Below are 114237 nucleotides of genomic sequence, written 5' to 3'. Positions count from 1 at the left end.
CGCCGGGTGCTGGAGGCGGTCGTCGACCGCGCCGACGCCGTCATCACCATGTCGGAGGCGGCCAAGAGCCGCCTCCTGGCGGGTTACGCGGTCGAACGGCCGGGCGAGGTCGTGGTGATCCCGCACGGCGCCGTGCCCGCCGACAGGCCGGCCTCCGCAGCACCGGGCCGTGGCCCGCTGGTCCTCACCTGGGGCCTGCTCGGACGCGGCAAGGGCGTCGAGTGGGGCATCGCGGCGCTCGCCGCGCTGCGCGACCTGCGGCCGCGGTACCTCGTGGCGGGTCAGACCCATCCCAAGGTGCTGGCACACGAGGGCGAGGCGTACCGGACGCACCTGCGTGAGCAGGCCGCCGCCGCCGGGGTGACCGACCTGGTCGAGTTCGACCCGGCCTACCTCAGCGCCGAGGCGCTGGCGGACCTGGTGGGCAGGGCCGATGTCGTGCTGCTGCCGTACGACTCGTCCGAACAGGTCACCTCCGGAGTGCTCGTCGAAGCCCTCGCCGCGCGCAAACCGGTGGTCGCGACGGTGTTCCCGCACGCGGTCGAACTGCTCGCGGACGGCGCCGGACTGCTGGTACCGCACCGCGATCCCGCCGCCATCGCCGCGGCGCTGCGCCGCGTGCTGACCGAACCGGGTGTCGCCGCGGGCATGCGCGACCGGTCCGCGGAACTGGGTGCCGTGCTGAGCTGGCCCGCCGTGGCGAACCGCTACCGCAGCCTCTGCGACACCCTCGTGGCGGACAGGCTGTTCGCCGACCGCGTCGCCGTGACGCGATGAGCGGCCTCGATTTCGCCCACCTGATCCGGCTGAGCGACGACACCGGTCTGCACGAGCACGCCGACGGCCCGCTGCCGCGCCGCGAGCACGGCTACTGCCTCGACGACGTCGCGCGGGGCTTGGTCGTGCTGAGCCGCGAACCAGCCCTGTCGGCTGAGCTGGCCGCTCTGGCCGAACACTTCCTGGCCTTCACCGCCTACGCGCAGGCCGAGGACGGGCGCTTCCACAACCGGCTCAGCCCCGATCGCCGGTGGATCGACGAACCGGGACTGGGCGACTGGTGGGGACGCGCGCTGTGGGGGCTCGGCACCGCCGCAGCGCGCAGCACGGTGCCCGCGATCCGGCGGACCGCGCTGGAGTGCTTCGACCGCAGCGCCCACCACAGGCCACCGTCGGTGCGCACGATGGCGTTCGCCGCACTCGGTGCCGCCGAGGTGCTGAGCTCCGAACCCCTCCACGCGCCCGCCGCCGCCCTGCTCGGCGACATCACCTCCTACATCGGTGGTCCCCGTCCGGACCCGAACTGGCCGTGGCCGGAGAACCGGCTGTTCTACGCCAACGCCGTGCTGCCGGAGGCGTTGATCGCCGCGGGTGACCTCCTGGGCAGCGACGAGGTCCGCGACGACGGGCTGCGGCTGCTGGACTGGTTGCTGGCCGTGGAGTCCAAGGACCGCCACCTCTCGCCGGTCCCGACCGGCGGGTGGTTCCTCGGCGAGCCGCGACCGGCGTTCGACCAGCAGCCCATCGAGGCGGCCGCCCTGGCCGACGCCTGCGCCCGCGCCTACCGGGTCACCGGGGACTCCGCGTGGCTCACCGGTGTCCGCCGCGCGATCGCGTGGTTCAGCGGGGACAACGACCTGGGCTCGCTGATGCAGGACGAGCACACCGGGGGCGGCTACGACGGCCTGACACCGCACGGCCCGAACACCAACCAGGGCGCCGAGTCGACCCTGGCGCTGATCTCCACCCGGCAACACCTCCGCACGCTCCAGCGGAGCGCCGGGTGAACGCCCGCGTCACGCGCAGCCCAGTGCGGCTGCGCCCGGACCCCCGCCGGGTGATCACCAAGCTGTTCGTGCCGGGAGAGGAGGTTCCCGAACACGAGTCCCGGTCGGCGGCCGTCATCCGGCGGGTGATGGCGCTGGACGAGACGACCGCGTGCGCCGCGCTCGAACGCACGGTCCGGCTGTTCGCCGGACGGCACCGCGACGTCCGCGCGACCTTCGCGGACAACTTCGCGAGCGTCAGCCACCGGCTGGCCCCGGACGTCGAGCTGTCCGAGTCCCGCCGTCTGCTGATCGGCGCGTACTTCACCCACGAGTACGCCGTCGAGGGTGCCGCGCTGTGCAACCCGTCCATGGTCCCCCACCCCGACCAGAGCGGGATGGCGCAGGGACAGCTGAGGTTCGTGCTGAGCGTGCGCGGGATCGGTGAGGGGCACCTGTCCTCGATCGGTTTCCGGACCGGCACGGCCGGTCCGGATGGCGTTCTCACCGTGGACCCGCAGCCGGGCACCACCAGCACCGGTCTGCGCAGGGACTCGGTCTACGACAAGGGCCTCTTCCAGGGCAAGCTCGCCGAACGCGGTCATGACGACGAGGTCTCCGCCGTGCTGAACCGCTGGCTGCCGGTGCGGTTCACCGGAGCGGAGCTCGACGAGCTGCTGACCGGTCTGCACCCGAAGCTGGTCGAGCGGCAGGCCGCTCACCGCACCGTCGAGCTGGTCAGGTGGATAGCCGCGTGCAACTACACCACCGAGTTCCCGCAGGAGTCGTCGGTGGGTGGACGGGTGCTCTGGCCGGCCGGCCCGTCGGAACGCCACGGCATGGAGGACGCCAGGTTCGTGCGCTTCACCGACGACGACGGCTCGCAGACCTACTACGCGACGTACACCGCTTACGACGGTGTCGACGTGGCGCCGCAACTGTTGCAGACCGACGACTTCCGCACGTTCCAGGTCACGCAGCTGACCGGTCCCGCCGCGCGCAACAAGGGGATGGCGCTGTTCCCCCGCCGCATCGGCGGCAGGTTCGCCGCGTTGTCCCGCGGAGATGGCGAGAGCACGGCCGTGACCACCTCCGCGGACCTCAGGACGTGGCAGCGACCCCAGGCCGTGGCGGCACCGGCCAGGGACTGGGAGCTCGTCCAGGTCGGCAACTGCGGCTCGCCGATCGAGACGCCCGAGGGCTGGTTGGTCCTCACCCACGGAGTGGGTCCGATGCGGCTCTACTCCATGGGCGCGATGCTGCTCGACCTCGACGACCCCTCGAAGGTGCTCGGCGCACTGCCGGAACCGTTGCTGACGCCGAGTCCCTCCGAGCGCGACGGCTACGTGCCGAACGTCGTCTACTCGTGCGGCGGCCTGCTGCACGGAGACACCCTCGTGATCCCGTACGGCGCGAGCGACGCGACCATCGCTCTGGCCACGACGTCGGTGACCGAGGTGATCGCCGCGATGGTCCCGTGACACCGTCCTGCGCGCGTGCCGCGACGGCACCCGAGCGACCGGCCTGACCGGCACGAGCGCTCGCCGGAAAGCTGTTCCGCACGACCGGGATCGCCGCTCCGGTGCCGGTCGCGCGGAGCCGGGAGAGCCTGCCACTGCTCGTCGCGCCGGCACCGCAACAGGTGCGGCGCCGCCTGCGCGTCGCCTTCGCCGACCTGCGGAACCTGGCAGGCTGGGTGTGCTTCGACGCCGGCCTGGTCACCGCTGCGCAACCACTTCTCGCACGCGCCGGCGCCGGCCGAGGTGGCCCGCGACGACGGGCTGATCGCCAACGCGTGCCACCGGCTCGGGCGGGTGTCCCTGCGCCACGGGCAGCTCGACGAAGCGTTGCGGTACTTCGACCTCGGCCGTCTCGCGGCCGCGCGCTCCGGCGACCGGCTCTCGACCGGCGTCCTGGCCGTCAACTCGGCGTGGGCGTGTGCGCAGAAGGGCGTCGAGCACAACGCCCTCACGTTGCTCGACCGCGGCCGGGAGGAGTTCGGCGCCGCGGACCGCGCCGAGGTGGTCGGCTGGGCGCGGTTCCTCACCGAGCCCGACCTGTCGGCCATGGGCGGAGCGGTGCACACCGTGCTGGCCGGCACCACGCACACCGCCGTTCCGCTGCTCCTCACGGCGGTCGACGGCTACGGCGAGGACATGCTCCGCAGCCGGGTGCTCAGCCTGGTGCTGCCGGCCACCGGTCATCTCGTCGGGGGAGACCTGGATGTCGGTGTCGCCACCGGCCTGCGGGCCGTCGAGTCGGCGACCGCGGTCGGCTCGGCCAGGGTGCGCGACCGCTTCCGCCCCCTCGCCGCGCAGGCGCGCAGCCACCCGTCCCACGCCGGGGCGCTCGACCTCGCCCACCGCATCGACTCGGGAACGCCACGGCGGCGTCGTGAGCGACGAGCGGCCGGTCGCGGCACCGAGGTCCGCGTACCGGCCCGGTCGTGCCGGTCGACCCGCCCGCCTCCGCGAGGACGACCGCAGGTGGCGGCGGGTTTCGGCGCGGTGCGGCGGACGTCGCGCCAGTCCACCGGCTCCGGGCGAAGGGGGTGGACGATCCGGCCGGGTGCGGCACGCGCTGCGCAGCAGGGTGCTCGCCGACCGGGCGGAAGTGGTGCTCGCCGGGCACCCGCGGATCGCGCTGGGCGAGGCGGTCGTCCTTCCGCGGCGGCGGGGTCGACGTGGCGGCTCCACGGCCGGCGGGTCGTGGCCACCACCTGACTCACCGCCACGCGGGCGCCAGGTCCTCCTCCACGTGGACGACCATCGACTCCAGCACAGGACTTCCGAACGTGGTGACCATCGCGACGTCGGCGGCGTCCCTGCCGCGGCCGACCACGACCCTGCCCTTGCGGGGCCCGCCGTTGCGCGGGTCGAAGGTCCACCAGCGGTCTCCCAGCCAGACCTCCATCCACGCCGCGAAGTCCATCGACGCCCCGTCCGGCCGCGCGTCGAGGTCGGGCAGGTAGCCGAGGACGTAGCGGGCGGGGATGTCGAGGGCGCGGCAGAACGAGATCGCCAGGTGCGTGAAGTCGCGGCAGAGCCCGATCTCCGCGGCGTTGACGCCGGCGGACAACGCCGTGGAGGTGCCGCAGCCGCTCTCCAGCGACTCGTGGACGTGCCGGCAGATCGCTCGCACCCTGCGGTATCCCGGCGGATGGGCGCCGAACCTCGACCAGGCCTCGTCGCCCAGCGCGTCGGACGCGCAGTAGCGGCTGGGCAACGTGTAGAGCAGCGCGTCATCGGGGAGGTCGTCGGGCCACAGCTCCGGCGCGTCCTCGTCCACGTCCTCGACGCGGTCGGGCACGTCCACCCACGCGACGTAGTTCACCGTGGACAGTCCGGGTGGCAGCACCAGGCGCGCGAGCCGGTTGCCGTACACGTCGAAGTGCTCCCGCACCGGCAGGTCGGGTTCGGTGAACAGGTCCTCACCGCTCACCCGCACGTGGTCCCGCCGGTCCGGTCCGACCAGGAACACCGCCGGGGTCGGCACCTCGGCGCGGTAGGTGAACACGCAGCCGACGCGGAGCAGGCGAGTGCTCCGCGTCGGTCGTGCCTCGCCGCTGTGGCGGAAGGTCACCGCACTCGCTCGGGGATGTGGTCGAGCGCGTGCAACACGTGCACGGCCAGAGCCCGCGCGGCCTTGCCGCCGAGCTCGGTGCGGCCGGTCAGCACGTCCTCCACCATCTTGAGCCGGCGGTCGTAGGCGGACGTGAAGGTCGATTCAGTCATTCTGCATCTCTCGTCTTCTGCTGGGGTACCCGGCCGCCCTCGGCTTCCCAGAAGTCCACAGTGGACTCCTCGGCTTCCAGGGCACCGATGCGGAACAGGTCTTCGACGGTGTCGGTGTTGTCGCGCCGGACAGCGCGCATCATCGTGTGGTGGGCGGCGGACGGGTCGGTACCGGGCGGTACGACCAGCAGCGCGAGGCGGCTCCGGTCACCCGCGACGAGGTCGAGGGTGTGCGCCGGCCTGGACCAGAACCCGTTGAGGCGGACGCGGACGCCGTCCACCGCGATCTGGCGCGGCGCCGTGTCCCAGCCGGTCAGGTCGTAGCTCACCCGCGGGATGTCGCCCAGCCGAACTGCCAGCACCGAGAGCAGTGCCGGCAGTTCGGCGGCGAGGTCCCGGGAACGCGGCCACCACGCACCGTCGACATGCCCCGTGACGAGCGCCTTCGGCCGCAACCGCAGTCGCAGCTGGTGATGCCGAGGCTGCTCCGTGGCCGTGACGGCCGGCGGGGCGATGGACCGGTGCGGAGCCGACGTCATGCCGGGACTCCCGTCTCCGGCCGAAACGGCCGGTTCTGGTTTCGCCGAGTACGACGTGAGCTTGACCGCTCAGGTACGAGATGTTCTCGGCACAATTGACACTACACTCTTTTTTCGCACTCAACCGATTGCACGTCCACTGATTTCTGACCGCCACCACCTGCCGACAGCGCTGCCGGCAGGTGGCACGCAGGGGCAGACCCGTTGCGCGGCCGTCCGCCCGCAGAATTCCACCGCGCCCACCGGAACGTTCTCGCCACGGTGCGCGAAATGATCCGAGGAGGTTTCGGCCGGCGATTTCCTGGCTGAGCCGGAAAATCGCCGGACGCCGGCGGCCGTTCCGTTCTCGCGAGAAATCGCCGACGAGCACGAACGTTCATCGGGCTCGCCGACGGGGGAACAGCCGCCCGGCGGATCAACGGAGGTCGCCGGGTCGGCGGGGGGCGGCCAGCCGCGACCTCGCCGGTGGCGACGCCGGGGCCGCGTGCTCGCACACCACCGCCTCGGCGACGTCGAGGTGGAGGTCGAGGACGGCTGACAGGCCGGTGATCGTCAGGGGCATGCACACCTGGCGGTTGCGCGCGACGACGCACAGCACCGCGCCGGCCTGCCGTGCCGTCTTCTCCAGGGCGACGAGGACGGTGAGTCCGGCCGCGCAGAGGAAGTCCACCCCTCCGAGGTCGAGAACGAGGTGGTGGGTGAGCCGCAACTGCCCGAAGACCTGATCGTGCAGCACCGCGCAGGTGATCCCATCCACCTCACCGCGCACGGCGACCACGACCGCTCCGGTGGGGGTCGTTCGCGCGGTGGTGGTGAGCAGTTCGGCGGGGCACCGGCTCGGCCGGGCCGCCCGCAGGCCGCCGGCACCGGTGAGATCGATGTGCACCACAGGAACTTCCTTCGTCGGCTGGCGCGACGCCGGGTCCAGGGCACGTGCCGCTGACGTTACACCGCAGTACCACCGAGGCGGAAGCTCCGCGTGCCGCGACGTCTCCCCCGCCGCACCGGAAGATCCACAGTGGATGATCGAGGACACCGGTCCCGCGGAGGTGGAGTAGCGTCGGAGGCATCAACGACTCCGAGCACGAAGAACGACCGGCCGCGGGCCCGACTCAGGTCAGGGGGAGGATCCGCGCGGGCGTCGCCGTGGTGGCGGTCCTCCTCGCGCTCCTCGCGGCGGTGCTGGCGGTGCTGCTCGGCCTCGACCAGGCCGGTGTGGTGCTGCTGGGGGTCCTGGGCTGGCTGGTCGCCCTGGCGGCTCGGCTCCCGGTGCTGGGCTCAGCCGGGCGGCTGCACGCCCTCCGGCGGCGCGAGACCATCATCGCGGTGGTGTCCGGTGCCACCGACGAGGTGGTCCGGCTCGCGCTCGTCGTGATCGTCGTCAGCGGTGTCGAGTCCGCGCTCTGGGCCGGGTTCGGCTGGGCGCTGGCTCAGCTCGTCTTCCTCGCCGCCACCGAGCTGACCAGGTTCAGCGGGCCCGTCGGACGGCTGGCCGCCGAACAGCTGAAGGCACAGGGCGGGTTCGTCAGCACGCACCCCGCGCACAGCGCAGCTCGTGGCATTACGACCATGTCGTTCCACCTCGGTGCGACGCTGCTGCTGAGCACCGGTCCGTGGTGGGTGGTGGTGACGGCGTTCGCACACCTGCTGGTGAACACGGGACTCGTGCGGTGGGCCGGAAGGCGGCTCGTGCCGGTCGAGCTGTTCGGCGCCTTCGTGAGCGCAGCGCTGCTGCTGGCAGGACTGGTCGGCACCGGGGTGCTCGGCTGACCGCGGGTGGAGCGTGCGCCGATCTTCTCCACCGGCTCCTCAAGCCGCCGGACTCGGCGTTGGAGCCGGTCCTTCCTCCCACCTGACCCCCGGCGGGACGTCGATCCCCGGATGCCCGGCGCCGCCGAGACCCGACAACGCCACAGCTCATCCGGGTTTGTGGTCCGGGCGGCGGGGAATCCCGTGCAGAGGTGCGCGGGCAGACCGCTGCCCCACCGATGACCCCGGACCCGGCGTCGGCGACCGACACCGGAGGTACAGCCGTCGTGATCACCGACCGCGGGGATTCGTCGCCCACGCGGACCGCAGTCCCCTTCACACTGCGCGTCAGCGCGGCTCTCGGCTGGCGCTTCCTCGTCGTCGTGGCCTCGCTGTACGTGATCGGTGTCATCTTCGGCCGGCTGGCATCGCTGGTGGTGCCGCTCGCGATCGCGTTGCTGCTGGCCGCGTTGCTCACACCGGCGGTCGGTTTCCTCATGTCGAAGCGGTTTCCGCGAGGTGTCGCGACGATGGTGGTGCTGGTGGGCGGGCTCGTCGTCCTCGGCGGACTGCTCACGTTCGTCGTGACGACCTTCGTCAACGGCATACCGGCCCTGGCCGCGCAGCTCGTCCGCAGCATCGACGCCGTGTCCGGCTGGCTCGTCGACGGCCCCCTGCACCTCAGCGAGACCCAGCTGCGCGAGTTCGCCGACCGGGTCGTCAAAACCTTGCAGGACAACCAGTCCGGCATCACGTCGAGCGCCATCACCACGGCCGCCACGGTCGGGGAGACCCTCGTGGAGATGCTGCTCGTGTTGTTCGCACTCGCGTTCTTCCTCTACGACGGCCCGAGGATCTGGCAGTTCCTCATCCGCGTCGTCCCCGACGGCCCTCGCCGCAGGGTGGACGTCGCGGGCAGGCGCAGTCTCGCCGCGCTGGTCAGTTACGTCCGCGCGACCGGGGCGGTCGCCGTGGTGGACGCGCTCGGCATCGGCATCGGACTGGCCGTGCTGGGGGTACCGCTCGCGGTTCCGCTGGCGGCGCTGGTGTTCATCGGCGCGTTCGTCCCGATCTTCGGCGCGGTGGTGGCGGGTGGTGTGGCCGTCCTCGTCGCGCTCGTCGCGAACGGCCCGGTGACCGCGGCGATCGTGCTGGTCATCGTGATCGCGGTGAACCAGTTGGAAAGCCATGTCCTGCAACCGTTCCTGCTGGGACGGGCGGTGAAGCTGCACCCCCTCGCGGTGGTGCTGGCCATCGCGAGCGGGCTCCTCGTCGCGGGCATCGCCGGCGCGTTGCTCGCGGTACCGCTGCTGGCGGTGCTCAACTCCGCGATCCGTTCCCTGCTGAGCGAGGCCGACGAGCACGTGGCACCCGCCGACGTGCACACCAGCGAACCCGAAGAGTCCGGACCGGACGAACCCGGACTGGACACCGAAGCCGACACACCGAAACCCGGAGCAGGCAGATGACCTCGACGCACGACGTGCTGACGAAGACGGCCGACCGTCCTCGCGGCAGCGACTTCGCCCTTCTGACCAAAGAGATCAAAGCCGCCGGACTGCTGGAGCGCCGTCACGGCTACTACGTGCTGCGGATGGCGGTCAACGGCGTCCTGCTCGGCGCCATCGCCGCCGCCTTCGTGCTGCTGGGCGACTCCTGGTGGCAGGTGCTGCTCGCCGTGGCCCTGGCCGTGGCCTCGACCCAGCTGGCGTTCATCGGGCACGACGCCGGGCACCGGCAGATCTTCCGCAGCCACCGTTCCAACGACGTGGTCGGGCATCTGCACGGCAGCCTGACCGGCATCAGCTACCAGTGGTGGGTCGCGAAGCACAACCGCCACCACGCCAACCCCAACCACGAGGACCACGACCCCGACATCGAGATCCACGCCCTCGCCTTCAGCCGCGCCCAGGCCAAGGACAAACGCGGCCTGAACGCCTGGATCACCAAACGGCAGGCCTTCCTGTTCTTCCCGCTGCTGCTCGCCGAAGCGGTCGTGCTGCGGATCTCCGGCATCGTCGCCCTGTGCCGCAACGAGCTGCGCAACCCGTGGCGCGAGGCCGCGCTCCAGATCGTGCCGCTGGCGGCGTACCTGCTGGCGGTCTTCGCCGTCCTCTCACCGTTGAAGGGGGTCGTGTTCATCGCCGTGCACCAGGGCCTGATGGGCGTGTACCTCGGGTGCTCGTTCGCACCCAACCACAAGGGGATGCCGATCATCACCGGTGAACAACGCCTCGACCACCTGCACAAGCAGGTGCTCACCTCCCGCAACGTCACCGGTGGCCGGTGGGTCGACGCGCTGCTCGGCGGGCTCAACCACCAGGTCGAGCACCACCTCTACCCGCACATGCCCCGCCCCAACCTGCGCCACGCGCAACCCGTCGTCGAGGACTTCTGCGGACGCCACGGAATCCCGTACAGCAAGACGACCATGGTCCGGTCGTACGCCGAGGTCCTGCGGCACCTGCACGACGCGGGTGCGCCGCTGCGCGGCACAGCACGATGACCGGTCCTGGGGAGACGCCGGCGAACGCCGTGTCCGCGGACGGGACGCGTCCGCGGTCGACCAGCGCCTGCACCTGGCCATCGGCTTCCCGGCGTCCGAACGCGACTGGGTCGTCGAGCGCCTGGCGGCTCTCGGTGCCCGCCTGCGCTCCTACCGCGATGACCGGGCGGAGCCGGAGAGAGCGGTGAAGTGCCGGGAAGCGCCGACCGGCGGGTGGGCTGGTCGGCGAGCGCGGCGTCGAGTTCGGGCCGATCACGTCGGCGCGATCCCGTGTGGTGCGTCCCAGAGGTGGCGGCCAGGCTGTCGAGCGAGGAGCCACCACGCCGTCAGGCCTGCTCCCGCTTCCTCCACCGACTGCGCAGCCACAGGCTCACGCACACGAGCGGGTCGTGGTCCGCTCGTACGACAGTCCGGACGCCTTGCCCAGCGCGTACGAACCGGCCTACATGATCGCGAAGGAGACCAGAAGCGGCACCGCGATCCGGACGACGTCGAGCGGGCGGCTCGTGACGGTCCCGCCCCGCAGCGCGAACAGGACGACGATCGTGAACAGCAGCCCGTACAGGGCGATCGGGCCGCCGCGCGGCAGGTACTCCGACTCGTACGACTCCCGGCCCTTCGACCGCTCCCCCAGCCTGCGGCTGATGGCGGTGTTCTCGACGCGGTACCGGCTCAAGTCCCGCGCCTCTCCCCGCTCAGCACGCCGTTCCGGACTCGTCATGACACGACCCCGGCCACTTGGATTGACGAAAGTCGATACAACAGGTGTGATCTGCGACGGAGGACCTTACCAGGACCGAGGAGGACCGCCGTGGCCGACACCCCCGAGGTGCTGGTCGTCCGCGTCCACAACGCGGGCCGTTCCCAGCCGGCCGCGGCACTGCCGCAACACCTCGGCATGGGCCGGGTGTGAGGCCGAGCGCCACGTCGGCCGTTCCGGGCGCTTCGCAGCACCCTCCGCCGTCGGCCTGCTCATCGGGCGCGTCGAACACACCGGCACCGCCGCACACACCGGCCTCGGGCAGCACCAGCTCGACCCGCCGGGTGGCCGCGAGGTCACCGGAGACCGCGCCAACGGCAGACCGGGCCCGCCCGGAGCCGGTCAGCGACAGGAACGTCGGCGCACGGCCGTAGCTCTTCATGCCGACCGGGCAGACCCCGGCGGGCGCTTCCGGCCGGGCGACCTCAGGCGTCCTGCGCGGCGTGACCGGAGCGCGCACCCCGGCCCGGTCGCCCGAGGAGCCGCACACCCTGTTCGAGGTCCAGGGCCGTGCGCACACCATCGAGCGCGAGGCCCAGCTCCACGAGCGTGATCGCCACGGCCGGGCGCATGCCGACCACGACGGTGTCGGCGTCGAACAGCCGGGAGATGGACGCGATCGTGGCGAACATCCGCCCGATGAACGAGTCGACGATCTCGACCGCGGAGATGTCGATGACGACACCGTGGGCGCCGGTCGAGCTGATCTTCTCGGCCAGGTCCTCCTGCAGCGCGAGCACTCCCTGGTCCCGCAGGTCGATCTGGACGGAGACCAGCAGCACGCCACCGATCTCGAGAATCGGGACGCGTTCCATCACACGGCCTCGTGGTCCGGGACGCCGACGCCCTCGTGGCGCAGGGCGTGCCTCAGGGCGTCGGCGAGCGAGGCCTTGGTGACGATGTCGCCGAACTCGATGCCCAGCGCCACGATCGTCTGCGCGATCTGCGGGCGGATGCCGGACACGATGCACTCCGCACCCATCAGCCGGGCCGCGACGACGGTCTTGAACAGGTGCTGCGCGACCTGCGTGTCGACGGCGAACACCCCGGTGATGTCGATGATCGCGTGCTCGGAGCCGGTCTCGACCAGCATCTCCAGCAGCTTCTCCATCACCACCTGGGTGCGCGCGGAGTCCAGCGTGCCCACCAGCGGCACGGCGAGGACGCCCTCCCAGATCTTGACGACCGGCGTGGTCAGCTCCAGCAACTGCTCCGACTGCTCGCGGATGATCTCCTCACGCGCCCGCGCGTACGACTCGAACGTCCACAACCCCAATGCGTCCAGCAGCGCGGAGAACGCGAGCGCCTGCCGGAACAAAGCCGGATCTTCGCCGTTCTCCACCAGCGCGAAGACCCCGCGCTTGAGCGAGAAGACGCTCGACGCGGTCTCCGTGGGCGTGAAGCCGCCCCGCACGCCGGAGCGGGAGTACTCCTGGAGGAACGACCGGACCTCGTCGAACGCCGGTCCGGAGACGTCCCGGCCGTCCGATCCCGCCAGCGGCAGCACGAGCTGCAACAGCTCACGGAAGTCGATGGTGAGCTCCGCCCTGGTCGAACGCCCGCGCAGCGGGGCCGCCACGGCGTCCACCCACTCCTCGACCACCCTTTCGGCGTTGGTCCGCAACAGCTCCGCCAAGTGGTTGGCTTGCCCTGCGCCTGCAGTCATACGAGCCTCCTGGGCTTCCACCTCCGCGGCCGGGGCTGACCACCCGCACGCCTGGTGGGGGCCAGGTCCGCCGGCACGAGGTGCGTTCGGTGCCGATGCGGTCAGTCGCGGTCTGGCGGGTGGGGCGAGGTCGGCGCGGCCGCGTCGAGGTCCGCCGCGCGGAGGCGGAACACCTGGAGTTCGGTGCCGAAGTACTTCGTGGTCTCGCCGACCCAGTGCATGCCGTTGTTGCGCACGGTGGCCGCCGCGCGGGTGTTGCCCGGCCGGACGACGGCGAACACCTCGTTCACGTCCTGGCTGAACGCCCAGGAGGCCAGGGCGTGGGTCGTCTCGGTGGCGTAGCCGTTGCCCCAGGTGTCGGGACGCAGCTGCCAGCCGATCTCCAGGTCCTCCTCGCCCGGCGGCAGCGGCAGCAGGACTGCCCCGCCGATCACCAGGCCGTCGCTGTCGCGCTGGATCGCCCAGCGGCCCGACGGCGCGGGCAGCCGCACGCTCTCCGCGGCCCACTGCTGCAACAGCAGCCGCATGGCCGCCCGGTCCGGAACCTGGTCCATCTCGGGACTGAGCCAGCGCGTCACCTCGGTGCGCCCGTACACGGCGAGTGCCGCGGCGGTGTCCTCGAGCTTCCACGGGCGCAGGGTCAGCCGCCCGGTGGTGAGCACGGTGGTGGTCGTCATGAGCAGATGCACCCCCGGGGCAACGCGGAGGCCGCAGTGGCGGTGCAGTACCGCACCCCGAGGGGGTCGTGCTCGCGCCACAGGTGCGGGCAGACGCCGCACACGCGACCGGCTTCGGCTTCGGTGTCGATGGTCAGTGGCTCGGACGTGGTCATGCGGGAACTCCGATGAACGGTGCTGCGAGGAAGAGGACGCCGGTGGAAGAGGCGCGAGGACACCAGGGCCGCGAAACGGGTCCGAGGTCGCCCCGGCGCTCCCAACCTCCAGCCGGACGGCCGGGTCTCGTGATGCGCCCAAGGCGGCACCAGCTCGACCGCTGCTGCACGACATGCCCTCGGTGTTCCCCAGTCTACGCCAGTCCCGGAGCCCGGCTCGCCGGTGCCGCCGCACAGCGCGACGCGCCCGCGAGTCCGCGGCGAAGTTCGGTCCTGTTAGGACAGTTCGCGCCGCGACCGGGACCCCGGCGCACCCCGCACCAGGGCCCGGCGGGTTCCTCCGAGCGCGGCGCACCGCGTTCGCGCTGAACGTGGGCGCCGGTCCGGCCGCCACCGCACGTCCCCGCGAGGTCGAGCCGGAGGAGCACCCAGCCCTCATCGTCCGAAGTGGACGGACATCGCGGATCACCCGTCTCCTGTGCCGTGATCGGGGTCTTCCTGCCCGCCACCGGTCGTGTTCGCGGAGCAGCGCGACCCGGCCCTCGCCGTTCGCGGGGGTGAGCCGGGCAGCCGGTCTCCGCGCACTCCCCCGCCCCACGCCCGTGACATCGCGGCGACGAGAACCGGTGCGGGGAAACCGGTCAGGAGCAGACCGGTGCGCGATGGAGTACTGTCGGCGGGGTTGGGGTTCCAGTTGCCGCATCCAGCCGCCGCGGGCCCCGATCCAATCCGGCGCTGTCGCCTTCGGCCGGAGATCGGAGCACCGGCTTGCCGCCGGACCGCCAGCTCTTCACCTCGTCCTCCCGAAGCCACCGCACCGCACCGGACGAGCAGGTGCGCTCATGACACGGACCGGTCAGATCGGCAGGCAGACCGGTGCCGCCGCGGATTTCACCGAGGCCAGGCTCGCCGCCGACGAGACGGGGGTCGTCCGGCAACGCCAAGCGGCCCGCCTCGTCGCGCAGCACTGCCACGACGCGCAGGACTGCCGCGACCTGCTCGCGATGCTGGGCCTGTCCGAACTCGCACCGCGTACCGCAGGTCCGACGCGGGACGAGCAGAAGACCACGACTTCCCCGGAGGCGCTCGGCGTGCACCGGACGACCGAAGGAGCACGTCGATGACCCAGGGAACCGTGAAGTGGTTCAACGGCAGCAAGGGGTTCGGTTTCATCGCCCCCGAGGGCGGCGGACCGGACGTGTTCGTGCACCACTCCGAGGTCCACGAGTACGCCTACCAGGGCATACCGGAACACCAGCCGGTGCAGTTCGAGATCAGGCAGGGCGACAGGGGGCCGCAGGCCACGTCGGTCCGCCTTCTCTGACAGGACAAGGCATCCGAAAGCGGGCCACCACCGGGTGGTCCGCTTTCTCCGCCGGTTCGCCGGTGGCGGACGGCCCCTCCTCGCGCGCCCGCTGAAGGCGCCGGCAGTACTGTCGCCCCATGACTGATGCACAGGGCGGTCCCACGCTCGGTCCCACGTTGTCCGAGTGGCTCAGCGCTCGCGGGGAGACCGAACGGCACCTGGCGGCGGCAGTCGGCGCCCCGGTCGACGCGAAGTGGGTGCAACGACTCGCGGACCTGCTCGCCACCGAGAGGTCCTGGCAGGAGCAGTACACCGACCTCCTCGCGCTCGGCAGTGCCGGTGGTCAGTTCCCGTCCTCGAACCGCTGAGCCGCCGACTGCCGGGAGCCACGTCCTCCATGACGCCGCCGGCGCGCGCTGCGGTCAGGCTTCGCGCGCGTCCGGCCCCGTCACGTCCGCACGGGCAGGCGGTCGACCTCGGGCGCGTCCACCTGCCGGGGCGCACGGCGCAGCAGCGCGCAGAAACCCGCCGCGATCGTGGCCAGCACCGCGATCGTGACCGCCATGGGCCACGTCGAGTGGCCCTCCCCCGCGCTCACCAACGGTGACACGACCGCGGCAAGCCCGAACTGCGACGCTCCCAGCACCGCCGACCCCGTGCCCGCCGCCTGCGGAACGGCGTCGAGGGCCAGTGCCGTGGCCGGCCCGAGCACGAACCCGAGGGACGCGACCGCGAAGAAGATCGGCACCACCAGCCAGCCCGCGCCGATGGGCAGCAGCGCCAGCACGAGCAGCACCACCGCGGCCGAGAAGAGCCACGTGACACCGATCGTGAGGATGCGGCGGGGGTTGCCGCGACGCAGCAGGCGGGAGGCGACCGCGCTGCTCGTGATCAGACCGAGCGCGTTGAGCCCGAACAGCAGGCCGTAGCTGACCGGCCCCATGCCGATGACGACCTGGTACAGGAACGGCGAGGCCGAGATGTAGGCCATCAGGACGGCGAACGAGAAGACGAACGTGGCCGTGGCGGTGAGGTAAGCCTTGCGCCCCAACGCGTGGAAACCGCCGGACCGCGCCGAACCCCGACGTGAGCGCGGGTGGGTCTCGCGCACCACGACCGCGGAACCGGCGAGCATCGCGACGGCGAGACCGGCCAGGACGAACAGCACACCGCGCCAGCCGATGCCGTCGATGAGCAGGCTGCCCAGCAGCGGGGCGACAACGGGTGCCACGCCGCTGACGATCATCATGAGGCTGAACGCGCGCGCGGCGATGCGGCCGGTGGCGAGGTCGGCGATGACCGCGCGGCCGATGACCATGCCCGCGGCGGCGCTCAGGCCCTGGAAGAGGCGGCCGGCCAGCAGGACCTCGATCGTCGGTGCGGTGGCGACGAGGAGGCTCGCGGCCACGAACACCGCCGAGCCTGCCAGCAACGGGCCGCGGCGGCCCCAGCGGTCCGACAGGGGACCGAAGACGAGCTGGCCGGCGGCGAGGCCGAGCAGGAACGTCGTGAGGGTCAGCTGGACGGCGGTGTCGGTGGTGGTGAGGTCGGTGGCCATGCGCGGGAACGCGGGCAGGTAGAGGTCGATGCCGAACGGGGCGACGCTTGCCAGCAGGGCCAGCACGAGCAGGAGCGGCGTGGGGACGGCGCCGCGCGCGGGGGTGTCCACGCACTCTCCTATCGGTTGATAGCTATCAGCTGACAGCGAAGTTATCATGTGGCCGTGGACGAGGACCAGAAGGCGCGGTTGTTCGAGCTCGCCGACCTGATCGCGGCGGTCGGACGGCAGATCCACGCCGCCAAGGAGGTGCTGCACCGGGAACCGCTGACACCGGTGGAGATCGCCGCGATGCGGTTCATCGACCGCAACCCCGGCACGTCGGCGGGGGTGGCGGCGGAGGCCACCCACCAGATCTCCAGCAACTTCAGCCGGGCGTTGCGCAGCCTGGAGAAGAAGGGGCTCGTGCACCGCGAGGCGGATGCGGAGGACGCGCGGCGCGTGCGCCTCTACCCCACCGCCCGCGCGCAGGAGAACCTGCGGCGGTTGAGCGTGCTGTGGAGCGATCTGCTCGACGACGCGGTGTCCGATGAGGACGACGTGGAGTCGATGATCTCGACGCTGCGGCGGATCGAGGCGAAGCTCGGCGAGAAGGCCCGCGCCCGCGCCGGTCAGGGCGGTGGGGGCGAGCCGGGGTCAGGCTGACGGGCCGCCGAGGTGGCGGGCCGGGAAGCGGCCGGCAAGACACCGGCCGGGGACACGAGGGTGCCGCGGTGTTCCCAGGGCCACGGAAAGGCCCCACCTGGCCGTGGCCGGAACACCGCGGCGGACTCGTGCGGCCCGGTCAGAGCTGGCCGGTACCGGGCGCGGTCTGGCCGGGCGCGGTCTGGCCGGGCGCGGTCTGGCCGGGGCGGTCGACGTCACCGCGCCACGCACCGGTCTCGGCTCCCCCGCGCTCCTCGATGAAGGTCTTGAACCGGTCGAGGTCGCCCTGCACGCGGCGGTCGAGGACGCCGAGCTTGTCGGCGACGTTCTCGACGAAGCCCTCCGGGTCGATGTCCATCTGCACCGTCACGCGCGTGTGGCGGTCGTCGAGGCGGTGCACGGTCACCACACCGGCGTGGTCGGGGCCGCTGTCGGAGCGCCACGCGACCCGCTGGTCGGGGTGCTGCTCGGTGATCGTGGCGTCGAACTCGCGCTTCACGCCGGCGATGCTGACCGTCCAGTGCGTGTGGGTGTCGTCGAGCTGGTCGATCCGGTCGACGCCCTCCATGAACCGCGGGAACTCCGCGAACTGGGTCCACTGGTTGTAGACGCTGGTCACGTCCGCCTCGACGTCGACGGACTTGGTGATCGTGCTCATGCTCGGAACTCCCTGCGGTTGAGGTGAACGCGTTGGCGGACGCGGACGACCGGCGGTCAGCGGCGCAGGCCGAAGACCCCGCACAGCACCGCCCAGGTCACGGCGAACACCGCGACCTTGCGCCGTGCCGCGGGGTCGGGCAGCGTCAGGCCGAACACCGCCGCGTCCGAGAGGTCCGCGGCGACGCGCGTGGCCACGGCCGTGCGCAGCGGTCGCCCCGTAGGTGCGAGGACCATCGCCAGGCCGATCGCGGTGTCACGGGCCCCGATGGCGGCGACGAGCGTCCGCACCGGTCCCGGCACGTCATCTCCCCGCGTGGTCAGGCCCGTGGGCTTGGCCAAGATCCGCGGGGACACGATCAACGCGGCGCTGTACGCGGCGGTCACCGCACCCAGCACACGTGTCATGACCACACCGGCACCATCACGGGACATTCCCGTCTCCTCTCGACACGACCGGGTCATCCGCCGCTATAGCGATACCCGAGAAATCGACTCAGAAACGGTTCACCCTGGGATTCGCACCGATTCGGTGACGGTGCGGACGAACGACGCGAGCGCCGGCGAGCGGTTGCCGGGCCGCCAGGCGAGCACCGTCGTGACTTCCGGCGCGTCCACGACGGGCACCGCCACGTGCTCCGGCCACTGCCACGCCCGGCTGGACGCGGGGATCACGAGCAGCGTCCTGCCGAGCGCCACGAGCTGCGCGAGCTTCGACTGGGTGCGCACCTCCGGCCCCGGACCGTCCGGATAGGACCCGTCCAGCCGCGGCCAGCGCGCGATCGGCAGGTCCGGCACGTGCTGGACCTCCGCGAGCGTGAGCTCCGCGCGGGCCGCGAGCGGGTGGGCGGCGGGCAGGATCGCGACCTGCCCCTCCACCACCAGGTCCTCGGTGTCGAACCCGGCCAGGTCGTCGTAGGGGCGGTGCATGACCGCCACGTCCGCGGTGCCGTCGCGCAGCAGCCCGGCCTGCTCGCCGACCTCGCACAGCAGCACCTCGACCGGCACCGGGTCGGGCGCGCTGCCGACGGCGTCGAGCAGGCGCTGCAACAGCTCGTGGGACGCGCCGGCCTTCGTCACGAGCACCAGCGGGCGGCGTTCGGCCGCGGCCTGGCGGGTGCGGCGCACGGCGGCCGAGACCGCGTCGAGGGCCAGGCGGGCTTCGTGCAGCAGCACGCGACCGGGTTCAGTGAGGGCCACGCCGCGGCGGTCGCGGTCGAGGAGCTGGACGCCCAGGCGGTGTTCGAGCTGCCGGATCGCGCGCGAGAGCGGCGGCTGGGCGATGCCGAGGCGGTCGGCGGCGCGACCGAAGTGCAGCTCCTCCGCGATTGCGACGAAGTAGCGCAGCTCGCGGGTCTCGACGTCGTGCACCCCGTCCAGCGTACGCGCGCTGATACCCGTGGAGTATCACGAGGTACTGGATCGATCTTGGACGCCGTCCGCGGCGGCGCTGAGCATGGGTGGTGTGAACAAGAAGACCGCGCTGGTCACCGGCGCGAACAAGGGAATCGGTTTCGCCATCGCGCGCGGGCTCGGGACGATCGGGTTCCGGGTGGCGGTGGGTGCACGTGACAGCGCACGACGCGAGGAAGCCGTTGCGCGCCTGCGAGATGAGGGCATCGACGCGTTCGGGGTGGCGCTGGACGTCACGTCCGGCGAGAGCGTCACCGTTGCGGCGAAGACGATCGAGAAGACCGCGGGCGGGCTCGACGTGCTCGTCAACAACGCGGGCATCGCCGGCCGCTTCGACGGTGGCGCGCAGAACCCGTCCACACTGGACCTCGACGTCATGCGGACCGTGTTGGACACCAACGTGTTCGGCGTCGTGCGCGTGACGAACGCGGTGCTGCCGCTGCTGCGCAGGGCCGAGTCGCCGCGGATCGTCAACATCTCCAGCACCATGGGGTCGCTGACGTTGCAGACCGGGCCGGTGCTGGCCGCCTACGCGCCGTCGAAGTCGATGCTCAACAGCATCACCGCGCAGTACGCGCGCGAACTCGCCGGCACGAACGTCATCGTCAACGCCGTCTGCCCCGGTTACGTCGCGACGGACTTCACCGGGTTCAACGCACCGCGGACGCCCGAGCAGGGTGCGGCGGTCGCGATCAGGCTCGCCACGCTGCCCGACGACGGACCGCGCGGCGGGTTCTTCGACGACGGGGGCCCCGTTCCCTGGTGACGTGCTGAGGCGGGTCGCCAGCCGCGCCCGCCACCCCTGCCTCTACCGGCGTCTGCAAGTACCACCCGGCCTTGCGATCAAGTCGGAGGCGCCCAGGGGAAGGCACTGCCGGCGTTCAGGGAGAGGCTGGTGCGGTGACCGGGCCGAACCAGCGGGCCAGGTGCGCGTCGAGGTCGTGCTGGTCCTCCCCCGCCCACGCCACGTGCCCGTCCGGGCGCAGCAGCACGCACGGCGCGTCCACGTCCGCGGAGGGATCGGCGAGGAGGTCGACCCGGTCCGCCCAGCCACCGACGCCGAGGCGCCCGGTGCGGTCGAGCAGCAGGCCGCGGCCGCGGTGCAGCCGGTCGTAGAGCCGGCCCTGCGCCACGTCGAGGTCGCGCAGCCGCCGGCCGACCAGGTCGTGGCCTCCTCCGAGGTCGTAGCGCAGGCCGATCGCGGTGGTCTTCTCGGTCAGGTGGCGGTTGACCACGTCGAAGTCCATCAGCTCGGTGAGCAGCCGGCGCAACGCCCGCGCGCCCGGTTCGGGGGACGCCAGCAGCACCTGGGCGCGGGTGCTGTCCAGGACGTCCGCGGCGACCGGGTGCCGTTCGCAGTGGTAGGTGTCCAGCAACCCCTCCGGTGCCCGGCCGCGGACCTGCGCGGCGAGCTTCCAGCCGAGGTTGACCGCGTCCTGCACGCCCAGGTTGAGGCCCTGGCCACCGGCGGGCGGGTGGACGTGCGCCGCGTCGCCGGCCAGCAGCACCCGCCCGACCCGGTAGTGCTCGGCGAGCCGGGTGGCGTCACCGAAGCGGGACAGCCAGCGCGGTGAGTGCACGCCGAAGTCGGTGCCGGCGATGGCCAGCAGCGCCTGCCGGAAGTCGTCGAGCACCGGCGGTTCGCCGCGGTCGCTGACGTGCGGGGCGGGGACGACGACGCGGTGGACGCCGTCGCCGAAGGGGTTGACGTCGAAGAACCGGCAGGTCCGCCTGACCTCGGCCACCTTGGCGTCGATCTCGTCCTGCGGGGCGCTCACCGCCAGCGCGCCCATCAGCGTGTCGTTGCGCGAGGGTTCACCGGGGAAGCCGACACCGAGCAGCTTGCGGACCGTGCTGCGCGCGCCGTCGCAGCCGACGAGGTAGCGGGCGCGCAGCCGTTCGCCGCCGGCCAGCTCGACGGTGACGCCGTCGTCGTCCTGGTCGAGTCCGGTGACCGCGCAGCCGCGCCGGACCAGGGCACCCAGGTCGGCCGCGTGCCGTTCGAGGACGTCGACGACGACCGGTTGCGGCATGCCCAGCAGGTAGGGGTGCGCGGTGTCGAGGCCGGCGGGTGCCGGCTTGTCGATGGCGGCGAAGAACGCGGAGGCCGGCCGGCGGCGGCCGCGGTCGAGGAGGCGGTCGAGCAGGCCGCGCATGGCCATCAGTTCGAGGGTGCGGGCGTGCAGGCCGACGATGCGGACGACCGAGGCGGGTTCGGTGTCGCGGTCCAGGACGAGCACGCGCACGTCGTGCAGGCGGAGCTCGGCGGCCAGCACGGCGCCGGTCGGACCGCAGCCGGCGATGATCACGTCGGGGTGGTCGGTGGGATGCATCAGTGGGGCCTTTCGGGAGTGGCTCGGTGGTCGAGGCGCTCCCGGCGACACCTGCGTCAGTCGCCCGGCCGTGACGGGAGGAAGAGCGCCCACGGCGTTGCGGTCATGGGTCTCACCTCCTCGGTCAGCATCACGTTCGCCGGGAAGCTACAAGCCCGGCGCGTTCTTCGTCCACCGCTTTTGCCGCGGGTGGCGTTCGGCAAGGCCCGCCTGAAGTTCCTCGTCCTGATCCGCTGACACTCGTCAGGGCGAACGGACCGGCGACACCCACGGTATTAAACCGTCCAGCCGGTACAATAAGTCCGTGACTCCTGAGAACACCCCTGCGGCGGCGACAGCGCCGACTCTCTATCGCCGCAGGTGGGCGGCGTTGGCGGTGCTGGTCGGCTCGATGTTGCTGCTGGCCATCGACGGCACGGTGCTGTACCTGGCGGTGCCGTCGCTGACCGCCGACCTGGCCCCGAGCTCGACGCAGGTCCTGTGGATCGGCGACGTCTACGCGCTGGCGCTGGCAGGTCTGCTGGTGACGACGGGCACCCTGGCCGATCGGCTCGGACGCAAGCGGGTGCTGCTGGCGGGCACCGCGGCGTTCGGTGCGGCGTCGGCGCTGGCGGCGTTCGCGCCGGACGCGGAGATGCTGATCGCGGCACGGCTGCTGCTGGGCGTGGCGGGCGCGACGATCATGCCGTCGACGCTGTCGATCATCCGGAACATGTTCCCCGACCAGGCCGAACGCACCAGGGCGATCGCGATCTGGTCGGCGGCCTCTGCCGGCGGGATGGCGCTGGGGCCGCTGGTCGGCGGGGTGTTGCTGGAGCACTTCTGGTGGGGCTCGGTGTTCCTGATCAACGTGCCGGTGGTGCTGGTGTTCCTGGTGGCGGGCGCGGTGCTGCTGCCGGAGTCGCGCGACCCGCGGCCCGGCCGGTTCGACCTGCTGTCCGCCGCGCTGTCGATGGCCGCGGTCGTGCCGCTGGTGTACGCGGTCAAGCACGCCATCGGCTCCGGGGTGGACCTCGCGGCGGTGCTGACCGCGGTGGCCGGGGTGACCGCGGGCGTGCTGTTCGTCCGCCGTCAGCGGCGGCTGGAGACACCGCTGATCGACGTGGGGCTGTTCGCGAACAGGGCGTTCAGCGGAGCGGTGCTGGCCAACTTCGTCGCGATCTTCGCGCTCATGGGCGTGCTGTTCTTCTTCTCCCAGTACCTGCAGCTCGTCCGCGGTCTGCGCCCGCTCGCCGCCGGGCTGGTCGAGCTGCCCACGACGGTCGCGTCCATCCTGGCCGTGGCGGTGGTCGGCGTGCTGGTGGCACGGCTGGGCACCGGCCGTGCCGTCGCGGCGGGCCTGCTGTTCGCCGCGCTCGGCCTGGCGCTCGTCGCCGTCGCCGAGAGCTCCGACCACGTCCTGTGGCTGGCGGCGGCGCTGGTGCCGCTGGGGCTGGGCATCGGCGTGGCGATGACGCTCACCACCGACGCCGTGGTCTCCGCGGTGCCGTCCGAACGCGCCGGTGCGGCCTCGGCCATCTCCGAGACGGCCTTCGAGCTGGGCGGCGCGCTCGGCATCGCGTTGCTCGGCTCGACGGTGAGCCTGGTCTACCGGGCGGCGCTGGAGCTGCCCGCGGGCCTGACCGGCACGGCACGGGCGGCCGTGGAGGACTCGCTGGCGGCGGCCGTCAACACCGTCCGCGACAACGCGGGCGTGCTGGAGGCGGCACGGGCGGCGTTCACCACCGCCATGCAGGTCACGTCCGTGGTCGCCGCGGCGACCACGGTGATCGCCGCCCTCATCGCCTGGCGCACGATCCCCTCCGGTAGGAAGAGCGGCACCACCACGGCCCCGATCGAGGAGTAGTCCATGCCGCGTGTAGCCGGGCGCACCCCCGAGGACACCCGCCGCGCGCTGCTGGACGCCGCGGGCGTGTGCATCCGCGCCCGCGGCACCTCCGCCACCCTCGACCACATCGCGCGGGAGGCGGGCGTGTCCAAGGGCGGTCTCCTGCACCACTTCGCCACCAAGGACGACCTGGTGCGGGCCCTGGCCCAGGACCTGTTCGACCGGTTCCGCGCCGACGTCCTCGCCGCCGTGGACCCCGCCGACACCGGGCCGGGCCGCCTCACCCGCGCCTACGTCCGGGTCAGCGCCGCCTTCTCGCAGGACCCCGGCAACTTCCGCGACCTGGTGCCGCTGCTCAGCCACCTGGTCGCGATCCCGGAGATCATCGACCTCGCTCGCGACGACACCCTGCGCTGGCACGGCGACCTCGCGGCCGACGGCCTCCCGCCGCACGTCACCGCACTGGTCATGGCCGCGGCCGACGGGATCAGCGCCATCCCGACCTGGCACCACCACCCCGACCGGCAGCCGCTGGTCGACCTCGAGGCCCTCCTGCTGAGCCTCACCACGCCCGGCCCCGCCTGGGAGCACCTCGCCCCGGCGTGAGCGACGGCTCAGGCGACCTCTTCCAGCTCCCGCGGTTCCGCCGCTGCCTTGCCGCAGCGGCGCAGCACGACGACCGCGCCGACCACCACCGCGATGCCCAGCAGCACCCACATCGCGCCGTTGAAGACGGACTCGACGTACTTCGCGGAGGCACCCGCCGCGGAGCCGATGCCGATGTGCAGCGCCGACCAGCACGCCGCACCGGCGACCGAGGCAGGCAGGAACCTGCGGTACTCCAGCTTCGACGCACCCGCCGACGCCGGCACGAGCGTCCGCACGACGGGCATGAACCGGGCGACGAACACCGCCCACGCCCCGCGCCGCCGCAGCAGGTCGCTCGCCTTGTCCCAGTGCTGCCGCCCGATCCCGCGGACCAGCCGGCTGTCGCGCAGCCGGTCGCCGTAGCGGCGCCCGAGGTAGTAGCCGATGCTGTCGCCCGCCACCGCGCACACCGTGACCACCAGCCACATCACCGCGAACCGGGGCACGCTCGTCACCGTCGTCGAGGCGAGCAGCAACGCGGTCTCCCCCGGCGCGAGGAACCCCACGCCGAGCGTGCACTCGGCCAGCGTGAGCGCACCGGTCACCGCCAGCACGGCGGGCTGCGGCAGACCGGCCAGGCCTTCGAGGGCGTCGGTCAAGAAGGCCATGAACTCTCCCGCGGCAGGCGTCGGCGCGGTGGCTCGACGGTGGACTTGCGGACAGTTCACCGGAGCGGCCGCTGCGCGCACATCGGTCCGCGGTCTGAAGAGCGGTACACCTCAGGGGGTAAGGGGACCCCCCGAGTGGTGGGGGACGTCCCCGTCAGGTGGATGCCCCGGAACGATCGTTCGCCTCCGAACCGGAGCACCGGTCAGTAGGCTGGGCGTGCTGTGAGAGGAGCGCGATGAGCTACTCCACCCCGTTCCGGCGCGACGACGGTTTCCACCGCGAGAAGCGGCAGGAGGACACGTCGGTGGTCGCCCAGGCGCGGCAGGCGGCGGAGCAGCTCCCCGCACCTCCCGCGGACGACAGGGTCGCCGCACGGCCGCTGCGGCAGAAGGAGGAGCCGGCTGCCGCTGCGCCACCCGTGCTCGAACTGCTGCTGCACCACGAGGAAGAGCGCGCGGCGGCGCGGGCCTCCGGTGACCTGCGGCTCGCGGCCACCGCGCTCGTCGGGGTCGTCCAAGACCTGGACGTGTTGCTGGACAGCGTGGAGGACCACCTGCGCCAGACCTCCCGCCGCAGGTCGCGGCAACGGGTGCGGGAGGCCATGCCGCACCTCGTGGCGATCTCCGCGATCTCCGCGCTGCCCTGGGCGGAGGTGGGCGAGTTCCTCGACCTGCCACCCGACCGGGTCGCGGCCGTGCTGGACTCGCTGGCCCGGCACGGTGGCATCAGTCCCGCCCAGCGGCAGCGGGCGCTGGAGCAGATCAGGTGGCTGCGCGGCCAGTTGCGGCAGGTGGTGGCCACCCGGGACCACTCGTTGCTCGACCGGCTGCTGGCGTTCGTGTCGAAGTTCGTCCTGCTCGGGTTCGTCGTCCTCGCCTCGGCGGCCTCGGGCGCGTTCGCCGTGAGCGAGTCGGTGCTCAAGGAAGTCGTCAAGACGGGGGTCGTCGCGCTGGTCGCCGCCGCCTTGCAGATGAGCGTGGACCACGTGCTGGGAAAACGCACCAGGCAGGGCCGGCACAGCGCTGCCCGGGACGAGCACGCCGCGCTGGTCTCGGAACTGTCCGCGGCGGAGAGCCTGTGGGAGGCACCCGCGTACGACGGGGAGCACGCGGTCGTGCGCACGCGGGTGGCGGTGCGCATGTGCGCTGTGCGGGTTGCGTCGATTCCGTTGGAGTGGCGGGAGAAGTGGCGCTACTGGGACCTGCTCGACGAGCTCACCGCGGCGCTGGCCGAGGACACGCCGGACCGCCTTCGGGTCGGGCTGAGGAGGATCACCGCGCTGAGCCCACCGGCGTGACGCCCTACTCCGCCGCAGGCTGACCGTCGGCCTCCAGCCACGGCACGACCGCTTGGACGAAACCGTCGGGACTGGTCATGGGCCGTCCGTTCATGCACGCCACGAGGTGGCCGACGCCGAGCAGCGCGTCCCAGGTGCGGGCCCGGTGGTAGGTCTGCGCGGACACGGCCCTGCGCACGGTGTCCCAGCCGTGCCAGGCCATCAGCGCCGCGTCGATCGCGGGGTCGGCGGGCATGGCGGTGTCCCAGTCGAGGACGCCGAGGAGCTTGCCGTCGGCCGACCAGTGGACGTTGCCGCCGCCGAGGTCGCCGTGCACCAGGGCGTCGGGGACGGGGTCGAGGGCCAGTGCGGCGTCCAGGCGGCGCAAGACCTCGGCCTGCCAGCGCCGAGGCAGGCGGGGCACGACGTCGGTGCCGATGACGTCCGACCAGTGCCTGCCTTCGGCGCGGCCGTCGACCGCGGCCAGCAGGCCGGCGTCGAGCGGTACGGAGCGGACGGCCTCCAGCACCTCGGCGACCTGGTCGGGTGAGCCCTCGCCCTTCGGCAGCGGGGTGCCGTCGAGCCACGACACGGCGACCGCGGTCTGATCGCCGAACGGGGTGACCGGCGTCAGCGGCACCGGGACCTGGAACGGCAGGTCGGCGGCGGCCAGCGCGTGCAGCACGGCGACGCGCCGGGGCATGGTGGCCGCGGCCAGCGGACGCTTGCTGACGCGGACGGCGGCGGTGCCGGGGACCAGCAGCACGCGGTGGACGTTGCCCTCGGTCGCGAGGACGGCCCGGTCGAGGTTGACGCCGGGCAGCAGGGCGGCGGCGATCTCCAGCAGGTCGTCCACGACGGGTGTCCTCCGGGCTCGGGTGTGGATCTTCGACGGTAGCCGGTGCACCCGCTGGCGCGAAGCCGAGTCGTTCGGCGGGCAGCGGGTACCCGCAGGCGTCCGGCCGACCAGGACGAGCCGAGGAGATGCCCACGATGCGCCTGATGCGGGCGGGGAACGTGCCGGTGCGCGAGGTCGTGCTCGGGTTGCGGGAGAAGAGCCTCAACTACGACCCGGCCGAGATCCGGGCGTCCGCCTGGCACTTCGACCACCACCGGTTCGTGCTCGGGCAGGACCCGGCGGGACGGCCGGAGGAGGGGTCGCTGTGGTGGCACGCCTGCCGTGAGCTGGGTGCGTACACGTTCACGCCGAAGAAGCTCCTGCGCGCGCACTACGTGCCCGAGGAGCCGCTGCTCGGGCGCAACCTGCTGCTCGTGGGCCGGTTCGCGTTCGCCCGGTTCCTGATGGGCGTGCGGATCACCGAGACGGCGTTCGACGAGGACGGTGTGCGGTACAGCTGGGGCTGGAGCTACGAGACGCTGCAGGGGCACCTCGAACGGGGACGGGTCGACTACCGCGTGGTCAAGCACCTGGAGTCCGGTGTGGTCACCCTGGAGGTGAACAGCTACAACCAGGTGAACCCGCGGGCGCACCCGCTGGTGCGGCTGGGGTGGGCGGTGTTCGGCCGGGGCGCGCAGCACCGGTTCTACACGGCGGTCGGCGCGAACCTGCGGGAGCTGTCCGAACGGGCCCGTGAGACCGGGGTGAGCCCGGCCGTGAGCGGGGAGGGCCTGGTGGAGGTGCCGGTCGAGAGCGGGCCGGAGTCGTCCTGGGCGGTCGCCGTGCTGGACGGCGCGCGGGATTCGCACCCGGACGAGGTGGTGGCGCATACCGGGAGGTCGCACGGGTACACGCCGTAGGACGGAAGTGGACGCCGAGGCGGATCGAGGTCGATCGTGAAGGTCGTGATCACCGGTGCGTCGGGGAACGTGGGCACCGGGCTGGTGCGCGCGTTGGCCGCCGACAGCACCCACCACGAGGTGATCGGCGTCTGCCGCAGGCCACCGGATGCCGTCGCACCCTACGCCGCGGTCCGCTGGGTGGCGTGCGACCTGGCCGGCGACTCGGCGCCGGACGTGCTGGAGGAGGCGATGCGCGGCGCCGACGCCGTCGTGCACCTCGCGTGGATGTTCCAGCCGGTGCGCGATGGCGAACGCTTGCAGCGCACCAATTTCAAAGGCACCACAGCGGTGCTCAGGGCGGCGCGGCGGGCCGGTGTGCGGCAGGTCGTGCACGGGTCCTCGATCGCGGCCTACGCGCCCGCGCCGGCACCGGTGGACGAAAGTGCCGCCACGACGGGCATTCCCGGTTCCAGCTACGGCGCGGGGAAGTCCGAAGTGGAGAGCGAGGTCGCCCGGTTCGCGCAGGAGAACCCGGACATCGCGGTGGCGCTCGTGCGGCCGGCGCTGGTGGCGCAGGCCGGTGCGTCGGCGAGCTTCCTGGCGCTGTTCCTCGACCCGGTCGTGCCGCGGCAGCTGTTCGGGTTGCTGCGCAGGGGGAAGCTGCCGCTGCTGCCGCTGCCGTCCTCGCTGCGGGTGCAGCTGGTGGACGCCGACGACGTGGGTGACGCGATCGTGCGGATTCTGAAGACCCGTGCCCGCGGGCCGTTCAACATCGCCGCCGACACCCTCGACGTCACCGACCTGGCTTCCACCGCCGGTGCGCGCGCTGTGCCGGTGCGGCCGGGCATCGCTCGTGCACTGGTGAGCCTGCTGTGGCGGCTGCGGGTGCTGCGGATGTCGCCGGGCTGGTTCGACGTCGGCACGCGTTCGCCGCTCGTCGACACCGCACGGGCGCGCACCGAGCTCGGGTGGGTGCCGCGCAAGTCCAGTGCGGCGTGTGCGCGGGAGCAGCTCGCGGGGCTCGCGGAGGCGACGGCGCTGCCGAGTCCGGCGTTGCGCCGCGACCGGTTCAAGACGGAGTCCCCGGTTTCCTGACCTGGCACAGGGGGATGTGGTGACGCGCAGGCCGGCGTGGTTCCTGGTGGCCGCCGTCGTCGCTGGCACGCTGTCGGGGGTCGTCACCCGCAGGCGGTAGCGCACGGCTCCGCGGGGTCCCACCTGGTACGAACGGCGCTACTATCCGGTTCGGTGGATCACAGCCACCTCCGGTGGCGCCGACAGGGAGTGGCCGAACATGGGAAGACCCGAGGAGCCCGGCGCAGGCGGCGAGCAGGAGTCGCTGCTCGTCGGCCGGCCCGGCACGCTGGAACGGCTGGACGAGGCCACCGTCGCGCTGGAGGCGCTGCGCGACGTCTTCGCGCTCGCCGAGCCGCTCGGCGCCGTCCTCGACCGCGTGGCGCACAGCGCCGTCCAGGCCTTCCACGACGCCGACGGCGTCACGATCACCGTGGTGACCGACAGCGGCAGCCACACCGAGGCCGCGACCGACGAGCACCTCGCCGAGATCGACCAGGCCCAGTACGCCGCCGGACGCGGTCCGTGCCTGCAGGCCGCGCACGCCCGTGAGACCGTCCGCGCGGTGGTGGGTGAGCACGAGCAGGTGTGGCCGGAGTTCGAGGAGGCGGCGCACCGCCTGGGCATCAGCGCCCACCTGGCCGTGCCGATGCTGGTGACGAGCACGAACGGCGACGAGCTGCTCGGCTCGCTGAACATCTACAGCGCCACGGCGAGCGCGTTCGACCCGTTCGACGAAGGGGTGGTGCGGCTGTTCACCACTGCCGCGTGCGCGGCGATCACCAACGCCCGGCTGTGGCACGACACCCGTTCCAGGGTCACGCAGCTGGAGACGGCGCTGTTCTCCCGCGCCGAGATCGACCAGGCCAAGGGCATGCTGATGGCGTTGCACGGGTGCAGTGCGGACGAGGCGTTCGCGTTGCTGGTGAAGCGTTCCCAGGAGCAGAACACCAAGCTGCGCGAGGTCGTGCACGAGCTGCTCAGCTCCGTCCGCAAGGCCTGACCGGGTTTCCCGGTGCTGCCCGCGTTCACCGAGGCCGGGTACCGCACGCTCACGCAGGACCTGCCCGGTCACGGCGCACGGTCCACACAGGACCCCTCGGTCACCGGTGCCGCGCGCGTCGCGGGTGCTGCTGTGACTTGGTGTCGGCGTGGTTGCTGCGCAAGCGCTTGGCCGCTCACAGCACACGCACCACCGCCGCCTACGACCACGCGCGCCGCTCGGCGACACCGTCAGTCGCGCACCGGCACCTCGCGGCGCAGGACGACGTCGGACGGCGCCATGACGTGCCTGGCGTTGAGCGACCCGAACAGGGTGGCGAGCGGCTTGACCGCGGCGACCAGCCGCAGCACCGGCGCCGGCCCGTCGAGCCCGCGCCGCAACCGCTTGGCACTGCTCTGCTCGATGCGCACCTGCCGTTCCTGCTCGGCCTGCACCGGCGGCCGCCGCCGCACCTCCACCTCGGCGCAGGCCGCGTCGAGCTCGGCATCAGTCCCGCCGTCGAGCAGCACCGGCACGACCTGGTTCGCGGTCTCGGCGGCGTCGCAGATGGCGAAGTTGATGCCGTTGCCCCCGACCGGCGAGATGACGTGCGCCGCGTCGCCGATGAGCAGCACCCCCGGCCGGTACCAGCGGTCGACCGCCGTGATCCGGACCGGCAGCAGCGTGAACTCCCCCGGATCGGCGACGGCGTCGACCCGGTCGCCCAGCCACGGCAGGCTCTCCCGCAACGCCGCCACGACCGGCCCGGCCCCCTCCTCCCGGAACCGGGGGAACGAGCCGGCCTCGATGGTGAACCCGACCTGCCACCGGTCGAGCTGGTTGAGCACGGCGATGGTGCCCAGCCGGTGCCCGAACAGCTGCAACCCCGACAACGCCGGATCGCCGCCGCGGCGCGGGAACTCCCGCCACAGCAGGTCGAGGCTCGCCCCCAGCTCGATGGTCCGCGCCTCGGCGAGCACCCGCACCCTGGAGTTGCGCCCGTCTGCGGCCACCACGAGCCGGGCCCGCAGCTCGTGCCGTCCGTCGGCGTCGGCGTACTGCACACCGCACACGCGTCCGGTGTCGTCGCGCAGCAGCTGGCTCACCTTGGCCTGCATGCGCACCTCGAAGCCGTCGTAGGCGCTCGCGAGCCCGACCATGTGCGGCAGGAACAACGCCTGCGGGATCAGCGCGTAGTACGGGTACTTGGCGCTGGTCTTGTCGTAGCGGGCAATCGTGTACGTCTTCTTCGCCGTGTGCCAGTCGAACGTGCGGGCCGTGGTGTGCGGGATGGTCCGCAGCAGCTCGTCGGCCAGCCCGAGCTCGTCGAGGTAGTCGAGCACCGCCGGGGCGAGCGTGTCGCCGCGGAACCGGCGGTTGAAGTCCTTCTTCGCCTCCAGCAGCACGACCCTCAGCCCGGCGCGGGCCAGCAGGTAGGCGAGCACCACACCGGCCGGCCCACCGCCGGCGACGACGCAGTCGGTTGCGCGTTGTTCGACCATCGAAAGCTCCCGTGGCTGACTACCTGCGGAATCTGGTGAGGTGGGCTCAGGCCTGCATGACGGGCGGAGGTAACGACGCATGCCGTGCCTCCGATCCAGATCGAGCCAGGCGAATCCGAGCGAGAGCGGAGTGGCCCGTTGAGCGCTGCCGAACCCGAGGAACCGAACCGCACCGGGACATCTCCCCAGCAGCACGCGCGACAAGTCACCGGGAACAACTTCTCGGGCACGAACTACGGGACCGCGCTGCAGGCCGGCGTCGTCCACGGCGGCATCAACGTTCAACCCGAGTCGTGCCAGTGCGGCATCAGAGCGATCGGGGCGTGCGTTCGGTGCCGAAGACCCCTGTGCAGCCGCCATGCTCCGATCTACGCGGACCCGTTGCTGTGCACCTCGTGCGCCGTCGCGGACAGCGAAGAGCGGAAAGCGGCCGCGCCCGCGCTGGAAGCGGCTCGCAAGCTGCAGGAACAGGAACGACAGCGGCAGTACCTGGCACTTCCGCTGATGGACCCGCTGGCCCTCGCCACCTGGCTCACGACTCGTCCGGGCCTGGACGGCGAGACACTCGTGATGCGGCCTGGGCCGGTCGACGGTGCGCGCTTGCTCAGAGCGCTCCAGATCACGCGCATACCGCCGCGAACGCGCCCCAACAACGACGGCTCCTGGTGGGACCGGCGCCGGAACCCGGTGATCACCCTCGGATGGCCGGTGCGCGACGAGCACAAGAGCTTCACCGAGACCTCGGGCTGGAGCGAGAAGAGGTACCTCCAGCCCGACGGTCGCACGCTCGTCGAGCGGTGGGGGATGCGGACCTCGCTTCCGACCGACGACGAACTCCTGCCGTCCTCCCACCTGTACGAGCACGACGACCTGTTCCAGGCGCGGATGATCCTCCACAGGTGGAAGGACCACTACCCCGGCGGCGCAACCCTGTTGCCGGAGGTCTGACCGCCGCAGGTACGCCATCGCCACCACGTCGCCCCTCACCGACACGCCCCCGAGCGCCGCCCTCGGCGCGGATCTGGTGCGTGGAGGGACCGCCTGGCTGGTGGAGCGGGACAACGCGACTCCTCGGACACGCGGAACCCGCAACCTGGGATCACACGACGCTCATCGTGCAGGCCTGGCAGGGCCGGGCAACCATGGACCGCATGGACGCCGAGGCGTGTCTTGTCACCGGTGCGAGCCGTGGTCCGGCCGTGGGGCCGCCGCGCGGCTCGCGGACGAGCGATGACGCGCCAGGACCTCCAGCAGCTGTGCGGCGCCGCGGTCCGGACCGGCCGCGCGGACCGCGGCGCGCAGGGAGGCGAACGGCTCGGGCTGGTCCAGCACCGACAGCAGCGCCTTCGTCACGTCCTCGGGGGTGGCGGCGTTGGGGTCGAGGCACACGCCCGCGCCCGCCCGTTCCGCGTCGTGGGCGATGCAGAACTGGTCGCTGGAGAACGGCAGCACCACCGCGGGAACCCCCGCCTGCAGGCATTCGGTGAACGAGTTGTTGCCGCCGTGGTGGACCATCGCGGCGACGTGCGGCAGCAACGCGCGCTGCGGGACCACGGACTCGACGACCACGCGTGGATCCGTTGCCAGGTCAGCGAGTTCGGCGACGCGGCCACCGGCGGCGACCACCACGGTCAGGTCCGGGACCTGCAGGGCGCCGCGGACCACCGTGCGCAGCACGTCGTGGCGTGCGGACAGGAACGTGCCCAGCGCGACGAGCAGGACGCGGCGGCCGCGGACGCGGGCGAGCCAGGTGTCGTCGAGCGGTTCGGGGGTGGTGCAGTGGCCGAGGAACACCTGCTGTTGCGGTGACGGCAGCGGCGGAAGCCAAGGCAGGTGCGGGTAGTTCACGACGGCGGCGTGGGAGGAGGTCGAGGCGAACGCGCGGGGCGGCACCGGCCGGGACGGTGCGTGCTCGGCCAGGAACTCGGCGAACGCGGCGGTGAGGGCGCGGTCGGTGAGCCGCACTTCTGTTGCCAGCTCGGCGAGTTCGGCCGGTGACGGGCGCACCGCGGACGGCCACAGCTGCGGCAGGCCGAAGAACTGGTCGTCGCGCGTGACGAGGTAGGTCGGGTGCCCGGTGACGTAGGACACGAACGGCAGGTCGAGCGCGTGCAACGCGAGCGTGGTCGCGTAGTCGATCTGGTCGACGACGTAGAAGTCCGGTCGCACATCCTGGTGCAGTGCGCGGATGTCCTGCAGCACTTGGGCGGGCGCGGTCAGCGGCTCCGTCCTGCGCCGCCGGGTCTGCGCGAGCAGGACCGCAACCGCACCTCCTTTCGTGGCTTCGAGGAAGTCGGTCACACCACGGGCCGCGCGGGCGTCCTGCGCGGTCCTCTCGGCGATGCCGCTGTTCGACTCGCGGGTCGTCCTCATTGCCGCGAAACGAACATCGCGTGCCAGGTCGGCGAACTCCGCGCCACAGGCGAACGTCACCTCACGGGCACCAGCCGCGGCCAGCGCGGTGGCGAACACCGACATGGGCTGGGCGTGCGAGCGGAAAGGGGGACTCACAACGACAAAGCGCGGCACCTGGCTCCTCCTCCTTGGCAGAACTCGGAAGTTGTTCGATCCGAACGCGCCTCCCGGTTCGAACACCGGGTGTGCGGACACATCCAGAGGTTCAGCGAGCGCTGGAAGCCCGGCAGAACACCGCTGCGGCGCCGGCCCCCGAGTCCGTGGTCGCGGCACTGACGAGCGACCCGGCCTCCTTCTCCCTGCTGTGCGAACAACTCCCCGCGATCGTGCGGGCACACGGCGCAGCGGCCGTGACCGAGCGACTGCGGCACGCGTTGCGGTCCACTCAGGACAGCGAGCTCGGCACGTGGCTGCTCGACGCCGCCACGCTGCACCGCCTCACCCCGCTGACCCCCGACGAGGCACGGGCGCTCCTCCGCGGCCCGGCGCTGTGGCGGTACCTGGACGCGCTGGGCGAGCCGGTCGACGCCTCTCCGCGGTCCCCCTACGAGAAGCTGATGCTCGACCTGCTGCACGACGACCTCGCGCTGCCGGTGGCACCGCCGGCGGACGGGCCGGTCATCGCCCAGTCGATGCTCATCGGCGGCACGGCTCGGCCGGGCGAGGGCGCGAGCGGTGGGCTCACCGTGTTCCTGTCGTCACTGGCGGACGCGCTGGTGCGGCGGCCGGACGTCGGCCGGGTCGTCACCGTCGTGCTGGCGCCGGAACCGACGGCGGTGACGGTGACGCGGCACGCCGGGCTCGACCACTGGACGGTGCACGTCCCGGTCGACTCGCCGGTCGCGCTCGCCCAGCCGGACATGGCCCGCCACCGGGCCGGGATCACGTGGTGGCTCAGCCGGTTGCTGCTGCGGTGCGGTCTGGCGCCGGACGTCGTGCACGTCCGCTACTCCGACGACGGGTCCCTCGCCGTGGCCGACGCCGCGCGGCTGCTCGGGGCGCGGCTCGTGTTCACCGTGACCCCGGACCCGCACCGCCACCTCGCCGAACGCCACCTCGACGGCACCGCGGACGTGGCGGCGATGCGGTTCGACCTGCACCGGGTGCGGGCCGCCGACCACCTCGTCGCACGCGCGGACCAGGTGATCACCATCGGAGGCCGGCAGGACGAGGTCCTGGCGCACTTCCCGCAGCTGGACGCGACGGCGTTGTGCGCGTTGGAGGAGGGCATCGCGCCACCACCGGCACCGGTGGGCCGCTCGCTGGTCGCCGAGCTGTTCGGGCCGTCCGCGCTCCCCCGGCTCGACGACTCGGCCGCCAGGTTGCCGGTGCTGCTCAACGTGGGGCGGCTGCACCCGATGAAGCAGCAGCCGCTGCTGGTGCGGGCGTGGCTGGAGGCGGGTCTGCACGAGCGGACCGCGCTGGTGGTCATCGGTGGTTCCCGCACCGACCGGACGCCGGACGAACAGGCCGTGCTCGACGAAGTGCTGGCGCTGGCCGAGTCCACGCCGTCGGCACGCGGCCGGATCGCGGTCCTGCCCGCGTGGTCCAACGACGACGTCCGGCGGTTGCAGCACGAGCTGGCGGCCACCGGCGGACCGCACGTCTACGCGTGTTCCAGCGTGAAGGAGGAGTTCGGCATCGCCGTGCTGGAGGCGATGGAGGCCGGGCTGCTCGCGGTGGGCCCGCAGCGCGGTGGCATGCACTGCTACCTCGACCACGGGCGCAACGGGTTCCTCGTCGACACCTCGACCGCGCGCACGCTCGGTGCGGGGCTGGCCCACGTCGTCGGACTCGGCGCGGCGGCGGCACCGGTGGCGGTGGCCGGGCGGGCGACCGTGCGCGAACGGTTCGCCATCGACGCGGTCGCGGAACCGTTCGCGGACCTCTACCGCCGGCTGGCGGCCGGACCGGTCACGCCGAGCTGACCCGCACGAACACCTCGTCGGCCCCCAACCTGCTGAACAGGTCCTGGTTGGCCGGGTCGCGGACCGCGGCGACGATGATCGCGGTCCGGTTGAGGCTGCGGACCGCCAGGGTGATCTGCAACCCGTCGAGGTCGTCGGGCACGGCGACGACCACCCGTCCCGCGAACGGCACCCCGGCGTGCCGCAACGCACAGATGTCGCGCCCGTCGCCGCGGGTGACCCTGGCGCCGTTGGCGAGCGCGCCGGTGAGCGCGACCGCGTCCGGGTCGACCACCACGACCTCGGTGTGCCCGTGGCGCAACGGCAAGTGGCGTAAGACGTCCAGCGCGGCGTCCCCGTAGCCGACGACGACGGTCAGCCCGATCACAGCGCACCCCGCCTCTCGTCACCCGCGCCGAGCGCCTTGCGGGACGGCGTGAGCTTCTCCGGCGACTCCGACTTGCGCGGCGGCCGGTCGTTGGCGATCAGCACCGCCATCCAGGGCAGCGGCACGGACAGCAGGATCAGGGCGAGCGCGAGCCACCAGACCTTCGCGAACAGCACGGCCAGCACGAAACACGGGATGCGCAGGCTCATCATCACCGCGTACCGGCGCCGCCGGGCCGCGAGCTGGTCGGAGTAGGACGGCGCCGCCGAGGTGATCAGCACGGGGTGTTCGCTTCGATGCGAGTTCACAACCGATACCTCCGTTCTCCTAGTGGTTCGGCACGGGGACCGATCGGGTTCGTGTCTTGTGCGTCACTGCGGCGATCCCCGGAGGAGCTCGCATCAGGTACGCCTGCGGCGGCCTTGTCAGTCGTACCCACGGCGCCCGGTTCCACACGACGCCGGACGGAGTGCTTTCGATGCGCGGCCGCGTGGAACACACCCCCTGGGCGGCGGGCGGGTCGACTGAGGACCACCTGCGCACCTGTGCGGCGTGCCGGTCCGGGCTCGCCGCGCGAGATGGCCGGACTGGGCCGGGAGACGCACCGGAAGGGCTCTAGCGGGTGTGGCTCCACGACGGTGCGGCCACGCTCGGCGTTCTCACCGACGGCACCGGCACGAGGCGGGGCGATCTGAGCTGACGGTCACGCCGCGGCGGTGCGGCGCATGCGGAACCACGCGGTCGCGGCGGCCACGAGCACCAGCGCCGCGGCCGCGACCACCGCCAGCGCGGGCTGTCCGGCGTCGGCCGCGGCGATGACCACCGCGACGAGCGCCCAGGCCACGGCGAGGCCGTAGGACAGCAGCCCGGAGGTGCGCCACAGCAACGCCACCGCGGTCGCCGTCGCACCGGCGAGGACCGCGACCTGGCCGGCGACACCGGCGGTGCCGTCGATCGGCGCCCCGCTCCCGGTGAGCGCCGTGGTGAGGTTGACCCAGATCGCCACGGTGCTCCAGCCGGTGCAGACGCCGAGCATGGTCCACAGCAGCAGCCGCGGTGACCGGTGCCAGCGCGCGATCTCGGCGCGGTGGGCGAGCGCGAGCCGCAACGCCTTGAGCAGGAACACGACCATCACGACGAACACGGCCACGGTCGACCACACCGGTTCCACCTCGGCCGCGACGAGCCAGACCGTGAACCCGGCGAACACCACCGCCAGCGGACGCGCCAGCCGGTCGCGCAGCTCACCGCCCGGTGCCTTCGTGACCAGCGCCCACACCGCGTACCCCAGGCACAGGGCCTCGACCAGGCCCCAGATGGAGAAGGCGTACCCGGCGGGCACGATCGGCGGCTCCCCCGCGCGGTCGGACGTGCGGAACTCCCCGCCGCCCAGCGCGGTGACGACGAACGGGCTCACGACCTGCCCGGCCGCCAGCACGGCGAGCAGCACCCGCCACCCGAGCCCGGTACCGGTCCTCGTGGTCGTCAGCACTGCCTTCCTCCCCGCTCGGCGAACCGCTGCACCTCCATCGTCGGGGTCCGGTGCCCGGCCCGCACAACGGCCGGACGTCACCCGTTCGTGCAGTTCTGCCGGGAGGGGCGCCCGAACTAGGTTCGAAGTGCCGCCGAGGTGGGCCACGACGACAGGAGCAGGTGGGTGAACGCGTCAGCACGGGACGCCAGGGCGGGACTGCTGACCAAGCGCACGCTGGTGATCGCCTCGCACGCCGTGGAACGGGCCGCGCTCGCGGGCGACGGCTCCGAACCGCTGCTGGTGATCGCGATGTTCCAGCGGCTGCCCTACTTCGAACGCGAGAGCGAGGTCTACCGCCGCATCGCCGGGCTGGCGGAGGTCACGGTCGTGGGCATGGTCGCCGACCGCAGGCCGGACCTTCCGGCGAGGGTCACGCCGGTGCTGCTGCGCAAGGACGAGGAGCTGGCCGCCGAGTGGTCGGTGGTGGTGCTGTCGGCGCGGTTCGGTGCGAGCGTCGTGGCGACCGACCTCGGCGAGGTGGCCCTCGACGGCACCTCGCTGGAGCCGGCGCGGCTCTTCCACGGCCGCTGGGGGTTCCGGCGCGAGGAGGCCTACGCCGAGGCGGTCCGGCTGCGCGACGAGCTGGGCGACCGGGTGCCGCCCGACGTGCGCCGGCGGCTGGACGACGTGCTGGCGAGCACGGTCGAGCCGCCCGCGACCGAGGTGGAGCGGCGGGCGGAGGCGGCGGTGGTGCACCTGGTCACCGGTATGGCCCGTGCGCGTGACCGCGTCGAGCGGCTGACCGCGCGGCGGGCCGACGAGGTGCGCGACGCGCGCGACCCGTGGACCGGGCTGCACACGCCGGAGTCGCTGGACTCGTGGCTCGGCACGGACTTCGCCGACACCGTCGAGCTGGGGCTGATTCGCGTCCGGGTGCCGGACCTGGAGGACGTGGAGGGCCGGCACGGGCCGAGCGCCGCGGTGCACACCGAGAACAACGTCGCCGACCTGCTGCGCCGCGAGCTGCGGCCGGTGGACCGGGCGGTGCGGATGAGCCGCACGGAGTTCCTGCTCGTGCTGCCCGCGGTCCCGGCGCCGCGGGTGTGGTCGATCGCCGACAACGCCGCGGAGGCACTGGGGCGGCTGGAGGAGACGTACCCGCACGTCCCCGTCCGGGTGGAGGTGCAGACGGCGGCGACGACCCGGCGGCCGCTGCGGCTCGACGAGGTCTTCGGCACCCGCGGGCCCGCGGAGAACCGGGAGATGGTGCTGTCGGGCAGTTTCGACGACGACGAGTGGGACCACCTCCGCCCGGCCTGAGACGCCTGCCGCCCGTTGTGCGGCGTCGAACGAGGTGCGGTCCGGGCGGCGCCCCGCGGGACTGGTTCCGCTCATCGTGCAGATCCCGCAGGGCCTGCTTAGCGTTGGTGCATGTCCCTGATCTACTCCAGCGTCGTCGACGCACCGCTCGACGAGGTGTTCGCCTGGCACGAGCGCCCCGGTGCCATCCACCGGCTGACGCCGCCGTGGCACCCGATGAGCGTCGTGCGCGAGGCGAGCACGCTGGACGGCGGTCGCGCGGTCCTCGGCTTCCCGCTGGGGCTGCGCTGGGGCGCGAAGCACTCGGGGTACGCGCCGCCGCACCGGTTCGTCGACGAGCTCGACTCGGCGCCGCTGCGCTGGGCGTTGAAGTGGCGGCACAGCCACGAGTTCCGGGCCGAGGGCGACGGCACCCGGATGACCGACCGGGTGGACACGCAGGTGCCCGGCGCGCTGCTGCGGTCGACGTTCGCCTACCGGCACCGCCAGGTGGCGGCCGACCTCGCCGCCCAGCGGGCCGCCCGGCTCGCGGGCGACCGGCCGAGGACGATCGCGCTGACCGGTGCCGGCGGTCTGGTCGGCCGCGCGCTCGGGCCGTTCCTGACCACCGCCGGGCACCGGGTGGTCAGGCTGGTGCGCGGCCAGGTGAACGGTCCCGGCGAACGGCGCTGGGACCCGGACCGGCCCGCGCCCGACCTGCTGGCCGGGGTCGACGCCGTGGTGCACCTGGCCGGCGCGTCGATCGCCGGGCGGTTCACCGACTCCCACCGCGCGGCGATCCGCTCGTCCCGGATCGGGCCCACCCGCGCGCTCGCGGACCTGGCCTCGGCGGCCGGGGTGGAGGTGTTCGTCAGCGCGTCGGCGATCGGGTTCTACGGTCCCGACCGCGGTGACGAGGAGCTGACCGAGGAGAGCGAGCGCGGCGACGGGTTCCTGGCCGACGTGGTCGCTGACTGGGAGGCGGCGAGCAAGGCGGACGGGGTGCGCGTGGTGACCGTGCGCACCGGGCTGGTGCAGTCACCGGCCGGGGGCACGCTGCGGATCTTCCACCCGCTGTTCGCGGCCGGGCTGGGCGGCAAGCTCGGCGACGGGCACGTGTGGCAGTCGTGGATCGGCATCGACGACCTCGTGGACGTCTACCACCGCGCGCTCTACGACACCGCGTTGTCGGGGCCGGTCAACGCGGTGGCACCGGAGGCGGTGCGCAACAGCGAGTACACGGAGGTGCTGGCGCACGTGCTGCACCGGCCGGCGCTGCTGCCGGTGCCGTCGTTCGCGCCCAAGGTGCTGCTCGGCGACCAGGGTGCCCGCGAGCTGGCGCAGGCCAGCCAGCTGGTGCGCCCGGCGGTGCTCACCAAGGCGGGGCACGTGTTCCGCTACCCGCGGCTCGACCCGGCGCTGCGCCACCTGCTGGGGCGGTGAGCGGTGGACGGCACCTGCGAGCTGTGCGAGGGCAGCGGCTCGATGACGTGGATGCAACCCGTTCCGGGCGCGGACGGCGGCATGACGCTGACGGAGATGAGCCACCCGTGCGTCAACGGGTGTTCCGGCTGGTACCGGGCACCCGCGGCGGAAGCGGGCCTGGTGCTCGACGGTGGTCGAGACGCCCCCGCGGTCGGCAACGTCGCCAAGACCAACCTGCACCACCGCAGCGACTGGTCACGGCCGGAGCGCTGAACGGGCGTAGGTGCTCGGTGTCGTGCCGTACCAGCGGCGGAAGGCGTGGATGAAGCTCGCCGCCTCGGCGAAGCCGAGCTGACCGGCCGCCTGCTCCACCGACAGCCCGCCGCGGGTGAGCAGGACCGCGGCGCGCTCGGCGCGGACCTCGTCGAACAGGACCTGGTAGCTGGTTCCGGACTCGGTCAGCCTGCGCCGCAGCGTGCGCGGGCTGACGCCGAGGGCGCGCGCCACGACCGGCATGGTCTCCTCGAACCGGGCGGAGCCCTCCAGCAGCCGGCGGACGTCCCGCGCGATGCCCGGCGTCCTGCGGCGGCGGGCGGCGAGGTCCTCGCATTGCCGTTCGCACAGCGCCGTGGCCTCCGGGCTGGCCAGCGGCAACGCCCGCACGAGCACCGAGGCGTCCACCACGGACCGGTTGTGCGGTGCGCGGAACCGCGGCCGGGTGCCGAAGACCTGCTCGTGGTCGCGGGTGTCGGCCGGTGCGGGGTGGGCGAGGTCGACCGAGAGCACCGGCACGGCACCGGCGAGGAGTTCGCCGATCACCGTGTGGATGGCGGCGAGGTCGCGTTCGACGAGGAACGGCACCACGTCGGCGGGCAGCGCGCCGGGGTCGAGCGTGATCACCATCCGGTCGCCGTCCAGCACGGCGGCGGGCGCGGTGAAGGTGAAGCTGAGGTCGAGGAAGCGCAACGCGACGTCGACCGCGTCCTGCACGGTGGCCGCGCTGAGGAACGCGTGACCGAGCACGCCGAACGTGGTGGCGTGGTAGTGCCGGCCCGCGGCGATCCCCGCGTGCGGCAGCCGCGCGGCGAGGTTGCGCACGACCGCCAGCTCCTGCCGGGCACCGATCTCCGCCACCGGGTCGGCGAGCTGTTCGGCGGTGAGGTCGCTGCCGTCGAGCAGCTCCGCGCGGGACAGGCCCTGCCCGGCGCCGAAGCGCAGCAGCAGGGCCGCGCTCGCGATGCCGCGGGGGAAGTCCCAGTGCCGGGTCGCGGGTGGGGCCAACGTCCTCATGGCCGCGATTGTCAATCGCGCGGCCGGTGTTGTCCTGGTGCGAACGGGTGGTTGTTCCTAGCTTCGGTGACGTGCGAGAAAACCCCGAGGTGGTGGTCATCGGTGCCGGTTTCGGCGGCCTGGGCGTGGCGTTGTCGCTGCACAGAGCCGGTTCCGACCGGGTGACCGTGCTGGAGCGGGCCGACGAGGTCGGCGGCGTCTGGCGGGACAACACCTATCCGGGCGCCGCGTGTGACGTGCCGTCCTCGCTGTACTCGTACTCCTTCTTCCCCGACCCGTCGTGGCCGCGCCGCTACGCCGCCCAGCCCGACGTCCTGGACTACCTGCGGCGGGCGGCGGCGGTCGTGCGCGACCGGATCCGGTTCGGTGCGCGGGTCGTGGCCGCGACGTTCGACGAGGCACGGCACCGGTGGCGGGTGGAGCTCGCCGACGGCGAGGTGCTGGAGGCCGACGTGCTGGTGTCGGCGGTCGGCCAGCTGAACCGGCCGGCGGTGCCGGTGCTGCCCGGTCTCGACCTGTTCGGCGGCCCGGTGTTCCACAGCGCCCGGTGGCGGCACGACGTGGACCTGCGCGGCACGCGCGTCGCGGTGGTGGGCACCGGGGCGAGCGCGGCGCAGTTCGTGCCGCGGATCCAGCCGCGGGCAGACCACCTGACCGTCTTCCAGCGCACCGCCCCGCACGTGCTGCCCAAGCCCGACGGGCGGCTGCGCGGCCGGGCCTGTCCGCTGGCGGCACGGGCCGCGCGCGGCGGGGTGTGGCTCGCGGGCGAGGCGTTGACCGGGTTGCTGCACTCCGGCCGGTTCTCCCGCGGCCTGGTCGCCGGTCTCGCGGCCGCCCACCTGCGGGTGCGGGTGCGGGACCGGGCGTTGCGCGAACGGCTGCGGCCGACCACCCCGGTGGGCTGCAAGCGAGTGCTGTTCAGCAACGACTGGTACCCCGCGCTCACCGCCGCGAACGTCGACGTGGTGACCGAGCCGATCGCCGAGGTCACGGCGCGGGGCGTGCGCACCGCTGACGGCCGCGAGCACGCCGCGGACGTGCTGATCTGGGGCACCGGGTTCACCGTCGCCGACTTCGCCCTGCCGATGCGCGTCACCGGCAGGCGGGGCCGGGAGCTCGCCGGGGTGTGGGGCGGGCGGCCGCGGGCGCACCTGGGCCTGTCGGTGCCCGGTTTCCCGAGCTTCTTCCTGGTGTACGGGCCGAACACGAACCTCGGCGGCAGCTCGGTGATCACGATGATCGAGGCGCAGTGCCGTTACGTCGTGGCCGCGGTGCGCCACCTCGCGCACACCGGTACGGCGGCGCTGGAGGTGCGGCCCGGGGTCGCCGACGCGTTCGACGCGGAGATGCGGGCGCGGCTGACCGGCGGGCTGTGGAGCGGCTGCGGGTCGTGGTACCGCGCCGGCGACGGGTCCGTCACGACGAACTGGCCCGGCAGCACGCGGGAGTACCTGCGGCGCACCGCAGAGCTGCGGCTGGGCGACCACGTGCTGACGCACACCGGTGACCTGGCAGCGGAAGGGGTGTGACGCCGTGGACCACGACGTGCTGGTGGTCGGGTCGGGGTTCGGTGGCGCGGTGACCGCCCTGCGGCTGACCGAGAAGGGCTACCGGGTCGGCGTGCTGGAGGCGGGGCGCCGGTTCGCCGACGACGAGTTCCCGCGCACGTCCTGGCAGCTGCGCGACTACCTGTTCGCGCCGCGGCTGGGGTGCACGGGCATCCAGCGGATCACGCCGTTGCGCGACGTGCTGGTGCTCAGCGGCGCCGGGGTCGGCGGCGGGTCGCTGGTGTACGCGAACACCCTGTACGAGCCGGGCGAGGCGTTCTTCCGCGACCCGCGCTGGGCGCACGTCACCGACTGGCGGGCCGAGCTCGCGCCGCACTACGACCAGGCGAGCCGGGTGCTGGGGGTGGTGGAGAACCCCTGCCGCACCGCCGCCGACCGGTTGCTGCGCGAGGTCGCCGTCGAGCTCGGGGTGCCGTCGACCCACCGCCCGTCCCGAGTGGGTGTCCACTTCGGACCCGACGGCGAGGAACCGTTCTTCGGCGGTGCCGGGCCGCGTCGCACCGGGTGCACCGCCTGCGGCGCGTGCATGACCGGCTGCCGGCACGGCGCGAAGAACACGCTGCCGAAGAACTACCTGCACCTGGCCGAGCAGGCCGGTGCGCGGGTGTGGCCGTTGACGACGGTCACGGACGTGCGGCCCCGTCCCGGCGGCGGGTACGCGGTGCGCACGCGGCGGACCGGCGGGCGGGCGGAGCGGATCTTCACCGCCGGCCAGGTGGTGTTCTCGGCGGCGTCGCTGGGCACGCAGCAGCTGCTGCACCGCATCCGCGCCGGCGGTGGTCTGCCCGGGCTGTCGCCGCGGCTGGGAGCGTTGTGCCGCACGAACTCCGAGGCGGTCGTGGCGGTGCGGGTGCCGGGTGGGCGGATCGACAACTCGCTCGGCATCTCGATCACGTCGTCGATCCACCCGGACGCCGACACGCACGTCGAGGTGGTCCGCTACGGGCGCGGCAGCAACCTGATGGGCCTGCTGATGACCACGCTCGTGGACGGCGGACCCGGCCGGTTGCGCCGCGGTCTGGCCCAGCTGCGGGCCGAGTACCGCACGGCCCTGCGGATGCACTCGCCGCGCAGGTGGTCGGAGGAGACGATAGCGTTGCTGGTGATGCAGAGCCTGGACAACTCGCTCACCACGTCGTTGCGGCGGGGTCGCCTGACGACCCGGCAGGGCGAGGGCGCGCCGAACCCGTCGTGGATCCCGGCCGGGCACGAGGTGGCCCGCCGGCTCGCGGCCCGCGCCGGCGGCGTCGCGCGGGGCGCGTGGAACGACCTGGCGGACGTCCCGCTGACAGGCCACCTGATCGGCGGCTGCGTGATCGGCGACTCCCCCGCCACCGGCGTCGTCGACCCGTACCACCGCGTCCACGGCCACCCCGGGCTGCACGTGGTGGACGGCTCCGCGATCCCGGCGAACCTCGGCGTGAACCCGGCGCTGACGATCACCGCGCTCGCCGAGCGCGCGATGTCGTTGTGGCCCAACAAGGGTGAACCGGACCCGCGGCCCCCGCTCGGAGCGACCTACGCCCGGCTCAGCGCCGTGGCACCGCACCGGCCGGCGGTTCCGGCGGGGGCGCCGGCGGCGCTGCGGTCCGCGGGCGAGGTGACCGATGTCCGCTGACTTCCCCCCGGCGCCGTGGAACCTGTGCGGCCAGGGCTGGCTCACGGTGTGGACGGCACCACGTTCGGCGACGACCCTGCGGTTGCCGGGCGGCGTCGTGCCGCTGTCCCTGTTCGGCCGCGTGCTCGTGGTGTCGGCGTTCGTCGACTACCGCCCGCCCGGACTGCTCTCCTACCACGAGCTGATGACGGCCGTGGTGGTGCGGCGCGGGTTCCGGCCGGGACTGTCCATCACGGACATCTGGGTCGACGACACCCGGTCGCAGCAGGGCGCGCGGGCGATGTGGGGCATCCCCAAGGAGTTGGCGGACTTCACGCTCTCCGCCGGCCCGCTCGACGCCGTGGCGCTGGTGGACGACACGACCATCGCCGCCGCCGACGAGCAACCGCTCCGGGCACCGGGCCTGCCGGTGTGGGCGGGGACGTCGGTGTGGCAGTCGCTGCACGGGAAGGCGCACCGCACCGCGCTGCGCACCTCGGCGCGGGTGCGGCCGACGCGGGTGCGCTGGCGGCTCACGCCCGGCGGGCGGCTCGGCTGGCTCCGCGTGGGCAGGCCGTTGCTGCACCTCGCGGTGACGAACCTGCGCATGCGCTTCGGCTGACGCCCCCCGCCGCCGGACCGACCGCGCGCACCGACTCCGCGGTCGTGTTCGAGGGCACCGGGCAGGCCCTCCCGGCACCCGGTGGGTCGCCACCGGAGCGCGGGCGCGACCGGCGGCGGAGGCCGCCCGCCTTCGCCGCGGCGGGGCGGTCCGGTCCCCCTCCACGCCGTGGCGCGGGGCACACCCGTCGGATCTGGTTGTGCAGCCGTCGCCGGGTTTGGGCACCCTGGACAGGTCAACTGTCGAGGTGTGGCGAAGGGACGGTCGGTGACCCGCTCTGACGACACCGGTGGAAGAGACGACCGGCCCGCGCTCACCGGTGTCTTCGCCGAGGACCCTCTGGTCGGTCGTGACCTCGCCGCGGTCGACTGGACCGCCACCCCGCTCGGCCCGCCCTCCGGGTGGCCGCAGAGCCTGCAGACCGCCGTCAGCGTGCTGCTGTCGTCGCGGTTCTCGATGTGGCTCGCGTGGGGTCCGGAGCTGACCTTCTTCTGCAACGACGCCTACCGGCGCAACACGCTCGCCCGCAAGTACCCGTGGGCGCTGGGGCGACCGGCGGCCGAGGTGTGGGCGGAGATCTGGGAGGACATCGGTCCCCGCGTGGACAGCGTGCTCACCACCGGGCACGCGACGTGGGACGAGGCGCTGCTGCTGTTCGTGGAACGGTCCGGCTACTCCGAGGAGAGCTACCACACCTTCTCCTACAGCCCGCTGCGCGACGAGAGCGGCGCGGTGGCGGGGATGCTGTGCGTGGTCAGCGAGGAGACCGACCGCGTCATCGCCGAGCGGCGGATGGCCACGCTGCGCGACCTCGGCTCGGACCCGAGCGTCGCGCGCGAGGAGCAGGAGGTGCTGGCGTTCGCGTGCACGCAGCTCGGGCGCAACCAGCGCGACCTGCCGTTCACCCTGACCTACCTGTTCGACGACGGCCACGCGCGGCTGGCCTGCGCCACCGGCATCGAGCACGGCCACCCTGCCGCGCCGGAGGACCTGCCGGCGCCGCCGGGTGCCGTGGACTGGCCGCTGGCGGCCGCCAAGCGCGGCGAGTCCGTCGTGGTCGGGCTCGACGACCACGACGGCCTGCCCACCGGGACGTGGAGCCGGCCGCCCACGAGCGCGCTGGTCGTGCCGCTGCAACGGCCCGGTGGCGCGCCGTACGGGTTCCTGGTCGCCGGCCTGAACCGGCACCGGCCGCTCGACGACGGCTACCTCGGGTTCGTGGAGCTGGTCGCCGGCCACCTGGCGGCGGGCATCGCCGGTGCCCGCAACTTCCAGGCCCAGCAACGGCGGGCCGAGGAGCTGGCCGAGCTCGACCGCGCCAAGACCGCGTTCTTCTCCAACATCAGCCACGAGTTCCGCACGCCGCTGACGTTGATCATGGGTCCGGTGCAGGACCTGCGCGACCGGCTGTCCGCCGCCGACCCGCAGGCCGGTCAGGAGCTGGAGGTCATCCACCGCAACGGCCTGCGGCTGGGCAAGCTCGTCAACACCCTGCTGGACTTCTCCCGCCTCGAAGCGGGCCGCATGCAGGCGCACTTCCAGCCGGTCGACCTCGCCGCGGTGACCGCGGAGCTCGCCAGCGTCTTCCGCTCGGCGGTGGAGAAGGCCGGGCTGCGCTTCGAGATCGACTGCGCGCCACTGCCGGAGCCGGTGCACGTCGACCTCGGCCTGTGGGAGAAGGTCGTGCTGAACCTGCTGAGCAATGCGCTCAAGTTCACCGTCGAGGGATCGGTCGGCGTGTCCGTGCGGGCCGGGTCGAACCGGGCGGTCGTGACGGTCAGCGACACCGGTGTGGGGGTGCCGGAGCACGAGATCCCGCGCCTGTTCGAGCGCTTCCACCGCATCGAGAACACGTGGTCGCGGTCCAAGGAGGGCAGCGGCATCGGGCTCGCGCTGGTGCAGGAGCTCGTCGGCCTGCACGGCGGCACGATCCGCGCCGAGAGCACCGAGGGCGCCGGCACCACCTTCACCGTCGAGCTGCCGTTCGGCACGCACCACCTGCCCGCCGACGCGCTCGCGCAGGACTCCACCGCGCCCGCCACGTCCGACATCGCCGCCCCCTACGTGCAGGAGGCGCTGCGCTGGCTGCCGGAGCCCGGCCTGACGGTGGAGGAGCTGCTGCCCAGCACGGCCGCCGGTGCCGCGCCGGAGCTGCCCGCGACGGTGCTGGTCGCCGACGACAACGCGGACATGCGCGAGTACCTGACCCGGCTGCTGCACCGCGCGGGCTACGAGGTGCGCGCGGTCGACGACGGCCTGGCGGCGCTGGAGTCCGCCCGCGCCCGGCCGCCGGACCTGGTGGTCAGCGACGTGATGATGCCGCGGATGGACGGGTTGTCGCTGGTGGCGGCCCTGCGCGCGGACCAGCGCACGCTGGCGGTGCCGGTGCTGCTGCTGTCCGCGCGGGCCGGTCAGGAGGCCTCCGGCGAGGGCCTGCGCGCCGGGGCGGACGACTACCTGGTCAAGCCGTTCGCCGCTGCGGACCTGCTGGCGCGGGTGCGGGCGAACGTGGACCTCGCCCGGTTGCGCGGCCGGCACGCCCGCTGGCGGGACGCGTTGATCGACTCGTTGCAGGAGGCGTTCTTCGTCTGCGACGGCGCCGGCACGGTCGTGGAGATCAACGCCGCGTTCACCGACATCCTCGGCTACGGGCCGGAGGGGCTGCCCTACCCGGTGCCGCACCCGTGGTGGCCCACGGACCCGGAGGCGCGCAAGCAGTTCGCCGCCGCGTTCGAGCAGCGGTCCGGCCGCGACCAGCGCAGCCACACCGTGCCGGTGACCCACCGCGACGGCCGGCGGTTGTGGCTCAGCGCCCTGATGAACCCGGCTCGCGACCCGGACAGCGGCGACACGATGACGGTCGGCACCTTCCGCGACGTCACCGCAGAGCACCACGCCCGCAGGCGGGAGGCCGCGCTCGCGGAGATGAGCATGCGGCTGTCGCAGGCCACGGACACCGGCGACGCGCTGACGAGTGCGATCGAGCAGCTGGAGGGTCTCTGGCGGACGGAGCACGTCCTGGCCGTCGTGTTCGCACGGCACCACGACCCGCTGGTCGTCAACGGGTCCGCCGGCTTCGTCTGGGAGGACATGCCGGAGCACGAGCGGGTGGTGCTGACGTCGTTCCGGGAGCACCAGGCGCTGGTCCCGGTCGTGCTCGGCGACGGCAGCGTCGTGGTCACCGTCGAGCACCCGGACGGACCGATGGTGCTGTGGCTGCGCATCGACGCGTTGCAGCAGTTCACCGAGCAGGACGAGCTGCTGTTGTCGGTGCTGGCCGGTCACCTCACGCAAGGCCTGTCCCGCGCGCACCAGATCGACCAGCAGCGGGAGACCGCGATCGCGTTGCAGCGGGCCATCCTCGGTCCGTCGCTCCTGCCGGGCGGGTTCGCCGTGCGCTACGAGCCGGCCGCGCGGCCGCTGGAGGTCGGCGGCGACTGGTACGACACGTTCGAGCTGCCGGACCGGCGCATCGGCATCGTCGTCGGCGACTGCGTGGGCCGCGGGCTCACCGCGGCGGCCGTGATGGGCCAGCTGCGCAGCGCCTGCCGCGCCCTGCTGCTGCAGGAGATCGGTCCCGCCCGCGCGCTGGAGGCGCTCGACCAGTTCGCCGCCGGGGTGCCGGGGGCGTTGTGCACCACGGTGTTCTGCGGTGTCCTCGACTCCACGACCGGTCACCTCGTCTACTCCAGCGCCGGGCACCCGCCCGCGATCCTGGCGCTGCACGACGGCACCACCCGGCTGCTGGAGGACGGCCGGTCGATCCCGCTCGCGGTCAAGCCGGGCGTGCGGCGCGCGGAGGCCGAGTGCACCCTGCCGCCCCGCTCGACCCTGCTGACCTACACCGACGGCCTGGTGGAACGCCGGCGCCGCTCGCTGACCGAGGGCATCGAGAAGGCGGCGGAAGCGGTGCAGCAGGGCCGGTCCAGCGGCCTGGAGGACCTCGCGGGCGAGATCATGCAGACCCTGGCCCCGGCCGGCGGCTACGACGACGACGTCGCGTTGCTGCTCTACCGCCACCCGGCGCCGCTGGAGCTGAACTTCGCTGCCGAGCCGAACCAGATGCACGGCGCGCGCAACACGCTGCGCACCTGGCTGGGCCAATGCGGACTGTCCACGACGCTGGCGCAGGGCGTGCTGCTGGCCGTGGGCGAGGCCTGGACCAACGCCATCGAGCACGCCTACCGCGACGAGACCCGCGAGAACGTGCGGGTGCGCGTCGAGTCCGCCGGCGACACCGGGCTGCTCGTGACCGTGGTCGACACCGGCACCTGGAAGACCCCGAACACCGACCCGGCCGCGCGCCGCGGCATGGGCACGACGATCATGCGGACGATGATGGACGAGGTCGCCATCCTCCCCGAACCGACCGGTACGACCGTGACGATGCAGGTGATGATTCCTGATGACGACGCCGCTGAAGCTGACCAAGACCACCGCCGCGGACGGCCGATCGGTGGTCAAGGCAGCGGGTGAGATCGACCTGAGCAACACCGGGGCGTTCGCCGCCGCGCTCTCCGGCACCACCGGCCCGCTCGTGGTGGACCTGACCGAGGTCCACTACATCGACAGCGCCGGCATGAGCGTCCTGTTCGCGCACGCCGAACGGGCGGAGCTGATCGCGACGCCGCTACTCACGCCGATCCTGGAGATGTCGGGCCTGACGTCGATGACGACCGTCCGCGGCGTGGAGGGGTAGCCGGTGCGCAGCACCTCGGTGACCAGGACGGTGCCCGCGGCGGCGGAGCGGATCTTCGACCTGCTGGCGGACCCGGCGAAGCACCCGCTGATCGACGGGTCGGGCACGGTGCGCGCTCCCCGGCCGGGCGCGCCGGCCCGGTTGTCGCTCGGCGCGACCTTCGGCATGGACATGCGCATCGGCGTGGCGTACCGGATCGAGAACACCGTGGTGGAGTTCGAGGAGGACCGGCTCATCGCCTGGCGCCACTTCAACGGCCACCGGTGGCGGTGGCGGCTCGTCCCGCTCGGCGACGGCACGACCGAGGTGACCGAGACGTTCGACTGGTCGACCGCGCGCACGGCGTGGCTGCTCGGGCTGTCCGGGATTCCCCGGCGGAACGAGGTGGCGATGAAGCGGTCGCTCGACCGGCTGGCGGGGCTGTTCGGCGCGGCGGCGGCCTGAGCGGTCAGCGCCTGCGTTTCTGCTGCCTGCCCTGCTTGTGCTTCCTGCGGGCACTGACGAACCGCGCGTACCCCTCTTCCAGCCCCACCACGGGTCCGGGGTAGTCGAGTCCACTGCGGACGGACGCGTCGAGCTCCCACGGCCGGTGCACGAGCGGACCGGGCACGGACCGCAGCTCGGGCACGTACCGGTGGACGTAGGCGCCGTCCGGGTCGTGCTGCTCGCCGTGCCACACCGGGTCGAACACCCGGCCGGGGCGGGTGTCGGTGCCGGTTCCCGCCACCCACTGCCAGTTGAGCTGGTTGCTCGCGAGGTCGCCGTCGACGAGGTGGTGCAGGAAGAACGCGGCGCCCGGCTGCCAGTCGAGGTACAGGGTCTTGCAGAGGAAGCTCGCGGCCAGCAGGCGGGCGCGGTTGGGCAGCCAGCCCTCGGTGGTGAGCTGGCGCATGGCGGCGTCGACGACCGGGTAGCCGGTGCGGCCCCGTTGCCAGGCGAGCAGGTCGGCCGGGGCGTGGCGCCACCGGTCACCGCGGTCGCGGTAGTCCTGCCACGCGGCGTCCGGTCGTGCGGCGAGGACCCGGAGGTAGAAGTCGCGCCACGCCAGCTGGCGCACGAACTGGCCGGCGTGCGCGCCGACGGTGTGACGGGTCTCGGCCGCGGAGAGCGAGCCGAAGTGCAGGTGTGCGGACAGGTGCGACGAGCCCTGGCGGGCCAGGTCGTCGCGGTCCTCGGGGTAGCGGTGCACTCCGGTTCGCGCCCAGAAGTCCAGCAGGGCCCGGCCGTGGCGTTCGCCGCCGGGTGGCAGGCCGGGTGCCGGGATGCCGCGGGAGAAGGTCTCGGCCGAGGGGAGCTCGCCGGGGTCGACGCTGGGCAGCCGCAGGCCGCCGGGTGCGGGCAGCGGGGTGCGTGGCGGGACCTCGTTCCAGCGCTGGAAGAACGGTGTGAAGACCGGCTCGAACGGACCGGTCGGTGCCACGGCGGGAACGACGTCGTCGTGCACCACGAGCCGGTCCCCCACCGCCTCGCGCAGGGCGCGCTCGCGGCGGTGGGCGTACGCGCTCGCGTCGGCGGACACGTGGACGCGGGTGATGTCGTGCTCCCGCACCAGGTTCGCGACGACGGCCGCGGGGTCGCCGTACCGGATGACCAGTGCGCCGCCGCGGTCGGCGAGGCCGCGGGCGAGGTCGCGCAGGCAGCCGGTGAGGAACGCGGCCCGGTTCGGCCCGGCGAAGTCCGTGCGAGAGACCACGAAGAGCGGGAGCACCTCGCCGGCGGTGGCCGCGGCGGTGAGCATCGCGTTGTCGTGCACGCGGAGGTCGCGCGTGAAGAGCGCTAGCGAGACGGGCAACGAACCCCCTGCGGCTGGGCGGTGAGCACCTCGTGCGTGCTCAGTGTCGCCCGGTACCCGAACAACAGCAGGGCGTGCAGCAGGAACAGCCACAGCGCAAGCGCCGCCACGACGCCGGGACCGGCCAAGCCGCCGTAGGGAATCGCCCAGTCCACCGGGATGGCGAGGAACAGCACGAAACCGTGCAGGAAGCCGGTGAGGACCGCGCCGACGGCGACACCGGCCGCGAAGCTCGTCCTGGCTGGCAGGTCGACGGGTCCGGCGAGGGCGAACACCAGGCCGACGGTCGCGCAGACCGGCACGAGGTCGGCGTGGAACGACAGCACGACCCCGAGCACCGCGGACCAGCCGCCCTCCGCGTACAGCGGGGCGACGACCGGGGTCACCGCGAGCGGCAGCGCGATCAGCAGCGGCGCCAGTGCGAGCACCGGCAGGAACGCGATGCGGCCCGCCCACCCGGTCCACTTGGTCACCTTCTCACCGGCCGCCTGGCCCAGGCCGCGGCGCAACCCCTCGCCGTAGAGCGACGCGGGCAGCAACGACGCCGCCAGCAGCGGCCACGGCGCGGTCACCGCCGCCTCGGCCAGCCGCACGAGCCCCTCGGTCGGGTTCCGCGCGGCCGCCGGGAGCGCGTCACCGAGCAGGCGGGCGCTGTCGAGCACGAACCCGGGCCCGAACAGCAGTGCCGCGCCGCGCAGGGCCAGCAGCAGCAGCGGGACCAGGCCCAGGCCGGCGAAGAACGTCAGACCGGCCGCCCACAGCAGGAGGTCCCGGCCGTGCAGCGCCGAGCGGGTGGCTGCCACCACAGCGCGGAGTACCTGCATGATCGGGAGGTACCCGAACCTGCGTGATGTCACCCCTCCGCCTACGGTTGTGGTTGTGACCGGTGCTGAGCGAAATCCCGTCGCCGAGTGGTCGCGGGTGCACGGCGAGGACGTGTCCGGCAGCCGGCTGGTCGTCGGCTGGCTGCGGTTCGTGCACGCGCTGGCCCGCCCGTTCGACCGGGTCCACCCCGACGTGTTGTCCGCGGCCGGTGTCGTCGTCGCCCTGGGTGCCGTCGGTGCCGCCGCGGCGGGCGGGTGGTGGGCCCTGCTGGCGTTGCTGCTCGTGGTGGGCACCGGGGTGCTCGACGGGCTGGACGGCGCGGTCGCCCTGCGCACCGGCCGGGTGCGGCCGCTGGGTGCGGTGGTCGACGCGGTCGCCGACCGGCTGGCCGACGTGTGCCTGGTGCTGGTGCTGCTGGTGCTCGGGGCGCAGGCGTGGTGGTGTGCCGGGATCGCGATGTCGTTGCTGCTGCACGAGTACGCGCGGGCCAAGGCGCAGGCCGTGGGGATGACGTCGGCGGGTGCGATCACCGTCGCGGAGCGGCCGACGCGGGTGGTCGTGGTCGCGGTCGCCTGCGCGGGAACGGCCCTGTCGCCCGGTGGCACGCCCGTCACCGGGTGGGGCTGGGCGGCGGTGTCGGTGGTGCTGTGGGCGGTGTGCGCGGTCGTGGGGTTCGGTCAGCTCGCGGCCGGTGTCCGGCGGGAGCTCGCCGGCCGGCCGTGGACCGGGTCAGGCCGGGCCCACCAGCCGAGCGACGATCTGCGCTGACATCGCCACGAGCGGCAGCCCGCCGCCGGGGTGGGCGGAGCCGCCGACGAGGAACAACCCCGGTACCGGCGACCGGTTGGCCGGGCGCAGCAACGCCGCCCGCGGCCCGTTGGACGACGAGCCGTAGATCGACCCGCCGACCGAGCCGGTGTCGCGGGCCCAGTCGGCCGGGGTGCGGATCTCCCGCAGCCGCACCCGGTCGCGCACGTCGAGGCCGCGGTCGGCCATCACCCGCAGGACGCGGTCGGCGTAGGCGGTGGCCAGCCCCGGCTCCGTCCAGTCGACCGGGCCCTGCCGGGGCGCGTTGACCAGCACGAACCACGCCTCGTCGCCCTCGGGTGCCACGGCGGGGTCGTCCGGTGCGCACACGTAGACCGTCGGATCGGTCACCGGGTGCGGGTGCCTGCCGAAGATCGCGTCGAACTCGGCGTCGTAGTCGGCGGGGAACAGCACGCGGTGGTGGGCCGGGTCCGGTGTCCGGCCCCGCAGCCCGAGCAGCAGCACGAACCCCGACAGCGACGGCTGGGTCTTGGCGAGCATCCGGCGCGGGCGGCGGGCGCGCCGTTCGGTGAGCAGCTCGCCGTAGAGGTGTTCGGCGTCCACATCGGACACGACGACGTCGGCGCGGTGCCGTTCGCCGCCGGGCAGCAGCACCCCGGTGACGCCGCTCGCGTCGGTGTCGACGCCGACGACCGGTGTGTCGAACCGGAAGCGCACGCCCAGCTCGGCGCAGCGTTCGAACAACGCGTCGCCGAGCCGGCGCAGCCCGCCGCGGACGTACCAGCCGCCGAACCGCTGCTCGATGAACGGGACGACCGTCATCAGCGCCGGGGTGCGGCGCGGGTCGGACCCGCTGTAGGTGGCGTAGCGGTCGAGCAGCATCCGCAGCCGCGGGTCGGTGAACCGCCGCTCCCCCGCCCCGCGCAGCGTGCGCCACGGCGCGATCGCCATCAGGTCGCGGACGCTCGCCGAGCGGCGCACGAGGTCGCGCACACCGCCGAGCGGGTTCTGCAGCACCGGTTCGCCGACGAGGTCCCACAACCGTTCCGCGTCGGTCATCACCGCGCGCCACTGCCGGGCGGCCTGCGGTCCGAACGCGTCGGCGATCGCGTCGTCCACCTGCTTCTCGGCGTGCGGCAGGTCGAGCTCGGAGCCGTCGGGGAAGCGGTAGCGGCAGGTCGGTTCCACCGGCACGACCTCGACGAGGTCGTCGAGCGGGGCGCCGGTGGCGGCGAAGAGGTCGCGGTAGACGTGCGGCAGGGTCAGCAACGAAGGCCCGGTGTCGAAGGTGTAACCGCCGCGCCGCACCGTGCCGAGCTTGCCGCCGTGCCCGGCCGCCTGCTCGAACGTCGTGACCTCGTGCCCGGCCTTCGCGAGCCGTGCGGCCGCGGCCAGTCCGCCCATGCCCGCGCCGATGACCACCACCCGTGCCACGTCAGCTGCTCCCCTTCAACGAACGGCCCTTCCAGTGCAGGCTGCCCGCCCGCCGGGCCCGCCACGACCGGGCGACCAGGGTCAGGAACACCCCCACCGACACCGGGTGCGCGAGCGCGTCCGGCCAGACCCGGCCACCGGTGTGCCGGGCGGCCACCACGCGGCTGAGCACCCCCGCCGCGTACCCGACCGCACCCGCGCGCGACCCGGTGAGCGCCGCCAGCGGTGGCAGGACGTACAGCCAGGCGAACAACGCCGACACGGCGACCGCCGCGGACGGGGTGCCGGTGGCCGACCACAGCGACTTCTCGTAGCCCTGCCGCACGTCCGCCCAGTCCTCGTACATCCGGCAGGCCGCCACCGTGCTGCCGTCGACGACCACACCGCGGCCGCCGCTGCGTTTGACCGCACGCATCAGCGCGATGTCGTCGAGCACGGCGGTGGCGACACCGGCGAAGCCACCGCAGCGGTGGTAGGCCTCGGCGTCCACGACGAGGAACTGGCCGTTGGCCGCGGACAGCGCGGGCCGCGGCGAGGTCTCGGCCAGCCGCAGCGGCAGGAACACGAGCCACGACCACTGCAGCAGCGGCTGCACGAGCCGGGTCGCGGCACCGTCGGCGAGCTGCCGCGGGAACGGCGAGACGATGTCGAGCCGGTTGGCGCGCAACAGCTCCACGGCCGCGGCCACCGCGTGCGGGGCGAGCACGACGTCCGCGTCGACGAACACCAGCACCCGCCCGCGGGCCAGCTCGGCCAGCTGCGCGCAGGCGTGCGGCTTGCCCGGCAGCCCGGCGGGTGGCCCGTCACCGGTGACGACCTTCAGCCGCGGGTCGCCGGCCGCCACCCGGCGCACCTCGTCGGCGGTGCCGTCGGCCGAACCGTCGTCGAGCACGACGACCTCCAGGTCGGGCACGCCCTCCTGCTCCAGCACCGAGCGGATGGTCGGCGCGATCCGATGGGCCTCGTCGCGTGCGGGCACCAGCACGGACACCGGTTCCACGCACTCGCGCGGGTCGGCGGGCGGCACGCGCATCAGCCGCGCGTTGACCACGGTGTGCACGGCGGCGGCAACGGCCCCGACAGCGGCACCGCGCACCGCGGCGGTGACCAGTCGCCTCATCGGTGCGCTCGCCACAGCGCCACCGCGAACGGCACCGCCACCGCACCCATCAGCAGGCCGGCGACCACGGACACCATGGGGCGGCCGAAGAACGCCGTGTGCGCCCACACCGACGACCCGTACGTCCACAGGTACAGCACCGGCGCCGGTCCGGACCGCAGGTCCAGCTCACCCGACCGGCGCGCCTCGGCAGCCCGGTGCGGCACCGACGCCCGGTCCAGCTCACCCGACCGGCGCGCCTCGGCAGCCCGGTGCGGCACCGACGCCCGGTCCAGCTCACCCGACCGCGTCCCGACGCCCCGGTGGGGCACCGGTTCGCGCGTCCGGATCAGCTCCACGACCCGCCGCCCCAGCGGCACCCGGTGCAGCTCGCGCGCCTCCCCGACGGTGCGCTGCAACGCGGTCATCATCAGCACGGCGACCAGCAGCCAGCCCGCGTAGTTCGTCAGCGGCACGTCGGCCACGCCGGGCAGCGCCGGGGTGGGGTGCGCCCACTCCCAGTGGCCGGCGTCGACCATCTGCGGGTCCAGGAACACGTCCCACGCCGCCAGCGCCCACGCACCGAGCGCGACCACCGGCCACACCGGCCGGTCCGCGCGCAGCCACCGCGCCAGCGCCCGGCCGGCGAGCAGCGCGGGCCAGCACATCATCACCCAGGCCAGCGGCACGACCACCGGCACTCCGGCGACCTCCAGGCCCAGCGTGCCGGTGTAGCGGTACTCGCCGAACGGGAACCCGGTGTGCACGCCGATCGTCTCCGCCAGCAGACCGCCACCACCGGCGACGGCCACCAGCAGCCCCGCCGCACGCGGGCCGAACCGCGCGTACGCGTCGCACACCGACGCGACGGCGAACGCGAGCACCGAGCCGACCGTCGTGAACAGGCGGTCGGCCGGGTCGGTCATGGAGTAGACGATCTGCGCCAGCACCACCAGCGCGCCGAACAGCCACGCGACCGCTGCCGCCGCCCGTGCGCCGGTGGCCCCTCTGCCGGTCGGCTGCCCGGCCGCGGTCACGCGGACCTCCGCCGGCGGGCCGCGGCGCGCAGCAACGGCACGCGGCCCTCGGACGGCACGGTCCACAGGTCCGTGCCGGTGACGCCCCAGCGGCCGAGCAGCTGGTTGGCGGCGACGAACCCGGTGGTGGCCGCGCGTTCCATCAACGCGACCGGCAGGTCGACCCGCACGAGGTCACCGGCCAGCACGACGAAGTCGTCCGGTGTGCGCACGCGCGGCCGGTGCTCGTAGCCACCGGCGGGGAACAGCGGGCAGTCCTCGCGCCATTCGTGCCGTTCGTCGACGACGGTGGCCCGTTTGGTCTCGGGGTAGATCTCGGTGAGCTGCTGCCAGAGCCGTTGGCGGGCCTCGGCCTCGTCCACGTCGGCCGGAATGGCGTACCCGTGCAGCTCCACGACGGAGCCGCCGGTGCGCGCCGCCCACGCCCGTGCCTCGTGCTCGTAGTTGTCGAGCACGCTGACGTTGTCGAGCAGGTCGTACCCGCTCGTGCCGACGAAACCGGGCCGGTCCACGGGTTCGTCGAGCCAGTACCGCGACACCAGGAACGGCGGCGCGGTCCGCAGCGCCGCGATCCGCTCCCGCCACGGGGCGTCGCCCAAGTCCGGGGACGCGGCCACGACCTTGCGCAGACCGGGCACCTCGGCGGCGAGCACCACCGCGTCGGCGTCGATCGTGCCGCCGGCGGTGGTGACGGTGAACCGCCGCTTCCCGCCGCGGGCCACCGACCGCACCTCGGTGCCGGTGCGGACGTCGGCACCGAGCTCGACGAGCCGGCGTCCCAGCGGGTCCCAGAGGCCGTGCGGGAACGGGTCGGCGGCGACGTCGAAGAGCAGGCCCTCGCTGGAACCGAGGAAGTAGATGTGGAACATGACCGCGAGCTCGGCGGCCGACATGTCCCGCGGGTGCGCGAAGAAGCTGCGGGAGAACACCTCGAACGCCAGCGCGTGCGCGGCTTTCGGGAACCGGACGCGTTCCAGGTACTCGACGGCGTCGATGCGGTCCAAGTCGTCGTAGACCTCCGGCACCGACACGTCCAGCAGCTTGAGCGCCGCCTCCGGGTTGATGCCGGGCAGGTCGCGCCACCGGAACGTGGGACTGCTGCGCAGGAACGCGAGCACGTTCCACGGCGCGGTCGTCGGCAGCCCGGCGAACGAGTCGCGGTCGCCACCGGCGTGCCACAACGGGTAGTCCGGCATCGGCGTGAGCGCCCTGCCGCCGGGGTCGACCCGCCCGAGCAACGCGCGCAGGTTGTAGTACTGCCGGAAGAACGCGTGGAAGCCGCGGGTCATCGTGACCTCGCTGCCGTCCTTCAGCCGCGTGCTCCAGCCGCCGACCCGCCCGCCGAGGTAGTCCTCGCGTTCGCACAGCACCACCCGCGCGCCGCGCTCGGCGAGCACGGTGGCCGCCGAGAGCCCCGCGATCCCGCCACCCACGACGACGACGGCGGGAACGTCGTCGGTGAACCCCGGCCGTCCCGCGGGCGCGGCGATCCGCACCGCCTTGCGATCCCTCACCGCTGCTCCTGTCCAGCCCCAAGCCCTTTGGTCGACCGTATGGGTGACCGGGCCGGTGTGCACGACGAGCGGGTCAGCGACGTCGAAAGCGCTGTTCAGGAAGTGGGCTCGCGGAACAGGTCGGTGTAGAACCCCTGCTTGGCCGCGACGGCGGTCTTCGTGGTGGCCGGCTGCACGTCCGGGTGGCTGAAGAGCCCGTCCGCGACGACGTCCGCCGTCGACTGCGCCGAGGCACGCTGCGAAACCATCTGGTTGTTCATGGGAATGCGACTCTCCGATTGCTGTGCCCGCCGGCGGCAGGCGGTGGTGCTCCAGCTTTCCCGCGCGGGACCCACCGGAAACCGGGAACGGCGACGAATTCGTCCATAATGGAATGCAGGGGTCCGCGGCCGGCCCGTGACGACGCTCACCCGGTGTTCACCTGATCAGGGCGTGACGCCCGCCGCGGAGCACGCGTCCTCAAGACATCCGGAACTCGACTGAGGAGGACGCGATGTCGCTGGCGGACAAGTTCGGCAACAAGGCGGAGGACCTGGGAGGCAAGGCCAAGGAGGCCGCCGGTGAGACCGTGGGCGACGAGCGGCTCGCCGACGAGGGCCGCGCCGACCAGGCCAAGGCGGCGCTCAACGACGGTGTCGAGAAGGTGAAGGACGCGGTCGGCGGCATCGTCGACAGCGTCACGAAGAACCTCAAGAGGTAACCGCGGCGAGCCGGGACGCCCGCGCCGGGCGTCCCGGTCGCTCGTGGGAGGCCCCGGAGGTTCGCGAACACCGGTCACCGGGAACCCGGTGCGACATGGACACGCGAACGGCGACGGCCCCGTGAACGCCCAGCAGCTCGACATCAGCTTCCTGACCTGGGCGGTGACGGTCGGTCTGGTCGTGCTGCTGCTCGCGGTCGACCTGCTCGTCGCGGCCAAGCGCCCGCACCACGTCGGGTTCGGCGAGGCGACGGCGTGGTCGGTGTTCTACGTGGCGGTGGCCCTCGGGTTCGGCGTCTGGTTCACGCTGCACTACGGCGGCGGGCCGGGTTCGGAGTACTTCGTCGGCTACCTGGTCGAGAAGAGCCTGTCGGTCGACAACCTCTTCGTGTTCGTCATCATCATGTCGACGTTCGCGGTGCCCGACCAGCACCGGCACAAGGCGCTCACATTCGGCATCGTGCTCGCGCTCATCATGCGGACGATCTTCATCGCGCTCGGCGCCACGCTGCTGTCGTTGTTCTCGTTCGTGTTCCTGCTGTTCGGGCTGCTGCTGATCTACACGGCCGTGCAGCTGTTCCGGCACCGCGACGAAGACCCCGACATCGAGGACAACGTCGTGGTCAAGACCTCGCGCCGGGTACTGCCGGTGACCGACGACTACGTGGACGGCAAGCTGTTCACCCGCGACAACGGCAAGCGCATGGTCACGCCGCTGTTCGTGGCGCTGGTGGCGATCGGGACCATCGACCTGCTGTTCGCGCTCGACTCGATCCCCGCGGTCTTCGGCATCACCGCCCAGCCCTACGTCGTCTTCGCCGCGAACGCCTTCTCGCTGCTCGGGTTGCGCGCGTTGTTCTTCCTCGTGCAGGGGTTGCTGGACCGGTTGGTGTACCTGTCGGTCGGGCTGTCGCTGATCCTCGCCTTCATCGGCGTGAAGCTGATCCTGCAGTGGCTGCACGAGGACGTCGACGAGAGCGTCCCGGAGATCCCCACGCTGCTCAGCCTCGCGGTCATCGCCGTGGTGCTGCTGGTGGTCACGGTGGCGAGCCTGGTCAAGACCAAGCGCGACCCGTCCGCGAAGGCCCGCCCCGCCTCGCTGCGGACCCGGCGCGCGTCCGCCGGACGGACCCGGCGAGAGGAAGACGACCGGGCGCGTCGCTGACCGTTGCGGCGGGCCGGTTCTTGAACACTCCACAGTGGACTTGCCTCCCGCGTCGAGATCACCACGCGTGACCCCTTCCTCCCGGTCGGGCGGAAGTGCGCACCCCTCCCGGGTGACAGTCGCACGTCGAGTTGTGGGCCCTGCCGTTCCGGGCCTAGGTTCGGAGTCCTGACGACCTGACGTGCGAGTTGAGCCTGCAGCTCGGTGACCGGCCTCGTGCGAGGGAGAACCCGAGATGCCGCACCCCGTTCCAGGGCTGACCGACCGCTGGTCGCTCCACTCGACGTCGCACGACGGGATCACCGTGGTCGCCGTGGCCGGCGAAGTGGATACAACCGCGGCCCCGGCACTGGCGGCCGAGCTGACCGCACAGGCCGAGCAGCAACCCCGTGCCCTGCTGGTGGACCTGGGACAGGTCGTCTCGCTCAGCCCGTGCGGGGTCAGCGCCCTGCTCGACGCGCACGACCAGACGGCGAACCGGGGCGTTCCGCTGCACCTGGTCGCCGCCGGGCCGGAGGTGCTGCACGCGCTGGAGGTCAGCGGCCTCGCCGACGTCGTGCCGCGGCACCGGACGCTGCTCGACGCGTTCCGCTCGGCCGGCCCGGCGGTGGTGCGGCGCATGCGCGTCGCCCTGGTGTCGGAGCAGGCAAGCCCGCTGGTGGCCGACCACGGGCAGGGGGCGCACGTCGGACAGCTGTCGGCCGCGTTGAGCGGGCTGGGGCACGAGGTGGTGGTCTACACCCGGCGGAACGGCCCCTCACCCCTGGACCGCGTGCGGACCGCCGAGGGCTACGACGTCGTCCACGTGCCGGCCGGGCCACAGCACCCGCTCACCGAGGACGAGACCGTGCCGCACCTCGGCGAGTTCGCGGAGTTCCTGGCGCGGGAGTGGCGGGCGCGTCCGCCGGACGTGGTGCACACCCACCACTGGACCTCCGCGCTGGTGGGCGTGATCGGCGCCCACCTGGTCGGGGTCCCGGTCGTGCACACGTACACCGCGGTGGGGGCGGAGCGGACCGGCCGGCGGGCCGATGCCGAGGTGCTGGTCGCGCGCAGGGCGTCGGCGATCGTGGCGATGAGCGCGCAGGAGGCGCAGGAGCTGTGGCGGCTGGGGTTGCGCCGCACGCAGGTCTCCGTGCTGCCGTGCGGGGTCGACCCGGTGCTGTTCCGCCCCGAGGGCCCGGTTGCGGTGCGCAACGCCCTGCGGCGGGTCCTCGTGACCGGCGGGCCGGCGCACCGCGGCGGGGTCGCCGACACCCTCACCGCCGTGTCCACGATGGACGACACCGAGCTGGTGGTCGCCGGGAGCTGCGGTGACGACGCGGACCTGCGCGAGCTGGCGGGCCGGCTCGGCGTGCGGGACCGGGTGGTGTTCGCGGGCGCGGTGCCGCGGGCCGAGCTGCCGCGACTGCTGCGCTCGGCCGACGCCGTGGTGTGCGTGCCGTCGGCGGAACCGTTCGGTGTCGCGGCGTTGCAGGCGATGGCGTGCGGCGTCCCGGTGGTGGCCACCGCGGTCGGCGCGTTGCTCGACGTCGTGGTGCACAACGTCACCGGCCTGCACGTGCCCGCCGGCAAGCCCGCCACACTGGCCAGGGCGTTGCGGCGGCTGCTGGCCGACGACACCTGGCGGGAGGAGTTCGGCGTCGCCGGACGTGACCGGGTGCTGGCGCGCTACTGCGGTGACCGGATCGCGAGGGAGGCCGTGGCGGTCTACGAACGGGTCGCGGCGTGCCGGGGTGTCACGACGAAGTCCGACTGAACCGGGTGCTCAGCTCGGCCACACGAACGCCTCGTGCTTGGCCGCGTGGTGGTGCTGCGCCGCGGGCGGGTGCTGTCGCTCGTCTCTCGCCGTCGCCGGAGGAGGCAGGACGGGCCGTTCCGCGACCGCCGCCCCGGCGCGAGGCGCGCCGGTGACGTACTTGGCGTACAGCTCATCGAAGATCGGCGTACCAGTCATGCGGACATTGTGGCGGCAAGAATCGCGGAAAAAGACCGAAAACCTGCAAACCGCGAGATCGGGTGACGCCACGTCGTGGCGAGCGGAACAATGTCGTTGCCCGGCTGCAAAGGTCACCGGCAAATCTACGGGTTCCGAACGCGAAGCAGCGCCCGGCTGGTTTGCCCAGCCGGGCGCTGCTTGGTGGGGACCACCGGTCCGCTGAACCGCGAACCGGCACCCGCCGACCTCAGTCGCGATGTTCGCCCAGGTCACCCGCGTCGTGTTCGAGAAAACGGAACCGGACGTCCGGACATCGCCGAAACGGTCGGGGTCACGCAGCGGTCAGACGATCAGTCGTCGTCGCCGTCGTGGGCGTGGGCCTCGACCACGTCGATGTCGGTGTCCGGGTTCGCGCAGACGCCGCTGTCGTTGTTCGAGAGGATCGGCACCGCGATGACGTTGACGTCGACGTGGCAGACGTTGATGTCGCTGAGGACCTCGGAGTCCTCCAGGTTCAGCAGGCCGACCTGGTGGGTGTGGTCGTACTCGGCGGCCATCGCCATCATGTGGCCGAAGTCCTCGGACTCACCCGCGAACGCCGGCGTGCCGACCAGCAGGAAAGCAGCACCGACAACAGCAGCGGCAACAGTCTTCTTCAGCATGGAGAATCGCTCCTCTTCGAGCACTCGTGGTTGGGTCTGACTACGTGCAGGTGCTGGAGAAGGGGAACGGAGTGCGGCACCCCGGCCTCGGCCCCGCTCCCACCCACGACAACGGCGCAACCTGGGTTGCGCCGTCGCGTCACTTGTCGTCGGGGTTGCCGCACAGACCGCTGTCGTTGTCCGACAGGACCGGCACCGCGATGACGTTGACGTCGATGAAGCAGGCGTTGAGGTCGCTGAGGACCTCGGAGTCGTTCAGGTCCGCAACACCCACCTGGTCGGTGATGTCCAGCTCGGGGGTGTCGGCCAGCGCCTGCGAACCGAAACCGAGGAAAGCGCCCGCGATAGCGACGGCCGCCCCTGCCTTCTTCAGCACGAAAATCTCCTTGAGTGATTGAATCGATCGGAATGCGCCGAGAAAATCGAACCGGCCGCAACTCCGCGAGAACCGTATCGAAGTGCACTCAGAACGCAAAATCAGACATCACGCGATGGTGTGAACGAATACAATTCACCACTCGATCGAGTGATCTTGCGTTTCCCGCGTTTGGGGAATTTTCGGCACAGGAACCGGACTGGTGCCGGAAATGGCGGCGGGGATGGCCGGTGCGCCGGCCGCCGGTCGGTGTCCCGCGTCATCACGGACACCGGTCGTGCATCGCGCGTCCGCGACCGGGATGCTTGTCGGGAGCGGAAGGCGGACTGGTGATGCGGATAGCGGTCTCGGCGCAGGACGGTGTCGCCGTCGTGCGGCTGGCCGGCGAGGTCGACATGACCAACGCCGACCAGGTGCACGGCGCACTGGCGAGGGAGCTGGAGGCGCGCCCGCGGGGTCTGGTGCTGGAGCTCGCGGTGGAGTTCTTCGACTCGGCGGGCCTGTCCGTGCTCGTGGCGGTCAACCGGCTCGCGGCGGAGTCCGGGGTCGCGTTCGGCGTCGTGGCGAGCGAACGCGCCGCGCGGCAGCCCATCGAGATGACCGGGCTGCACGAGCTGCTGACGATGTTCGCCGATGTGCCGACCGCGGTCGGGGCGTTCACACCGGCGTCTTCTGCCACCGAGTGACCACCGGTCCGCTCGCGGACATCACCCGTTCGTAGGTCGTGGCCGTCTCCAGCGCCACCCGCTCCCACGCGTAGCGCACGCGGGCGCGGTCCTGGGCTGCGAAGGAGAGCTCCTGGCGCCGGACGTCGTCGCGCAGCAGTGACCGCAGCGCCCGTGCCAGCAGGCCGGGTTCCCGCGGTGGCACGAGCAGTCCGGTGGCGCCGTGCACGACGCTCTCGGCCAGGCCGCCCACCGCCGAGGCCACGACCGGCACACCGCAGGCCATCGCCTCCAGCGCGGCCACGCCGAACGGTTCGCGCCGCTGCGGGCACGCCACGACGTCCGCGGAGCGGTAGAGGGCGGGCAGCTCCGCGTGCGGGACGGGGCCGCGGAAGGTGACGCGGTCGGCGACGCCGAGCTTGACGGCCAGGGCGCGCAGCCGGCGCAGCTCGGGGCCGTCCGCGCCGCCGGCGACGACGAGCTCGGTCCACGCCACCGCGGGCAGCGCGCCGATGAGGTCGTCCACCCCCGCGTCGGGGCCGAGCTCGCTCACCGCGAGAACGCGGCACATCCCGGTGCGCGGTGCGGCCGGGCCGGTCGGCGTGAAGACGTCCGCGTCGACACCCCACGGCACCGTGGTGATCGCGGAGCGGCGCAGGCCCAGCCGGACGAGCTCGTCCACCTCGTGCCCCGACGTGGCGATCACGGCCGCTGCCGTGCGCCCGACCAGCCGCTCCGGTCCGGCGGAGTCGCCGCCGACGGGTGCGTGGAAGCTCTGCACGACCGGGATTCCACTCGACCGGGTGGCGAGCACCGCCGCGAGCCCCGACGTCCAGTGGTGGGCGTGCACGACGTCGGGTGCCGCCGCACCGGACCAGCACCCCTGCAGCCGCCGCACGAACTCCCCGATGTGCGCGACGACGACGTCCTCCTCCAGCGGTTGCTCCGGGCCGGCCGGCAGGTGCACGACGGCGAACCCGTCGGCGACGCGCACCCGCTGCGGCAGCCTGCGGTCGGTCCGGCGGGTGTACGCGGTCACCTCGTGGCCCTGCCGGCGCAGCGCCCCGGCGAGTTTCGCGACGTGCAGGCGCGGGCCGGCCGCGTCCGGGTCGGTCAGTGCGGTCAACGGGTTGGTCTGCAGCGAGACCATCGCGATCTTCACCTGGTCACCTCCGGGTTCGGCCACGGGTTGGGCCGGCACGTCCTGCCGTCGCGCGGCACCGTCCTGCCCTGCGGGGTGGCGGCGGTGACCTCGGCGAGCCGGTCGTTCGAGACGGAGAGGGTCTGCTGCATCATCACCGGCGCGAGCGCGCCGTCCTGCGGGCAGACCTCGTGGCCGTGACCGAGGTGGTGCCCCACCTCGTGGTTGACGAGGTACTTCCGGTAGCCCGCCAGGTCTCCCCCGAACGACTCGGCGCCGCGGAACCACCTCGGAGCGCTCACGTACACGACCCCGTCGATGTAGCAGGACGTGTCGTAGGGCAGCTCGAACCCGCAGGTGGCCCTGGCGGTCGCCGATGCGGTGAGCCGGATGCGCACGTCGGGTTCCTCGACGTCGACCCGGCGGAAGGCGACGGTCCCCGACGCCGTCCACCCGCGCGGGTCGGCCAGCGCCGCGTCCACGGCGGCGGCGAACGGCTGGTGCTGCGAGGGCAGCACCGCGCCCTGCTCCACCTCGACCGAGTAGGTGTGCACCTGCCCGCGCCCGACCTGCGGGGTGGTGCCGGCGATGGTCCGCCACCAGCCCTCGCCCGTCTCGCGCACGTACTCGCCGGGCGGCAGGTCGGGTCCCGGCTTCGGGGTGTCCGGGCTGGTGAGCGCGAGGACCTCGGTGCCGGGCGCCGGGCTCGGTGTGCTCGACGGGCTCGGCGGCGTGCTGGTCGAGGAGGGTCCAGGGCGCACGGAGATGCGCGAGTCGATCACCGGGACCTGGGGCTGCGCGACACCGTTCTGCACGTCCGATGGCGGCCAGCTCCTCAGCAGGCCGAGCGTCACCCCCGCCAGCATCGCGGCGAAGACGTACATGACGATCCTGCCGGTGGTCATCGGTGTTCCCCCGTCATGAGCAGCTGAACAGCACCGGGCAGGGCGCGCGGTGCAGTGCCGCGAGCGCGGCCGGTTGCAGACCCTCCGCCGGCCCGCGTTCCCGCCCGGACACCACGAGCAGGTCGCTCGGGTAGAGCCGGGTCTCGTCGTCGACGGACCTGGTCTCGTGCACCAGCTCGACGATGACGTCCGGGCACGCGGAGTGGACGACGTCGGCGGCGTCGAGCGAGTCGACGACACCGGCGTACGGCCGCGTCAGCACCCGCAAGCGCGTGGCCCGGCGCGCCCGGCAGTGCGCGACCGCCCGCCGCAGCACACCTTCACCGCCCACTGGGTCGATGACCGCGGTCACGACACCGTAGCGCCCCGCGAGCGCGGCAGGTTCCCCGCACACCACCACGACGTCGCGGCAGTCCCGTCCGGCGAGCGGCGGCGCGGCCTGGGCGGTCGCGCGGGAGATGACCACCAGGCCGCCTTCCCAGCGCGCGGGCGGCTGGTCGGGGTGTTCGACGTGGACGGTCAGGTCCGGGTGGCCCTCCAGGAGCTGTGCCACGCGGTGCGGGGCGTTCCCGGCCCGCACCACCAGGCCGACGCCCAGCGCCTCGGCGCACGTGGCCGCCCAGCGGACGCCCGTGCCGCCGCAGTCCTGGAGGTCGACGACGACGCAGGTGGCGGTGACGTCGGCCGGGTCGGCGGTGAGGTTGTCGGTGGTGAGGTCGTCGGTGGTGGGGCGGTCGGCGATGGCGGTCATCGGGTCACGCTCAGCGGGTCGGTGGTGGTGCGGGTGGTCTCGGCGGGCGCCTCGGGCGGCGCGGTGACGGCGGCGGGGCCGGACGCGGGGTCGGCGTCGAGTTCGGCGCCAGGCTCGGTGCCGGGTTCTGCGCCGGGTTCGGTGGCCGTGGAGTCGGCCGGTGCGGCGTCGGACTGAGCGACATCGGACTGAGCGGTGTCGGGCTGGGCAGGGTGGGTGAACAGCTTCTCGACCAGGGCCGGGTCGGCCAGCGTCGTCTCGGCCGGTGCGGCGTCGGACTGAGCGGTGTCGGGCTGGGCGATGTCGGTCGGTGCGGGGTGGGTGAACAGCTTCTCGACCAGGGCCGGGTCGGCCAGCGTCGACTCGGCCGGCGCGGGTGCGGGCTCGTCCAGCAGGGGCAGGCCCGGGGTGGTCTCGGTCAGCGCGGCCATGGCCGGAGCGGAGTCGAGCGGCGCGGACGGCGCAGCCGCGGCCAGCGCGGTCCCAGCCGATGCGGGCTCGATCGACGCGGACTCGGTCGCCGCGGCCATGGTCAGCGTCGACTCGAGCGGCGCGGACTCGGGAGCCGCGGGCTCGGTCAACGCGGCCATCGTCAGCGTCGACTCGGCCTGTGCGGGCTCGGGAACCGCGACCTCAGCCCACGCGGGCTCGGCCAGCGCCGACCTGCGCAGCCTGCGCCGCACCACCGCGGGCTTCGCGTCCTCGGCCTCGGTCCGCACAAGCGCAGCCGGTGCGAGCTCGGTCGAACCCGGCCTCACCCGCCCCGGCTCCGCCCGTCCGGTCTTCCCCGACCCGGGTTCGTCCACACCGGACTCACCCACCCCGGACTCACCTCGCCGGAGCTCGTCCACTCCGGACCCACCCCGGCCGATCCCACTCCGCGCGAGCTCGTCCCGGCGGGAACCGTCCATCCCGGACTCGGTCCGGTCGTCCCCGCCCCGCCGGAACTCGTCCCGGCGCGACTCGTCCACCCCGGCCTCCCCCAGCCCGGGCTCCTCCCACGCGGCACGTGCCTGCTCCCCCGGCTTCCGCTCCGGTTCCGCCTGCCGGGGCAGTGGCAGGCCCTGCACGGTCGCCAGCTCGGTGTACCACTGGTCCAGCAACCGTTGCCGTTCCCCGAGAGCGGCGAGCAGGGAGCGGGACTGCTCCAGCGCCTCTCCCACGATCTGCCGGGCGCGCTGGCTCGCCTCCGCGAGGCGGCGCTGGGTCTCCTGCTCGGTCTCGTCGAGGAGCCGGGCGTGCCGGCCGGCGGCCTCCTCGGCGCGCTGCACGGCGTTCTCGGCGCGGGCGCGGGCGTCGGTCTCGATCTCCTCCGCCTTGCGGCGGGCGACGTGCAGCAGGTAGCGGATGCAGCCGGAGACGGCGTTCTCCTTGCTGTGCCCCGCGTGGATCATGCGGTACTCGGTGAGCTCCGAGCGGGCTTCCTCGAGGTGCCGGGCGAGGTCCTCCGCGGTGGCGAGGGCGGCGTCGCGGTCGGCGCAGGCGACCTCCAGCTGTTCCTCGAGGCGGGCGAACGCCTCGTCGACCTGCGCGCGGTCGTAGCCGGGCCAGCGGGTGCGGAAGCCGTCGTGGCCCTCGTTCAGGAGTTCGTCGATAGCCATTGCCCCTGTCCTTTCCCTGAACGTGGGCTGTGGTCGTGTCGTGGTCGGCAGGTACCCGCGACCTGGCCATTCAGTCGTTCCGGACCAGGTATGCACTCGCTCTAGTGAATTCCTCACGGAGTGTCATCAATTCTGGTGGACGGTTCATCCGTCACGGGGGCGCAGGGCGGTGACCCTCGGGTATCCCGGTTCAAATCCGGTTGGAGGTGGATGCGGTGAGCGAACACGGAGCACTCGACAACGCCGACTGGCGGCCGTTCACGACCGCCCTGTGCACGGCGGCGGCCACGTGGGACGCCGACCTCGGGCGGCTCCTGGTCGGCGACGACACCGAGGTGCCGATCAGCCCTGCCGACGCCGAGGACGTCATGCGCGCCATCGCCGCGCTGTCGCAGCGGATGGGTGCCGCCACGGCCTCGATCGTGCGCGCCACCGCGCAGACCCGGCTCGACGTGGCCGACACCGGCGAGCTGGCCGGGCACGTCGAGTCGCTGGGCCTGATGGCGCTCTACGCGGAGGCGATGCACCGCGCGGCCGACCTCGCGCGCGCCGTGGTGGCGTGCGCGGAGACCGCCGACGCCTGAGGCGGCCCGGGAGCACGGGCGGGACGCCCGTCGAACGGGACCTCGGCACAGACCCGGCACCTGTCAGGAGCCGCCGGCGGGCGTGCTCACCTGGAGCCCGGCCCGCCACGGTTCCGAGGTGTTGTCCACGGTGAACTCGAACGCGACCTCCGCGGTCAGCGACAGCGACGTCGGGCTGGGGGCGCGGACGACCAGCACGTGGTCGCCCTCCGCGAGCTTGACCTCGTTCAGCACCAGCCGTTCGCCGACCCGTCGGGTCGCGACCACGGTGTCGTCGACGAGGACCTCCACCTCGTTCAGCACGCTGGGGTCGCTCGCGGAGACGCTGACGTTGCGCATCGCCGAGACGGGCACGACTGACCCGTCCTCGATCCCCTCGACCACGAGGCCGGTTCGCTCGATGTGCACCACCGAGATCACCACGAGTGTCGACGACACCGCGAAGACCACGGCGAGGAACACGAGCAAGATGAGGTTCGACCTGCTTGCCGAGAGGCTCATGGCTCATCCTGTGGCCAGTGCGGCTAGCCGGTCGGCGCCGCCGTTGAAGACGTTCTGGTCGATCGGTGAGGACGTGAACTGCCAGATCGTGTGGAACGGCCACTGGAACGGCATCGGGCCCACCGAGGGCGCGTACCTGGCCACCCACAACGGGTTCGTGGAGCTGAAGTCACCGGTGCGGCCGGTGCACCTGTCCCACCACAGCGTCGAGGTGTAGATCACCGGCCAGCGCTTGGTGAGCGCCTGGTAGGTGTCGCTGAAGCTCTTGATCCAGCCCACCATCGCGGCGGGGCTCAGGCCGTAGCAGGTGTCGCCGCCGTAGGGGTTGTACTCGATGTCGAGCGTTCCCGGGAGCGTGCGGCCGTCACGCGACCAGCCGCCGCCGTTCGCGACGAAGTACCGCGCCTGCGTGGCGCCGTCGGAGCGGTCGGGCAACGCGAAGTGGTAGGCGCCCCTGGTCATGCCGACGTTGTAGGAACCGTTGTACTGCTGGGTGAAGTTGGGGTTCTTGTAGTTCGTCCCCTCGGTGGCCTTGATGTAGGCGAACCGCTTGCCGTTGTTCCACCAGTGTCCCCAGTCGACGGCACCCTGGTGGCTGCTGACGTCGATCCCGTCCACCCGGCCCACGCCGAGGTCCGGTGGTGTCATGAGCATCTCGCCGGTGCCCTCGTGCTTGGCGATCTGCGAGCCCGCGAAGTGGTCCTCGGCGCCTTCTGACGCCTGTGCGGGCGCGGTGCACAGCGCGCCCACGACCAGCGCGACCGCGGCGGCGCGAAGTACGAGGTGGCCAGCACTTGGTTGCGACGGCATTGGACTTCCTCCCCGTGTGTGAATCGTCTGATGGCCAGCTACCCGTGCCGGTAACGGAAAAACCGGACACCCACGGGTTGACACGAGCGGGTGGACGGACGGCCCGGAAAGCACTCTCGGTGACCGGTTTCGTGAACCGGGTTCATTCGAAGCGGGCGCCTGATCACGGGGACGGCGGGTAACCGTCGGAGGCCGAACCATCGAGGGGAGTCGACAGTGGACCGCAGGAGGATCGCTTCGTGCGTCGGAAAGCTCGCCGGGCTGTGCCTGGCGGCCGGCCTTCTGGTGGCGGGGCTCCTCTTCCCGGCCGCCGGGACGATCGGCACGGTGTCGAACCGGATCAGCGACCAGGTGAAGTCCACACTGGCCCAGATGCTGAACACCCAGCCGCCGTTGATGACGACGGTGGTGGACAAGGACGGCACGCCGATCGCGTACCTGTACGACCAGTACCGGGTGCGCACGCCACCGGACAAGATCTCGTCGCACATGAAGGACGCGTTGTTCGCGATCGAGGACCGCAGGTTCTACGAGCACAACGGCGTCGACTGGCTCGCGACGCTGCGGGCCGCCGCGCGCAACAACGCCAGCGGTGAGGTGGAGCAGGGCGCGTCGACGCTGACCCAGCAGTACGTGAAGAACTACCTCGTGCACGTGCTGGCCCGCACCGACAAGGGCGCGCAGCAGGACGCGCAGGAGCAGAGCCTGTCCCGCAAGCTGCGGGAGGCGCGGATCGCGGTGGGGCTGGAGGTGGCGCTGAGCAAGGACGAGATCCTCTCCCGCTACCTCGACCTGGTGCCGTTCGGTTCGACGATCTTCGGCATCGGTGCCGCCGCGCAGGCGTACTTCGACACGACGCCGGACAAGCTGACGGTCACGCAGTCGGCCACGCTCGCCGGCATGGTCAACAGCCCGACCGCGCTCGACCCGGAGGCGCGGCCGGACAAGGCCCTGCAGCGCAGGAACATCGTCATCGACGCGATGGTGGCGGAGAACAAGCTGCCCAAGGAGGAGGCCGAACGGCACAAGGCCGCGCCCCTCGGGCTGCAGGAACCCGTCCGTCCGCTGCAGACCGGGTGCGTCGGCGCCGGGCCGTCGCACGGATTCTTCTGCTCGTTCCTCATCGAGTACCTGACCGAGGCCGGGTTCAACCTGGAGGAGCTCAAGATCGGCGGGTACCGCATCGAGACCACGCTGGACCCGAAGATCACCGAGCAGGCCAAGCAGGCGGTCGAGGCGCAGGCGCCCAAGAACACGCCGGGCGTGGCCAACACCATGGCGATCGTCAAGCCCGGCAAGGACTCCCACGAGGTCGTGGCGCTGGTGGCCAACCGCGACTACGGCCTCGACAAGGAGAAGTTCCAGACCCAGTTCGACCTGCCCAGCGGTGTGGAGAACAAGTTCGGCACGGGCTCGGTGTACAAGGTGTTCACCGCGGCCGCCGCGCTGGAGAAGGGCATCGGCATCGACACGGTCATCCCCTCCCCCAACTCCTACACCTCGCGGGTGTTCAAGGGCGGCGCGGCGTCCTGCCCGTCGACCGGGGAGCCGAACACCTACTGGTACTGCCTGTCGAACCACAACGACCGCTACCCGCCGCAGATGCCGTTGCGCCAGGCACTCGCGACCTCGCCGAACACGGCGTTCGTGATCCTGGAGGAGAAGACGGGCCTGGACGCGGTGGTGGACATGGCCTCCCGGCTGGGGATGCGCAAGACGATGGCCACGAACATCGCCGGTGTGGCACCGGACCCCAAGGCCGTCAAGGAGCTGCGCGTCTCCCAGGCCGAGTACTACAAGGCCAACGCCAACGCGTCGTTCACCCTCGGCCCGGCCCCGTCGAGCACCCTGGAGCTCGCGAACGTCGCCGCGACGATCATGAGCGGCGGCAAGTGGTGCAAGCCCACGCCGGTGCGCAAGGTCTACGACCGCGACGGCAAGCCCGTGGAGCTGGTCAAGCCGCCGTGCGAGCAGGCCGTGGCCGAACCGCTCGCCAACGCGCTGGCCGTCGGCCTGAGCGAGGACAACAAGGGCATGGGCACCACGGCGTACGCCGCGCGCCAGGCGGGCTGGACGCGCCCGATGATGGGCAAGACCGGCACGACCGAGGAGTACAAGTCCGCCGCGTACATCGGCGCGACCCCCGACTACGCGGGTGCCGTGCAGGTGTTCAACGACAGCACCTCGCCGCAGGGCATCTGCATCAGCTCGGGCCCGCCGCGGCTGTGCCCGGAGGGCAACATCTACGGCGGCACGGCTCCCGCGGCCACCTGGTACCAGACGATGATGACGGTGCACGCGGACCTGCCGGAGAAGCCGCTGCCGGAGGTGGAGGACCGCTACCGGCACGGCGACCAGCAGCAGAAGATCCCGGACGTGGTGGGCGCGGACCTGGAGAAGGCGACGGCGATGCTGCGCGAGGCCGGGTACCAGGTGTCGACGGTGTCGGTCAGCTCGACGAAGCCGTCCGGCTCGGTGATCTCCCAGTCGCCGCAGGGGATCGCGATCCGCGGCACGGCGGTGACGCTGTCGGTCAGCAACGGTGCTCCCCGGCCGGCCCCGGCAGCGCCGACGACCCCGGAGACGACCGCGCCGCGGCCGGAGCCGGTGGCACCGGTGTCCTCGCCGGCGGAGGAGCCACCGTCCTCCGCGCCCACCGGCTGACGCGGTTCTCGCCGGTGGTCTCAGCTCGGGTGCGGGCCGTGCTCGCCGTCGAGGCCGAGGGTGGTCGTCCGGGCCGCCGCCGAGCGCGGCGGCCCGTCCACGTCCAGACCGTCCGAGCGGCGCTGAACGGACGCGCACGGACCGCGGTCGCGCCGGGTCCGGCGGGCACCGCATCGCAGAACGGCCTCCGGCCAACGCCGGCACCCCGTCGAGGCCGAGCGCGGCGGTCCGGTGAGCGTGCTCAGGCCAGGTGCGCGGACCGGATGTCCCGCCGCGAGCCCAGCCCGAGCTTCCGCAGCACGCTCGACGTGTGCTGCTCGACGGTCCGCGGTGACAGGAACAGCACCTCGGCGATCTCGTTGTTCGTGAGCCCGGCGACCAGCAGCCGCGCCACCTCCCGTTCCCGCGGCGAGAGGTCGTCGCCGTAGCCGCGGCTGCCGCGCCGGGACGGGGTGACCGCGCCCAGGCCGCGCAGCAGGTGGCGGCAGCGGGCCGCGTCGTGGGAGGCGTCGAGCGCTTCGAACCGGTCGGCGCAGCGGGTGTAGGCGGTGATCGCGGCGCTGCCACCGCGGCGCAGCAGGTGCGAGCCGGCCCGTTCCCACGCCAGTGCCGCGAGGTAGGGGGCCCGGCAGTCCTCGTAGGCGCGGGCGGCGGCGGTGAAGCACGGTGTCCCGTCACCGCCGGTGTGCGCGGCGAGGGCGCCCCGGCAGGAGTGCAGCGCGGCGGCGGCCAGCGGTGCGGCCGCCTGTGCGATGCCCTCCTCCAGGTCGCGCACGACGTCCCTGGCGTCGTGGACGCGGTCAGCGGCCAGGTAGGCGTCGACCGCCGCCTCGGCCAGCTCTCCCGCCCACGCCCACACCTGCTTGCGCCGCGCGAGTGCGAGCCCCGCGTCGGCTTCGTGGCCGGCCCGTGCCACGTCGTCGCGCAGCGCGAGCCGGACCAGACCGGCGCTGCCGGCGAGCGCGACCGGGGTGACGGCGTCGCGCGGGGTGCGCACCCCGGTCTGCTCCAGGTGCGCCGCGGCGGCGGCCCACTGGCCGCGGGCCAGTGCGAGCAGGCCCAGCACCAGGTGCAGCTCGCCCGCCACCGCCACCAGCCCGCGGTGCTCGGCCAGCAGCGCCGCCGCCCGTTCGGCCAGCCCGTCCCACTCGCCGGTGAACCAGGCGAGCCGCACCTCGGTGCTGTGCGCGGTGCTCAGCACGTACCGCGCGCCGCTGTCCCGTGCCGCCTGCGTGCCGAACCGCAGGTGGTCGCCCGCCTGGTCGAAGCGGCCGACGATGGTGAGCGAGTCGGCGAGGTTGCAGTGCGCCCGCGCGACCTGGCGCTGTTCGCCGAGGGTGCGGCCCGCCCGCGGCAGGCTGTCGAGCCGGTCGAGCACCGCCCGGTCGCCGACCGCCACGAGGGAGCCGACAACGTTGGCAACGAGCGAGATGCGCAGCTCACCGTCCTCGCAGCGACCGGCGATGGCGTCGGCCTCGCGCAGCCACCTGGTCAGCGACGGCAGCGGCGCGTCGCCGTTGAACGGCTGGGCCAGCGCGCTCACGCACTTCGCGGCCAGCTCCGGGCGCCCTGCCAGGTCGTCGACGGCGAACTCCAGCTGCGCGCGGCCCTCGGCGAGGGTGTCGGACTGGCGGGCCAGCAGCAGCCCCAGGTGCATCCGCACCTCACCGCGCGCGGCGGGCGAGAGCCGTTCGTCGGCCAGCAGCGGTTTGAGCACCGCCACCGAGGCGGCGACGTCCAGGCCCAGCAGCGACGCCTCCCCCAGCTTGGCACCCAACCGGTCGACGTCGGCACCGGACAGCGACGCCTCGGCGAGCAGCAGCCGCAGCAACGCGGTGGCGGTCGTGGCGTCGGCGGAGGCCAGTGCCTGGTCGGCGGCCCGTTCGCCGTAGGTGAGCCACTCGTCGCGCCGGTGGGCGAGGCGGCTGTGCTCGGCCAGCTGCACCAGCGGTGGCGGGTCGGCCGCGGCCAGCGACCGGACCGCCCGCGCGTGCAGCTCGGTGCGGTGCATGACGCCGACGGCGCAGTACACGGCCTGCCGGGCCAGCGCGTGCCGGAACCAGTAGGTGTTCTCCCCCGTCTGGTGCAGCACCGGGCGGGCCAGCGCCTCGTCCACCGCCGCGCGCAGCCGCTGTCCTGCCAGGTCCGCCACCTCGCCGAGCTGCTCCGCGGTGACCGGCTCGGTGAACACCGAGGCCGCGCGGACCAGCCGGCGCGCGTCGGGCGTGAGCGCCGCGACCCGTTCCGCCACGGACTCCCGCACCAGCACCGGCACCCCGCCGTGGCCCGCACCGTGACCGCGGATGGCCTCCTCGACGACGAACGGCAGCCCCGCCGTGCGTCCGTGCAGCTCGGCGGCGACCGCCTCGCCCACCGCGGGCACCCCCAGGACCGCCGCGGCCAGCTCACCGACCTGCGCGACGTCCAGCGGCGCCAGCTCGACGATCTCCGTCGTCACCCCGGCGGCCGGCCGGAACGCGGTCCCCAGCGGCATCCCGCCGGTCACGTCCTCGCGCCGGAACGTGATCACGACCGCCAGCCGCGCCGGCGGGTCGGACAGCAGGAACCGCAGGAACGCCAGCGTCGCCTCGTCGGCCCAGTGCAGGTCCTCGACGACGAGCACCGCCGGTCCCGCGACCGCGAGCACCTCGCGGACCGCCCGGAACAGCAGGTGCCGGTCGAACCGCGGGTCGGCGGCGGTGACCGGTGCCGGCAGCACGTCCGCGAGCTCCGGCACGACGGCCCGCAGCGCGGCGGTGACCGGCGACAGCCCGCCACCGGCCAGCACCCCGCGCAGCCCGCGCAACGCCTCCAGCACCGGCCCCAGCACGAACGGTTCCGGCGTGCGCTGGCACCGCCCGGTCAGCACGGTCGGCAGCACCGGCGCGACGGCCGCGACCAGCTCCCGCACCAGCCGGCTCTTGCCGACCCCCGCCTCGCCCTCCACCTGCACCAGCGCCGGTCTGCGCCCCACGACGGCGGCCCGCAGCAGGCCCAGCTCGGCGGCACGGCCCACCAGGGCCGCGGGGGTGGACGACGACTGGGCTCCTGGCATGTGGTCCCTCCGGACGAACGTGCGTTCACCGGTGTAGAGGCGCCCGGGGCCGGAACGGGATGCGCGGGAGCAGAATCCGCCGGAAACCCGGCAGCGCGGGACGCCGCCGTGAGCCCACCGGCGACGTCCCGCGCTCACCGCCTACGCGCTGCGGTAGTCGATCGTGTGCCGGTAGACGAGGTTGCGGGTCGACGCGGACACGTCCAGCCCGGCGGCGGGCCTGCGGGAGAGGAACCACTCGCGGAGGTTGCTGGTGCGGTTGCCGGCGAGGCTGTCGAACGTGCGCACCGGCCCGTTGTCGACCTCGCGCCACAGCCGGATCAGCGCGCCCGCCACCCTGGCCTCCACCTGGTCGCCGTTCTGCAGGTTGGTGGCCGAGGTCGGCTGGGACGGGTCGAACCAGCGGGTGTTCATCAGGTCGACCTCGACGCCGTTGACGTAGACGTACTTGCCGTCGCCCATGACGTAGCCGGCCAGTGCGTTGGCGAAGCCCTCGGTCCACCCGCAGTTCGTGCCGCTGACCCGGTTCGGGTAGTGCGGGCTGGGGCAGTCGTCCCGCGGCCACCACCCCTGGTGGAGCACGTCCATCAGCCCGTGCCCGGCCTCGTGGATGACGAGGTGCTCGGAATCGGGGTCGGCGGCGGCCAGCTCGACGTGGCGGTCCGGGAGGGCGACGGAGTTGTCCCAGTGGGCGCCGACCGTGCTGTCCGGGTGCCACCAGAGGGAGAGCTTGCGGCAGGTCCCGGTCTCGGCACCGGTCCAGCACCGGCTCTGGCCGTGCACGCCCCACAGGCGGGTGATGGTGTCGAACGCCCGCCAGCCGCGCATCTGGAAGTCGGCGGGGGCGGTCGCGCCGAAGTCGACCTCGGTGCCGGTGGCGACCGAGGTCCTGGCCGCGGTGTAGCTGGTGTAGGGCGTGCTGGTGGTGAACGGCCGCACCTGCCACAGGCCGGAGTCGGCGGTGAAGCGCACCCACACCTGGGACAGGGTGGTCGTGGCGGGGAAGCACACGCGGTACGAGCCGTCCTGGGCGCTGGTCAGGCCGGTGCCGTAGGTCGTGACCTGGCTGCCGGCCGTGATGCGTCCCTCGACGCGCACACCGGCGTTGCGGACGGGCTTCCACGTGTTGTCCGGGGTGGCGTGGCTGTAGCTGCCCTTCGCGCAGACCTGGTTCGCCGCGGCCTGCGCGTCCTGGACCGCGGTCCGCGACACGGTGGCCATGTCGGCGCCGTCCGCACCGGCCCTGGACGCACCGGGCTGTCCGGCCACGGTGAGCGTCGCGGCGGACCGGGCGGGGCGCAGCCTGGCGTCGGTGCGCACGGTCGCCTCGACCTGGGCGGGACCCGCCTGCACGGCCGTGACGCCGAAGCGCACGGTCCGCTCGGCGGTCAGGCCGATCGACTGCTCGGCGACCGTGCCGAACCCGGCCGTGCGCGGTGCGGAGAGCCCGCCGCGGTCGGTCAGCCGCAACCCGGCCGGCAGCCGCACGACGAGCTGGGCCCGGTCGACGCGGGCCTTCGGGCGCAGGTGCAGGGTCGCGGTCGCGGACTCGCCGACGGCGGGCAGCCGGTCCAGCGCGAGCTCCGTGTCCACACAGGACTCGGGTGCCGGCGGGCACTCGGCGGCGGCGGCGGTCGCGGGCAGGGGGACGGCCAGCGCGGCCGCCGACGCGACCGCCAGGGCGGTGATGAGGTGGGGAACCATTGCAGGGGAGCCTTCCGGGCCTGGTCACACCGTTGTGACGACCGAAAGGATGGGTCGCGGGGCCCGCCGCGGCAATGACGTCGGGACGCCCTCGCCAATTGTGTGAAAAAGGTGCCGCCACGGCCGGGACGCGGCCTCAATGCTGTGAAAAACCGGTCACCAGTGCCAGCGGGTGCCGACCACGCACGGCCGCACGTCGTGGACGACCAGCGCGCTGGTGCCGGACGCGCCGACGTGCAGCGGCTCGGTGGTGTGCTCGGGTGCGGCCGGTCCGTCCTTGCGGAACGTGTGCCCGCCGGCCGGTGGGTCGCCTTCGAACCGGACCAGCTGCGCGTACTCGCCGACGGGACTGCGCAAGCGCCGGGAGTAGAACTCGACCGGCGGACCGGGCGGCGCGCACAGCCCGTACTCGACGACGGTGTGCTCGCCGGGTTTGAGCGGCCGGTCCAGCAGCAGCTCGGCCACGATCAGCCCGGAGGCGGCGTCGACCACCGTGCGGCCGACGCGGCAGAAGTCGACGGCCGTCAACGCGGGCGTGGTGCCCGGTTCGTCGGCCTCGTAGCGCACCAGGTACCGGTGGACGAGTCCGCTCAGCCCGCGCAGGACCACCCTGGACCGCACACCGCGTTCGGTGCGGTCGGCGCGCACGGTGAAGACGTCGTGCGCCGACACGAGCCCGCACCGGCCCTCGTCCGGGTCGTCGAGCTCGGCGACGAGCGGTGCGACGTGCGGGCTGTCCGGCCGGGTGACCCAGCGCCCGCGCGGGCGTGGCGCGCCCAGCAGCACGACCAGCGAGGCCGGTGGCAGGCCCAGCACCCGTTCCAGCAGCTGCACCGCGCGCAACGACTCCGGCCCCTCGGGGCGGCGGTGGCCGCGGCGCCAGTAGCTCAGGGTGGCGATGCCGATCTCGGTGCCCTGCTCGGCCAGCCGGTGGCGGACGCGGTCGAGCGTCAGCCCGCTGGCGGTGATCGCGGCGTCCAGCGCCTCGGCGAACGACGCGAGCCGTTCCCGGCCGACCTCCTGGGACATCACCGGCCTCCTGGAACTCGTCGTCCCGGTATGGTCGGCGGCTTCGTGCGGGAGTTCAAGTGCGGGGTTCGCGATGTGGACGGTCGCGTGGTGGCACAGCGCCCGGCGAGTCCTGGTCTCGCCGGGCGCCGTGCGTTCAGGGGGTGTTACGCCGCGCCGTTGAGGAACGCGGTGTACAGCAGGGCGTTGGGCGAGCTGGACCCGATGCCCGTCAGGCGGTTGGTGGTCGCGTTGCGCACGAGCGCGTCACGCACCTGCGCCGGCGTGGCGGAGGTGTTGCGCGCCAGGTACAGCGCCGCCGCACCCGCCACGTGCGGCGAGGCCATCGACGTGCCCGACATCGTCGCCGTGCCGGTGGTGCTGGAGTAGGAGGCCGACACGATGTCCGTGCCCGGCGCCCAGATGTCCAGGCACGAGCCGTAGTTGCTGTCGAAGCGGCGCTCGTCCTCCCAGGTCGCGTTGCCGACGGTGACGGCAGCCGCGACCTTCTGCGGGCTGTAGTAGCAGGAGTCGTCGGTGGAGTTGCCCGCCGCCTGCACCCACTGCACGCCGCTGGCCACGACGGCCTTGACGGCGTTGTCGATGGCGGGGGTGTTGCACCGCTGGCGGCAGCCGATGCTGTAGTTGACCACCGCGGGCTTCACGGCGTTCTTGGCGACCCAGTCGGCGGCCGCGAGGATGTCGTCGTCGTAGGCGTCGCCCTTGCAGTTGAGCACGCGCATCGGCACGATCGTCGCCTTCTTGGCCACGCCGTACTTCGTGCCCGCCGCGGTGCCGGCGACGTGGGTGCCGTGGCCGTTGCAGTCCTGGGGCGTGCGGTCGTCGTCGACGTAGTCGTAGCCCGCCGCGATCCGGCCGGTGAACTCGCTGTGGCTCGCGTTGATGCCGCTGTCGAGGATGTAGATCCGCACGCCCTGGCCCGCGCTCGACGGGTAGCTGTAGCTCCTGTCGAGTGGGTAGTCACGCTGGTCGATCCGGTCCACGCCCCAGTTCGGCGTCGGCGTCTGGGTGTCCATCGTGGACATCCGGTTGACCTGCTGGACGTAGGCGACCTTCGGGTCCTTGGCGAGCTTCGCGGCCTGGGTCGCCGACATGGTGGCGGAGTAGCCGTCGACCACCCGGTCGTAGGTCTTGCGCACCGTGCCGCCGTACCGCTGGACCATCGCCGCGGCCGAGGCGTCAACGTTGTCCTCGCCCTTGAACACCACGATGTAGCGGTCGGCCACGGCGTCCGAGGCACCCGCGTTCAGGATCGCGGGTCCGGCCTCGGGTTGCGACGCGGCGGTGCCGGCGGTCATCGCCACCACACCGGCCGCGGCGGCCGCGCAGGCGACCGCCCTCATGATTTTGTTGCGCATCGACGTGCACCTTTACTTCGCAGGGGATGCGGGTTCAGGGACCGCGGTGGTGACCGCGGTTGCTCCGCTCCACGAACGTAAAAGTGCGGTTGTGCAGCCGACAACACTCAAAGCTGCGGCCGGGACGACCACGTACCGCACCACCTACCGCTAACGGCGGGCGAACGACCGTTGTCCGTTATCCGGTACGTGGACGGTCTTAGGGCGCTACCGCGCGGCGCACGCTGTCGTGCAGGAACGCCCGGCGCCGCTCGTGCTCCTCGGCGGCTTCGTCGGCGGTGGCCGCGTACACGTTGCTGACCGGCGACCACGCCATGGACATGGCGATCACCACGGCCATCACGTCGAACGGCTCGCCGGCGCGGACGAGCCCCGCGGCCTGCGCCTGCGCGATGGCCTCCAGCTTGCCCGCGTCCACCCGGTCGGCGTCGGCGACGAGGTGGCCGGTGGGGCGGCGTTCCAGCCGGGCCCAGGTGGCGAGCCGGATCAGGTCGGGCCGCTCCAGGTACTCGTCGTACAGGCGCACGGCCCAGCCGGCGAGGTCGGTGGCGTCGATGGGGACGACGTCCATGATCCGCTCCAGCGACCCGGAGAAGATCGCGTCGAACAGCCCGTCCTTGCTGCCGAAGTAGCCGTAGAGCTGGGCCTTGTTCGTCCGTGCCGCGGCCACGACCCGCTCGATGCGGGCACCGGCGATGCCGTACTCGGCGAACTCGCGGGTGGCGACGTCGATGATGCGCTGCCGCGTGGCCTCGCCGCGGGCGGTCAACCGCTGGTCGGACATGGTGCCAGCCTACAGACAGAACAGTTGGTTTGCTTTGCCGGGCGCCTGGGGTTAGCGTGAAATAGACAGAACAGTCTGTTTGGAGGAGAGCCCATGAGGACCACCACCGGCTGGCGGGCCCACGACGCGACCACGGTGCGCGCCGCCCCGATCCCCCGCCGCGACCTGCGCCGTGACGACATCGCGGTGCGCGTGGACCACTGCGGTGTCTGCCACACCGACCTGCACTCCCTGCGCGCCCACGACGGCGGGACCGTGCTGGTGCCCGGCCACGAGTTCACCGGCGTGGTCACCGAGACCGGCCAGGACGTGACCGCCTTCCGCGTCGGCGACCCGGTCGCGGTCGGCAACATCGTCGACTCGTGCGGCACGTGCCCGATGTGCCTGGCGGGACAGGAGAACTTCTGCCGCGAGTTCCCCACGCTGACCTACGGCGGCACGGACCGGCACGACGGTTCGACGACGCTGGGCGGTTTCTCCCGCGAGTACGTCGTGCGCGAGAGCTTCGCCCATCCTCTGCCGCCCGGCCTGGACCCGGCCGCCGCCGCGCCGCTGCTGTGCGCGGGCATCACGGTGTGGGAACCGTTGCGCGCCTTGGGAGTCGGCCCCGGCACGCGGGTCGCGGTGAGCGGCCTGGGCGGCCTCGGCCACCTCGCCGTGAAGTTCGCGGCAGCCCTGGGCGCGGAGGTCGCGGTGGTGACCCGCTCGGCCGACCGCGCGACCGACGCCACCCGCCTCGGCGCGCACGACGTGGTCGTCTCCACCGACCCCGGGCAGATGGCCGCGGCCCGCGACCGCTTCGACGTCGTCCTCGACACCATCCCGGTCGCCCACGACCTGAGCCCGTACCTCGGCCTGGTCGCCCTGGACGGCACGCTCAGCCAGGTCGGGCACCTCGGCCCGATCACGGTCGAGGCGCTGGACCTGCTGGTGGGCCGCAAGAAGCTCAGCTCCGCCGGCAGCGGAGGCCTGGCCGCCACCGCCGCCATGCTGGAGTTCTGCGCCACCCACGGCATCACCGCCGACGTCGAGGTCCTGCCGTCGGCGCGGGTGAACGAGGCACTGGACCGGCTGGCGCGCGGGGACGTGCGGTACCGGTTCGTGCTGGACCTGTCCGACCTGTCCTGAACCGGAGCACCGCGGCGAGATCGCGTCCGCCGGGTGGTCAGAGGCCGCGCAGCAGCAGCTCCAGGGCGAAGTCGAACCGGTCGTGGCCCTCGCCGGCGCCGATCTTGTCGGCGTGCTCGACGGTGTGCGGGAAACGGCTCATCGGCAGCATGCGCAGCCGCGCCAGGGCCTCGGCGCGGTCGACGACGCGCGTGTCCCGGCCGCCGTCGGGGTGCCGGCGCAGGGACGCCTCGACGGTGTAGGCGCTGACGTACAGCAGTGCCGCGTCGATCGTCCACGCCGCCGCCTGCGGGTCCACGCCGCCGGCCAGCAGGATGCCGAGCATGCCCTCGGTGATGCGGAGCGTGTCGAGGTTCTTCGGCGCGGCCGACAACGCGGCCTGCGCGATGCCGGGGTAGCGCAGGAACTCGTCGCGCAGCTGCCCGCAGACGTCGGCGAACTGGGCCCGCCACCGCTCGGCGTCCGGTGCGGGCAGCGCGACCCGCTTGCCCAGCGCGCCGATGAGCAGGTCGTCGAGCTCGGCCTTGTTGCGCACGTGCGCGTAGAGCGAGGCCGGACCGGTGTCGAGGGCGGCGGCGACCCGGCGCATCGTCAACGAGGCGTAGCCGTCGGTCTCCACGAGCCGCAGGGCCGTGTCGACGATGCGGCCGACCGTGATCGGTTCCTTGCGCGCCGCGGGCTGCTCGTCCAGTGCCGCGATCTGCGCCGCCCACTCGTCGCGTGCCGAGGCGCTCTTCCGGTTCATGGCACTCAGCCTACAGTTGACACGAACAGCGTTCGTAAGTAGAACGGTGTTCGTGTCAACCTCCACCGCGCAGCCCCGCCTGCGCTCCCCCGGTTCCCTGCGGGAGGCGTGGATCGCCCTCGCCGGGCTGTCCGCCGTCTTCCTGTTCGAGATGCTCGACGGCTCGATCCTCACCGTCGCGTTGCCCACGATCGGCCGCGACCTGCACGCCTCGACGACCGCGCTGCAGTGGGTGTCGAACTCCTACGCCGTCGTGTTCGGCGGGCTGATGCTCGTGTTCGGTGCCGTGGCCGACCGGGTCGGGCGGCGCCGCGTGATGCTCGCCGGGCTCGTCCTGCTCGGTGCCGCGAGCCTCGCGACGCTCTTCGTCACGTCCGTGGGCGAGCTGGTCGCGGTGCGGTCGGTCACGGGCGTCGCGGCCGCGATGACCACACCCGGTTCGATCGCGCTGGCCTTCCGGCTGTTCCGCGCCGACGACCTGCGCGTCCGCGCGATGACGCTGATCTCCACGGTCGGTCTCGTCGGCCTGGCCATCGGCCCGCCGCTCGGCGGCGCCCTGCTGACCGTGGCGCCGTGGCAGGCGCTGCTGCTGGTCAACGTCCCCATCTCCGTGCTGGCGTTCGCCTGCATCGGCCGCGGCGTCGAGGCCGACACCGCGGCCGAGCTGCACCGCGACCCGGCGGACCTCCTCGGCGGCGTGCTCGGCACCGCGACCATCGTGCTCGCCCTGGTCGTGCCGACGTTCTTCGTCGAACGGGGCGCCTCGTCGTGGCTGCCGTGGACCGCCTCCGCCGCAACGGTCGTGGCAGCGGTTCTGTACGTCGTCCGCGCGCGCACGGCCAGCCATCCGTTGCTGAACCTCAAGCTCGTCGCACGGCCGCTGGTCGCCAGCGGTCTCGCGCACAAGGCGGCGACCGGGCTGGCGGCGGCCGGTCTCACCTACCTCGTGACGTTGCAGCTGCAGCTCGACTGGGGCTGGTCCCCCGCGCTCGCGGCGGCCGGGATGCTGCCGCAGGTCGTCGTGCTGATCGCCGGTGGCCCGCTGGTCACCCGGTTCGTGCGCGCGGTGGGCCTGGACCGGGCGGCGTGGCTCGGCGGGAGCTGCGTCGTGACGGGCCTCGCGGTGTACGCGCTGCTCGGGCGGCTCGGCTACGCGCCGGTCGCGGCCGCTCTCGTGCTCGTCGCCATCGGCATCCGCGTGGTCGGCGCGGTCGCGGGCGTGAACGTGCTGAAGGGCCTGCCGGAGAACCGGACCTCGATCGGCGCGGCGCTCGTCGACACCGCCTCGCAGGTCACCGCCGCCGCCGGGGTCGCGGTCAGCGGCACGGTGCTCGCGGTGCTGTTCGCGGGCGGCATCGCCCAGCCGGGGTGGAGTGCCGCGCAGACCGCGCAGTTCGAGCGGGCCGTCACGATCGGCGGTCTCGCGCTCACCGCCCTGTCGGCCGCCCTCGTCGGCTGGGGCTTCGTGCGCGCCCGGCGGGTGTGAACGGCGGACGTGAGCGGCGGACGTGAGCGGCGCTCGAGCCGGCCCCGAGAGCATGAGAGCGCTCTGGTCTCGGACGAGAGGGTGCACGCCGATGCTCAGCCCTGCCAAGCCCAGCACCACCGCCTCCCCCACCGCTCCCAGGGCGCGCTTCGCCCGCCCCGCGGCTCTCGTGGCAGCGGTCGTGGCCACCTCGGTCGCACTGGCGCTCGTCGCCCACGCCGTCTACACCCGCGACCCGTACTGGGGCCTGCGCTGGACGGTGGACCTCAAGGTGTACCTGGCCAGCGGGCAGGCGGTGCGCGACGGCCGGTCGCTCTACGACCTGGTGGTGCTGTCGCCGCTGTACGGGCCGATGTCCTACACCTACCCTCCGCTGGCCGCCGCCGCGATCTTCGCGCCGCTGTCGTTCCTGCCGGCCGGAGCGGCGGGCCTGCTGTGGAACACCGCGTCGCTGGCCGCGCTGGGCGCGGTGGTGTGGCTGACGGTGCGGATCGCGGGGGTCCGGCGGCACCGCGGCCTGCTCGTGGTCGCCGGTCTGGTCCTGGTGTCGTTGCTGCTGCCGGTGCGCGTGCAGCTGATCGCCGGGCAGATCAACGCGTTCCTGCTCCTGCTGGTGCTGCTGGACTTCCGCCCCGGCGCGGGGCGGTGGCGGGGTGTCGGCATCGGCATCGCGGCCGGGCTGAAGATCACGCCGTTGCTGTTCATCGGCTACCTGCTGGTGACCCGGCAGTGGGCGGCGGCCCGCACTGCGGCGCTGGCGTTCCTGGGCACGGTCGCGGCCGGTTTCCTCGTCGCACCGGGTGACTCGGCCCGGTACTGGGGTGGGCTGGTGCTGGAGTCGTCGCGGGTGGCCGACGTGTACGTGACGCCGAACCAGTCGTTGCCGGGCGCGCTGGCCAGGGCGCTGGGCACGGTGGGGTTCGACCGGTCGTGGTTGCCCGTGCTGGCGCTGGTGGCGGTCTGCGGCCTGGCGGTGGCCCGGTCCGCGCACCGCCGGGGGTCGGACTTCCTGGGGTTCTCGGCCGCGGCGGTCACCAGCCTGCTCGTGTCACCGGTGAGCTGGGAGCACCACTGGGTCTGGGTGGTGCCGCTGCTGGTGTGGCTGGCGGCCCACGCGCACCTGCGGCGGTCGCCGGGCCTGGCGGTGCTCACCGCCGTGGTGTTCGTGGTGTTCGCCGTGCGGTGGTTCGCGCTGCTCGACGTGCCGGAGGTGCCGCCGCTGTCCGGCGGGCTGACGGTGTGGCAGCAGCTCGCGGCGGGGCTGTGGCCGCTGACCGGTCTGCTGCTCCTGCCGGTCGTGCTGGCCGCGGCCCGCGCACCGGCGCTGAGCAGCACACCCGCGGCGCGGGCGGTATAACGTCCACTCCGGACTCATCAGCGCGCAGTGGTGACGGCGGTCACAGGTCGGGGACGCTCGGAGCCGGAGCGGACAAGTACCAGCGTGACCAAGCCCAAGGAGCGCGCCGTGGACGGCAGCAGGCCGGACCTCGACGGTGAGGACCCGGCCGCCGCGTTCACCGCGCTCTTCGACACCCATGCCCCTGCCCTGCGCGGCTACCTGGCGGGCCGCGTCGGGCTCGACACCGCCGACGACCTGGTCGCGGAGACGTTCCTCGTGGCCCTGCGCAGGCGCGGCGCCTACGACCCGGCCCAGGCGCCGGTGCGCGGCTGGTTGTACGGCATCGCGACGAACCTGCTGCGCAACCACGTGCGCACGGAGCTGCGCGGTTACCGGGCGACCGAACGGCTGCACACCGAGACCGAGCACTCCCACGACGCACAGGTCGCCGCCAGGGTGGACGCCCAGCGCCAGCTCGCGCGGGCGTTGCCGAGGCTGTCGGCGCAGGAGCGGGACCTGCTGCTGCTGACGTCCTGGGCCGGGCTGGACCCGTCCGAGGTCGCGACCGCGCTGAACCTGCCTGCCAGCACGGTCCGCTCACGCCTGCACCGCGTGCGCACGAAACTGCAGGCACTGCTCACAGGGGAGTCGTCATGACCGAGTTGGACGAAGCATTGGACCTGCTGCACCGGGCTGACCGCACGAGCACCCGCCCGCTCGACGCCGTGCGCGCCAGGGTCGTCGAAGCCGCGGCCACGGGCACCGTGGTCCCGCTGCGCCGCCGCAAGCTGCTACCGGTGACCGTCGCCGCGGCCGCCGTGGCACTCGTCGCCGCGGGGGTGGTCGTGGTCCACGACACCGACGCACCGTCCCAGGCACCGCCCGCCGCCGCACCCCCGGTGTCCGCGTCGCCGAGCCCCACCGAACAGCAGGTGGCGCTGCTGTCCGCGGCCGAGCTGCTCGACGACGCGGCGGGCAAGATCACGCCGGTCGACCAGCCGGTCGGGCCCGGCCAGTACCGCCTCATCACCGAGCACGGCACGTACGCGCGCGGCATGATGTTCGGGTCCTCCGTGGACAATCCCCAGCCGATGAGGGGCGCCACCTACGCGGTCGAGCTGACCTACCAGACGTGGATCCCCGCGGACGTCACGCAGGAGTGGGTCAACCGCCGCACCCAGAACGGTGAGGCGAAGTGGCTGGGCGGCAACGTCCCGCAGTCCGAGGCGCCTTACACCAACCAGGACACCGACACCGGCGAGCGCCGCGGCAAGTGCGGTGACTTCTTCCCGAAGTCCCAGCCGCGCAAGGTGTGCGGCGACCCGACCGACTGGGACTCGCCCGCGTTCTACGCCGCGCTGCCGCGTGACCCGGCGGCGCTGTACGAGTGGCTGCGCAGCACCACGAGCCAGCGCGGTTCGACGCCCGCGGCCATGTTCGCCAAGGCCACCGAGATCCTCCGCGCCGGCCTGATGCCCGCGGACCTGCGCGCCGGCTGGTACCGCGCCATCGCGAAGATCGACGGCGTCACGGTCTCCCCGCAGAAGGTGACCATGGACGGCCGCACCGGCGTCGGCATCACGCTGACGGACCGGCACGAGCGCGTGGAGCTCGTCATCTCCCCGGAGACGGGCGACTTCATCGGCGACCGCAGGCTCACCGGTCCCGGCAGCGAGTACACCTGGCTGCCCGAGGGCACGGTGCTGACCTCGACGGCGATCACGACGAAGGTCGTCGACAGCGTCGGCTGAGCCGGTGGCGCGGGAAGGCCGGTCGCGGGTTCCGCGGCCGGCCTTCCCGCGCCGGGCACGCGCACCGAACCGCCGTCTGGCAAGGTCAGGACCATGAGTGATCGGCAGGCCCGTGTGCTCCGCGCGTTCGAGACGTTCTTCGCCCCGGCGGCGGAGCCGTCCCCGTCCTGGGTGCTCGACCTGTTCCGCCGCACCGCCACCACCGTGCCCGCCTACCGGGACTTCCTGGCCGAGCACGGGATCGAGCCGGAGTCCGTGCAGGCGTTCGCGGACTTCCAGCGCCTGCCGCTGACGGAGAAGGCGAACTACCACCAGCGCCACCCGCTGCCCGACCTGTGCCGCGACGGCACCCTCGCGGCCTGCGACATGATCGCCGTCTCGTCCGGTTCCAGCGGCAGGCCGACGATCTGGCCGCGGTCTCTGGAGGACGAGCTGCACGTGGCCCGCCGCTTCGAGCAGGTGCTCGTCGACGGCTTCGGCGCGGACGAGCGCAGCACGCTGGCGGTCGTGTGCTTCCCGCTCGGCACGTGGGTCGGCGGCCTGTTCACGCAGGCGTGCGTGCGCCACCTGGCCGCGAAGGGCTGCCCCATCACGGTGGTGGCGCCGGGCAACAACAAGGCGGAGGTCCTGCGCGTCCTGCCTGAGCTCGCACCGCACTTCGAGCAGACCGTCCTGCTCGGCTACCCGCCGTTCGTCAAGGACGTGGTCGACTCCGGCACCGACTGGTCGTTCGACGTGAAGCTGGTGCTGGCCGGCGAGGTCTTCAGCGAACAGTGGCGCGACCTGGTCGCCACCAGGGCCGGCATCGCGGACCCGGTGCACGACATCGCCGCGCTCTACGGCACTGCCGACGCGGGCGTGCTCGGCACCGAGACCGCGCTGTCGGTGGGCATCCGCCGCTTCCTCGCCCACCGCCCCGACCTGGCGCGGCTGGTGTTCGGCGACCCGCGCCTGCCGACCCTGGTGCAGTACGACCCCGCCAGCCGCTTCTTCGAGGTCATCGACGACACCCTGGTGTTCACCGCGGACGGCGGAATCCCGCTGGTGCGCTACCGCATCGGCGACGAGGGCGGCCTCCTCCCCCACGCCGAACTGCTCGCGCTGTGCGCCGAACACGGCTTCACACCACCCGACGGCCCGCCGCTGCCGTTCGTCTACGTGTTCGGGCGCTCGCTGTTCACGGTGTCGTTCTTCGGGGCGAACGTGTACCCGGAGAACGTGACGGTGGGGCTGGAACAACCGGAGATCAGCGCGACGGTGACCGGGAAGTTCGTGATCGAGTCGGTGGAGGACGCGGACCGCGACCGGTCGCTGCGGATCACGGTGGAGGTCGCGCCGGGCGCCACCGCCGACGCACCCGCGATCGCGCAGTCGGTGCGGGCGCAGCTGCTGCGGCTCAACAGCGAGTTCGCGAACTACGTGCCGGTGGAGCGGCAGCTGCCGGAGGTGGTGCTGCGACCGGCCGGGGACCCGGAGTACTTCCCGGTGGGGGTGAAGCACCGCTACACGCGCCCCTCACAGCCTGCTCCGCGCGACGCGCTCTGATCACCTGGCGGCGTCAGGGCGGTAGCGCTCCATCGGGACCGCCTCCGACAAGGCGTCGCTCAGCACGTGCTCCGGCTGGCCGGACCCCTTCCTGCGCCAGTGACGGCCGTTGGCATCGAGGAAATGCAGGCTCAGTCCAACCTTGCGGGGCAACGACATATCCATTGATCCACTGTCCGCGGGACGATGCACATGCAGCTGAGTGCGCACGGATTCGCCGGGTTTCACCATCCGGAAGCCTTCTTGGCCGCCACCGATGTCCTCCATCTGGACGACTAGGTTGAAGATCGGCATGTCGCTGTAGTTCGTCACCACACCGTCCATCTCAAGCACCTTGAAGCCGTCTTTGAGCGGGTAGGACTCCTTGGCGATGGCGGAGACGATGAGCCTGGCCTGTCTGGCGTTCTCGTCCTCTTGCCGCACCATCGCAGCGTGCTGTTCGGCTCGACGTAAACGAGTTTCCCGGGTTAGCAGGAAGAGTGTTGCGAGGAAGGCGCAACCACTGAACGTGCCCCCCAAGATGGAGCCGAGCGCATCCACCGTGCTCCACGACATGTTCGGCCTCTCCGTTGGCTGGTCTGAGCAACAAGCAGACAGTCGTAGCCCGGAACGAGAGCGTTACGGAGCATCCGGCGCTATCGCGGTGTTGGCACGCTGTTGACCGCGTTCTCCCAGCTGCGGCTGCACAGACAGGTCGAGGCGACGGTGTGGGGGCGGCTGATGTTGCGACTGGAGGTACCCGCACCGGTCCTGGACGACGATCCGCGACCGGTACGCCAGCACGCTCAACGCCACAGCCGCCAGCGCCACATAACCGTCAACCTCGTGCACAGGAATCATGAACACCGCGGTGACGATGACGAACATCGGCCAATGACCGCGCAGCGCGAGCAACAACAACACAGGCACGCACCACACCCAGTGGTGCAGCCACGACACCGGGGACGCCAACAGGCCAGCGGCCGCGATGACGAACAACGCGACGACGTCATCATCGGTGCGCCACGCCACGAACGCCGCCGCGGCCACGGCGACGACTGACAGCACCACCCACAGCAGCGACCGGGTGCCGGGCTCCAGGCCGAGGCCGCGCAGCAGCCCCTGGATCGACTGGTTCGCCTGCAGCGCGACGCCGCTGATCCGTTCGGGGTTCACCATCGCGTGGAACCAGAACTGCACCGAGTCGCGCGGCGCCACCAGGAAGCCCACCACGGCCAGGCCGGCGGAGGTGGCGGCGGCGGTCAGCGCGGCCCGCCAGTCGCGGCGGACGAGGAAGTACAGCACGAAGATCAGCGGTGTCAGCTTGACCGCCGCCGCCACGCCGACCAGCGCGCCGCGGAAGCGACGGTCCGTGACCGCCAGGCAGTCGACCACGACCAGGCCCAGCAGCAGGAGGTTGATCTGGCCGTAGCCGAACGTCGACTCCACCGGGTCCAGCGCCAGCGCGGCGATCGGCGCGACCGGGCCGAGCGTCCACCGCAGGCCGGGCCGCACCCGGCCCGCGACGGTGACGCACACGGCGGTCAAAGCGACGAAGCCCGCGGTCAGCAGAAGCGGGTTCAGCGCCCACCCCGGAACAAAGCTCATCGCGCTGAACGACACGGCCGCCAGCGGCGGGTAGGTGAATGGCAGCCCCGGGTCGAGTGGCGGGCCGGTGAACCCGGAGTAGAGCGGATTGCCCGTCAGCCAGGCGAGGCCGCCGAGCCGGTACACGTCGAGGTCGATCGGGTAGTGGTCGTGCCAGCGGATCAGCAGCCCTACCAGCGCCAACGACCAAGCCAGACCCACCACCGGACGAATTGGGTGATTTTCTGCACGCTGGAGCAACCCATTGAACTCTGACACGTCTTTTCCCCGGTTCGAACAAAGAAGAACGATTACCCCGACGCTATCCGCGGAATGCGCGCACCACCTTGACGATTGACCGGCAGAACCTCCGGAAGAAATTCTCACCGAAGCGACGAGGACGCGAACGAGAACTGCCGGGTCGTGGCAACATGGCCCGGTGAGCTCGTTCGGGGACTTCCTGCGCTTCTACCGATCCCGCGTGCCGCTGACCCAGGAGGAGCTGGCGGACCGCACCGGGCTCAGCATGCGCGCGATCAGCGACATGGAACGCGGCCGGACGCTCACCCCGCAGTCACGCACGGTGCAGCTGCTCGTGAGCGGGCTCGGGCTGGCCGGGGACGAGGCCGCCGAGTTCGCGGCGCTCGCGCGGGCAGGGCGGGTGCCGGAGGCGGAGGTCCGGCCGGAGCCGCCCAGCGCGGTGCTGTCGGCGGCGAGCCTGCCGCCGGTGCTGCTGGAGCTGACCGGCCGGGAGGCCGAGCAACGGGCCGTGGACGGGTTCGCGCGCGAGGCGGAGTCGTCGGCGCTGGTGCAGATCGCGGTGCTGCACGGGCCGCCGGGCGCGGGCAAGACAGCGCTCGCCGTCGACGCGGCGCACCGGCTGGGCGCGCGGTTCCCGCACGGCGCGGTGTTCCTGGACCTGCGCGGGATGGACGCCGAGCCGTTGTCACCGGGGCGGGCCGCGCACCGGTTGCTGCGGTCGTTCAACGTCGACGAGCGGCAGATCCCCGCGGACCCCGAGGACCGGCTGTCGCTGTACCACTCGTTGTTGCGGGACCGGACGGTGCTGCTGGTGCTCGACAACGCCGCCGGCGAGGCCCAGGTGCGGCCGCTGATCGCGTCGAGCCCCGGCACGATGGTGCTCGTGACCAGCAGGAACACGCTTACCGGCCTGGACGCGCGGCACCGGCTCGCGGTGGACCTGCTGCCGCTGGAGCGGTCCGTCGCGCTGCTGCGCGCGGTGGCGGGCGACCGGGTGGACACCGAGCCCGAGGCGGCCCAGCGCGTGGCGGAGCTGTGCGGGGGCATGCCGCTGGCGCTGCTCATCGCGGGCAACCGGCTGGCCAGCAGGCCACAGTGGACGGTCGAGCACTTCGCGACGCAGCTGGCCGACGAACGGCGGCGGCTGTCGTTGCTCAAGGCGGGCGACCTGCAGGTGCGCACGGCGTTCGAGAACTCCTACCACCAGCTCAGCCCGGACGCGGCACGGCTCTTCCGCAGGCTGGCGCTGGTCCCGGGGCCGGACACGAGCGTGGAGCTGGCCGCGGTGGTGGCCGGCGAGGACGGCGGGCACGGCGCCGAGGAGGTGCTGGAGGAGCTGGCCGACGCGAGCCTGCTGGGGGTCAGCGAGACGCCCGGCCGCTACCGGCGGCACGACCTGCTGCGGGTGTTCGCCGCCGAACGGCTGGAGCTCGACGAGGACCCCGCCGTGGTGCGCGAGCTGAGCACCCGGCTGCGGCACTCGCTGCTCGACATCGCCACGACGGCCGCGCGCCACTTCGACCACGACGACCCGCCGGTGCGCTCAGAGTCGTTGCCCGACAAGGAGTCCGCGGGCCGGTGGCTGGTGATGGAGCTGGAGCACTGGCGCGGTGCGCTGCGGGCGGCGGCCCGGCTCGGCGAGCACGAGCGGGTGCTCGCACTGGCGCAGGCGATGCACTGGTACTCGGACCTGCACGGGGTCGGCGAGCTGTGGCGTGAGGTGTTCCAGGCGGGAGCGGACGCGGCGCGCGCGTTGGGCACCCCGCGGGACACGGTGGAACAGTTGAACTACCTGGCGTGGGCGCAGTACGCGTTGTGCGGGCAGCCGAGAGAGGCGTTGGTGGCGCACGAGCAGGCGGCGGCGATCGAGGTCGACGACACGGTCACGCAGGCGTGGACGTGGTACTACGGCTCGGCGATCCTGCGGCGCAACGGGGAACCGCGGCGGGCGGTCGAGCTGGGGCGGCGCGCGCTCGCGTTGTTCGAGGAGGCCGGGTACCCGATCGGCGAGAACCTGGCGTTGTCGTTGCTGGGCCTCATGCTGCACGGCACCGGTGAGCTCGGCGAGGCGGTCGAGGTGCAGCGGCGCAGCGTCGAGCAGCACCGCGCGGCCGGCGGCGACGAGGAGCTGCTGGCGATGATGCTCATCCGGCTCGCGACCAGCCTGGCCGCCACGGGCGACGTGGACGGGGCGCTGGAGTTGCTGAACGAGGCGGAGTCGTTGTTCTCCAGGCACGGCACGACCGCCGGGGTCGCGCGGGTGCGGCACAACCGCGGTCTGGTGCTGATGGACGCGGGCCGGCTCGGCGAGGCGCGCGAGCAGCTGCTGTCGGCGCTGGAGGAGGCCCGGCTGTCCGACCACCGGATCGAGGTCATGGCGCGACTGGTGGAGCTCGCCGACGTGGCCGGTGACGCCGCGCAGGCGCGCGAGCTGCGGGTGCGGGCGCTGGCCGAATGCGACCGCTACGACACGCCCGCCGTGCGCGCGATGGCCGCCAAGCTGACCGCCGACCTGGCCTGAGCAGGGGCACGGCCGGTCCGCCAGAGGAACAAGACCCGTCTTCGAGCCCGGGGATCGGGCCGCGGCGCGCGGTGAACAGGACCGCCGTCCCGCGATGTGGATCGCGCCCCGACGGCGGCGGCTGCGGAAGACCAGCCCAAACAACGTCCATTGTGGACTCCCAATGCATTTGGTTCGGATGCGTGGATTGTTCGGGTTGACGTGTCTCGATAAGGTCCGCCTATCACCCGTTGCACGGAGATAGGCGGAAAGCTTGATCGACGAGGAAGGCGCTCCTCGGCCGCCTTCGGACGCGGAGCTGATCGACGCCGTGCGCCGCGGTGCGGTCGAGGCCTACGGCCGGCTGTACGAACGGCACGTGCGCGCGGCGCTCAACCTCGCCCTGCAGCTCACCGGGTCGTCCGCCGACGCCGACGACCTGGTCTCGGACGCGTTCGCGAAGGTGCTCTCGGCACTGCGCACGGGTGGCGGCCCCGACGCGTCGTTCCGGCCCTACCTGCTCACGGCGGTGCGCCACACGGCCTACGACAAGACCCGGCGCGACAAGCGGCTGGAGCTGGCCGGTGACGTCGAGGAGGTGCCCGGCGCGACCCGCGTGACGAGCGTGCAGTTCAGCGACACGGCGGTGGCCTCGCTGAACCAGTCGCTGGCGGCCACGGCGTTCGAGTCGCTGCCGGAACGCTGGCAGACCGTGCTGTGGCACACCGCCATCGAGGGCCAGTCGCCCGGCGAGGTCGCGCCGATCCTGGGCCTGTCCGCCAACGGCGTCTCCGCGATGGCCCACCGCGCCCGCGAGGGCCTGCGCCGCGCCTACCTGCAGGCCCACGTGGCCCGCGACCCCGCGGAACGCTGCCGCGCGACCGTCGCCAAGCTCGGCGCCTGGACCCGCGGCGGCCTGTCCGCGCGCGAGTCGATGCAGCTCGACGCCCACCTCGACCGCTGCGTCGAGTGCCGCGCGATCGCCGGTGAGCTGGCCGACGTCAACGCCGCCCTGCGCTCCGTCGTCGCACCCCTGGTCCTCGGCGGTGCCGCCGCCGGTTACCTCGGCTTCAGCAAGGCGAGCGCACTGGCCTCCGCGGGCGTCTCCTCGTGGTTCACCGTGGCCGCCGCCTCGACCGCCGCCGTCGTCATCGTCGTCACCGCCGGCGTCAGCGCCCCGCTCAACCCGCCGAGGGCCGACACCACCGCTCCCCCGGCCGCCTCGTTCACGTCGACCGCGCCCACCACCGGCCTGACCACCTCGGGTTCGGTCGTGACCACCACGTCCGGCACCGCCGCAACCGAAACCGCGACCTCCGGCGCGGCCCAGACCTCCGGTGCCGCGAACGCACCCGTCCCCGGCGCCCCCACCACGACCACCGGCCAGGACACGTCGAACGGCGAGCCGTCGCTGGTGATGGGCTCGCCCCCGGACGTCGGCATGACCACGAACGGCCCGCCCACCCCGGTGGAGATCTCCCTGAGCAACGTCGGCTCCGGCACCGCACCCCCGTCCACGCTGACGCTGACGCTGCCCGCCGAGCTCAAGACCGTCGGGGCGGGCTCCACGGGCGCGGGCGAGGTCGGCTGCCCGGCCGGCAAGGGGCAGGTGACGTGCTCGGCGGGCGAACTGGCCGCCAACGAGTCGGTGCGGTTCGTGCTGCGGTTGCAGGCGGGGCCCAAGGCGAGCAGCGGGGTCATCACGGGGGTCACGAACACCGGGCTGCGGGTGCAGATCCGGGTGACGATCACGCCGAAGTAGCCGCACCCGGTTCGCCGGCAAGACCGACGCCCGGGCACCCGGCCGATCCGCAAAAGGGTGACGCGGTCGTCGTTGTCGAACAGGTCGGGATTGGTCTCGATCACGGGGTGCGACGGAAATCCGACGGTGCGCGGATACCGGTTGCGGCCCGCGTGCCGCCGCCGGAACCGCACCATTTCCGGCGTGAACAAACGCGCCGGCAGCCGGTGGCCGCCATGGCGGACCCGCGCGGAGCAGCGGGTCGCGCCCCGGTAAAGCGCGCGCAGGACGATGTCGTTGCCCAGACCCGAATGCGCAACGCGGCATTCGAGCCCGATTAGCCGCGCCCGCCGATGTCATTGAACTGTCCGATTTCCGACATGAGCGCGCCGCACCGCCGCCGGATTCCGCCGGAGCCCTAGGATGACGTCATGACGGAGACGGCGAAAAGACGACCCGGGCCTCGCATCGAGGAGGTCGCGCGGGTCGCCGGGGTGTCGAAGTCGACCGTCTCCCGGGTCATCAACGGCGAGCCGTACGTCAGCACGAAGGCGCGCGAGGCCGTGCACGCCGCCATCGCGCAGCTCGGCTACTCCCCCAACCAGGCCGCCCGCGCGCTGGCCGGCAACCGGGCGAACGCCATCGCGCTCGTCGTGTCGGAGCCGACCGGGCGGGTGCTGAGCGACCCGTTCTTCGCGGGCGTGCTGCGCGGGGTGCACTCCGAACTGGCCGGGCGGCACGTGCAGCTGCTGCTGATGATGAGCCAGCCGTCGGACACCGACGACCTGGTCGCCTACCTCGCGAGCGGGCACGCCGACGGTGCGCTGCTGGTCAGCCTGCACGGCGAGGACCCGCTGGTGCCGATGCTGCACGAGATGGGCATGCCGGTCGTGGTCGGCGGGCGGCCGCTGGGCAACACCAGCGTGCCGTTCGTGGACGCCGACAACTTCACCGGTGGCCTGGAGGCCGCGCGGCACCTGGTCTCGTTGGGGCGCAAGCGGATCGGTACGGTCGCCGGCCCGAAGGACATGGCGGTGGGCGCGGACCGGCTGAGCGGGTTCCGGCGCGGGCTGAGCGAGGGCAAGATCGCCACGGACCTGGTGGCGCACGCGGACTTCACGCCGGAGAGCGGCGCGCGGGCCATGGCCGAGCTGCTGGAGCAGGCGCCCGACCTCGACGCCGTGTTCGTGGCGGCGGACATCATGGCGGTGGGGGCGTTGCAGACGCTGCACGCGCAGGGCAAGCGGGTGCCCGACGACGTGGCGGTGATCGGGTTCGACGACTCGGTGCTGGCCGCGACCTCGACGCCACCGCTCACCACGATCCGCCAGGACGTGGAGGAGCTCGGCCGCACCATGACGTGGCGGCTGCTCGCGGAGCTGGCCGGTGAGGACGGTCTGCCGCCGTCGCTGCTGCTCCCGACCTCGCTGGTGCGCCGCGCCACCGCCTGACGAACTGAGAGCACCCCCTCGTTCGCTTGACGCGCCACCCGGCTGCGGTAAAGACTCCTCACTGTTTCTGGGAGCGTTCCCAGAACGCCGCCGCCGCCAGAGGAAGTCGCCAAGTGAACAGACGAGCCGGCATCGACGAGGTCGCCCGGCTGGCCGGGGTGTCCAAGTCCACCGTGTCCCGCGTCCTCAACAGCGCACCACACGTGAGCGAACGGGCGAAGGCTGCGGTCAAGCGCGCCGTCGTGCAGCTCGACTACACGCCGAACCAGGCCGCGCGGTCGCTGGCCGGGCACCGGGCCAACGCCATCGCGCTCGTGCTGTCCGAACCGAGCGGCCGGGTGCTGTCCGACCCGTTCTTCGCCGGCCTGATGCGCGGGGTCCACGCCGAACTGGCGGGCCGCACCCAGCTCGTGCTGATGATGAGCCAGCCCGGTGACGTGTCCGCCTACCTCACCGGCGGGCACGTGGACGGCGCGCTCGTGGTGAGCCTGCACGGCCACGACCCGCTGCTGTCGGTGTTGCAGGAGAACGGGTTGCCCGTCGTGGTCGGCGGCCGTCCGCTGTCGGGCGGCGCGGTGCCGTTCGTGGACTCGGACAACTTCACCGGCGCCCAGGAGGCGACCAAGCACCTCATCTCGTCGGGACGGCGGCGGATCGCGACCATCGCGGGCCCCGCGGACATGGCGGCGGGCCTCGACCGGCTGGCCGGGTGGCGCCGCGCCATGAGCGGGCGGGCCGCCGACCTGGTGGTGCACGGCGACTTCACGTCCGAGGGCGGTGCGGCCGCGATGGCGGCGCTGCTGGACCGGGACCCGGCGCTGGACGCCGTGTTCGTGGCCGCGGACATCATGGCCCTCGGCGCGCTGCAGGTGCTGCACGCCCGCGGCCGGTCGGTGCCCGGTGACGTGGCGGTGATCGGGTTCGACGACTCGGTGCCCGCCGTACCGCCGCTGTCGACCGTGCGGCAGGACGTGGAGAAGTTCGGGCGGATGCTGACGTGGCGCCTCCTCGCCGAGGTGGACGGCGAGGAGGGACTGCCGCCGTCGGTGCTGCTGCCTACCTCGCTGGTGCTGCGGACAAGCGCCTGATCACCGCTTCTCCCCGCCGGGGATGGTGGCTCGCTTCCCGGTTCCCAGAGAGGTCGAGGGCGTCTCTCGAACGCCCGCGAGTGTGTTGTTGCTCCACTCCCGCAGCGATTGGAGCAGCACGCGCAGGTCGTCTTCGACCTCCCACCGTTCGATCGCATCCGACTCGAGCATCCTGCTGAGGAACTCGAGCACAGCTTGTCGGCTGGTCTTGCGTTCGTCGATCAACGCTTGCATCACCTCGGTGACGCTGTCCTCGTCCAAGGAGAGCTGCAACGCGAACTGGTGGTAGTCGCCCTCGACCAGGACTCGCCGCAGACGTTCGACCTTACGCATCAACGCGGCGTGGGCCAGCGTGGGCTGATCCATCGTGAGCGAGATGTACGTCCGCACTTCGAGCCCGAACTCGACGCCGAGCGGCTCCACAGCGAGCGCTTGGACCGCCGCCGCTTCGGCGTCGTTCACCTGCTCGATGTCGAACTTGCGGGTGACGGAGCGCAGACGAGCCGTGATCTCCGGCATGAGGGCCTTGGCCACGTTCGACAAACCGGAAGCAACAGCTGTCACCGCGTCCGTCAACCGCCACCGCAGTTCGACGACCGCCTGGAAGAAGCACTCGTCCCCCGCACACGGCAGCGTCAACTCGACTCGGGTCAGGTGGACGCCCATGTCGATCTCGTAGACGTGGCACACCCGCTGCCTCATCAGCACGCGTGCCGTGGGCTGCTGGTCCGGCGGAAACCACAGCCTCCTGCCCGAGGCGGTGACGAACAACCTCGCCGTCCGGCCGTCGGCGGGCAGTTGCCCGCGCAACGCATCCCACCTGCCGAGCGGACAGTCGCCCAGTATCGGACCGGTGATCTCGCGAGGTCGTTCGTCCAGGTTCACGACATCCTGCGGCTCGGTCTCCTCATCTGAACCGTCCTCGTTCTGAAGCATGGTGTAATGCCTTGCGAGTGAGACAGCATCGTCGTTGGACAACTGGCGGGTCATGAAGCCGTCCTCTCGCTGTGCGCGTGGATGGAGTTCTCAAGAGCGAGCGCTGTTGTCTCATCGATGGGATCGGACCAGTCGCGCCGCATTCGATCGATCAGGTGCTGAAGACACCGGAAGTCGTCTCGCCCGACCACGAGGCGAGGCATGAACGCGGTGAGTGCGCGCAGACAACTCTCGTCCTTCTCCGCTGCGAAGACCCAGCGCCGGAACCGGTGTTGCACGCTTTCAAGGGGATCCCTGCTGCGGAGCGCCCATCTGACGAGTTCCGCTACCTCGTGCGTGCGAGCGGTGTCTTGTTCGAGCAAAGTGAGCAGCAGAGGCCAGTCCTCCCTGTCGGCAGTACCCAGCCGGTCGTCTCGGCCTGCGGAGTGAAGCAGTACTCCGCGGTCGTACCCACGCAGGTAGATCAGCCAAGAGAGGGAGGCACGTGCGAGCTGGCGGATGCTCTGGCGGTCACTCCGGGTCCACTCCGTGAGCTGCCGCAAAACCGTGGTCACGGCACCAAAGGCCAGGAGGTTGGCGACGCTTTCTCCCGCCACGTGCACCAGGTCACCGGAATCCGTCTCCTGCGACCTCGTGCGACGCTCTGCCGGAGTACCGAGCACACGCAACTCGTGTAACGCGTCGTCGATGCGGTCGAGACCCAAGTCGTAGCCGAGTGCGGCCGCCGCCGTCCACTGCTGGTGTTCGTTGCCATGCCGCCGCCAGACCTGAACCCTCTCGAAGACCGCAGCCGACATCCTCTCGTCGCGAGCCGCCTGGTCGAGTGCAATGGCAGCGAACCTCCTGCGCTGCTCTCCTTTCTCGCCCTCAGCTCCAGCCAGGGGATCGATCTGCTTGGCAAACGTTCTTCCGAACGACAGCGAACAGAACAATCCCATCGCTTGCGCTGCGCGTACCCACACCATCGGTTGATCATCGTTGCTCAGCTCGGTCAGCCACTCCAGGACGACTTTGCGCAGTTTGTGGTGCTGGTGCCAGAGTTGGCTCAGCAACACCACCGGAAAGCGATCATCGCGGAACATCACCAGCTGCGTCTGGATCCAGAGTCCACCGAACGAGTACTTCCCGTCCCTCGTGGTCGCACGTGACGCCGGCAGGTTCACGGCGTGATCGTCCGTGAACACTGACTCCTCGGACTTCACGGCGTACTCGCCTTTCATTTCCTTTAACAGCTTGGCCGCCAGGGTTGTCCCTGCATCCATCACGATGTCGTACTCTGACTCGTTGAGCACGGCCAGGGAGATTCGGAACGCCGTGAGCCTGATCGCCTCCGGCAATGCGTTGGCAGGGCCTGACAGCTCTTTGAACCATTCGTCGACCTGCTTGCGCAGCAGCTTGCCGGCGCCGACCTCCACGTCGGACAAAGTCAACCGGCCGTCGGCCATCTGCGCGAGGAGTGCCGCTATCTGCGCTGCCTCCGCAGGTCGCGGGTTGGACGTGAGCGATTGACGCAAACCGGCGTTGCAGTAGGCCTGCTGCAGGAGCTGTGCGACATCATGGTCGCCATCCCGCAGTTCCTCAGACAAGTGCTTCAGCACCAAGCCGTCCACATCAGGCGGCGGACACGGCAGCACATGCTCGCCAAGCTGTTGTCGGTGCACTCCTCGATGGCAGACCAGCACCAGATAGGCGCTTTTGGCCACGACGACTTCGGCCAGGTGGTCGAGTTGCCACTCGTTCAACGCCTCCGCCTGAGAGCTGGCCAGCTTCAAGACATAGCCGGTTCTCTCCTCAAAGCGCGACTCGTCGAGTTTGGAGAGATCGGCCACAGCTCCAAAACTGCTCACCTTGCCTTTGGCAAGCCGATCCAGCAATCGCAACGCGGTGGTGGACCGTCCTGTACCCGGTTCACCGTCAAGCACCAACAGTCGACGTTGCGCCAAACCCTCCAGCAAGTCGGCGTAGTCCTGTACCGGCATGTAGCGTTTGCGCACCCGCTTGAGCTCATCTTCGCGAACAGTGATCGCACGCAGATCGCCACCCTCACCGGCGAAGGTGTAAGTGTAGTAGTGGGTGTGCCTGTCACCGATGTGCAGGTCGTCGATCGACGCCTCCCGGTTGAAGTTCATCGCGCCCGACGTCGTCATCTTCCTGCCGTGCAGGTAAGCCTGGTCGTGCTGACGCGAATCGGATCTCTGCCCGCCCTCCGCGCCCGGCTGCGGACCATTCGATGATTCGTTGGCGTCGCTGTCCTTCGATCCCGACGGCTCAGAGCTCGACGAGGGCCCACCGGACTTGTCGTCACTCATCGTCGACCGCCGAGGTAGTGGTGGTGGACAGCGTCTCCGTTGTGCTGCGTACCAATTGACGTGGTCCCGTTGAAGGCGAACGAGTACGACTTCTGCGCCGCCTTCTCGTCCTGCGGCTTCGCCTCGACCGACGGCTCGTCCGGCTGAGGCGAGAGCCCTGGAACGCACACCCACCCGTTCACGTCGGCCGCACGGCGGTAGGTCTCCCGATCGGGTTTCTCGACCAACTCGTAAAGCTCTTCGCTGATGGCGACGACCAGATACCTGCCCGCAGCAGTCTGCAGCCGTTCCTGAGCGGTCCGCGAGCCGGCGAGGTCGTGCGCTCGCTGTGCGTCGTCCACCGCGACACCAGTGCTCACCGGCCGATCGACCATTTCGGACAGACGACTGAGACAGCGTTCGATGACGAGCAGCGGAGTGGCCTGTGCGGGCAGATCGCACGTCAGGTTCCCGCCCTCGGCCCGCATCGCGATGTCGTTGCGTTCGAAGGCATCGGGCACCAACCTGCGCAGGAACTCCACGTCGCGCGGGTCCGTCTTGAAGGCGACTACGAGTCGGTTCGACACCGGAGCCGCTTGCTTCTGCACGAGCGGCTGCAGTCCCGCATCGTTCTGAAGTATGCGAGTGTGCATCTCTCTGATCTCCTTGGTCGGGATGTGCCCCAGCTCGGCGAGGGCATCCTGGTGCCGCTTGATGACGGTTCCCACCTCATTGGTGCGGCCGCACAGGTGCAGAACACGAGCCGCGAGCAGGGTCACCTCCTCGTTTTCGGGACTCTCCAAGTGCATGCGCCTCGCGGTCCCGATCAACGCCTGGTGCTTGCCCAACTCCGTGCCGACCTGCACAGCCAGGATTTCAGCGTCGTGACGATCGTCCCTGAGCCGTGTTCGCTGGAGCTCTGCCCGCGAGGTGAAGACCCCTGTCAGCGGCCCGCGCTCGGTAAGACCCAATGCCTGCTCCAGTGCAGCACCAGCCTCACGAAGGCCGACCGGGGTCCGCCTGTCAGCCGCATGCGCCTTGGCCATCAATTCGGCGAATCGACGGTTGTCCACGAGCTCATCCGGGACCTTCAGACAGCGCAGACCGTCCTTGCTCCACAGGGCGTCCGGATACCCCACCCGCTCCAGCAGTTTTCGGAGGTCGCTCATGAGCTTGGCCACCTCGCCGTCCGCGCTCGCGGGCACGTCGTCCCACAACCACTCGCGCAGAGAGTCCAACTCCACTGCCTTGCCGTTGTTGAGCAGCAGAAAAGCCAGCAACCAAGAAGCCTTCTTGACCTTGGGCCCTTCCCGCCGCCCATCGACGTAGACGCCCACCTCTCCCCAGACGCGGAACTTCACTTCGCTCCCCACCAAGATTGTCTCCGTTCACCAACCGAATGGAAGTCTTTTGCCAACTGACCGGAAGTTCGATACCAAGCTGTTCGGAAATCGCGTCGTCCATCGTTGCTCTCAACGGCAGCAACGGGCAGCCGCGAAACCCAGGAGAAGAAATGGACGACCAGGGACTCATCTGGAAGAAGAGCACTTTCAGCGAGCCCAAGGGCGAATGCGTCGAGGTGGCAATGGCCAACGGTGGCGTGCTGGTCCGGGACTCGAAGAACCCCGCCGGCCCCGTGCTGTGGTTCACCAAGTTCGAGTGGATCGCGTTCCTGTACGGCGTGCTGGCCGGCGAGTTCGGCCTGAGCTGACCGGCGGACGCCGAGGCGTCACGCCCTGCCACCCTCCAGGGCAGCGTGACGCCTCGTGCGTCCGATGAGGTCGTCAAGGAGCTGATGCGCCTCGTCACCGAACAACGACATGTTCTTCAAGAGCGACCACCGCAGCTGGTACTGGTTGACCTCTTCCACCGACTCCACAGTCAGAGGGCCGTGGATCAGCTCAAGCGTCACCATCTTTTCGTCGGCCTCCTCATAAATGACGAAACCGTGCGAGTAGGTGGCGGCCATCTCCTCTCGATCGAGAGGAATGAGTCCGATGCTGACGTTTTCCAATGAGGAGAGAGATACCAGTCGATCCAGCTGCCCCATCAGCACATGAGGCGGTCCAGGACGCCAACGGAGCGCCGCCTCGGTGATGAGGAAATCGAACTGCCGACCTTCTTCGTGCAAGATGAGCTGACGATCCATGCGTCCGGCAACGGCTGAGGCCAGAGCCTGGTCGTCATAAGGCGGAGTGGACAACAAGAACACGCGACGCGCGTACTCCGCGGTCTGCAAGAGCCCAGGAACGACCGACGGCTGGTAGGTGCACACGCGCGTAGCCGCGGACTCCCAGCCACCGATCTCGTGCTGCAGGTGCTTCCGATCACCTTGCAGGGTCGTCGCCCAGGAAAGCGTCTCCAAGCGAGCCGTTCCGGCAAGCTCCACAAGCCGTCGCACCGTCTTCGATGGCGCTCCAAGCACCCTCCCCCACTCCTCGATCTCCGGCACGGTGGGCAACGCTGTCCCCGCTTCGACGCGGGACACCTTCGACTGGCTGATCGAAGCCCGGCGCCCGAGCTCTCTGCCGGACAGGCCCTGGAGAAGGCGGAGCTTCTTCAGCTCACGAGCAAGCACGTGCCGCGCGGATCCGCGGTCATCCACCTAGGTCCCCAGGGTCTGCGTTGATTCAGATTGAGTCATCACGATTCACAATGAAGCAGAGGGCGGGCGCTGTCAACGGCAGAACGCTGCATCGAACAGGTGAAACCCGGCTGCCGCTGTTCAGACCAAGTGCCTGACCAGGTCTGCGAACTCCGCCACGTGCTCACGGTGGGTGCGGTGGCTGAGCACGCACAACCGCAGCGCGAACCGGCCGTCGAGCCGGGTGCTGGACAGGAAGAACCGCCGCGAGTCGTTGATCGCCGTGAACAGCCGCTCGCTCGTCGGGTCGTCAGCGGCCCGGAACACGACGACGCTCAGCTCCGAGGGCAGGACTTCGAGGCCTTCGACGTCGGCGAGGGCGGTGCGGACCTCAGCGGCTAGGTCGAGCTTCTCGTCCAGCGCCTCACGGAACGCGGCCACGCCGTGCAGGTGCAGCGGGAGCCAGACGCGCAGGCCGCGGAACTCGCGGGTGAGCTCGGGCCCGAGGTCGGAGTAGTTCGGCACGCCGGTGTCGTGGTCGAGGTCCTGCAGGTAGTCGCCGTCGGCCACGTGGGCCGCGCGCAGCCGTGCCTCGTCCCGGACGAGCAGCACGCCGGTGCCGTAGGGCAGGAACAGGCTCTTGTGCGGGTCCCAGGCGATGGAGTCGGCGCGTTCGATGCCGCGCAAGGCCTCCCGGCCGCGCGTGGTCAGCTGGAAGGCGCCGCCGTACGCGCCGTCGACGTGGAACCACAGCCCTTCCTCGTGCGCGAGGTTGGCGATGGCGTCGAGCGGGTCGACGATGCCGGTGCTGGTGGCGCCCGCGGTGCCGACGACCAGGAACGGCTTCAGGCCCGCCCTGCGGTCCTCGGCGATCAGGGCGCGGGCCGCGTCGACGTCCATGCGCAGGCCGGGCACGACGCGGACGCGGTCGGCGGGGAAGCCCGTGATGCGCGCGGCTTTCGCGACGCAGTGGTGGGTGTGCGCGGTGACGTAGATCGTCCCGTCCGCGGTGGCGCCGCGGTCCTCGCGGGCGGTGTGGACGGCGGACAGGGTGGCGAGCGAGGCCCCGGTCGTGAACACACCGCTGGAGCCGGCGGGCAGGCCGAACTCGGTGCAGAACCAGCGGATGACGCTGTGTTCCAGCGCCACGAGCGCGGGCGCGGTGGAGGCGACGCCGGTGTAGCGGTTGGTGACCTGGGCCAGGAGCTCCGCCAGCGCCGAGCTGTAGAGGCCACCGGCCGGGAAGTAGGCGAGGAAGCGCGGGCCCGCGGTCTCCACGGACTGGCGTGCGGCCTCCCCGAACTGCGCCAGCAGGTCGGCCAGCTCGCCGGGGGCCTCCGCCGGCGGTGGGGGCAGCAGTGCCCGGCCCGGTGTGGAGGCGGGCGCGGCCTCCAGTCCCTCGACGAACTCGTCGACGAACGCGGTGACGGCCTTCATCCACTCGGCCCTGGTCTCGCGGTCCGGTTGCAGCATGAGCACACGGTACGAAGGCCGCGCGGCGCCGCGCTCGTGGGATGCGGTCCTACAGCTCGGTGTTGATGATGGCCTCCACCAGCACCTCGCCGTCGTCGGTGAGGGTCACGGCGTCGGCGTCCATCGTGAGCAGCCCGCGTTCCCGCAGCGAGGTGAACTTGGCGAGCCACGGCTCGTCGAACAACGACCGCCCGAAGCGGGCGCGGTGCAGGTCGTCGCGCACCGGCTGCAACGTGGACAGCGCCATCTTCACGCTCCTGGCCTCCTGCGCCTCCTCGGTGAACCGGGTCGCCGATCCGAGCGGCACGCGGTCGGCGTCCACGGCCTCCGCGTAGGACTTCCACTGCACGTCGGTGATCGCCTCCGAGGCGCGGCAGCTGGAGCTGCCGCCCAGGCCGATCGCGACCTCGGCCTCCTGGCGGTCCTGGTCGACCATGATGGACTTCCACTTCTCCGGGCCGAGGCCGTCGCGTGCGAAGTACATCGTGGGGTGCTCGGTGTAGCCGGCGGCGCGCAGCCCGTCGGTGAGCACCTCGCGCATCCGGTACTGCTCGGCCAGAGTCGGCCAGAAGTGGCCGTTCTGCACCAGCTTGTCGCGGTAGGCGGGCAGCTGCCACGGCGCCGGCTGCTCACCGGCGACACCGGTGCGGGTGTCCGAGTAGGACTTCAGGTGCAGCTTGGTGCAGACGACGGCGGTGATCTCCTCCTCCAGCACGACGTCGAGGTCGCGCCGCACGCTGTCGACGGTCTGGTCGAGCAGCCCGTACATCAGGTCGATGCTGATCCACTCGAACCCGGCGCTCTTCGCGTTGCGCACGAAGTCGACGCACATCTGCGAGGTGTGCTCGCGGCCGCACTCGCGCAGCACCGGGTCGTCGAACGACTGCACGCCGCTGGAGAGCTTGGTGCAGCCCAGCTCCCGCAACGCCGCCAGCTTCTCCGGCGTGAACGTGCTGGGGTCGCCCTCGAACCGGATGGTGGTGTCGTCGGTGAAGCCGAAGTTGTCCCGGTAGAAGTCGAGCAGCCGGCGGATCTGGTCGAGCGGCAGCAACGAGGGCGTGCCGCCGAAGACGTTGAACTCGCCGACCGGCGCCTTGGCCAGCTCGGGCACGCGGGCGAGCCACAGCTGGGCCTCGCGGATGTTCCAGTCCACCCACCTCGTCAGCTTCTCCGTCGCGTTCGCGCCCTTGACGAGCACGACGGGGTACTGGCAGAAGCGGCACTTGTAGGCGCACGTGGGGATGTAGGACCACAGGTGGATGGGTGCGGTGCCGACGAGCTGGTCGCTGAGGTCGTCGAGGAAGCCGTCGACCGGATAGCCGGGGACGTTGCCGGGGAAGACGTGCGCCCCGAACGGGTCCTCGGTGACGTACTCCAGCAGGTGGGCGTTGGCGGGGTCCTGCAACGAACGCCAGACCCTCGGTTCGCGGTCCATCAGAACACTCCTCCGTTGCCGAAGTAGTTGTGCGCCTCGCCGGACTCGCGGTCCTCGCAGTAGTACTTCACGAACTCCGCGAACCGCTCTTGCGGCACGTCGGCGAAGCACTCCGGCAGCGGCGGCGGGTAGCCGATGTCCTCCCCCACCGCCGCGCGCAGCCGTTCGAAGAGCTCGTCGCGGAACTCCAGGTAGAGCCGGTAGGAGGGCGTCTTGTAGGAGTGGATCGGGGTGAGGTCGACGACCCGCATCTCGTCTTTGATCTCGGCGATCCGCCGGCCCAGGCGCTCGGCCAGGTCGGCGCCGAAGAACGCCACCACCGCGTCGTCGTCGAGGAACGACGGGGTGAGCAGCACGGGCAGGATGGTGTTCTTCGGCGTGAAGTCCTTGATGGAGAACTCCCACGCCTGCAGCGCTTCCTCCTCGGTGAGGTCCGCGGTCTGCGCCTCGGTGTCGGGGCGGATGTCGCGCATGACGATGATGCCGTCGGACCCGTAGGCGCGACCGGTGATGACCTCGTCGATGGCGTGGTTGACCCGGCGCGGGTTGATCTCGACCTTCGACAGCGGCGCGTAGGTGATGTCGAAGCCGGAGCCGCGGACCTTGATGCCGAAGTCCCAGTCGTCGGAGAGGTGGTTCACGAACCGGCCGTTGTGCAGCTGGTAGCAGATCTCGATGCCGCCGACGCGTTCGTAGGCCTCGCGTTCGACGGCAAAGCCCTTGCCGTCGGGGAAGCCGCCGAACAACGCGAACGTGACCGCGCGGCACCGCAGGGTGCGCTGGATGGCGTCCCACAACCGCGGCCGGCCGGTGAAGTGCTCGGCGTTGTAGTAGTAGTCGCACACGCCGATCGCGGCCTTGTCGTCCTCCATGGCGGCGAACAGCTCGGCGAGCCACCGGCGGTCGACGCGGCAGTCGGCGTCGGCGGAGACCAGGTAGAACCGCTCGCCGGGGTCCTTGCGGGCACGGCTGCGCTGGGCCGCGTAGTCCATGCCCGCCTTGCGCGCGCACGCCACGCCCTGTTCGGGTTCGGAGATCACGTGCAGCGCGAGACCGGGGTGGTCGGCGGCGAAGCGGTGGGCGATGGCGACCGTGTCGTCGGTGGAGTTGTTGTCCACCAGCACGATCTCGTACCGGTCGCGCTCGATGCCCTCCTGGTCGTGCAGGCTGGTGAGGACGGCGTCGAGGTTGGCCGCCTCGTTGTAGACGGGCAGGACGACGCTGAGCCGCACGTCCTCCCCCATGGCCGGCGGGAACAGCCGGTCGACCAGTTCGTTCGCCGCGGTCCTGCTGTGCAGGCCGAGCTCCTGGTTGTGCGCCACCACTTCCGCCCTCCTCTCCGCGTTGGTCATCAGCTCGTGGACGTCTCTTGCGAACTCCGGTGTCGGCAGGTCGTGGGCCAGGACGTCCAGCACCGGCGCCCGAAATCCCGGGTAGACGGTGTCGTACAACGCGTACCGGCTGGTCAGGTACGGCACGCCGGCCGCGACCGCCTCGCTGATCGGGTTGCCGTAGCTCTCGTAGTCGTACGAGGTCAGGAACGACACGATGTCGGCGTGCGCCAGCAGGTCTCGCACGGAGAACGCGTCGCCGGCCGACTCGGCCTGGGCGAGGGTGCCGCCGAAGACCACGCGCCGGGTCAGGCCGAGCTCGTCGACGAGCGCGCGCAGCTTCACGGTCTCGGCGGGGTGCTCACCGGTGTCGCCGGCGATGAACAGGTGCACGTCGTCGGGCAGCAGCCGGAGCAGGTGCAGGTCCCTGTCGATGCGCTTCTGCGGGATGATCCGGGTGAACCGGGCGATCAGCCGGACGTCGTCGGGGATGCCGTGGTGGCGCTTGAAGTCCGCGCGGCCCGCGCGGTGCGGCGGGCTGAAGGTGTTGGGCAGGACGTCGATGTTGCGCAGGTGCGGCTGCCACTCCAGGGTGCGGCACAGGGCTTCCTCGTGCAGCGCGAAGTAGTGGATGTGCGGTGAGTCGCGCATCGGCGGCGTGCCCGGGAAAGGGAACGTGCCGTACTTGCCGGGTTCGCTCTGCCACATCATGTCGTGGTCGCGCCAGAACACGAAGCGGCCCAGCGCGTGCCGGGCGCCGTAGCGTTCGATCGCCTGGTGGAGGGCGGTCGTGTAGGCGACGTTCTCGGGCAGGGTGCCGTTCTCGACCATCACCGTCGTGACGCCGCGGTCCTCCCAGGTCTGCTCGATCCGCCGGGCGATCCGGTCCGCGACCTCCTGCACGCGGGGAGTCTCGTCGCGCTGCACCGCCTCCAGGGTGGCGGTGACGAACGCCTGGTCGTAGCCGCTGACCTCGTCCAGGCCGTCGACGCGGTCGAGCGTGATCCAGTCCGGCACCTGTTCGTCCTGGTAGGGGCGGAAGAACGGGCCCTTGTCGGCCTTGATGTCGTAGCCGAGGTCGAGGTGGACCCGGTGACCACGTCCGGCGAACAGCGCGGCGGTCTTGACGAACTCGACCACCACGCCCGACATCGCCGTGGCGTCGAAGGACACTCCCCACAAGACGGCCATGCGCACCCGCTCCTGGTCGAAACCCCATCCACGACCGAACCTAATCCGAAAGCGCTCTCCGGACAGATCGCCGTCTCAGCAGGGGACGTGGGGAAAGGGGTTTCACCACAGATCCGGCACGGGGCGTGACGCGTACCGGCGGTTAACACCCGCTCGGCCCAATCTCGCCACAGACCCGGTAACGCTCCGCTGCCGCCGTGGTGCACGGCGACGTCTGCCGGCCGAACGTGCTGGTGCGCCGGAGAGCTGGACGAGGAGGCCGCAGCCGCGGTCAACCGCGACTACGGCCTCGTTCCCGACCCCTCGGGCTCTACTGGGTACCGCTTGCCCTAACCCTGTTCGTACGGGGTGCGTTCGCCGGCTTCGACCTTGAACGGCAGGTGGTTGCCGGCGGGCGGCAGCGGGCAGGTGGCGTAGGCCGTGAACGCGCACGGCAGGTTCACGGCCCGGTTGAAGTCGAGCACGACCTTGCCGTCGACCGGCTTGGCCGAGATCTCCCGGTTCGCCGCGTAGGTGGTGACGCCGCTGGTCTCGTCGGTGAACAGGATGGTGATGCCACCGTCCTTGCCGTTGAACGCCGTCAGCGTGTGCTCGGCGCCGTCGTGCGTGAACCGCACACGCCCTGGTGCCTCGTACACGTGGCTGAGCCCTTCCACGACCGCACCGACCGTCGTCGGCACAGGGGTGTCGAACGGCTCGAAGACGCCTTCGAGCACCCACGCCTCGTCGGGCTCGTACGCCGGCACGCCGCGGAAGCTGCTGAGCACCTCGGCCTTCGGGTCGTGGACGCGCACCAGGTAGCCGCCGCGCCGGGCGATCTCGATGTCCACGTCACCCGCCCGGACGCGCGTGCCGGGGCCGCTCTGGACCAGTTTGAAGCTCGTGGGTTCGGTGATCGGCACGCCGTCGTGCGTGACCTCGGCACCTTGCGGGTCGAAGTGCGCCTCGTCGTCGTCCTGCCACCACAGCCCCGGTATGCCGTCATAGGCGCGAGGCTTGGTCTCCAGCCAGTCGAGTGACACCAGCGCCAGCCATCCGTAGGGATCGGCCAGGCCGCGTTCCCGTTCCGTCTTCCACGTCTGCCAGTTTTCCGCGAAGCCGCTCATGTCATTGCGAACGATCTGCTCGCGCAGCGCCTTCCCCGTCTCAGCTGCTGAGAAGCCGTCCGTCGCTCGACCGGGTCAACGCCTGCGAAAATCTATGAAAAAGTTTGCAGGATTACGCCTGCTTCTCAAGTAATCCTCCTGGCGACTTGCGGAAAACTTTTGCAACGACTTTCCTGGTTCGCTGACACCGCACCCACGGAAGGCAAGGACATGTCCCAGGACTGGTGGCGACACGCCGTCATCTACCAGGTCTACGTGCGCAGCTTCGCCGACTCGAACGGCGACGGCGTCGGTGACCTGCCCGGCATCCGCTCACGCCTGCCCTACCTCCGCGACCTGGGCGTCGACGCGGTGTGGATCACGCCGTTCTACGCCTCGCCGATGGCCGACGGCGGTTACGACGTGGCCGACTACCGCGCGGTGGACCCGTCGTTCGGCGGGCTCGACGACGTGCGGTCGCTGGTCGAGGACGCCCACGGGCTCGGCATCCGCGTGATCGTCGACATCGTGCCGAACCACAGCTCCGACCGGCACGAGTGGTTCCAGGAGGCGCTGGCCGGCCGCAACCGGGAGCGGTACGTCTTCCGCGAGGGCGTCGGCGACCAGCCGCCCAACGACTGGGAGTCGGTGTTCGGCGGCCCGGCGTGGACGCGCGTGGCCGACGGGTCCTGGTACCTGCACCTGTTCGCTCCCGAGCAGCCGGACCTCAACTGGGACCTGCCGGAGGTGCGCGAGGAGTTCCTGTCGGTGCTGCGGTTCTGGCTGGACCTCGGCGTCGACGGGTTCCGGGTCGACGTGGCGCACGGCATGGTCAAGGCGGCCGGGCTGCCCGACATCGGGCACACCGACCAGCTGAAGCTGCTGGGCACCGAGCCGCTGCCGTTCTTCGACCAGGACGGTGTGCACGACATCCACCGCGAGTGGCGCAAGGTGGTGGACTCCTACCCCGGCGACCGCGTGCTCGTGGCCGAGGCGTGGACGCCGTCCGCCGAGCGCACGGCGATGTACCTGCGTCCCGACGAGATGCACCAGGCGTTCAACTTCCACTACCTCACGGCCGAGTGGAGCTCCGGCGCGTTGCGCTCGGTGATCGACTCGTCGCTGGCGGCGGTGGCACCGGTGGGCGCGCCCACCACGTGGGTGCTGTCCAATCACGACGTTCAGCGGCACGTGACGCGGTACGGCGGCGGTGAGACCGGTGTGCGCCGTGCGCGCGCTGCGCTGGCATTGATGCTGGCGCTGCCCGGTTCCGCGTACATCTACCAGGGCGAGGAGCTCGGTCTGCCCGAGGTGCTCGACCTGCCCGACGAGGTGTTGCAGGACCCGATGTGGGAGCGGTCGGGCCACACCGAACGCGGCCGCGACGGCTGCCGGGTGCCGCTGCCGTGGTCGGCGTCGGGCCCGTCGCTCGGGTTCGGCACCGGCGGCTCGTGGCTGCCGCAGCCCGCGGACTGGGCGAAGCTGAGCGTCGAGGTCCAGGCCGCCGACCAGGACTCGATGTTGTCGTTCTACCGCACCGCTTTGCGCGTGCGGCGCGACCACCCGGCGCTGGGCGCGGGCGACGGCGTGACGTGGGTGGACGGACCCGCGGACGTCCTGTGGTTCACGCGCACGCGCGAGGACCGGCGGGTGTCGTGCGTGGTGAACCTGTCCGGTGAGGTCGTCGCCCTGCCCGACCCCGGCGCCGTGCTGCTGGCCTCGTCGTACTACGGGGTGCGCGACGGCTCGCTGCTGCTCCCGCCGGACACCGCGATCTGGTTCTGACCAGCCGGATTTCCCGGTTCACCGAAAATTGTCAGACCCCCTGAGTACGGTCCAGGACATCAACTCCGGATTGGACTCAGGGGGTACGGCGTGCGCAGGTGGGAGCTCGTCTCCGGTGGCTCGGCGAAGTTCTGGGAGGTGGAGCTGACCGGGTCGGCGGTGACCGTCCGCTTCGGACGCCTCGGCGCCGCCGGGCAGACCCAGACCAAGGAGCTCGCCTCGGCGGAGGCAGCCGCGGCGCACGTCGCGAAGCTGGTGGCGGAGAAGGAGAAGAAGGGCTACCGCTCCACGTCGGCTGCCTCTCCCAAGGCCGTGCAGCCCGGTGCCGCACCGTCGACGTCCAGCCGGCCCGCAGCCACTACAGCGCACACCACCGGCCATTTGACGGCCACTGCGCCTCTCGGCCAACCTGCCGCACAGCCCGCGGCTGCCACCCCCGCTCCGTCCCAGCCGAGCACCGCCCCCACCTCCACGCCTCCTTCCCCACCTCCCGTGGTGGACGAGGACACCTGGAGGATGCCGAAGGCGTGGCTGCGCGAGGCCATCCGCCAGCGCGGCTTCGACCCGGCGCCCGAGTTCACCCTCGACCCCGAGCTCGCCGCCACCGCCCGCGCCCGCGCCGCGGACCAGGTCGCCACCTCCGACCGCCTCCTCGCCGCCGAGGACTCCCACCCCGACCTGGTCGAGGCCACCCGCCAGCACCTCGCCGGCCGGCACAACCCCGTCGGTGCCGCCTGCGTGGCCGCCATGACGGCCAAGGACGTGGCGACGGTGCACCACTGGATCGCCGACCACGGGCTCGCGTTCGCGGTGGAGGCCGTGGTCGAGAGCCTCGGCATCCAGGCCGGCAGCAAGTGGCTGCCCCAGCGGAGCGCGCCCAGCGAGCCGCACCTGTACCGCTACGGTGCCGCTGTCCACCCGCGGGTGGACAGCACGACGGGCCGGATGCTGACGGCGACCCGGTACGCGCTCGCCGTGGCCGACGACGCGGAGCGCGCGGAGGCCGAAGCCGTCCTGGAGCGGTTGAGCACCCCCGACACGGAGTTGGTGCGGGCCTACCTGGTGACGTGGCGGGCCGACTGGTTCGACCGGGCGTGCCGGGCGCAGTCCGGGGCGAGCTGGTGGATGACGATCTGCAGCGCCAGCACGCTCGACGAGGTCGACCGGTCGCACGCGTCGCTGAACACGGGGACGACGGTCCTGTACACGGCGGTGTACGTGCTCGGACCGGCGGTCGCGCCGCTGCTCGCCGCCGACCTCGACAGCACCTACCAGCGGTCGGACCGGCGCAAGCAGGCGTTGAGGGTGTTGCAGCAGCTGCCGTGCGACGAGGCGTTCACGGCCCTGCTCGACCGGCTGGACACCAAGTACGTGCGGCCGGCGCTGCTGGCGGCGATGGCGGCGTTCCCGCGACGGGCGGCCCGGCTGCTGGGTGAGCGGGCGGGCAGCGACGCGGCCGTGCGGCAGCTGCTGACCGCGCACCTCATGTCGCACCCGTACGTCGAGGCTCCCGAGGGGTTCACCCCCGTCGAGACCGACCAGGTGCCGGAGGCGCCGGCCGAGGCGTTGCCCGCGGTGCTGGCCGCACCGCCGTGGCTGCACCGCAAGCCGCCGGTGAAGCCGGTCGTCGTGGCGGCCCTGCCGGTGCCAGGGCCGTCGGTGGTGTGGGCGCCGGGTGAACGCCCGGAGTGGCTCCGCGAGGACTACTGGACCACCTACCAGACCTGGCAGGAACTCCTGGTGGAGTTCCACGAGCGCAAGATCGCCTACCGCGCGCGGAACCTGTTCGCGCTGGCGCCCGAGGAGGTGGTGCGCCCGCTGCTGGCCGACTGGAACCCGAACACGGGCTGGGGTGCCGAGCTCACCGGCAAGATGCTGGCCGCCCGGTTCGAGCTGGACGCGCTGCCGCCGCTGCTGCGGATGGCCGAGGCGAACTCGAACAACGCCGTGGTCCTGCTGCCGTTCGCCACGCCCGAGGTCGCGGCGCTGATGGCGGACTGGTTCGTGCGGCTCAAGCAGGTCCGCAAGGTCGCCCTGGAGTGGCTGGCCCGGCACCGCGAGACGGCCGTGCGCCTGCTCGTCCCCGCAGCGCTCGGCAAGCCCGGCGCCGACCGCCGCGCCGCCGAGGCGGCGCTCCGCCAGCTGCAGAACACGGGCGTGGACGTCGTGGCCGCCGCGCCCAAGGCGGCGGAGGAGGGTCTGCGCGCCCTGCTGTCCGTCGACCCGGTGGACGTGCTGCCCGCGAAGCTGCCGGCCATCGGCGAGTGGGCCGACACCCGGCTGCTGCCGCAGGTGCTGCTGCGCGACCGCAAGCACGCGCTGTCCCCGCAGGCGGCGAGCCACCTGCTGATGACCGCCGCGCTGTCCAAGCCCGGCGACGTCTACGCGGGTCTGCTATTCGCCCGCGAACAGCTAGACCGCGACTCGCTGGCGGAGTTCGCGTGGACGGTCTTCCAGCGCTGGCTGGAGATCGGTGCCCCGTCGAAGGAGGGCTGGGCGCTGACCGCGCTCGGCTGGTTCGGCGACGACAGCACGGTGCGCGCGCTCGCGCCGTTGATCCGCGCCTGGCCCGGCGAGAGCCAGCACACCAGGGCCGTGACGGGTCTGGACGTCCTCGCCGACATCGGCACCGAGGTGGCGCTGTCGCACCTGAACAGCATCGCGGAGAAGGTCAAGTTCAAGGCCCTCAAGACCCGCGCGCAGGAGAAGGTCTCGCAGATCGCCGCCGAGCTGGGCCTGTCCCGCGACCAGCTGGCCGACCGCCTGGTGCCGCGCCTGGGCCTCGACGACGAGGCCTCGCTGGTGATCGACTACGGCCCGCGCCAGTTCCGCGTCGGCTTCGACGAGCAGCTCAAGCCCTA

At 72.1% G+C, this 114237-nt stretch carries 103 protein-coding genes and 1 pseudogene (2 of these 104 only partly in view); 50 read left to right on the top strand and 54 right to left on the bottom strand.

All coding sequences use genetic code 11. From position 1 onward, the window contains the following. The 4 genes from AB0A63_RS19850 to AB0A63_RS19835 form a co-directional block, all read left to right on the top strand. Positions 1–777: the 3' portion of a glycosyltransferase gene (locus AB0A63_RS19850; RefSeq protein ID WP_360393126.1), read on the top strand. 342 nt of this gene lie to the left of the window's left edge; 777 of the gene's 1119 nt are visible here — the last part of the coding sequence; its start codon lies off the left edge, out of view; it ends in the stop codon at positions 775–777. Beyond that, complete coding sequence (locus tag AB0A63_RS19845; protein WP_360393123.1) at positions 774–1784, top strand: hypothetical protein; 1011 nt, start codon at positions 774–776, stop codon at positions 1782–1784. The genes AB0A63_RS19850 and AB0A63_RS19845 overlap by 4 nt, the downstream gene beginning before the upstream one ends. After that, a complete protein-coding gene (locus tag AB0A63_RS19840) occupies positions 1781–3244 on the top strand; it encodes a glycoside hydrolase family 130 protein (protein WP_360393120.1) in 1464 nt (487 codons plus the stop codon). Before AB0A63_RS19845 ends, AB0A63_RS19840 begins: the two co-directional genes overlap by 4 nt. Positions 3245–3526: 282 nt before the next feature. Further along, entirely contained in the window at positions 3527–4486 is a 960-nt protein-coding gene (locus AB0A63_RS19835; RefSeq protein WP_360393117.1) for a hypothetical protein, read from the top strand. Position 4487: 1 nt separating this feature from the next. On the opposite strand, the gene AB0A63_RS19830 is transcribed toward AB0A63_RS19835, so the two are convergent. From AB0A63_RS19830 to AB0A63_RS19815, 4 genes are all read right to left on the bottom strand, one after another. Next, positions 4488–5279 carry a transglutaminase family protein gene (locus AB0A63_RS19830; RefSeq protein ID WP_360393114.1) on the bottom strand — a complete coding sequence of 264 codons (792 nt, stop codon included), beginning with the start codon at positions 5277–5279 and terminating at the stop codon, positions 4488–4490. A gap of 62 nt (positions 5280–5341) precedes the next feature. Beyond that, positions 5342–5497, bottom strand: a complete 156-nt coding sequence (locus tag AB0A63_RS19825; RefSeq protein WP_360393111.1) for a DUF6307 family protein — start codon at positions 5495–5497, stop codon at positions 5342–5344. Continuing rightward, positions 5494–6036 (bottom strand): DUF5994 family protein, encoded by a 543-nt coding sequence (locus AB0A63_RS19820; protein ID WP_360393109.1) that lies wholly within the window; start codon positions 6034–6036, stop codon positions 5494–5496. The genes AB0A63_RS19825 and AB0A63_RS19820 overlap by 4 nt, the downstream gene beginning before the upstream one ends. Positions 6037–6451: 415 nt before the next feature. Continuing rightward, positions 6452–6925, bottom strand: coding sequence for an STAS domain-containing protein (locus tag AB0A63_RS19815; RefSeq protein ID WP_360393106.1), 474 nt, complete (start codon positions 6923–6925; stop codon positions 6452–6454). 260 nt (positions 6926–7185) lie between these two features. Here AB0A63_RS19815 and AB0A63_RS19810 point away from each other — a divergent pair, with 260 nt between their 5' ends. The 3 genes from AB0A63_RS19810 to AB0A63_RS19800 all read left to right on the top strand — a co-directional run bounded on the left by AB0A63_RS19810 (position 7186) and on the right by AB0A63_RS19800 (position 10291). Further along, positions 7186–7806 carry a hypothetical protein gene (locus AB0A63_RS19810; protein ID WP_360393103.1) on the top strand — a complete coding sequence of 207 codons (621 nt, stop codon included), beginning with the start codon at positions 7186–7188 and terminating at the stop codon, positions 7804–7806. A gap of 266 nt (positions 7807–8072) precedes the next feature. Beyond that, positions 8073–9254 carry an AI-2E family transporter gene (locus AB0A63_RS19805; protein ID WP_360393101.1) on the top strand — a complete coding sequence of 394 codons (1182 nt, stop codon included), beginning with the start codon at positions 8073–8075 and terminating at the stop codon, positions 9252–9254. Continuing rightward, complete coding sequence (locus AB0A63_RS19800; protein WP_360393098.1) at positions 9251–10291, top strand: acyl-CoA desaturase; 1041 nt, start codon at positions 9251–9253, stop codon at positions 10289–10291. Before AB0A63_RS19805 ends, AB0A63_RS19800 begins: the two co-directional genes overlap by 4 nt. A 445-nt stretch (positions 10292–10736) precedes the next feature. Here the strand turns inward: AB0A63_RS19800 and AB0A63_RS19795 are convergent. From AB0A63_RS19795 to AB0A63_RS19775, 5 genes and pseudogenes are all read right to left on the bottom strand, one after another. Next, positions 10737–10937, bottom strand: a pseudogene (locus tag AB0A63_RS19795) (arsenical-resistance protein); the annotation flags it as partial. A 539-nt stretch (positions 10938–11476) separates the two neighbouring features. After that, entirely contained in the window at positions 11477–11866 is a 390-nt protein-coding gene (locus tag AB0A63_RS19790) for an STAS domain-containing protein (RefSeq protein ID WP_360393095.1), read from the bottom strand. Beyond that, positions 11866–12717, bottom strand: a complete 852-nt coding sequence (locus AB0A63_RS19785; RefSeq protein ID WP_360393092.1) for an STAS domain-containing protein — start codon at positions 12715–12717, stop codon at positions 11866–11868. The genes AB0A63_RS19790 and AB0A63_RS19785 overlap by 1 nt, the downstream gene beginning before the upstream one ends. 101 nt (positions 12718–12818) lie before the next feature. Further along, on the bottom strand, positions 12819–13394 hold the full coding sequence (locus AB0A63_RS19780; RefSeq protein WP_360393089.1) for a GNAT family N-acetyltransferase: 576 nt from the start codon (positions 13392–13394) through the stop codon (positions 12819–12821). Next, complete coding sequence (locus AB0A63_RS19775) at positions 13391–13549, bottom strand: RGCVC family protein (RefSeq protein ID WP_360393086.1); 159 nt, start codon at positions 13547–13549, stop codon at positions 13391–13393. Before AB0A63_RS19775 ends, AB0A63_RS19780 begins: the two co-directional genes overlap by 4 nt. Before the next feature lie 842 nt (positions 13550–14391). On the opposite strand from AB0A63_RS19775, the gene AB0A63_RS19770 reads away from it, so the two are divergent. The 3 genes from AB0A63_RS19770 (at position 14392) to AB0A63_RS19760 (ending at position 15223) form a co-directional block, all read left to right on the top strand. Further along, positions 14392–14673, top strand: a complete 282-nt coding sequence (locus AB0A63_RS19770; RefSeq protein ID WP_360393084.1) for a hypothetical protein — start codon at positions 14392–14394, stop codon at positions 14671–14673. Then, positions 14670–14873: a cold-shock protein gene (locus AB0A63_RS19765; RefSeq protein ID WP_360393081.1), complete on the top strand. Its 204-nt coding sequence runs from the start codon at positions 14670–14672 to the stop codon at positions 14871–14873. The genes AB0A63_RS19770 and AB0A63_RS19765 overlap by 4 nt, the downstream gene beginning before the upstream one ends. A gap of 119 nt (positions 14874–14992) precedes the next feature. Further along, positions 14993–15223, top strand: a complete 231-nt coding sequence (locus AB0A63_RS19760; protein ID WP_360393079.1) for a hypothetical protein — start codon at positions 14993–14995, stop codon at positions 15221–15223. A gap of 80 nt (positions 15224–15303) precedes the next feature. On the opposite strand, the gene AB0A63_RS19755 is transcribed toward AB0A63_RS19760, so the two are convergent. Further along, a complete protein-coding gene (locus AB0A63_RS19755) occupies positions 15304–16524 on the bottom strand; it encodes a multidrug effflux MFS transporter (RefSeq protein WP_360393076.1) in 1221 nt (406 codons plus the stop codon). Positions 16525–16578: 54 nt separating this feature from the next. Between AB0A63_RS19755 and AB0A63_RS19750 the strand changes: the two genes are divergently transcribed. After that, entirely contained in the window at positions 16579–17058 is a 480-nt protein-coding gene (locus AB0A63_RS19750; protein WP_360393073.1) for a MarR family transcriptional regulator, read from the top strand. A 139-nt stretch (positions 17059–17197) separates the two neighbouring features. Here AB0A63_RS19750 and AB0A63_RS19745 read toward each other — a convergent pair whose 3' ends face one another. The 3 genes from AB0A63_RS19745 to AB0A63_RS19735 form a co-directional block, all read right to left on the bottom strand. Beyond that, on the bottom strand, positions 17198–17716 hold the full coding sequence (locus tag AB0A63_RS19745) for an SRPBCC family protein (protein ID WP_360393070.1): 519 nt from the start codon (positions 17714–17716) through the stop codon (positions 17198–17200). A gap of 56 nt (positions 17717–17772) precedes the next feature. Next, a complete protein-coding gene (locus tag AB0A63_RS19740) occupies positions 17773–18123 on the bottom strand; it encodes a hypothetical protein (protein WP_360393067.1) in 351 nt (116 codons plus the stop codon). Between the two features lie 99 nt (positions 18124–18222). Beyond that, positions 18223–19086 (bottom strand): LysR family transcriptional regulator, encoded by an 864-nt coding sequence (locus AB0A63_RS19735; protein WP_360393064.1) that lies wholly within the window; start codon positions 19084–19086, stop codon positions 18223–18225. A gap of 85 nt (positions 19087–19171) precedes the next feature. On the opposite strand from AB0A63_RS19735, the gene AB0A63_RS19730 reads away from it, so the two are divergent. After that, complete coding sequence (locus tag AB0A63_RS19730; RefSeq protein ID WP_360393735.1) at positions 19172–19894, top strand: SDR family oxidoreductase; 723 nt, start codon at positions 19172–19174, stop codon at positions 19892–19894. Between the two features lie 115 nt (positions 19895–20009). On the opposite strand, the gene AB0A63_RS19725 is transcribed toward AB0A63_RS19730, so the two are convergent. Continuing rightward, a complete protein-coding gene (locus AB0A63_RS19725; protein WP_360393061.1) occupies positions 20010–21461 on the bottom strand; it encodes an FAD-dependent monooxygenase in 1452 nt (483 codons plus the stop codon). Between the two features lie 105 nt (positions 21462–21566). Here AB0A63_RS19725 and AB0A63_RS19720 point away from each other — a divergent pair, with 105 nt between their 5' ends. From AB0A63_RS19720 to AB0A63_RS19710, 3 genes are all read left to right on the top strand, one after another. After that, on the top strand, positions 21567–21698 hold the full coding sequence (locus AB0A63_RS19720) for a hypothetical protein (protein ID WP_360393059.1): 132 nt from the start codon (positions 21567–21569) through the stop codon (positions 21696–21698). A gap of 67 nt (positions 21699–21765) precedes the next feature. Beyond that, the gene (locus tag AB0A63_RS19715) at positions 21766–23307 is read left to right on the top strand and encodes an MFS transporter (RefSeq protein ID WP_360393056.1); all 1542 of its coding nucleotides are present in this window, start codon (positions 21766–21768) and stop codon (positions 23305–23307) included. Positions 23308–23310: 3 nt separating this feature from the next. Further along, positions 23311–23895, top strand: a complete 585-nt coding sequence (locus AB0A63_RS19710) for a TetR/AcrR family transcriptional regulator (RefSeq protein WP_360393053.1) — start codon at positions 23311–23313, stop codon at positions 23893–23895. A gap of 8 nt (positions 23896–23903) precedes the next feature. On the opposite strand, the gene AB0A63_RS19705 is transcribed toward AB0A63_RS19710, so the two are convergent. After that, entirely contained in the window at positions 23904–24545 is a 642-nt protein-coding gene (locus AB0A63_RS19705) for a DedA family protein (RefSeq protein WP_360393051.1), read from the bottom strand. A 236-nt stretch (positions 24546–24781) separates the two neighbouring features. Here AB0A63_RS19705 and AB0A63_RS19700 point away from each other — a divergent pair, with 236 nt between their 5' ends. Continuing rightward, the gene (locus AB0A63_RS19700; RefSeq protein WP_360393048.1) at positions 24782–25843 is read left to right on the top strand and encodes a hypothetical protein; all 1062 of its coding nucleotides are present in this window, start codon (positions 24782–24784) and stop codon (positions 25841–25843) included. 4 nt (positions 25844–25847) lie between these two features. Here AB0A63_RS19700 and AB0A63_RS19695 read toward each other — a convergent pair whose 3' ends face one another. Then, the gene (locus AB0A63_RS19695) at positions 25848–26678 is read right to left on the bottom strand and encodes an aminoglycoside phosphotransferase family protein (protein WP_360393045.1); all 831 of its coding nucleotides are present in this window, start codon (positions 26676–26678) and stop codon (positions 25848–25850) included. Positions 26679–26806: 128 nt separating this feature from the next. On the opposite strand from AB0A63_RS19695, the gene AB0A63_RS19690 reads away from it, so the two are divergent. The 3 genes from AB0A63_RS19690 (at position 26807) to AB0A63_RS19680 (ending at position 29639) form a co-directional block, all read left to right on the top strand. Beyond that, positions 26807–27580 (top strand): DUF1990 family protein, encoded by a 774-nt coding sequence (locus tag AB0A63_RS19690; protein WP_360393042.1) that lies wholly within the window; start codon positions 26807–26809, stop codon positions 27578–27580. A 36-nt stretch (positions 27581–27616) separates the two neighbouring features. Further along, entirely contained in the window at positions 27617–28657 is a 1041-nt protein-coding gene (locus tag AB0A63_RS19685; protein ID WP_360393039.1) for an NAD-dependent epimerase/dehydratase family protein, read from the top strand. 199 nt (positions 28658–28856) lie between these two features. Beyond that, on the top strand, positions 28857–29639 hold the full coding sequence (locus AB0A63_RS19680; RefSeq protein ID WP_360393037.1) for an ANTAR domain-containing protein: 783 nt from the start codon (positions 28857–28859) through the stop codon (positions 29637–29639). A gap of 230 nt (positions 29640–29869) precedes the next feature. Here AB0A63_RS19680 and AB0A63_RS19675 read toward each other — a convergent pair whose 3' ends face one another. Next, positions 29870–31120 carry an FAD-dependent monooxygenase gene (locus AB0A63_RS19675; RefSeq protein ID WP_360393035.1) on the bottom strand — a complete coding sequence of 417 codons (1251 nt, stop codon included), beginning with the start codon at positions 31118–31120 and terminating at the stop codon, positions 29870–29872. 138 nt (positions 31121–31258) lie between these two features. Between AB0A63_RS19675 and AB0A63_RS19670 the strand changes: the two genes are divergently transcribed. Then, entirely contained in the window at positions 31259–32068 is an 810-nt protein-coding gene (locus AB0A63_RS19670) for a hypothetical protein (protein WP_360393032.1), read from the top strand. A 225-nt stretch (positions 32069–32293) separates the two neighbouring features. On the opposite strand, the gene AB0A63_RS19665 is transcribed toward AB0A63_RS19670, so the two are convergent. Continuing rightward, complete coding sequence (locus AB0A63_RS19665; protein WP_360393029.1) at positions 32294–33598, bottom strand: glycosyltransferase; 1305 nt, start codon at positions 33596–33598, stop codon at positions 32294–32296. 287 nt (positions 33599–33885) lie between these two features. On the opposite strand from AB0A63_RS19665, the gene AB0A63_RS19660 reads away from it, so the two are divergent. After that, positions 33886–35463, top strand: a complete 1578-nt coding sequence (locus AB0A63_RS19660) for a glycosyltransferase family 4 protein (RefSeq protein ID WP_360393026.1) — start codon at positions 33886–33888, stop codon at positions 35461–35463. Here the strand turns inward: AB0A63_RS19660 and AB0A63_RS19655 are convergent. The 3 genes from AB0A63_RS19655 to AB0A63_RS19645 all read right to left on the bottom strand — a co-directional run bounded on the left by AB0A63_RS19655 (position 35450) and on the right by AB0A63_RS19645 (position 37322). Then, entirely contained in the window at positions 35450–35830 is a 381-nt protein-coding gene (locus tag AB0A63_RS19655) for an NAD-binding protein (protein WP_360393024.1), read from the bottom strand. The genes AB0A63_RS19660 and AB0A63_RS19655 overlap by 14 nt on opposite strands. Beyond that, positions 35827–36138: a DUF3099 domain-containing protein gene (locus AB0A63_RS19650; RefSeq protein ID WP_360393021.1), complete on the bottom strand. Its 312-nt coding sequence runs from the start codon at positions 36136–36138 to the stop codon at positions 35827–35829. Before AB0A63_RS19650 ends, AB0A63_RS19655 begins: the two co-directional genes overlap by 4 nt. A 395-nt stretch (positions 36139–36533) precedes the next feature. After that, positions 36534–37322 carry a hypothetical protein gene (locus tag AB0A63_RS19645; RefSeq protein ID WP_360393018.1) on the bottom strand — a complete coding sequence of 263 codons (789 nt, stop codon included), beginning with the start codon at positions 37320–37322 and terminating at the stop codon, positions 36534–36536. 165 nt (positions 37323–37487) lie between these two features. On the opposite strand from AB0A63_RS19645, the gene AB0A63_RS19640 reads away from it, so the two are divergent. From AB0A63_RS19640 to AB0A63_RS19630, 3 genes are all read left to right on the top strand, one after another. Further along, positions 37488–38624, top strand: a complete 1137-nt coding sequence (locus AB0A63_RS19640; RefSeq protein WP_360393015.1) for a DICT sensory domain-containing protein — start codon at positions 37488–37490, stop codon at positions 38622–38624. 111 nt (positions 38625–38735) lie between these two features. After that, complete coding sequence (locus tag AB0A63_RS19635; RefSeq protein WP_360393012.1) at positions 38736–40046, top strand: TIGR01777 family oxidoreductase; 1311 nt, start codon at positions 38736–38738, stop codon at positions 40044–40046. Positions 40047–40049: 3 nt separating this feature from the next. Continuing rightward, complete coding sequence (locus AB0A63_RS19630) at positions 40050–40301, top strand: hypothetical protein (RefSeq protein WP_360393009.1); 252 nt, start codon at positions 40050–40052, stop codon at positions 40299–40301. Here AB0A63_RS19630 and AB0A63_RS19625 read toward each other — a convergent pair. After that, entirely contained in the window at positions 40284–41318 is a 1035-nt protein-coding gene (locus tag AB0A63_RS19625; RefSeq protein ID WP_360393006.1) for an AraC family transcriptional regulator, read from the bottom strand. The genes AB0A63_RS19630 and AB0A63_RS19625 overlap by 18 nt on opposite strands. Before the next feature lie 71 nt (positions 41319–41389). Between AB0A63_RS19625 and AB0A63_RS19620 the strand changes: the two genes are divergently transcribed. The 6 genes from AB0A63_RS19620 (at position 41390) to AB0A63_RS19595 (ending at position 50248) form a co-directional block, all read left to right on the top strand. Next, the gene (locus AB0A63_RS19620; protein ID WP_360393004.1) at positions 41390–42847 is read left to right on the top strand and encodes an NAD(P)/FAD-dependent oxidoreductase; all 1458 of its coding nucleotides are present in this window, start codon (positions 41390–41392) and stop codon (positions 42845–42847) included. Positions 42848–42851: 4 nt separating this feature from the next. Next, positions 42852–44504, top strand: coding sequence for a GMC family oxidoreductase (locus AB0A63_RS19615; protein ID WP_360393002.1), 1653 nt, complete (start codon positions 42852–42854; stop codon positions 44502–44504). Beyond that, on the top strand, positions 44494–45105 hold the full coding sequence (locus AB0A63_RS19610; protein WP_360392999.1) for an acetoacetate decarboxylase family protein: 612 nt from the start codon (positions 44494–44496) through the stop codon (positions 45103–45105). Before AB0A63_RS19615 ends, AB0A63_RS19610 begins: the two co-directional genes overlap by 11 nt. A 267-nt stretch (positions 45106–45372) precedes the next feature. Next, the gene (locus tag AB0A63_RS19605; RefSeq protein ID WP_360392997.1) at positions 45373–49581 is read left to right on the top strand and encodes a SpoIIE family protein phosphatase; all 4209 of its coding nucleotides are present in this window, start codon (positions 45373–45375) and stop codon (positions 49579–49581) included. Next, positions 49511–49804 (top strand): STAS domain-containing protein, encoded by a 294-nt coding sequence (locus AB0A63_RS19600; RefSeq protein WP_360392994.1) that lies wholly within the window; start codon positions 49511–49513, stop codon positions 49802–49804. Before AB0A63_RS19605 ends, AB0A63_RS19600 begins: the two co-directional genes overlap by 71 nt. 3 nt (positions 49805–49807) lie before the next feature. Then, positions 49808–50248 (top strand): SRPBCC family protein, encoded by a 441-nt coding sequence (locus tag AB0A63_RS19595; RefSeq protein WP_360392992.1) that lies wholly within the window; start codon positions 49808–49810, stop codon positions 50246–50248. A 4-nt stretch (positions 50249–50252) separates the two neighbouring features. Here the strand turns inward: AB0A63_RS19595 and AB0A63_RS19590 are convergent, their stop codons facing one another. Both AB0A63_RS19590 and AB0A63_RS19585 read right to left on the bottom strand, forming a co-directional pair. After that, positions 50253–51596, bottom strand: coding sequence for a deoxyribodipyrimidine photo-lyase (locus AB0A63_RS19590; protein ID WP_360392989.1), 1344 nt, complete (start codon positions 51594–51596; stop codon positions 50253–50255). Continuing rightward, on the bottom strand, positions 51581–52420 hold the full coding sequence (locus AB0A63_RS19585) for a YhjD/YihY/BrkB family envelope integrity protein (RefSeq protein WP_360392986.1): 840 nt from the start codon (positions 52418–52420) through the stop codon (positions 51581–51583). Before AB0A63_RS19585 ends, AB0A63_RS19590 begins: the two co-directional genes overlap by 16 nt. A gap of 55 nt (positions 52421–52475) precedes the next feature. On the opposite strand from AB0A63_RS19585, the gene AB0A63_RS19580 reads away from it, so the two are divergent. Then, positions 52476–53189, top strand: coding sequence for a CDP-alcohol phosphatidyltransferase family protein (locus AB0A63_RS19580; RefSeq protein ID WP_360392983.1), 714 nt, complete (start codon positions 52476–52478; stop codon positions 53187–53189). Here AB0A63_RS19580 and crtI read toward each other — a convergent pair. The 5 genes from crtI to AB0A63_RS19555 form a co-directional block, all read right to left on the bottom strand. Continuing rightward, positions 53151–54623, bottom strand: coding sequence for a phytoene desaturase family protein (crtI, locus tag AB0A63_RS19575; protein ID WP_360392980.1), 1473 nt, complete (start codon positions 54621–54623; stop codon positions 53151–53153). The genes AB0A63_RS19580 and crtI overlap by 39 nt on opposite strands. A 1-nt stretch (position 54624) precedes the next feature. Continuing rightward, positions 54625–55743, bottom strand: coding sequence for a glycosyltransferase family 2 protein (locus AB0A63_RS19570; RefSeq protein ID WP_360392977.1), 1119 nt, complete (start codon positions 55741–55743; stop codon positions 54625–54627). Then, positions 55740–56759, bottom strand: a complete 1020-nt coding sequence (locus tag AB0A63_RS19565) for a carotenoid biosynthesis protein (protein ID WP_360392975.1) — start codon at positions 56757–56759, stop codon at positions 55740–55742. Before AB0A63_RS19565 ends, AB0A63_RS19570 begins: the two co-directional genes overlap by 4 nt. Beyond that, positions 56756–58255 carry an NAD(P)/FAD-dependent oxidoreductase gene (locus tag AB0A63_RS19560; RefSeq protein ID WP_360393733.1) on the bottom strand — a complete coding sequence of 500 codons (1500 nt, stop codon included), beginning with the start codon at positions 58253–58255 and terminating at the stop codon, positions 56756–56758. Before AB0A63_RS19560 ends, AB0A63_RS19565 begins: the two co-directional genes overlap by 4 nt. A 113-nt stretch (positions 58256–58368) precedes the next feature. Next, a complete protein-coding gene (locus tag AB0A63_RS19555; RefSeq protein ID WP_360392972.1) occupies positions 58369–58521 on the bottom strand; it encodes a hypothetical protein in 153 nt (50 codons plus the stop codon). Positions 58522–58766: 245 nt separating this feature from the next. Between AB0A63_RS19555 and AB0A63_RS19550 the strand changes: the two genes are divergently transcribed. From AB0A63_RS19550 to AB0A63_RS19540, 3 genes are all read left to right on the top strand, one after another. Next, on the top strand, positions 58767–58973 hold the full coding sequence (locus AB0A63_RS19550) for a CsbD family protein (protein ID WP_360392970.1): 207 nt from the start codon (positions 58767–58769) through the stop codon (positions 58971–58973). Between the two features lie 121 nt (positions 58974–59094). Further along, positions 59095–60138: a TerC/Alx family metal homeostasis membrane protein gene (locus tag AB0A63_RS19545; RefSeq protein ID WP_360392968.1), complete on the top strand. Its 1044-nt coding sequence runs from the start codon at positions 59095–59097 to the stop codon at positions 60136–60138. A 235-nt stretch (positions 60139–60373) separates the two neighbouring features. Then, on the top strand, positions 60374–61897 hold the full coding sequence (locus tag AB0A63_RS19540; RefSeq protein ID WP_360392965.1) for an anti-sigma factor antagonist: 1524 nt from the start codon (positions 60374–60376) through the stop codon (positions 61895–61897). A 9-nt stretch (positions 61898–61906) separates the two neighbouring features. Here AB0A63_RS19540 and AB0A63_RS19535 read toward each other — a convergent pair whose 3' ends face one another. The 3 genes from AB0A63_RS19535 to AB0A63_RS19525 form a co-directional block, all read right to left on the bottom strand. Beyond that, complete coding sequence (locus AB0A63_RS19535) at positions 61907–62095, bottom strand: hypothetical protein (protein ID WP_360392963.1); 189 nt, start codon at positions 62093–62095, stop codon at positions 61907–61909. Positions 62096–62427: 332 nt separating this feature from the next. Further along, positions 62428–62739, bottom strand: a complete 312-nt coding sequence (locus AB0A63_RS19530; RefSeq protein WP_360392960.1) for a hypothetical protein — start codon at positions 62737–62739, stop codon at positions 62428–62430. 139 nt (positions 62740–62878) lie between these two features. Next, positions 62879–63115: a hypothetical protein gene (locus tag AB0A63_RS19525; RefSeq protein WP_360392957.1), complete on the bottom strand. Its 237-nt coding sequence runs from the start codon at positions 63113–63115 to the stop codon at positions 62879–62881. Between the two features lie 332 nt (positions 63116–63447). Between AB0A63_RS19525 and AB0A63_RS19520 the strand changes: the two genes are divergently transcribed. Then, positions 63448–63801 (top strand): STAS domain-containing protein, encoded by a 354-nt coding sequence (locus tag AB0A63_RS19520; protein WP_360392954.1) that lies wholly within the window; start codon positions 63448–63450, stop codon positions 63799–63801. Here AB0A63_RS19520 and AB0A63_RS19515 read toward each other — a convergent pair. The 4 genes from AB0A63_RS19515 to AB0A63_RS19500 are packed head-to-tail and all read right to left on the bottom strand — an operon-like array spanning position 63773 to position 68178. After that, entirely contained in the window at positions 63773–64942 is a 1170-nt protein-coding gene (locus AB0A63_RS19515) for a glycosyltransferase (RefSeq protein ID WP_360392951.1), read from the bottom strand. The two genes, AB0A63_RS19520 and AB0A63_RS19515, sit on opposite strands and share 29 nt — an antisense overlap. After that, positions 64939–65826: a DUF3152 domain-containing protein gene (locus tag AB0A63_RS19510; protein WP_360392949.1), complete on the bottom strand. Its 888-nt coding sequence runs from the start codon at positions 65824–65826 to the stop codon at positions 64939–64941. Before AB0A63_RS19510 ends, AB0A63_RS19515 begins: the two co-directional genes overlap by 4 nt. A 13-nt stretch (positions 65827–65839) precedes the next feature. Beyond that, on the bottom strand, positions 65840–66577 hold the full coding sequence (locus tag AB0A63_RS19505; RefSeq protein ID WP_360392947.1) for a hypothetical protein: 738 nt from the start codon (positions 66575–66577) through the stop codon (positions 65840–65842). Beyond that, positions 66574–68178: a hypothetical protein gene (locus tag AB0A63_RS19500; RefSeq protein ID WP_360392945.1), complete on the bottom strand. Its 1605-nt coding sequence runs from the start codon at positions 68176–68178 to the stop codon at positions 66574–66576. Before AB0A63_RS19500 ends, AB0A63_RS19505 begins: the two co-directional genes overlap by 4 nt. Before the next feature lie 215 nt (positions 68179–68393). Between AB0A63_RS19500 and AB0A63_RS19495 the strand changes: the two genes are divergently transcribed. Beyond that, on the top strand, positions 68394–68762 hold the full coding sequence (locus tag AB0A63_RS19495) for a hypothetical protein (RefSeq protein ID WP_360392943.1): 369 nt from the start codon (positions 68394–68396) through the stop codon (positions 68760–68762). 63 nt (positions 68763–68825) lie between these two features. Here AB0A63_RS19495 and AB0A63_RS19490 read toward each other — a convergent pair whose 3' ends face one another. Then, the gene (locus tag AB0A63_RS19490; RefSeq protein ID WP_360392940.1) at positions 68826–69263 is read right to left on the bottom strand and encodes a hypothetical protein; all 438 of its coding nucleotides are present in this window, start codon (positions 69261–69263) and stop codon (positions 68826–68828) included. Positions 69264–69266: 3 nt separating this feature from the next. Beyond that, positions 69267–70073, bottom strand: a complete 807-nt coding sequence (locus tag AB0A63_RS19485; protein WP_360392938.1) for a lysozyme — start codon at positions 70071–70073, stop codon at positions 69267–69269. Positions 70074–70289: 216 nt separating this feature from the next. Between AB0A63_RS19485 and AB0A63_RS19480 the strand changes: the two genes are divergently transcribed. Then, positions 70290–72737, top strand: coding sequence for a penicillin-binding protein (locus tag AB0A63_RS19480; RefSeq protein WP_360392936.1), 2448 nt, complete (start codon positions 70290–70292; stop codon positions 72735–72737). Between the two features lie 241 nt (positions 72738–72978). Here the strand turns inward: AB0A63_RS19480 and AB0A63_RS19475 are convergent, their stop codons facing one another. The 5 genes from AB0A63_RS19475 to AB0A63_RS19455 form a co-directional block, all read right to left on the bottom strand. Continuing rightward, entirely contained in the window at positions 72979–75792 is a 2814-nt protein-coding gene (locus tag AB0A63_RS19475) for an AAA family ATPase (RefSeq protein ID WP_360392933.1), read from the bottom strand. Positions 75793–75933: 141 nt separating this feature from the next. Then, positions 75934–77496, bottom strand: coding sequence for a hypothetical protein (locus AB0A63_RS19470; RefSeq protein WP_360392930.1), 1563 nt, complete (start codon positions 77494–77496; stop codon positions 75934–75936). Positions 77497–77652: 156 nt separating this feature from the next. Beyond that, positions 77653–78525 carry an XRE family transcriptional regulator gene (locus AB0A63_RS19465; RefSeq protein WP_360392927.1) on the bottom strand — a complete coding sequence of 291 codons (873 nt, stop codon included), beginning with the start codon at positions 78523–78525 and terminating at the stop codon, positions 77653–77655. Between the two features lie 146 nt (positions 78526–78671). Further along, on the bottom strand, positions 78672–79883 hold the full coding sequence (locus AB0A63_RS19460) for a S8 family peptidase (protein WP_360392924.1): 1212 nt from the start codon (positions 79881–79883) through the stop codon (positions 78672–78674). Between the two features lie 199 nt (positions 79884–80082). Next, a complete protein-coding gene (locus tag AB0A63_RS19455) occupies positions 80083–80667 on the bottom strand; it encodes a TetR family transcriptional regulator (protein WP_360392922.1) in 585 nt (194 codons plus the stop codon). Positions 80668–80760: 93 nt separating this feature from the next. Here AB0A63_RS19455 and AB0A63_RS19450 point away from each other — a divergent pair, with 93 nt between their 5' ends. Beyond that, complete coding sequence (locus tag AB0A63_RS19450; protein ID WP_360392919.1) at positions 80761–81795, top strand: NAD(P)-dependent alcohol dehydrogenase; 1035 nt, start codon at positions 80761–80763, stop codon at positions 81793–81795. 37 nt (positions 81796–81832) lie between these two features. On the opposite strand, the gene AB0A63_RS19445 is transcribed toward AB0A63_RS19450, so the two are convergent. Beyond that, on the bottom strand, positions 81833–82540 hold the full coding sequence (locus tag AB0A63_RS19445; protein ID WP_360392916.1) for a TetR/AcrR family transcriptional regulator: 708 nt from the start codon (positions 82538–82540) through the stop codon (positions 81833–81835). A gap of 52 nt (positions 82541–82592) precedes the next feature. On the opposite strand from AB0A63_RS19445, the gene AB0A63_RS19440 reads away from it, so the two are divergent. The 5 genes from AB0A63_RS19440 to AB0A63_RS19420 all read left to right on the top strand — a co-directional run bounded on the left by AB0A63_RS19440 (position 82593) and on the right by AB0A63_RS19420 (position 88661). Then, entirely contained in the window at positions 82593–84026 is a 1434-nt protein-coding gene (locus AB0A63_RS19440) for an MFS transporter (RefSeq protein WP_360392914.1), read from the top strand. 91 nt (positions 84027–84117) lie between these two features. Continuing rightward, positions 84118–85383, top strand: a complete 1266-nt coding sequence (locus tag AB0A63_RS19435) for a glycosyltransferase 87 family protein (RefSeq protein ID WP_360392911.1) — start codon at positions 84118–84120, stop codon at positions 85381–85383. A gap of 84 nt (positions 85384–85467) precedes the next feature. Beyond that, complete coding sequence (locus AB0A63_RS19430; RefSeq protein WP_360392908.1) at positions 85468–86022, top strand: sigma-70 family RNA polymerase sigma factor; 555 nt, start codon at positions 85468–85470, stop codon at positions 86020–86022. After that, positions 86019–87116 (top strand): CU044_5270 family protein, encoded by a 1098-nt coding sequence (locus tag AB0A63_RS19425; RefSeq protein ID WP_360392905.1) that lies wholly within the window; start codon positions 86019–86021, stop codon positions 87114–87116. Before AB0A63_RS19430 ends, AB0A63_RS19425 begins: the two co-directional genes overlap by 4 nt. Positions 87117–87209: 93 nt before the next feature. Then, positions 87210–88661 (top strand): phenylacetate--CoA ligase family protein, encoded by a 1452-nt coding sequence (locus AB0A63_RS19420; RefSeq protein WP_360392903.1) that lies wholly within the window; start codon positions 87210–87212, stop codon positions 88659–88661. Here AB0A63_RS19420 and AB0A63_RS19415 read toward each other — a convergent pair whose 3' ends face one another. Next, positions 88662–89201, bottom strand: coding sequence for a hypothetical protein (locus AB0A63_RS19415; RefSeq protein ID WP_360392900.1), 540 nt, complete (start codon positions 89199–89201; stop codon positions 88662–88664). A 78-nt stretch (positions 89202–89279) separates the two neighbouring features. Next, complete coding sequence (locus AB0A63_RS19410; RefSeq protein ID WP_360392898.1) at positions 89280–90506, bottom strand: glycosyltransferase 87 family protein; 1227 nt, start codon at positions 90504–90506, stop codon at positions 89280–89282. Positions 90507–90666: 160 nt separating this feature from the next. Between AB0A63_RS19410 and AB0A63_RS19405 the strand changes: the two genes are divergently transcribed. From AB0A63_RS19405 to AB0A63_RS19390, 4 genes are all read left to right on the top strand, one after another. Beyond that, on the top strand, positions 90667–93009 hold the full coding sequence (locus AB0A63_RS19405) for a tetratricopeptide repeat protein (protein WP_360392895.1): 2343 nt from the start codon (positions 90667–90669) through the stop codon (positions 93007–93009). Between the two features lie 253 nt (positions 93010–93262). Beyond that, on the top strand, positions 93263–94750 hold the full coding sequence (locus AB0A63_RS19400) for a sigma-70 family RNA polymerase sigma factor (RefSeq protein ID WP_360392892.1): 1488 nt from the start codon (positions 93263–93265) through the stop codon (positions 94748–94750). A gap of 410 nt (positions 94751–95160) precedes the next feature. After that, entirely contained in the window at positions 95161–96180 is a 1020-nt protein-coding gene (locus AB0A63_RS19395) for a LacI family DNA-binding transcriptional regulator (RefSeq protein ID WP_360392889.1), read from the top strand. Positions 96181–96293: 113 nt separating this feature from the next. Then, on the top strand, positions 96294–97268 hold the full coding sequence (locus AB0A63_RS19390) for a LacI family DNA-binding transcriptional regulator (protein ID WP_360392886.1): 975 nt from the start codon (positions 96294–96296) through the stop codon (positions 97266–97268). Here AB0A63_RS19390 and AB0A63_RS19385 read toward each other — a convergent pair whose 3' ends face one another. The 3 genes from AB0A63_RS19385 to AB0A63_RS19375 are packed head-to-tail and all read right to left on the bottom strand — an operon-like array spanning position 97269 to position 101853. Beyond that, on the bottom strand, positions 97269–98258 hold the full coding sequence (locus AB0A63_RS19385) for a hypothetical protein (protein WP_360392883.1): 990 nt from the start codon (positions 98256–98258) through the stop codon (positions 97269–97271). It abuts the gene before it with no gap. Further along, positions 98255–100513, bottom strand: coding sequence for a hypothetical protein (locus AB0A63_RS19380; RefSeq protein ID WP_360392880.1), 2259 nt, complete (start codon positions 100511–100513; stop codon positions 98255–98257). Before AB0A63_RS19380 ends, AB0A63_RS19385 begins: the two co-directional genes overlap by 4 nt. Further along, on the bottom strand, positions 100510–101853 hold the full coding sequence (locus AB0A63_RS19375; protein WP_360392877.1) for a BTAD domain-containing putative transcriptional regulator: 1344 nt from the start codon (positions 101851–101853) through the stop codon (positions 100510–100512). Before AB0A63_RS19375 ends, AB0A63_RS19380 begins: the two co-directional genes overlap by 4 nt. Before the next feature lie 152 nt (positions 101854–102005). Between AB0A63_RS19375 and AB0A63_RS19370 the strand changes: the two genes are divergently transcribed. Beyond that, the gene (locus AB0A63_RS19370) at positions 102006–102203 is read left to right on the top strand and encodes a DUF397 domain-containing protein (protein WP_360392874.1); all 198 of its coding nucleotides are present in this window, start codon (positions 102006–102008) and stop codon (positions 102201–102203) included. An 18-nt stretch (positions 102204–102221) separates the two neighbouring features. Here AB0A63_RS19370 and AB0A63_RS19365 read toward each other — a convergent pair whose 3' ends face one another. The 5 genes from AB0A63_RS19365 to AB0A63_RS19345 all read right to left on the bottom strand — a co-directional run bounded on the left by AB0A63_RS19365 (position 102222) and on the right by AB0A63_RS19345 (position 109612). Further along, positions 102222–103097, bottom strand: a complete 876-nt coding sequence (locus AB0A63_RS19365; protein WP_360392871.1) for a helix-turn-helix transcriptional regulator — start codon at positions 103095–103097, stop codon at positions 102222–102224. A gap of 120 nt (positions 103098–103217) precedes the next feature. Then, the gene (locus AB0A63_RS19360) at positions 103218–104549 is read right to left on the bottom strand and encodes an aminotransferase class V-fold PLP-dependent enzyme (protein ID WP_360392868.1); all 1332 of its coding nucleotides are present in this window, start codon (positions 104547–104549) and stop codon (positions 103218–103220) included. A 49-nt stretch (positions 104550–104598) separates the two neighbouring features. Next, positions 104599–105984 carry a radical SAM protein gene (locus AB0A63_RS19355; protein ID WP_360392865.1) on the bottom strand — a complete coding sequence of 462 codons (1386 nt, stop codon included), beginning with the start codon at positions 105982–105984 and terminating at the stop codon, positions 104599–104601. Beyond that, positions 105984–108506: a glycosyltransferase gene (locus AB0A63_RS19350; RefSeq protein ID WP_360392863.1), complete on the bottom strand. Its 2523-nt coding sequence runs from the start codon at positions 108504–108506 to the stop codon at positions 105984–105986. The genes AB0A63_RS19355 and AB0A63_RS19350 overlap by 1 nt, the downstream gene beginning before the upstream one ends. A 329-nt stretch (positions 108507–108835) precedes the next feature. Then, on the bottom strand, positions 108836–109612 hold the full coding sequence (locus tag AB0A63_RS19345) for a DUF1684 domain-containing protein (RefSeq protein WP_360392860.1): 777 nt from the start codon (positions 109610–109612) through the stop codon (positions 108836–108838). Between the two features lie 210 nt (positions 109613–109822). Between AB0A63_RS19345 and AB0A63_RS19340 the strand changes: the two genes are divergently transcribed. Together AB0A63_RS19340 and AB0A63_RS19335 are read left to right on the top strand one after the other, a co-directional pair. Continuing rightward, positions 109823–111376, top strand: a complete 1554-nt coding sequence (locus tag AB0A63_RS19340; protein WP_360392857.1) for a glycoside hydrolase family 13 protein — start codon at positions 109823–109825, stop codon at positions 111374–111376. Positions 111377–111466: 90 nt separating this feature from the next. Further along, a protein-coding gene (locus AB0A63_RS19335) for a DUF4132 domain-containing protein (protein WP_360392855.1) crosses the window boundary here: on the top strand, positions 111467–114237 show its 5' portion. 817 nt of this gene lie beyond the right edge of the window; the window shows 2771 of its 3588 coding nt (coding positions 1–2771); it begins with the start codon at positions 111467–111469; the stop codon falls past the right edge of the window.

Origin of the sequence: Lentzea sp. NPDC042327, from assembly GCF_040647275.1 — a bacterium.
Lineage (GTDB): Bacteria > Actinomycetota > Actinomycetes > Mycobacteriales > Pseudonocardiaceae > Lentzea.
This window is presented reverse-complemented; position numbering and strand designations above follow the sequence as displayed.

Excerpts from the sequence above, each read along its gene's own strand:
- AB0A63_RS19780 (WP_360393089.1), bottom strand. The coding sequence starts at position 13,394 with ATGACGACCACCACCGTGCTCACCACCGGGCGGCTGACCCTGCGCCCG.
- AB0A63_RS19710 (WP_360393053.1), top strand. The coding sequence starts at position 23,311 with ATGCCGCGTGTAGCCGGGCGCACCCCCGAGGACACCCGCCGCGCGCTG.
- AB0A63_RS19775 (WP_360393086.1), bottom strand. The coding sequence starts at position 13,549 with ATGACCACGTCCGAGCCACTGACCATCGACACCGAAGCCGAAGCCGGT.
- AB0A63_RS19845 (WP_360393123.1), top strand. The coding sequence starts at position 774 with ATGAGCGGCCTCGATTTCGCCCACCTGATCCGGCTGAGCGACGACACC.
- AB0A63_RS19705 (WP_360393051.1), bottom strand. The coding sequence starts at position 24,545 with ATGGCCTTCTTGACCGACGCCCTCGAAGGCCTGGCCGGTCTGCCGCAG.
- AB0A63_RS19535 (WP_360392963.1), bottom strand. The coding sequence starts at position 62,095 with ATGACTGGTACGCCGATCTTCGATGAGCTGTACGCCAAGTACGTCACC.
- AB0A63_RS19770 (WP_360393084.1), top strand. The coding sequence starts at position 14,392 with ATGACACGGACCGGTCAGATCGGCAGGCAGACCGGTGCCGCCGCGGAT.
- AB0A63_RS19520 (WP_360392954.1), top strand. The coding sequence starts at position 63,448 with ATGCGGATAGCGGTCTCGGCGCAGGACGGTGTCGCCGTCGTGCGGCTG.
- AB0A63_RS19760 (WP_360393079.1), top strand. The coding sequence starts at position 14,993 with ATGACTGATGCACAGGGCGGTCCCACGCTCGGTCCCACGTTGTCCGAG.
- AB0A63_RS19450 (WP_360392919.1), top strand. The coding sequence starts at position 80,761 with ATGAGGACCACCACCGGCTGGCGGGCCCACGACGCGACCACGGTGCGC.
- AB0A63_RS19825 (WP_360393111.1), bottom strand. The coding sequence starts at position 5,497 with ATGACTGAATCGACCTTCACGTCCGCCTACGACCGCCGGCTCAAGATG.
- AB0A63_RS19530 (WP_360392960.1), bottom strand. The coding sequence starts at position 62,739 with ATGCTGAAGAAGACTGTTGCCGCTGCTGTTGTCGGTGCTGCTTTCCTG.
- AB0A63_RS19510 (WP_360392949.1), bottom strand. The coding sequence starts at position 65,826 with ATGACCACCGGCAGGATCGTCATGTACGTCTTCGCCGCGATGCTGGCG.
- AB0A63_RS19820 (WP_360393109.1), bottom strand. The coding sequence starts at position 6,036 with ATGACGTCGGCTCCGCACCGGTCCATCGCCCCGCCGGCCGTCACGGCC.
- AB0A63_RS19690 (WP_360393042.1), top strand. The coding sequence starts at position 26,807 with ATGCCCACGATGCGCCTGATGCGGGCGGGGAACGTGCCGGTGCGCGAG.
- AB0A63_RS19785 (WP_360393092.1), bottom strand. The coding sequence starts at position 12,717 with ATGACTGCAGGCGCAGGGCAAGCCAACCACTTGGCGGAGCTGTTGCGG.
- AB0A63_RS19490 (WP_360392940.1), bottom strand. The coding sequence starts at position 69,263 with ATGAGCCTCTCGGCAAGCAGGTCGAACCTCATCTTGCTCGTGTTCCTC.
- AB0A63_RS19505 (WP_360392947.1), bottom strand. The coding sequence starts at position 66,577 with ATGACCGCCATCGCCGACCGCCCCACCACCGACGACCTCACCACCGAC.
- AB0A63_RS19635 (WP_360393012.1), top strand. The coding sequence starts at position 38,736 with ATGTCCCTGATCTACTCCAGCGTCGTCGACGCACCGCTCGACGAGGTG.
- AB0A63_RS19550 (WP_360392970.1), top strand. The coding sequence starts at position 58,767 with ATGTCGCTGGCGGACAAGTTCGGCAACAAGGCGGAGGACCTGGGAGGC.
- AB0A63_RS19345 (WP_360392860.1), bottom strand. The coding sequence starts at position 109,612 with ATGAGCGGCTTCGCGGAAAACTGGCAGACGTGGAAGACGGAACGGGAA.
- AB0A63_RS19420 (WP_360392903.1), top strand. The coding sequence starts at position 87,210 with ATGAGTGATCGGCAGGCCCGTGTGCTCCGCGCGTTCGAGACGTTCTTC.
- AB0A63_RS19725 (WP_360393061.1), bottom strand. The coding sequence starts at position 21,461 with ATGCATCCCACCGACCACCCCGACGTGATCATCGCCGGCTGCGGTCCG.
- AB0A63_RS19800 (WP_360393098.1), top strand. The coding sequence starts at position 9,251 with ATGACCTCGACGCACGACGTGCTGACGAAGACGGCCGACCGTCCTCGC.
- AB0A63_RS19665 (WP_360393029.1), bottom strand. The coding sequence starts at position 33,598 with ATGTCGGTGTTCGCCACCGCGCTGGCCGCGGCTGGTGCCCGTGAGGTG.
- AB0A63_RS19485 (WP_360392938.1), bottom strand. The coding sequence starts at position 70,073 with ATGCCGTCGCAACCAAGTGCTGGCCACCTCGTACTTCGCGCCGCCGCG.
- AB0A63_RS19355 (WP_360392865.1), bottom strand. The coding sequence starts at position 105,984 with ATGGACCGCGAACCGAGGGTCTGGCGTTCGTTGCAGGACCCCGCCAAC.
- AB0A63_RS19740 (WP_360393067.1), bottom strand. The coding sequence starts at position 18,123 with ATGACACGTGTGCTGGGTGCGGTGACCGCCGCGTACAGCGCCGCGTTG.
- AB0A63_RS19475 (WP_360392933.1), bottom strand. The coding sequence starts at position 75,792 with ATGCCAGGAGCCCAGTCGTCGTCCACCCCCGCGGCCCTGGTGGGCCGT.
- AB0A63_RS19675 (WP_360393035.1), bottom strand. The coding sequence starts at position 31,120 with ATGGTCGAACAACGCGCAACCGACTGCGTCGTCGCCGGCGGTGGGCCG.
- AB0A63_RS19720 (WP_360393059.1), top strand. The coding sequence starts at position 21,567 with ATGGGTCTCACCTCCTCGGTCAGCATCACGTTCGCCGGGAAGCTACAA.
- AB0A63_RS19350 (WP_360392863.1), bottom strand. The coding sequence starts at position 108,506 with ATGGCCGTCTTGTGGGGAGTGTCCTTCGACGCCACGGCGATGTCGGGC.
- AB0A63_RS19555 (WP_360392972.1), bottom strand. The coding sequence starts at position 58,521 with ATGGTTTCGCAGCGTGCCTCGGCGCAGTCGACGGCGGACGTCGTCGCG.
- AB0A63_RS19460 (WP_360392924.1), bottom strand. The coding sequence starts at position 79,883 with ATGCGCAACAAAATCATGAGGGCGGTCGCCTGCGCGGCCGCCGCGGCC.
- AB0A63_RS19765 (WP_360393081.1), top strand. The coding sequence starts at position 14,670 with ATGACCCAGGGAACCGTGAAGTGGTTCAACGGCAGCAAGGGGTTCGGT.
- AB0A63_RS19790 (WP_360393095.1), bottom strand. The coding sequence starts at position 11,866 with ATGGAACGCGTCCCGATTCTCGAGATCGGTGGCGTGCTGCTGGTCTCC.
- AB0A63_RS19445 (WP_360392916.1), bottom strand. The coding sequence starts at position 82,540 with ATGAACCGGAAGAGCGCCTCGGCACGCGACGAGTGGGCGGCGCAGATC.
- AB0A63_RS19625 (WP_360393006.1), bottom strand. The coding sequence starts at position 41,318 with ATGAGGACGTTGGCCCCACCCGCGACCCGGCACTGGGACTTCCCCCGC.
- AB0A63_RS19435 (WP_360392911.1), top strand. The coding sequence starts at position 84,118 with ATGCTCAGCCCTGCCAAGCCCAGCACCACCGCCTCCCCCACCGCTCCC.
- AB0A63_RS19465 (WP_360392927.1), bottom strand. The coding sequence starts at position 78,525 with ATGTCCCAGGAGGTCGGCCGGGAACGGCTCGCGTCGTTCGCCGAGGCG.
- AB0A63_RS19370 (WP_360392874.1), top strand. The coding sequence starts at position 102,006 with ATGGACGACCAGGGACTCATCTGGAAGAAGAGCACTTTCAGCGAGCCC.
- AB0A63_RS19570 (WP_360392977.1), bottom strand. The coding sequence starts at position 55,743 with ATGAGGCGACTGGTCACCGCCGCGGTGCGCGGTGCCGCTGTCGGGGCC.
- AB0A63_RS19600 (WP_360392994.1), top strand. The coding sequence starts at position 49,511 with ATGACGACGCCGCTGAAGCTGACCAAGACCACCGCCGCGGACGGCCGA.
- AB0A63_RS19700 (WP_360393048.1), top strand. The coding sequence starts at position 24,782 with ATGAGCTACTCCACCCCGTTCCGGCGCGACGACGGTTTCCACCGCGAG.
- AB0A63_RS19745 (WP_360393070.1), bottom strand. The coding sequence starts at position 17,716 with ATGAGCACGATCACCAAGTCCGTCGACGTCGAGGCGGACGTGACCAGC.
- AB0A63_RS19680 (WP_360393037.1), top strand. The coding sequence starts at position 28,857 with ATGGGAAGACCCGAGGAGCCCGGCGCAGGCGGCGAGCAGGAGTCGCTG.
- AB0A63_RS19540 (WP_360392965.1), top strand. The coding sequence starts at position 60,374 with ATGCCGCACCCCGTTCCAGGGCTGACCGACCGCTGGTCGCTCCACTCG.
- AB0A63_RS19360 (WP_360392868.1), bottom strand. The coding sequence starts at position 104,549 with ATGCTGCAACCGGACCGCGAGACCAGGGCCGAGTGGATGAAGGCCGTC.
- AB0A63_RS19425 (WP_360392905.1), top strand. The coding sequence starts at position 86,019 with ATGACCGAGTTGGACGAAGCATTGGACCTGCTGCACCGGGCTGACCGC.
- AB0A63_RS19470 (WP_360392930.1), bottom strand. The coding sequence starts at position 77,496 with ATGGTTCCCCACCTCATCACCGCCCTGGCGGTCGCGTCGGCGGCCGCG.
- AB0A63_RS19500 (WP_360392945.1), bottom strand. The coding sequence starts at position 68,178 with ATGGCTATCGACGAACTCCTGAACGAGGGCCACGACGGCTTCCGCACC.
- AB0A63_RS19380 (WP_360392880.1), bottom strand. The coding sequence starts at position 100,513 with ATGAGTGACGACAAGTCCGGTGGGCCCTCGTCGAGCTCTGAGCCGTCG.
- AB0A63_RS19610 (WP_360392999.1), top strand. The coding sequence starts at position 44,494 with ATGTCCGCTGACTTCCCCCCGGCGCCGTGGAACCTGTGCGGCCAGGGC.
- AB0A63_RS19585 (WP_360392986.1), bottom strand. The coding sequence starts at position 52,420 with ATGCAGGTACTCCGCGCTGTGGTGGCAGCCACCCGCTCGGCGCTGCAC.
- AB0A63_RS19395 (WP_360392889.1), top strand. The coding sequence starts at position 95,161 with ATGACGGAGACGGCGAAAAGACGACCCGGGCCTCGCATCGAGGAGGTC.
- AB0A63_RS19455 (WP_360392922.1), bottom strand. The coding sequence starts at position 80,667 with ATGTCCGACCAGCGGTTGACCGCCCGCGGCGAGGCCACGCGGCAGCGC.
- AB0A63_RS19385 (WP_360392883.1), bottom strand. The coding sequence starts at position 98,258 with ATGACCCGCCAGTTGTCCAACGACGATGCTGTCTCACTCGCAAGGCAT.
- AB0A63_RS19340 (WP_360392857.1), top strand. The coding sequence starts at position 109,823 with ATGTCCCAGGACTGGTGGCGACACGCCGTCATCTACCAGGTCTACGTG.
- AB0A63_RS19730 (WP_360393735.1), top strand. The coding sequence starts at position 19,172 with ATGGGTGGTGTGAACAAGAAGACCGCGCTGGTCACCGGCGCGAACAAG.